The organism is Bartonella tribocorum (genome assembly GCF_002778015.1).
Classification (GTDB): Bacteria; Pseudomonadota; Alphaproteobacteria; order Rhizobiales; family Rhizobiaceae; genus Bartonella; species Bartonella tribocorum_B.
On record NZ_NJPP01000002.1, the window covers coordinates 115343 to 196671 of the forward strand.

Below are 81329 nucleotides of genomic sequence, written 5' to 3' on the forward strand. Positions count from 1 at the left end.
TGAATGGGCAGAGGTACACGGGAATTATTATGGAACGTTGCGTGAAACCGTTGAAAATGCATTGAGCGCTGGTCGTGATATGTTATTTGATATCGACTATCAAGGTACCAAGCAGATGCAAAAAAAGATGCCAAGAGACACCGTATCTGTTTTTATTCTTCCTCCATCAATGAAAGAGCTTGTTGCACGTTTACATCGTCGAGCAGAAGATAGTCAAGATATCATCAATTTACGATTGGAAAATGCGCGAACAGAGCTAAAACATTGGCGTTTTTATGATTATATTGTGATTAATAAGGATTTAGATCAGTCTTTATCTTTTATTAGGTCAATTTATTTAGCTGAAACTGCAAAACGTGAGCGTTGTGCTTTTCTTGAAACGTTTGTTGATAGACTTATTGCTGAAAAGATTGATTAATATTTTTGTTGTTTTGAAAACGTTATACTTGTTTAGGTTATAAAATTTGCTAAAGTCACAAATTCAGAAATTGAAAGTGTTTCAGCACGGCGTACTCCATCAATTCCAGCTTTTTCTAAAAGTGCTTCACCTCCAAGTGTTTTGAGATTTTGACGAAGCATTTTTCGTCTTTGTCCAAAAGCGGTTTTTGTAACAAGGCTTAGTTTTTGCGCAGAGCAGGCAAGAGGTTGAGTTCGTGGAATGATATGAACAACAGAAGAAGTTACTTTAGGCGCTGGTATAAAAGCTTGAGGAGGCACATCAAAAGCAATTTTAGCAGTGGTACGCCAGCCAGTTAAGACACTAAGGCGTCCATAATGAGAAGATTGAGGTTTGGCTGTAATTCGTTTGGCAACTTCACGTTGAAACATCAATGTCATTGATTCATAAAAAGGAGGCCATGGTTCCACTAACAGCCAATTTAATAAGAGTTGCGTTCCAATATTATAAGGAAGATTGGCAATAATTCGTGGTTTTTCTAGACTTGTTTCAAAAAGTTTTGAGAAATCTTGTTTTAGGGCATCATTACAAATAACTTTTAATTTGTTCGGATAGTGCTTTTCTATTTCTAAGAGAGCCGGTATACAGCGCTCATCGCGCTCTATTGCTGTTACAATAGCACCCTTTGCTAGCAAGGCGCGCGTGAGTCCTCCAGGACCTGGACCAATTTCAAAAACAGGTTTTCCTTCTATATTCCCTGCTTGATAAGCAATTTTAGAGGTTAAATTCAAATCAAAAAGGAAATTTTGTCCCAAAGACTTATGGGCTTTTAACCCATATGTATCAATGACCTCACGCAGAGGAGGGAGATTATCTATTGGCATGGTATCGAATTATTTTTTGCAAGTTGATTTGCAAGTTTAAGAGCAGCAATAAAGCTTTCAGGAGAAGCGATTCCTTTATCCGCAATGTTAAAAGCAGTTCCATGATCTGGAGATGTACGAATGAAAGGTAAACCTAACGTGACATTAACGGTGGTATCAAAATCTAATGTTTTAACAGGAATAAGAGCTTGATCATGATACATGCAAAGAGCAACATCATATGTTTTTCTTGCGCATTCATGAAACATTGTATCTGCAGGAAGTGGACCTGTAATATTGAGGCCTTTCTTTTTAAGATATTCAATAGCAGGAGTGATCACTTCAATATCTTCTTTTCCCATTGCACCTTCTTCTCCAGCGTGAGGATTAAGACCAGCGACAGCCAGCCGAGGTGAGGTTATTTTAAACCGTTTTTTTAAGTCACATTCAGTAATGAAGGCCGTTTGAATGATTAAATGACGGGTTAGTTGTGAAGGAACATCTTTGAATGGAATATGAACAGTTATTGGTACCGTTTTTAATCGAGGGCCTGCTAACATCATAACTGGATGATAAGAATTATGAAAAGCTTTATGGGCCAAATCGGCTAAAAATTCTGTATGACCTGGAAATTCAAATCCGGCATCGTAAAGATTCTTTTTGGCAATAGGACAAGTAACCAGTGCAGAAGCATGTCCACTTTGAATCAATTGAATACCGCACTCAATAGCTTCAATGATTCCAGCAGCATTGTTTGGAGAGGGAACTCCCAACTGATCACTTTGTTTGTTTTTTAACGGTATGATAGGGAGAGCGTTCTGAAAGTTTTTGACAGGGTTGGTGGTTAAAACAGATTCCACCTCAACATCAATCTGTAAAAAACGAGCACGCGAACGAATAACATTTGGATCAGCGATAAGCACAAAAGCTGGAACTTGGCAAGTAACGCGCAAGCTCCATGCTTTTAAAGCTATTTCAGGACCAATTCCGGCAGGATCACCACCACTAACAACAAGAGCAGTCATTATTGAATACGCGCTACGCGCCGCAGTTCTTCTAAATATTTTTCGCTTAATGCTTCAAGTTGTTTCGGACTTCTTTTTTTATTATCTTGAAGAGAGAATATCAGCCGAGCGACATAATCATCAGAAACTCTTTTTATTTTGCAAACAGCAATTGCTTCAATTCCATCAGATGTTTCTTGCAATTTTGTCATTTTTCCAGCAGGTGTTGCAAGAATAGCTTGCTCCCATGCACTGGGAAGTTGAGGTTCTAGAAACTTTCCTAAGTGTCTGATTGTAACGTCTAAAATGCCTTTTGCTTGATTATGAGCATTTGCACATCCACGGAAATGTGCGCGGAAATTATTTGCTTCTCTTTGACGTCTTTCAAAGATTTCTGAACGACGATGGGCAGGAATAACAAAAACAATGCGCTGTAATGTATATTCGTTGGTTGAAGGTTTAACACCACCATTTCTTAATATTCTGCGCACCGCTTCTTGTTCGCTAATCATACCCGTTTGAGCTTGATAGCGTGCGCTAACAAGACGCCCCCATCCTATTTGTCCACGGATATAATCTTTAAAATGTTGCACAGTAATATCACTTTGGATCAGAATCTGGTTGAGCTGATCAACTGTCATATTATTTTGCGTTGCAAAATTCTCAAAAGCTTTATCAACTTCATCATTGCTTACTTCAATATTACGGCGTTTTATTTCAATATTTTTTAGCTCTTCGTCGATAAGCTCTTTTCTGGCCTGTGCCACCAAATTCCCTTGCTTTTGCTGCAATTTGAGAAAAGCAATGCGCCTTTGTATATCATAATTCGTGATAGGGTTGCCATTAACTGTAACGACAATAGCGGTCTGCGCGAAGGCCGACGGAATCACAAATTCATTTATTAGCAAGCTGCTTATACTCAAAGATGCAATATAAAATAAAGCAAGAATACGCTTTTTCAATTTATTCATGTAAATAGGCTTTCGCATTGTTTATTAATTCTCATCAACGACTTAAATTATACGCTTTTTTTCATAAAAACAATAATAAGTTAAATCGCTTATACATTCTCTTTATAAATTTGAATTTATTTTTTTCCGATATCTGCAATTGTACGCAATGAAAGAGAAAAATTAAAGTTTTGCAAGGGTGTTTTTCTCCCTGGATTCATTACCTGTTGATAACCGAATGTGAGCCCAAAACATTCATCTGTATAGTTCAAGCTAATTCCTCGTTTTATAAATGTACCGGATACGAGATCATAACCAGCATTGCTATTAATGGACCAATAGTCTGCCAGTTTTAAGCCCGTTTGAAAAGAAATCTCTTGGCGCTCTTGTGGATATTCATAATTCGGTTGGTTTGCGATATAAGCATATTGTACAGAGGCCCAAAAAAGATTCCATTTTTGTGATGCTTCAATTTCACTACGGTGGATTTTTCCTGTTTTTTTGTCAAAGCGTCCACGTGTTTCTAAGGAAAAGCCGCTTTTATGGGTCGCACCAAACATTGCAATATAATCGGAACGTTTTGCCTCCAAGCTAGAATGAATACCAACATTAACAAGGTCTTTTTCTGCAAAAGAATTCTTTCCTGCCAGATGAAAGGATTGTCCAATGAGACCATAAAGAGACCAATTGTTATTAAAGCTTCCAGAATATCTTAGACCTATATTGGCTCTTGTGCCACCTTCTACACGATCATAACCAGAAAATTTATCGCGTTGAAAGAGAGTGGTAGCATCAAAAACAAAGCTTTGAGCATCTTCATTAGGAAGTTGTCCGATATATTGTTCGTTATTGCGTATAAAAATTTGTGCGGTTGGTTCTATAATATGTGTAGAATGATCAGCCGTAATAAGGAAAGGATAGCGCGCTTCTAATCCTACTGTTGCCATACCACGAATTGTTGCGCCACGAATTGCCGATAAGGCATTATTTTCTACAGAAGCAGCATGATTTTTGTCTACATTGGTAGTAAGGATATCAGCCCGTAGAGAGAGAAGGGGGGTTAATATGAGACCATTATGCGTGTTAAAACGCCTTTTCCACTGAAGCTCATTTGTCAAACGCAAACTATTTCCAGCCATACCAGAAAGTCTTACAGTGTCGAGAGGATTTTCATTCCAGTCCGGTGAATTGAAGTCGGCATGACGACGGTAAATTGATTGTATATTACTATGGAAGGTAAGCTCTCCATTATAAATGGGCTCATCTGGTGTGAAAGAATAATCGATGCCTGGTAGAACCCATGCTTGCTGAGAGTGACGTTCATAATGAGGATCATTCAATACGGAGTCTTGAATTTTAAAATGATAAAAACGCATATCAAAATAGCTTTTTCCTGCAAGACCAGTCATATAGATCTGAGAAAGTTGCGTAGGATTACTATAATTTTCAATCTTGTAGGCACGACTAAAATGCCGATCAGATTGTGCAAGAATATCCCATCCATACGTCCAGTGTGAATTAATACGAAAGTCCCCCTTTGTCGCCAGCATATAACGGCCTTTAAGCTGTGCATCAATCATATCATTGTCAAATTTATGTGGTTTCATTTGATATATATGAGCAAAGCGAATGCTATAACTACCCATTTTTAAACGTTGGCGCCATTCCCCTTCGGTTAAAAGCCCTTGTTGCGTATAAAGTGTAGAAGAAAGCGTAAAATTATAATGGGGAGCAAGATTCCAGAAATAAGAATTTTTTATCCCCATACCGAGATAATCCGTATAAAAGAAATGAGGCGTAAGCAGACCGCTAGCACGCCTGACAGTTGGATCATAGAGCTCAAAATTTGGAAATTTTATAATCGGTACACCAAAAACTTCAAAACTACTATTTTCAAATCGAATTTTTTTAACGCGATTATTCCATATGATCTTTCTAGCTTTAATTTTCCATAGGACCTCTCTATCTGGTTTATAAGAGCAAGGTTCACAGGCAGTATAGCTTGCATTTTCAAAGATTGTTATCTGATTATTTTTGCGTGTAGCATTTTGAGCAGTAAAGTGTACATTGTTGGCTGTATCAATACGTAAGGCATTTACAAAACCATCGCCAAGATCTTTGGTCATATCAATTTGATTGGAATAAATTTTATTACCATCTTTTTGAGTAATTTCAACGTTTCCTTGTGCTGTAAGTCTTCCTGTTTTTTGATTGTAAATGATTTTTTGAGCGACAACTTTATTGCCATCATATTCAACTTGGACATTACCTTGTGCAGAAACAGTGTTTTCATCACGATTGTAGACGAGTTCATCTGCAGAAAGCAAAAGAGGATATTGCGGGTTTTGAATGCGATTTTGAGAAGGAGAGGTAAGGCTTTGAGCATATGCACAATAAGGCAACGCGCAGCCAAAAATAACCCCTATAACACTTCTAAAAGCGAGAGCACTTAATTTTGTTAAAATGATTCTCTTACGTGTTAATGCCTTCACTTAGCCATCCTCTTTATGAAGTAAAAAAGAGATTCCCAAGAATAATGCAATAACAACAGGTGTCCAAGCGGCAATAATTGGTGGAATATATCCAGCATTACCAAAAGCTTGAACAAGTACGGAAATAACATAAAGCATAAACCCAGCTATGACACCACCAAGAATCAATGTTCTAGATTGTCCAAAACGCGTAAAATTTAAAGATACAGTTGCTGCAATGAGAGTCATTGCCACAAGCAATGCCGGTAAGGCAATCAAAGATTGTAAATACATATCAAAATTATGAGCGGAATAGCCAAATGAACGTGCAATCATAATTTTTTGAGGCAATTGGTAAAATGGAATAGTTGCAGGGTTTACGAGACGTTCCGTTAAAAATTCAGGTTTTAGATTGGTTTTGATTTTCAACACGATAAATTTTTCAGGCGGATGTCCTATTTTATAGATTGTTCCATTTGTTAATAGCCAAGCACCATTGGTCAAGGTTGCTTTTGGGGTGTTAATCCAATTTTTGACGGTTGCGTCGTCTTTGTATTGTACAAAGGTCGCATCGAGAAGAGAAAGCCCTTGATCAGTGATAAGTTTAGCACCAATGGTTGTTCTTCCTAAATCTGTACGCTGTGTTAACCAGTGGATACGCGTATTATGAAGAGATGTTAGCACATTATTATTGCGCCATTCAGTCATCATTTTTTCTGCTTGAGAAAATCCCCATGCAGCAAGTGGATTGATGAGAAGAATTGAAAATAATCCCAAAAGAAAAGCTCCCAAACAAGCAGGCATAAGAAATTGCCATGCAGAAACACCAATTGAGCGAGTCACGACAAGTTCAAGTTTTTTGTTAAGCGAGATAAGCGTTGTCATGGCAGAAAAGAGTGCAATAAAAGGGATAAGTTGTTGCATAATAAAAGGAATGCGTAAAACAGAGAGGAGAAATGCATCCCTTGCTGTATATTGTGGGAGGGAAGGCAGCCTCCCAGAATTTTCCGTAAAATCGATTAAAAGAGCAAGAATAAAAATCCCCCCCCAAAAATAACACGTTATTTTAAGGTAACGTATAAAAAAATAACATCCAAGTGTCCAGCCAATCATGATATTTCATCCGAAGAATCTTGAGATTTTCGATGTTCAAATTTGTTCACTATTTTTTGAAAAATGATTTGAAATATCTCATGAGGTTTTGGGGGAAGTCCAATTTTATGATTCGTTAAAATCATAAAAAAGACAAATATACTTGTTCCTATGGGCGTAATATAAAGGAGAGGAACATATGCAAGATCATTCTTTGCTTTTTCGGCGAAAAAATACCCTATCCAATAGACCAGAAAAGAAAGGGCAATGGCCGAAAAAATTGCAAAATGGTGTGCTTGTCGATGGGAGCTTACATTTCCCGCCGCTGCTAATGCAATAAGTGAAAAAACGATTGGATAGAGCCATTGTGTTAGTCGGCGGTGAAACTCAGCTTTATATTGGAGGGGTTTGCGTTGATAGTAAGGATCTTGTGGGTCAGGGTTTTGTAAATAAGAAAGAGATCGATCTTTTGGATAAAGAGTAGGTGTTTTATCACTGGGAATAAATTCCCCTAAGCTAAAAGTATATGCGCTAAATTGAACGATTGAAACGCTATTATTTTCATGATTGACTCTTTCTATTTCACCGTTATTGAGGATTAAAAAACGACCATTTTTATTGCTTACAATGGAGGCTTTTGTTGCATAATAAAAAAGATCGGTTTTAGGGTCACGCTGGTCGGCAATGAAAAGACGTTCAAGTGTTCCGTTTGGATTGCGTTCGCCAATTTCTATGTAAAGGTTGTTAGCGAGTTTTTGAAAGCTCCCTTCACTAATAAACAGATTAATAAGATCAAAATGGGCACTGGCTAGCATTTGTCGCATATGAAGACGCGCTTGAGGAACAACAAAATTAGCGATAGAAAAGGAGATACATGATGCAACAATAGCAAGAAGAAGAATAGGTTTCCAAACAGTACTCTTAGGAAAACCAGAGGCATTAATAACAGCAAGTTCAGAGTCTTGATTCATTGCTGAGAGGATGATTGTAATGGCGATCACTAATGCAAATGGAGTGACAAGAAAAATAACAGAAGGAACCAATGAAAGTGAAAATTGCAAGACTGTGAGGAGTGTTTGTTTACTGGTTGTAAGAAAGTTTATCCGTGCAAGAATTTGCACTGTCCAACTAACACCCACCGCTGCAATCATGACAGAACTAAACAAAACAAAGACACGTTTTAGGATGTAGGACTCAATAATACGCATAAATTGGGGAACACCCTCAGTCTTTAATTTGATAGTAAATATTTTTACTGCTTTCGGTTAAAATGCAATAAAGTTAAAAAACATCCTTTCATGGATTGGATGTTTTTAGTAAATAAATAATATAAAATTTCTCGTTAAATCCCCTTTAATTTTTCCACACATTATATTTTATTTTCAACGATAGTCTACAAAGAATCTGAAAAATAACTTAAAAAACTTTTATATTAACATTGAAAATAAAAAACTTTACCTTTTTAAGAGTTTTTTAACCACGGACAAAAAGATAATGCATCTCAATCAAAAAAGAGGTTTATATCTTAAATCGTTTTCTTTTATATGAGAGATATAGGAGTTTCTCTAAAAAATGTGTTAGCTTTTCTATAAAGAGTGATGAGGGCTTAAGAGGTTGGATATTCTATTCTATCATTTGACGCAGTCAACGCTGAAAGATATTTTGCCAACGCTTGTAGAGCGGGCATTGGCTCGTTTTGATAAGGTAACAATACAATGTGTAAGTAAAGAACAACGCGATTCTATAGATATGCATTTATGGGTTTATGCTGATGAATCATTTATTGGGCATGGAACGGAGTGTGATCAATATTCAAACCTTCAGCCTGTATTTCTGACGACAGGACAAGAAAATCCGAATGATTCAAAGATTCGTTTTCTCATAGAGGGAGCCATTTGTTCGGATATTGATGTTTATCAACGGCTTGTCGTGCTCTTTGATGGTAGAAATGATGAGCAGTTAAATCATGCTCGGGCACAGTGGAAAAAATATAAAATGGAAAATCATAATTTAACGTATTGGCAACAAAGTGAAGATCGTTGTTGGGAAAAACAAGTTTAATGCGCCTCATATCTTTTGTTATGGTTTTGATAGGATTGGTAGGAATCGTAAATCCAGCACTTTTTATTGCGGAAGGATCAGGGGGAGGGCGTTGGGTTTTTATTGTTATTTTTCTTTTGGGTATGCTGAAGATATGGCCTATAATTAAAAAAATGAAACGGCATGATGATGATTATTGATCGAATTTTGCTTGTTTTGTGGGCTGTGATGTTAGCTTTTTTTTGCGTTTCGTGGCTGGGGACAACGCATATCCTATCAGAGGTGTTTGCTGTTGCTGATATGAGCAATATTGCGGATTTTTTCTTTTTCTTTTTGAGCACATTGTTTGCGGGAATATTGTGGTGGACAATACCGCAGCCCATGTCTTTTAAGATGAGACTGGCAGCATTTTTTCTGCCAGTCATTATTTTATTCTTTGTTCTTATCTCTTAGTTGGATATTTCATCATCTGTAAATCCGACAAAGCAAATCAGTGAAATAAAAGAAGCAAAAAGCAAATAATAGCCGATATAAGATGTATCAAAATGTTGTACCAAATATTCTGCAATATAAGGTGCGAGAGAGGCTCCCACAATACCAGATAAGTTGAAAGTAATAGAAGAACCCGTGTATCGAATGGCTGTTGGGTAGGGTGAAGCTAAAACTGCACCAAGAGGGCTGTATATCATTCCCATGATAGACAAACCAATAACAGACATTGCAAGGACTCCTATAACGCCAGAATTTAAGAAATAAGGAACTGCGAAAGAATAGATACCAGTGATGAGTGTAACCCAAATCATTAAAGTTCTGCGTCTAATACGATCAGCGAGTTTTCCAGTAATGATGGTAAAAATTCCACAGAAAATAGCACCGACAATTTCAACTTGAAGAGCTTGATAATATGACAATTGTAAATGATTTGTTGAATAGCTTAACAAATATGCTGTAACCAAGTAAAACAAAACAAATGTTGCCATACCAGAAAATACCCCAAGAAATAAGATTCGTGGACATTTTAAAAAGACATCGACGATAGGAACTTTAACACGTTCTTTACTTTCAAGATCTTTTTTGAATTGAACAGTTTCATTGATTGAAAGACGAACCCATAATCCTATAATCATAAAAAACACTGAAGCAATAAAAGGGATACGCCATCCCCAAGCAACCAGTTCATCATGATCAAGGAAGTATAGCAGACCTAAATAAACAGCAATGGATAAAAACAAACCGATTGGAACACCCAATTGGGGAAACATTGCGTACCAGCCTCGCTTTTCTGGAGGAGCATTTTCTGTTGCGAGCAAAACAGCCCCTCCCCATTCTCCTCCTAATCCCATTCCCTGTCCAATACGGCATAAGGTTAAGAGGAAGGGGGCAAACCATCCAGCAGTCTCATATGTGGGAAGAAAACCAATAATGACTGTTGAAAGCCCCATTGTGAGAAGAGAAGCAATAAGTGTTGCTTTTCTTCCAATTTTATCTCCAAAATGTCCAAAAACAATCGATCCAAAGGGCCGAGCAAAAAAGGCCGCTCCAAAGATCAGGAAAGATTGTAAAATGGCAATCTGATCATTTTGAGTTGGAAAAAACACATGAGGAAATATGAGAGCCGCGGCAGTGGCGAAGACATAGAAATCAAAGAATTCAATTGTTGGGCCAATAAGGCTAGCAAACAAAATGCGACGAGGAGAATTTCTGTTGCTTGTGCCTTGCATTTCTAAATTTATAGACATGAATAGAATGTCCCTTTCAGTATATGGCAAATCAAATATGAATTAACCGAATATAACTATAAAAATTTCAAAACAATGTCGAGTCGATATTATGACGTTTCTTAATATGTTAGAATAATGATCATAGATTGATGARAGTGAATTAAGTGTTTTTTCGATGATCAAAATTTAATAAAATTAAAGAAACTATTTTAAATGCTGAAAAAGATGGAAATATTTGGCTATAAAGGCTGCTCTCATTCATAGTGCTGTTTCCTTTAAAGTTTTATCTATCGAGAGAGCAATCTTATTCGTAGATCAGTATTTAGTGTCTCAAAAATATTAAATTTTTTTATGAATATAATTATAACACTTTTTAATTGCATATATAAAAATTAAATCTTTTGATTGTGAACGCTTTTAAAGGCACATGCTGTATATTTGATCTATCAGAGATTAATCATTGAATGCTTTACTATTAAACAAAAACAATATGTTGAGCCGTTACAGAATGTTGTTTTAGTCTATGCACTTTTTTCTAAATGGGGGATTTAAATTTGAAATTATGGAGTGTGAATAATGCTACGCAAATTGAAATTAAGTTTTTGGACGCTAATGGCCAGTAGCTTTTTTATCAAGATTGCGAATGCAGATGGAGTAGTACCACCAAAAGAAAAGCTATTAACACCAGGAGGTATCAGTGAACATTTAAAAGAAACTCAAAAGTTGTTATCAACAGTGCGGGGATTAAAAGAAAAAAAAGAGGGGGCAAAAATGATAGTGCATGAAAAGTCACTAGAAGGAAGTAAATCTTCAGAAGAGGAAAGGAAGGGATTAGAAAACTTATTCTTTAAAGTTCTCACAAATTCAATAATTTATGATGATATTACTGTCTATATCGCTAATCGTGATTCTGAAGATTTTGATAAAAAAGTAAATAGCTTTAACTATGAGAATGCAGGCTATTCCATCAATAACACGGTTCAAGAGGGTGGAAAACTTTACATTGGTGCAGCAAGTGTGAGTAGGGATACGATAATTGAGCATGGGGGGATTGAGTTTGTCCAAAACTTAAGCGATTCGGAATATGCCATTGTTAAAAAAGGGGGGAAACAAGTTGTTGAAAGTGGTGCAAATGCTGAAGGGACTAAAATCCGTGGTGGTGAGCAGATTATTTTTGGTAAGGGAATCCTTGGAGATGGTTTGTCGCGTGAAGATAAGGCAAGCAGTGCTTATAGCACTGAAATTTATGCTGCAGATGGAATGCCAGGAATACAAAGTGTCTATAGTGAGGGGATAGTTTTTGACACAAAGATTATGAAAGGAGGTATCCAGAATCTTGATGGTAAAGAGAACTTTAATAATGGCTTTGCAGAAGATGCTGATGCAGCCGATCCAGAAGAGGAAGGTTTTACAATTAATGAAGGGGCTTCTGCACTGAATACCGAACTTTTTAAAAATGGGATGCAGAATATCTTTGCAGGAGGGAATGCGAGTGAAGTTACTTTATATGATAGAGCTACTCAGAAGATATATAATTCTGGATACGCGGATAATCTAACTATTAAGCATCAAGCAAGGTCATGGGGTTTTACTGGTGCAATATTAGCTAAGGATACAAATGTTCATGATTTTGGCAGCCTCTATCTTTATGCTGGAAATGACGAAGCGGTTACGGAAGTAGAAAATCTTAATTTAAATGGAGAAGATACCAAACTATACATTATTGCTCCTGAAGATAACGGCAAAAAATCTCACGTTAATATCCATAATTTAAAAGGAAATGGTAGAGTTATTTTGACGTCATTAGGGACTGGTAAGCATTATTCTCAGCTTAATATTGATGATCTTTCCGGTTCTCTCCATTTCGATTTTAATGTCAATTTTTCCAAGCACCTTAGTGATTATCTTGTCATTAAAAAAAGGAGCTCTGGTTCTCACACAATCAGTGTGGCTGATTCTGGGCGTGAAATGACAAATTCTTTCCGAAAAAAGCTTAAATTAATTGCTGATCGCAGTGGAAATGCTCATTTTACTCTGACAAACACTTTTGGTGAAAAAATCGAAACGGTTGATGCCGGAACCTATAGGTATCGTTTGAAACACAGAAATAATAAAGGCACCGGTAAAATTTGGTATTTAGATGCAAATCATGCTGTTGATGAGACAAATACCTCTTTGTTTTCTGATTTTAGCTTGCAACCATCAGCTATGGTTTCATTATCCAATGATCTCACAAAACGCACAATTAAAAAGGGAATGATTGTCACGATTGCGGATTCTAGCTTTGAGAGTAGCAATGAGAAAGTCGATAGCAATGAAGAAACTTTAATTAGGCATACAGTTAAAGATGATGGAATGCTCTCCGTTTATAACGGTGGTTTTGGCTTGTATACGACAATACAAAGAGGCGGTACTGAGCTCATTAGAAGGCAGGGCCTTTCACAGAGGAGTGAAGTTAAGAGAGGGGGAATACAAAAGGTTGAAGATGGGGGGAAAGTTGAAGGGACTAAAATTTACGGTGGTGAGCAGTTTGTTTCAGGAAAGTCTGATATTAAAGGTGCGGTGGTAAGGAGCAGTGCCTATGACAGCATTATTTTTGGTGAAAATGGAGTGCGAGGATATCAGCATGTGTACGATGATGGAGAGGTTTTTAATACAAAGATCATGGAAGGAGGGGTACAAAATCTTTATGTAGAACAGAACCTAGACGATTATGGCAGTTTTGCATTTGATACGAAGGTCTTTTCTGGTGGAGAACAATACGTTTTAGCAGGGGGAATGGCTCTTGGAGTTTTTTTACAAGAGAATGCTTTCCAGAAAATAGATTTAGGGGGCTATGTAAAAGATTTAACGATTAAAGATCAAGCACAATCATGGTTACATCCTGGTGCAACGTTAGAAGGAAGCACCATGATTTATGATTCTGGACGAATTTATCTTTATGCTGGTGCCGATCAATCTCGTACTGAAGTAGAAAAAATTGTTTTAAATGGCAAAGATACAAAATTGTACGCTATTGCTTCTAAGATGGATGGCGAAAGTTCTTTGATTGAGAATCTGAGTGGTAATGGCAGCGTTATTTTTGCTTCTACCGTATTTAATCCACATTACTCTAAACTTGAAATCGGTAATCTTTCAGGAAGTTTACATTTTAGACTGAACACCAATTTTGAGGAGCAGCGCGGTGATTATCTCCTTATCAAAAAGGGGGAAGGATATCACACAATAAGCGTGATTGATTCTGGTATTGAAATTGCCAATTCTTCTCTAGAAATGCAAAATTTAGTCCTTGAGCTTGATTTGATTAATGAAAAAAGCGGAAATGCTCATTTTGCTCTGACGGGTTTTTCTGGTGAAGAGACCAGTACGATTGATGGTGGAGTCTACATGTATGTGCTAAAGAAAAAAGAACATAACGAGGGAAAAATTTGGTATTTGGCGCCATTGGAAACAACTTCTACTTCTGTACTCCCCTCACCTCATGCGGAGTCGCCTATCGATAAGCTTCCTGAAAAAGAAGAAAATATCACACCGACACAAGATATTAATTTTGATCCACATTCTGATGTCATTAATTTCAGTATTCGTGAGGGAGGAGATATTTTACAAAATTTTTGGCTTGGTGATGATAGCACAGTTTATATCTCTGATGATGGAGGTGTTCTTAAGCAATCCATTAATGCGATGGTTGAGGGATCTGGAACGCTTTATGTTGAGGCTGGTGGTTTCAGTAAAAATACGACAGTTGCAATGGGTGGTGCCGAGATTATAGGAGAACAAGGGGGCTCAGAGTCTACGATTATTTACGAGGGCGGAAAACAAAAAGTGGAGAGGGGAGGCTTTGCATTGAGAGCTGAAGTTTATGGTGGGGAGCAGCTTGTTTTCGGAGATGGGTACATGGATGGTGGAATTGTGGGGAGCAGTGTTTATGATACTACAATTCATGGTCAAGGGGACACACTGGGACAGCAGAATGTGTATGATGATGGAATGGCTGTGGGAACAAAAGTGATGCGTGGAGGAATACAAACGCTTGCTAAATGGTTTCCTAATGATGATAACTTTGCAGAAAAAACCGGTGGTTTAGCTATAAATACTGAGGTTTTCGCAGGTGGAGCACAGCATGTTTTAGCAGGAGGTGAAGCAAATACAGTCATTTTACGCACAGGTGGTGCTCAAGAAGTCTATGCGGGTGGAATTGTGAAGAATCTAACGATTGAAGATAATGCCAATTCATGGGTTTCTGCTGGTGCGATATTAGAAGGAGAAATAAAGGTTCATGATTTTGGACAACTCCATCTTTATGCTGGAAATGATCGTTTTTATACTGAAGCTAAAAATCAGCAGACGACAGTAGACGATATCAATTTAGAAGGAGAAAATGCCAAATTGTACTCTATTTCTAATGGATATGGAAACACAGAAACGTATATTAAAAAGTTAAGCGGTGTGGGAAATATTATTTTTACTTCTACAGAATCCGATTTACATTACTCTCAGCTTTATGTTGATGACCTTTCGGGTAGTCTCCATTTCAATTTTAATGTCAGCCTTGCAGAAGGAGAGGGTGATTATCTCTTTATCAAGAATGGTCATGGTTCTCATACAATAAGTGTGGTTGATTCTGGTATTGAAATTGTTGATCCTTTGTCAGCGGAACTTGATTTAATTTTGGATCAAAGTGGCGGCGCATCTTTTACTTTGCAAAGTTTTTCTGGCGCAAAAACTGGAATGGTTGATGGGGGAACTTACATGTATGGTTTAAAACAAAGAATTGATGAAGATGGGGAGCAAAAAGTTTGGTATTTATCGGCGGTTTTTWTTGATAATTTGTTATTTCTTAATAGTTTATCACGGAGTAGAAGCAGGCCTGTGCGGCATTTAAGTGAAAAACAACAGGTTTCTTCTCTTTCAGCTCTTACAAATACAAAAGAGCATGCGATTAAGTTGTCAGGTCGAAGAGAAAATCGCCAAAGCTCGAGTCAACAGTCTCCAGCTTCTGTTTCTCTAGCCATTTCAACTCAAGAAAATCAAGTTATTGAAGTATCAAGTTCAGCAGATCTTCATTTTTCTTCTAATGCAAAACAACAAGCTGTTGTTTTAGAATCTTCTCACTCTTTAGCGGATCAAATGATTTTGCGTCCAACAAGCGCTCAGGAACAACCTTTTCCACAAATGAATGAGACGCTTTCAGTTTCTGATTTTTTAACCACGCCTTCGACAGATGCGGTATTGTCTATGTCTGTAGCGCCAGCGATGGTGTTTCACAATGAAATGCAAACCGTGCGTACGGGAAGAGGCATTTTAGATAAAAGTAAAAGGAATACAGCTTTATGGAGTTATGCGATTAAATCTAAAGAGAGCATTACGACAAAGCATATAGATTTTACGCTCGATCAGACCGGTATTGTTTTAGGGATCAATGGTTTAAGTGAATGGGAAAATGGAGCGTTTTATATAGGTGGTTTTGGCAGTTATGATCACGCAGGCATTGCGCATGCACGGGGGGGTAAAAGCGGTATCAATAGTTATGGCATTGGTACTTATGTCACTTATTTTGATCATAGTGGATGGTATCTTGATGGTGTTTTAAAATATAATCATTATCAAAATACGCTGAAGGCTGTTTCAACGAATGGTTTAGGGATTGAAGGAACCTATACGCAATGGGCAGTGGGAAGCTCCTTTGAAGCAGGTTATCGATTTCAGATGTCACAAAGTAGTTGGCTCCAGCCTTATGGACAATTTACTTGGTTAAAAGTTGAAGGTAATGAAATCCAGTTATCAAATGACATGACGGGTGATATACGTCCCTTCACGTCATTACGCAGTGAGGTTGGGTTATCTTTAGGGTATGAATTTGGTTCTCACGATGCTTCTTCATCCTTTGCGTATATTACAGCAGCATGGTTGCGTGAGCATAAAGATGATAATCAGGCATTGATTAATCACCGCCATACATTTACCACGGACGTATCAGGGAATGCGGGTAAATTAGGCATAGGTTTAAGCAGTTTAGTGAGTGAGAAGTTGAAGTTATATGGAGAGGCCCATTATATTAAAGGACATAAAACAAAACAGTCCCTTCAGGGAATTATAGGGGTACGCTATAGTTTCTAATGATAGGGGGGAGATTATCTTTAAAGGTATAATCATTTTTAAAAGTCTTTAATAAAGCGTAAACAATTTTTCAGAGCATGAAGCTTGGCTTTTCATGAGATTATATCTCTCATTTTATATTATAGTTTATAATGTGTTACTTTTTCTTTTGATGAAAAAACTTTAGAGGAATGGAGGAATTCCCTTATGTTTTTGATCAAACACGCATCTTAAGAGGTTGTGAAGAATAGTTTTTGAGTGAAGTGATGGGGCTCCCCAGAAGAATTGTTGCAATCTAAGGTTGAAAATATATTTTATAGAGCTAATTACGTTTGGTGTCTATGCAGGCGTGAAGGGGGGAGGATATGGCTACACAATATAAATGGAAACGAAATTTTTTGATACTCATGTTGAGCAGCTGTTTTGTACAGGCTGCTGCTGCCAGTGGGGGTGGAACACCGCTTTTTTGTCAATCTTCGAGTGATGAAAAGAACAAAGTATTTCAAGATCAATACAGTGAGGATATGAAAACAGGAAGATGCATCCTTGGAGCATCGAATGGGATCATTGTAAGAACGCGCAATGAATTAAGCTTTTTAAAAAAGCCTAGCGATTTTACGACGGATAAGGGTACTAGAGTATTCGCCAGTCAACAGGATCTCGACAGTCTTCGTCGTGATAATGTTGGATATAATGCACAAGAGCAAAATATTGCGTTTATTAAAAAACCTGAACTTATCTCAATTAAAGATGGGGCACTGTTAGAAAATTATGTTCTTGATAATGAAGGGAAGGCTTACATTTCAAATGATGGTGAGATTGATAGTCCAGGGCGATCCATTAATAATACCGTAAGGAATGGTGCAGAGCTTTATGTGTATGCAGGAGGTCTCAGTGAGGATAGTAAAATTGAACATGGTGGAATTGAAAATGTTCAGGCTTTAAAAGGAAAACAAGGCTTTTCAAAAAATGCTGTCGTTAAAGAAGGAGGACAACAAAGTGTTGGAAATGGAGGAAAAGTAGAGGGGAGTAAAATTTATGGTGGTGAGCAGCTTGTTTTCGGAGAGGGGGATATTGGAGGAGATGTTAAAGGGAGTAGTGCTTCTCATACAGTCATTTATGGTCAAGATGAAACACTAGGCCAACAAAAAGTATATGATGGGGGGAAAGTTTGGAATACAAAGGTCATGCAAGGAGGCGTACAAGAGATTGGAAAAAAATCTCAAAGTGCAAAAAATGATGGTTTTGCGTATGACACAGAGGTTTTTTCTGGTGGGAAACAACGTATCTTAAAAGGCGGCAAAGCTATTGGAGTCACTTTAAATGAAAACGCTATTCAGGAAATATATGCTGACGGATCTGTAAAAAATTTGACAATGAATGATGAAACAAAATCATGGGTACATGCTGGAGCGACATTAGAAGGCAAAACACAAGTAAATCATTCTGGGCAGCTTCATCTTTATGCTGGGCATGATCAACATCACACCAGAGTAGAAGATATTCTTTTAAATGGAAAAGATACAAAACTGTACTCACTCACTGATGAGGTTGATGGAAAAAGCTCTTTGATACAAAAATTAAGTGGTGAGGGGAGTGTTATTTTTTCGTTTACGGGTTCTGATCCCTATTATTCTCAGCTTCATGTGAATAATCTTTCAGGAAGTTTACATTTTGCGTTCAATACCACGATTGCCCAAAACCGTGGTGACTATCTCTTCGTTGAGAAAGGCGTAGGGAATCATACGATAAGTGTTGCTGATTCTGGCGTTGAGATCACGGACCCTTTTTCAAATAAGCGTGATTTAATTACAGATCAAAGTGGTGGAGCGCATTTTATACTGACAGATCTTAAGGGTGAAAACATTAACGCCATTGATGGTGGAACTTATATGTATGGACTGAAAGAAAGAAAGGATGAAAATGGAAAAATTTGGTTTTTATCTGCAGATCGCCTCAGTGGACCAGAAAACCCTATTCCAGATCCTACAAATCCGTTTATTCCTGGGGGAACAGCAACGACACCTTCTACAGATGCAGTGTTAACTTTGTCTGTAGTTCCTGGACTTATTTTTAACAATGAATTGCAAATTATACGGAATGGTAGAAAAATTTGGGATAGAAATAAGAAAGTCATCGAACTATGGGCTTATGGGATTAAAAGCGGAGAACGCATTGCGACAGGCCATACACACTTTAAGCTTGGGCAGACAGGTTTAGTCTTTGGTGCTGATCAGTTGAATGAATTAAGGCATGGAGAATTATATGTTGGTGGTTTTGCTAGTTATGATCAAGCACGAGTTTCTCATGTACGAGGGGGTAACAGTGATCTAAATTCTTATAGCATTGGAACTTACGCAACCTATTTTGATCATCGCGGATGGTATATGGACGGTGTTTTGAAATATAATTATTACCGAGATAATTTGAAAGCCATCTCAACGAATGGTTTAGCGTTTCAGAGCCGTTATAATCAGTGGGCGATAGGTGGATCATTTGAGATTGGTTGTTATTTTGAACCGGCACAAAATACTTGGATGCAGCCTTATATCAAGCTAACAGGTTTGCAGGTTGAAGGTAAAAAAATAAAACTTTCCAATGGAATGATCGGAGATCTAAGCCCATTGACTTCATTCCGCAGTGAAGTTGGATTAACAGCAGGACATGAGTTCTTTGTGAATTCAGAAACTTCATTAACAGCTTACATTATGGCAGCTTGGTTGCGTGAGAATATAAATAATAATTATGCGATAATTAATAACCAGCATAAATTTATCACAGACTTATCGGGCAGTGCAGGTAAATTGGGAATTGGTTTAAACAGTTCTGTCAATGATAAACTAACAGTTTATGCGGAAACATATTATCTAAAAGGACATAAGATTAAAAATGCGCTGCAAGGTATTTTAGGATTACGCTATAGTTTCTAAGTATACTTTTACACGGGCTGATTAACTTTACAAATGTCATTGTTTTGTATGCTTAAACAGATAACGTGTCGCTATGTCTTCTCGAGAGTATAGAGACCTTTTCCAAGGGGCAGGATGCCTTTATACTCTCTTTTAAGGCAAGATATTAATTTATAAAGAGTATTCATTGTTTTACATGTTGAATGAGAGTCCTAAATATCGTAGGATTCTGTTATTCTAAATCTGCTCCATGTTGAATGAATCAAAACCATTTTCTTGTACGTTATAAGCAAGGGAATCCGTATGGAATAAAATTGTACAAGAAAGGATTAAACTCTCTCTTATAAACCACTTCAATGATCAAAGGGATGTCGTAATATTTTAGGGCTGGAAGAGTGTGTGAGAGTGCCGGTTTTCTTCACCATAAGGGTAAAGATGGTGGGGTTCAATGGATTTATCATTATACCTTTATATAGTCGACGTCGGGAAATGGGTTTGGGCGTATTAAGAGATGTTTCTTTAAAACAAGCGCGTGAATGTGCAACCTAAGGGCGCTTTATTTTACGTGAGGGATGTGATCCCATTAAAGGGCATGAGCATTTTTTTTCATCCATAATTTCAAATATGCAAATTATTCCTTGAATTAAAGTAACCAGTTGAATTTTATTCAGTTTTTTTGCCTTCAGATGGAGTTTTTTAGTCGTTTATATACAAACAATTTATAATTGTTTATGTTAAAAAACACACTAAAAAATTGTATTTAGACATAAATAAAACACATTACGATACAATCTAACAATGAGCTACCTAGGTAGTTGCGGGATATTTTTCTAAATAATTGAGAGTGGAGTGTGGATAATGCGGTATAAATACAAGTTAAGTGTTTCAGTATTGATGATCAGTAGTTGCCTTGTGCAATCTGCAAGTGCCGTTGAGAGTAGGAATGGAGAGCTAACGATTATGTCAAGTATAACAAATGGAGGGACGGTATCAAAAGGTTCAGCACTGATTACAAATAATGCGGTACCTAGTATGAATATTAAAATCGAAGATGGTGGCGTTGAAATTGTTGAGAATGGAAAAACTTCCGTGGGATCCACGATTAAAAAAGGAGGGATACAAATAGTTACACGTGGAGGAAACGCACAGAATGCTAAAATCCATGGAGGTCAGCAATTTGTTCATGAAGAGAAAGATCTTGATCTTACAAGTGTGGAGAGAAAAAGCAGTGCTTATGATACCACAGTTACTGGTAGTGCTGGAGCAGTGGGACAGCAAAATATATATGATGGGGCAGAGGCTTGGAAAACCAAAGTAGAAAAAGATGGAGAACAAAATCTTTATGCTAGACAAAGAAAAGAAGGGGGAAAAGCAACGGCTACAGAGATTTCTGATAACGGTAGACAGCATGTCTTAGCACGAGGGGAGGCTGTGAAAACTAATTTGAAGGGGCAGGCTATTCAAGTAGTATATCCTGGTGGACTTATAAATGGTTTAACAATTACGGATTCTGCCAAATCGTGGCTACATGTTGGTGCACAAAAAACCATTGGAGAAGTAAGGGTCAATAATAAGGGAGAACTTTATTTATTCGCTGGTGATGTTAAAAACCATATTACTAAGAAAGAGATTTCTATAACAGGGAGGCTTGATGAACCAATATTTGAGGTTGGTGAGCGGAAGATAGGAGAAAAACCTCAGATTGAAATTGAAGATTTAGGGGGGCAGGATGGGACTGTTATTTTTACTTCTATTCCCTATGATCCACGACATATTTCACTTCATGTCGAGAAACTTTCAGGAAGTTTGAATTTTCGATTCAATGTTAGTGCTTCGGGAGATGCGAGTGATTACTTGTCGATTAGTAAAGGCGCAGGTAATCACAAAATAAGCGTTGCAGATTCGGGTCGTGAAATTACAGCTCCTTTCTCGCAAAAGAATGGTTTTGTTACTGAGCTTCCGTTAATTACTGATAGAAGCCCAGATGGAGGCGCTAATTTTACTCTGGTGGATCTTTCGGGGGCGGGCATCACAACTGTCGATGGTGGAACCTACCAGTATAGCTTACAGAAGAGAGAAAGATGTGCTGATTCTAGTGGGAGTGCTACAACTTGGTATTTAGGGAGAGCCTCTGGAGGCATGGAACGCTCGGATACTGAAGGACAGTGTGTCAATAAGAAAGCAAAGACTCCTGTCGCGTTACCTGCGGGGAGTGGAAAACAATCTGATCAAGGCATTTCTTCTGGAAGAAAAAATACCGGCTCTCGTAAATCTATTAAAAAAGAACAACCCAAGCCACGACCTCCGCGTCATTTAAGAGAAGCACAGAGTGTTTCTCGTGTTTTTGTATCTTCCTCTCAAGAAAATCAAGTTATTGAAGTATCAGGTTCATCAGGTCCTCATTTTTCTTCTAATGCAAAACAACAAGCTGTTGTTTTAGAATCTTCTCACTCTTTAGCGGATCAAATGATTTTGCGTCCAACACGCGCTCAGGAACAACCTTCTCCACAAATGAATGAGACGCTTTCAGTTTCTGATTTTTTAACCACGCCCTCGACAGATGCGGTGTTGTCTATGTCTGTAGCGCCAGCGATGGTGTTTCACAATGAGATGCAAAGCGTGCGTACGGGAAGAGGCATTTTAGATAAAAGTAAAAAGAATACAGCTTTATGGAGTTATGCGATTAAATCTAAAGAGAGCATTACGACAAAGCATATAGATTTTAAGCTCGATCAGACCGGTATCGTTTTAGGGGTCAATGGTTTAAGCGAGTGGGAAAATGGAGCGTTTTATATAGGTGGTTTTGGTAGTTATGATCGCGCAAGCATTGCGCATGCACGAGGGGGTAAAAGCGGTATCAATAGTTATGGCGTTGGTGCTTATGTCACTTATTTGGACCATAGTGGATGGTATCTTGATGGTGTTTTAAAGTATAATCATTATCAAAATACGCTGAAGGCTGTTTCAACGAATGGTTTAGGGATTGAAGGAACCTATACGCAATGGGCAGTGGGAAGCTCCTTTGAAGCAGGTTATCGATTTCAGATGTCACAAAGTAGTTGGCTCCAGCCTTATGGACAATTTACTTGGTTAAAAGTTGAAGGTAATGAAATCCAGTTATCAAATGACATGACGAGTGATATACGTCCCTTTACGTCATTACGCAGTGAGGTTGGGTTATCTTTAGGGTATGAATTTAGTTCTCACGATGCTTCTTCATCCCTTGCGTATATTACAGCAGCATGGTTGCGTGAGCATAAAGATGATAATCAGACATTGATTAATCACCGCCATGCATTTACCACGGATGTATCAGGGAATGCGGGTAAATTAGGCATAGGTTTAAGCAGTTTAGTGAGTGAGAAGTTGAAGTTATATGGAGAGGCCCATTATATTAAAGGACATAAAACAAAACAGTCCCTTCAGGGAATTATAGGGGTACGCTATAGTTTCTAATAGGGGTATTTAAAATTAATCTTAGTGTGTGAGGGGATTTTCAAACCTAGATACGAAGTATTTAGAGCCGTCTTTGTTAAAGAAGAAGGTTTTCATAAAAGGTAATGTATTTTTACGTGTTTGTTTTTTCTTATAATTTTTTATTAAATGATAATTTTGATGAGAAGCTTTAAGGAATATAAAAGGAGTTCAGCATTAACTGAGGGACGGGTGCGCATTTTGTGATGGAGGGAGCAATTGCAGCTATTTTTATTGAAGTATTCTTTATAATTTATTCTATATTTTTGAGAATTTGTGTAGAGTCACTTGGCAAAGGGTTGCTTGCTCGTTATAGAAAGAGTCAGAGAATATTATCAATGAAATAAAGGTGGTTAAATGGCTTTAGAGCGTACTTTTTCGATGATTAAACCAGATGCAACGCGTCGTAATTTAACGGGTGCAATTACGAAAATGCTTGAGGATGCAGGCTTGCGTGTTATTGCATCTAAACGTGTGTGGATGAGTAAACGTGAGGCTGAAAATTTTTATGCGGTTCACAAAGAACGCCCTTTTTTTGGCGAATTGGTTGAATTTATGTCTTCTGCTCCCACAGTTGTGCAGGTTTTGGAAGGAGAAAACGCAATAGCTAAAAACCGTGAAGTGATGGGTGCTACGAATCCTAGTGATGCAGAAGAAGGGACAATTCGTAAGGTTCATGCTTTGTCGATTGGTGAAAATTCTGTCCATGGATCCGATAGTGCGGAAACGGCAAAAACAGAAATCGCTTTTTGGTTTTCTGAGATGGAAATTGTTGGTTAATAAAAGTGTAAATCAGAAGAGAAACCCAAAACGTTATATTTTGGGTTTTTATTTACAAGATTATAGCTCTCTTTGACAAATATGTAGATTCAGCGTTTCTTCCACTTTTAATGTTGCAGCTGTTTTTACAAGGAGATAAAGCTTACTTATTCTCTTCTTGAATTTCTTTTATCTGCACGCCAATTTTGTTTGTGATGGGCAAAAGAAGAGGTTTAATTTCTTCATCATCAATAGATTTGAAAGAGGTCGATTTACGGCATCTCTTCCCTCACTTAAATTTCAAAAAGATAGATTATCATTGTAAATCAAAAAACGATTTCATGAGATGACGTGTTTTAAACCTGCACGAAAATAGTCCCATCCTGTCCACAATGTAAGGAGAGCCGCAATCCACAACATAGTAATGCCAAATTCTACTGTGTAAGGGAAAACTTTATTACCAGCAGGTCCGGCTAAAAGAAAGGTAATAGCGATCATTTGTACAAAAGTTTTCCACTTTGCAAGACGAGAGACCGGAACGCTCACTTTTAATTCAGCTAAATATTCACGCAATCCTGATACAAGAATTTCTCGGCAAAGAATGATAATGGCTGCCCATAGAGTCCATCCAGCGATGGTCGTGTCTGCGGCAAGCAAGAGCAAGCAGGCAGAGACGAGAAGTTTATCAGCAATTGGATCTAACATACGACCAATATTGGATGTTTGTTCCCAAATACGGGCAAGATAACCATCAAGAAAGTCAGTAATGGATGCAACGACAAAAATGGAAACGGCAATCCAGCGTGCGATATCACTTGATTGGAGGCGTCCTTCTACAAAAAAGCAGGCAACAACCATTGGGACTGCAACAATTCGCGCATAAGTTAAAAGATTTGGAAAAGAAAAAGTATGATTTTTCATAGAGCTATTTTTAATTCTTGTGAAAGAAAATATATTTCCTAAACGTAACAAGGCTAAGGTAATGAAACAAGCCTATTTTTCATGAAAATGGTTATGAATTTTTTGTGCAATTGTGGCAGAGATTCCTGTAACTTTTTTCAGATCTTCAAGTGAGGCACCAGCCACCATTTTGGCACTTCCAAAATGGTGAAGCAACGCACGTTTTCTTGTCGGACCGATATTTTCGATTTCATCAAGTGGATTTTTGAATGTTGCTTTTTTTCGTTTTATTCTATGTGTTCCAATGGCAAAACGATGTGCTTCATCACGCAGACGTTGTAAAAAATAGAGGACAGGATCACGGGGGGGAAGTGTAAAAGGAGGGGTACCTTTTATAAAAAATCGTTCACATCCCGCATGACGATCAACACCTTTGGCGATTCCAACAACTGTGATCAGGTTATTTAATTGTAATTCAGCAAGTATTGTATGCACACTGTTGATTTGTCCTTCACCACCATCGATTAAGACAAGATCAGGCCAAATAGGAAGAAGATCATTTTCTTGATCTTGTATATCATGATTTTTATTTGGCAAATCATGTTCTTTGATAAGGCGTGAAAATCTTCGTTTAATGACTTCTTTCATCATGCCAAAATCATCACCAGGCGTGATATTTGTTGAGCGAATGTTAAATTTTCGATATTGATTTTTAACAAATCCCATTTGACCCGCAACAATCATAGCGCCGACAGAATTTGTTCCCATAATATGAGAATTATCATAGACTTCTATCCGACGGGGAGGAAAAGGGAGTTGGAATGTTTCAGCAAGCCCCTGAAGCAATTTTGTATGGGTAGCTGTTTCAGCAAGCTTATGTTCAAGGGCTTCATGAGCATTGAGATAGGCGTGATTAACAAGCGTTTTTCGTCCACCTTGCTTGGGTAAAGAGAGAGAAACTTTGTGATTTGCTTTGAGACTCAACGCTTCTGTAAGAAGTGTTTTTTCTTCAATTTCTTCAGATAAAAGGATGCTTTTGGGAAGGGGTTTATCATCGTAAAATTGGGCAAGAAAACTCGATAAAATTTCAGTACGGGAAAAAGAGGGATCTGCTTTAGGAAAATAGGCATGGTTTCCCCAATTTTGTCCCATGCGCAAGAAGAACACTTGGATGCAGGTCATTCCTTCTTTTTGCGCAATTGCAAAGATGTCTGCTTCTTTTATCGTTTGAGGATTAATCCCTTGATGGCTTTGTATGTGAGAAAGAGCTGATAAGCGGTCACGATAGGAAGCGGCTTGTTCAAAATCAAGATTTTCTGCAGCTTTATGCATAGCTTGAACCATATCATTTTTAACAGATTGATCTTTTCCTGAAAGGAATGCTTTTGCGTCTCTCACTAGTTCTTTATAATCATTGTCATTAATTTCATGGGTACAAGGTGCAGAACATCGCTTAATTTGATAAAGCAAACAGGGGCGCGTACGGTTTTCAAAAACTGTATTGCTACAGGTCCGTAATAAAAAAGCGCGTTGTAAAACGTGAATTGTTTGTGTTACCGCACCAGCAGAAGCAAAAGGTCCAAAATAATGCGCTTTTTGTGTTCGAGCACCACGGTGTTTGTAAAGTGCAGGTGCTCGATGATCATTGGTAATCATAATATAAGGGAAGCTTTTATCATCACGCAGTAATACATTAAAATGGGGATGCAATCTTTTGATGAGATTTGCTTCTAAAAGAAGTGCCTCTGTTTCTGTATGGGTAACGATAAATTCCATATGATATGTTGCACGAATCATGCGGGTAATACGATTATTATGCCCTTGTTCACGTGTATAGTTTGCAACACGTTTTTTGAGATTACGAGCTTTGCCAATGTAGAGAATATTACCATTTTCACCAATCATCCGGTAAACTCCCGGCTTATGCGGAAGATGTTTAACAAACTCTTGTATGAATTTGACACCTTGGAATTGATTTTTTTCATTGCTTTGACTGGCATTGTTCCATACAAGGTTAGAGAGAAAAGAAAACTTTTCTCGTTTGTTTTTCGGACAATTTGTATGATCTTCTAGAATCATTTCGTTTATCAAGAAATGCTTTTTGTTTACTCTATTAAATATGCTTATTTTATTAAATAACGATTATTTATGTCTTTAATTACTTTTGTCCATCAATAACACATTATAACACAAGAATGTGATTTTAGAGTGTTGATCTTTCATAAAAAATATGAGAGTTGTTATTTAAGACAGTTTTATAGGCGCGCGCCATTGATTCATGAAAAATGATTGGAATAAGAAATCCATGATGATTAAGAGGATAAACTTTCTGAAAGAAAAAATAACTATTGATTTATAAAGATAATTTATCATTATTGACATTGAATTGAAATTCTAAAAGTGTAAAATTCTCTCATTTCAGACCTATTCCATGTTAAATTAATAAAAACGATAATGTCTCTTGCATGTTAAAAGCAGGAGAGCCGCGTGGAGTAAAACTGTACAAAAAAGGATTAAAAATTTTTCTTATGCGCCATCTCAAGTGGCAAGGACTGTTGCACATTGAGGGCTGGAAAAATGTATAATGGTGCTAACTTGCCTCTTTTATGAGGCATCAAGAAGGTGAGGCTCAAACGCTTTAATGTTCTATGATTCACATAAGAGTTATAAGCTTATCATTACTATATTAACCATTGATCTTATCTAAAAAAATAATAGAATCTTATCGCCTTTGTATCTTACAAAAGGGTATTTTAAAGGAAAATATACAAGGACAAAATCTAACTTATTGAAGCCACTTATGCGTTATTTTGGCATTTTCATCTTGTCCAAGACGGTTGATAAGAAAGGGACTGATTTTTTTCATTTCTTCTTCTAAAAGATAGGGAGGGTTGATAATAATCATACCACTTCCATTCATTGTAGGTAGACTTGAACTTTTGCGGATACGCATTTCAAGCTGTAAAATTTTAGGAATTCCTGTCTGATAAAGCGCGTAAAGAAAACTTTCAATTTCTTTGTCATATTTAACAGGATACCATAGAGCGTAGATTCCTCCAGAAAAACGACGATAGGCTTTCATTAATCCTTCGATAAGGCGGGAAAATTCTCCAGTTTTTTCAAAGGGAGGGTCGACAAGGATAAATCCACGTTTTTCTTTTGGTGGTAAATGAGCATTTAAGGAAAGCCAACCATCTAAATGCAGAACTTTTGTCTGATAATCGCCAGCAAAATTTTGGGCTAAAATATGATAATCTTCATTGTGCAATTCTATTGCGGTAAGGCGATCTTGTTTTCGTAATAATTGACGAATAAGAACAGGAGATCCAGGATAAAATACAATTTCTTTTTCCCCTTTATTGAGAGCATCAATGATATCACACCATGGGTGAAGGAGTGCTTTTAAATCTTCGGGGATAGGCGTTGAAAAAATTTGTTGCACACCTTCGCGCCACTCTCCTGTTTTATGGGCTTCTAAAGAAGAGAGGTCATAAAGACCAATACCAGCATGCGTATCTATAACGCGAAAAGCTTTTTCTTTGCGTTTGAGATATTCTACAATGCGGGTGACAATAATGTGTTTAAAAACATCAGCAAAATTGCCAGCATGATAAATATGCCGATAATTCATGGAAGAAACTCTATTATATGAATAACTGTATCAGATTATTAGCATAGAATAATAGAATTGATATCCATAAAAATTTTCTTGTAGAAATCAAATAAGACTCTAAATGATACACATAAAATATTAATATCATGGGAGCATTGATTCATTAGAACTTTAAATCTTTTATATGAAAGTTGTAAGAAGGCAAACATTTCAATGAAAGCTCTTTGACTGAACAAAGATGAAAGATGGTATCATTATATCCCTGATATTATGACTTATTTGCTAACGTTTTTGACACTTGAGCTGGTCTATAAGAGCCATTAGTTTTTATCTCTCTATGCTAATCTTGTTTGTAATGTGCAAGTGAATGATTTTTATAAATTGATATATTTTACGTGTTAATAAAATATATTCCCAGATATGATTACGCACACAAATGTTATCTCATACGCATTTTGAGTGGGGGCATATTGCGGTATCACACTTAATATTTAGAAAAGTATGATGTTGCACCTTTTAAAAATTTGACTGATTGATTGACGACGATCATTGCTCATATTGTTTATGAAACAATTGACAATAGGATTCTTAAAACGCAAAGAATTGTTGAAAATATTATTCGCAAGAGATAAGTTTTGGGACAACTTTAATGTTAGATAATGTGTCAAAAAACTCTTTCATGGAATATACTTTCGGGCAAACTTTCAGATATGTGTAATTTTTTTGTAGAAGGTATGATATTATTCTCATGGGTAAAGTTGATATGGAAGAGATATTTGCAATTTCATGTACGATATCGTTTTTAAAGGGAAAGGATACAATATTTGTAGGAAGATGAGCAGCCTAAGAGTCCATATGAAGTTTTTTATAGTTTTTGAGTGGTTTGTTTTATAATATCCTAAACAAGGGATGAGAAGAGAAAAGTTCCTTTATGCCATTTACAGTAAAAAGTGTGTGATTGCTTTTAAGGTAAGAAAAAAATATATAAGGAGGATACAATGTTTGATACCTTTTTCAGAGGAAGCATGAATTAAGTGAAATCAAATTTAAAAGCATAAAGTTAGAGAGAGTAATGGGTAATATTTTTTCACCAACGCATTTAATTGTAATTTTGTTGCTTATTTTTGTGCTTTTCGGGCGCGGTAAAATTTCTGAATTAATGGGCGATGTTGCTAAGGGAATTAAAGCTTTCAAAAAGAATATGAAAGAAGAAGAGGAGAGCGTTGAAGATACAGTTGAAATGGCTGATACTTCTCAAATAATTAATGCAGAATCTCAGCCATTATCGATAAAACCTGCAGCAAAACGCAGAAAGGTTTCGTCTGACTCTAAAGGGGAAAAGGCATCTGTTGCTAAAAAACAGCGTGTCAAATAACAAAAACGTTATCATCATTGTGCATTATTTTTTATGAGGAAGTTGAGTATAAGCGATGTTTGGGATTGATGGACCAGAGCTTGTCGTGATCTTACTTGTTCTCATCATTGTCGTTGGGCCAAAAGATTTACCTAAAATATTCAAGACAATAGCAAAGGTAAGAGCTTATGTATCTTCAATAGCAAATGAACTTCGTCACCAGTTTGATGATGTAATAAAACAAATAGAGTGCGATGATTTGCAAAAGGCATGTTCGGATATTAACGATTCAAGAAAGAAGTTGGCAGAGACTTTTGATCCCATGCAAAATACATTAGAGGATATCCACGATAATTTGGATGTTAAGGCAACAGACCATAAATCAAAAAAAGATAAAAAAATTTTAGAATGCGATCAAAAGACAATCAAGAAAGATGTGATAGTCTCTATAGCATCTCATTATTCTGAAAGCATTTCCGTTGCCTCTAAAGATAAAAAAGATGTGTCATGAATGTAGAAAAAGATGAAGTTGATGCCAATAGGACGCCCCTTTTAGAACATTTCATTGAACTTCGTCAGCGAATTATTTCTGCCTTGGTTGCATTTATGATCGCTTTTATGATGTGTTTTCTTGTTAAAGATTATATCTTAAATTTTTTACTATGGCCGTATCAATGGGCAATGAAAATAGCCGGAGGGTATCCTGAGAGTATTCGTTTGCAATCAACGCAAGTATGGGAAACTTTTTTAACAAAGATGAAACTTGCTGCCTTTGGGGGAATGATTTTATCTTTTCCCTATATGGCTTTTCAGTTTTATAGTTTCATTGCACCAGGGCTTTATAAAAATGAGCGCATGGCTTTTTTACCATTTCTCATTGGTGGTCCTGTTTTATTTTGTATTGGAGGAGCGTTTGTTTATGCTCTGTTGGCACCCATAATACTATGGTTTAGCCTTTCTCAACAATTTCTTCCAGATGCTCATTTAAAAATAGAGTTTATAGTGCGTATTTCTGATTATTTGAGCTTTATGATGTCGTTTATCCTCATTTTTGGTTTGATCTTTCAATTGCCTCTTGTGATTAGTCTTTTAGCAAAAGTTGGATTTCTAACGTCTCATGATTTGGTGTCTAAGCGAAAATGGGCTATTCTGCTCTCTTTTATTATTGCGGCAATGATAACGCCGTCGGATTTTTTTACGATGTTTGCAGTAGCTTTACCAACGATAGCGCTTTATGAGATCTCAATTTTAATTGCTTACGGTATAGAAAAGAGAAGAAAATCAGCTTAAGAAAAGTGTATAATCCTATGCGATGAGAAATAAATGAAAACAATATAGAATAAAAATCATATAGATGAGGAATTTTGATGCTTGATATTAAGTGGATTCGCGAAAATCCTGAGAAATTAGATAAAGCGCTTGTAAGTAGAGGCCTTGAGCCACAAGCTGAAAGGTTAATACAACTTGATCTTGCGCGCCGTTCACATGTTGCTAAGCTGCAATTGGCGCAGGAACGTCGCAATGCGGTTTCAAAGGAAATAGGACAAGCTTTAGCTATCTCTGATCAGCAAATGGCTGAAAGCCTTAAAGCTGAAGTTGAAGAGCTTAAAGTCTTTCTTTCTTCTGCAACAGCGGAAGAAAAACAACTGACAGAAAGCCTTGAAAAAATTCTTTCAGCACTTCCCAATATTCCATTGGATGATGTTCCAGAAGGTAAAGATGAAAGTGATAATGTCGTCATTCGACATTTTGGTACACCTCCAACATTTAATTTTACACCAAAGGAGCATTTTGATCTTGGTCAAGATCTCAAGCAGATGAATTTTGAGCGAGCTAGCCGTTTGTCTGGAACACGTTTTACAGTGCTTTCAGGAGCGTTAGCACGGCTAGAACGTGCATTGGGACAATTTATGCTTGATGTGCATGTCAATGAGCATGGTTATACAGAAGTTTCTGTGCCTCTTCTTGTTCGTGATGAGATTGTTTACGGAGCAGCTCAATTGCCGAAATTTGCTGAAGATCTCTTTCAAACAACAGATGGTCGATGGCTTATTTCTACAGCAGAAGTGCCTTTAACCAACTTGGTCAACGATGAAATTCTTGAAATATCAGATTTGCCATTGCGATTTTCTTCTTTATCTCCTTGTTTTCGTTCAGAGGCGGGGGCCGCTGGCCGTGATACGCGCGGTATGTTGCGTCAGCATCAATTTTGGAAGGTGGAAATGGTCTCGATTACCAGTGAAGAGCAGTCTCTCATTGAATTGGAACGTATGACGGAATGTGCAGAAGATATATTAAAACGACTCGGTTTGCCTTTTCGCACAGTGGTGCTTTCTACGGGGGATATGGGATTTGCAGCACGTAAAACTTATGACATTGAGGTTTGGCTTCCTGGCCAAGACTGTTATCGTGAAATTTCTAGCTGTTCAGTTTGTGGAGACTTTCAAGGTCGACGTATGAACGCTCGCTATCGTAAAGAAGGCGATAAAAAGTTGCATTTTGTTCATAGCCTTAATGGTTCTGGTACAGCTGTTGGTCGTTGCCTTATTGCTGTGCTTGAAAATTATCAACAGGCTGATGGGTCAATTATTGTTCCAGATGTTTTACAACCCTATATGGGAGGCATGCGTTGTATTTCTGCTTAATTTTTTGAACGGAGAAACGATATGCGTTTATTGCAAAGAGGAAATGGTATGCAAATGCCAAGGTTTTGCCGTTTTAAAAGAGGCGGTTTTTAGGAACGATAAAAGTGCTTCTCCATTAGAGAGTGAATGATAGTATGGGGCAAAAGGGTATTTTGCAATTTCGTGAGGAGTTGGCTGCTCTTGTACTGAAAATGCGTAGCAAAGGCATTGATGACGTGCGGTTTTTTTCGGCATTAGAGAAAATTCCACGTCAACAATTTGTTTCTGCTCCTTGGTTTAATAGTGCTTATGATAATAAAGTCATTCCCCTTGAATGCGGTGAATATATGGAACGTTTGGAAGAACAACTTTTGATTCTTTCGGCACTATCATTGAAAAAAAAGCACCGTGTCTTAGAAATTGGTACAGGATCTGGCTTTTGTACTGCTCTTATGGCCTGTTTGAGTGACCGTGTAACAACGATTGATCGTTATAAAACGCTTGTTGATTTGGCACGCCAAAAATTTCAAACTTTGGGCATTGAAAATATTTTTATACAGCAGATTGATGGAAGCCATAGTGTGACAGGTTTGGGATCATTTGATCGCATTCTCATTTGGCCGTCATGTTCTGATGAACCCAAGGAATTTTTAGAACTTTTGGCTGAAAATGGAATGCTCATTCAGGCGATAGGACCTGATGAAGGGGTACAAATGGTGACGCGCTATACAAAAATTGGTAGCCGATTTGAATATTTAGAATTGTTTCAAGTGCGTTATCAACCTTTTATTAAAGGTATTGCGGAGATACTTTAATTTTAAAATTAAAAAAATACCGCAAATTATTTCATCTTTTTATTTTCAATTGAATTCATTTTGATCTTAATCTAAGATATTTACGAATAAAACATCTCATTTTAACTCTTCGGTAATTTAAAAAAGCTTTAATGGCGTGAATTGAGTATTGATGAGTGAGCAAAACGATGTGTTTAAAAGCTTTGGATAATATTTTCCGGCATAATTTTCAGAGAATAACTTTTTTAGCGGTGGCAACGATTTTTGCTGGTTGTAGTTCTGGGACACAACGTTTTTCCAATAATATTTTCTCTCATCATACGCTATCATCTCAATCAAATATATCAAACTCTATGCCTACAGATCCGCGAATGCTATCGTACGGTGGGGGAATGATACAAAGCAGTGAATTGCCACCTGTGGAACCAAGTGATGATTCGTGGATTGATAAAAATTCTCCTTATAATTCTCCACAGCAAGGGAGGGGAGTTTCTTCTGATAGCCGCGTTATAGGGGCCCCTCCACGGAATCTTGGAACGCTTTCCCGTTCACAAATGGATAATTCTCCTATTTTTCGGCAGAATTCTTATATTGTCCAGAGTGGGGATACACTCCTCAGTATTGCACGACAAATAGGGGTTAGTGTTGAGGCATTAAGATTAGCAAATGGTATAAATAGCAATTCCATTTATATTGGTCAGGTTCTTGTGATTCCAAGCAGGCGTACATTAGCAACTTCAAAATCGCACAGTCATAACGATTGGACAGCCTCAACAGCAGAATCTTCATTCCAATCTCAGATGCCCTCTTCTATAAAGCCGAAGAAGGCTTCTCCTATATATAAAGCTCCTGTAACAACGCTACCTTCTACACAAATGAACAGGTCAAATACTAAAAGCAATTCTTCTAAACAGATGATGCAATTGAATCATGAATCTGATTTATCAAGTACTGTTACGAGTACAGCTAATATCAAGACACCGCAAGCCACAGGGATTTCTAAGATGCGTTGGCCAGTCCGTGGGCGTTTATTAAGCCAGTTTGGTCAAAAAAAAGGAACAGTAATGAATCGAGGAATAGATATTGCTGTGCCTGAAGGATCATCGGTAAAGGCATCAGAAAATGGTGTTGTTATTTATGCAGGAGATGGATTAAAAGAGCTGGGTAATGTTGTCATGATTCGACATGAAAATAATATTATTACTATTTATGGATGTAATAGTAAGCTTGCTGTTAACAAAGGACAAAGGGTAAGACGTGGTGATGAGATTGCTAAGTCTGGCGTTTCAGGAAATGTTAAAACGCCACGTGTCTATTTTGAAGTGCGCAAGAATTCATTACCAGTTGATCCTTTTAAATATTTAGAAAACTAATTTATTGATGAGATTAAATTTGAATAAGCTTATAGTTTATAGAAATTTCCTGCAAAACAATTTATTTTCTTAAATCAACAGCACTCCTCAGAACGTTTGAAATTTTCTAAAGCTTCTGCTTTTTAGAGCTAATTTTGCAATAACATGATTTTTTTGCTCGATTTACCCTTTTAGATGATTCAAGATACCAAGCAATGCTGGAGGAGGTAAATAGTCAACCTGTAGTGTTTCTCTTTTTTTCAAAGCTATTCACATTTGATAAGGTATTAATATCCTTTATGCACTTTATCATAACGCGCAATCATCAAAAAGTATTTTCCCATGTCTAATGTAATGTGTCAGTAAAAAATCATTGGTTTAAAAGAGCTGTTCGTTTTATTCATTTAGATATGATCATTTTTGTGTTTATAAGGGTATAATATGAAGGTATAAGGCGATAGATACATCATACTATTTGTCTGCACCCAATGTTCCAACTGCTCTTGCATTTGAGATGGGGTATGAAAAGAGCTATTTGATTTCCTATCATAAATAATTTTTCTCTTCATGTTCATTTCACGGACGGGATGTGCAAGAAAATTGTTTGGACATATTCAAAGGGTTTAAAATGAAAGAGTTTTACGGTATTGAACTCTATCATTTGACATTAACAGTAATGAATTATCTCTATACATTCAAGTTTTTCCATTATAAAAATTGTTTTGTATCATTTATTGAGTGAGTAAGAAGGTCTTTAGTGTAGGGTATATAATAGAGAAAAATAAATCTGTTTTTTAAAAATTTTTCTTATTGTATTCTGCCTTTTAAGGATTTATTGCATTTTTATAAAGCTGAGATTACATTATCTCATCATCACTTTTTATAATAAATTTTTTAGAAAAGTTTTTCTAAATTAGGACTTTATTTAAGAGAGTGGGAAATATCTGAAGTTTAACGATAGGAGATAAAAATGTTTATCACGAACGCTTATGCTCAAGGTGCAGGCGATGTTTCCAGTGGAATTTCATTTGTTAGCTTTGTCCCGCTCATTTTAATTTTTGGAATTATGTATTTTTTTATCATTCGTCCACAGCGTACACAAATGAAAAAGCGGCAGGAAATGCTGAATGCCGTACGTCGCGGTGATACAGTTATAACGGGTGGTGGTATTATCGGCAAGGTTACAAAGGTTCACGACGAGAATGGTGAGTTAGAGGTTGAAATTGGTGAGAATATGAAAATTCGTGTTCTTCGCTCAACATTAGCTGATGTGCGTGTTAAAGGTGCGCCGATTGCAGAACAAAAACCAAAGCTTAATGCTAAAGCAAAAAAAACACAAAAGTCTAATTCTAAAACGAAAAAGAAAGAAAATGTAAGTATCTCTAAAGAGAAAAAAGCTATCTCAAAGAAAGATAAGGAAAATGCATCTTAGAGTGTAAATGTAATTTATACTATTTTAAAAAACTTTTTTATAAAAGATGTCGAAATTTAAAGATAATTTCATGAGGCGGAATAGTTTTTATAATCACTACAGAAAATGGTGTCTTTGTTTTCTTGTAGACAGTTAAAATAGTTGCTTTATTTATGCGGTATTACGGCGATTTTTTCTGTTCTTTAAACAATATTCTTATTTCTATAAAGAGAATTTTTCATTTTTTCGTCAACGAAGTTGAGGAAAGTTTTTAAAACGTAGATGAGTATAGCTCTTAATCGCGGGTTATTGTTAAATTTTCATATGTTTTTGTATCTCTCAATCAAGATTTATAGTAAAAATTTCGACCATCAATATTCTGATGGGCTATGTTAACATATCAATGTTTGTATGACCATTAACTTTTATAGTGAGAAGTAGAAGACAAGTGGATTTTCAAAAGTAAAGGGTACTCATTTATGTCCGATGCAATTCAAATTCGTGAATCACATTTTCCAAGTCGTGCACCTATTGATGCTTATGGAAATGGTGGATTTCGTTTTGCTGATATGTCACATAGAGGTTCTATTATTTGTGTCCCATCAGGAATTTATGGCATTGATATGGCAGGGCCTATTCCCACTCAAGGGGATCTATCTCGTGTTTTAGAAGAAGCAAATAAGATTGAAGTTTTATTAATAGGTACTGGAACTGAGTTATTACGATTACCTGAAGAGTTACGGAACCTTTTATGGGAAAAACATATTTCATCAGATACAATGAGTACGGGAGCAGCGGTGCGTACATTTAATGTTTTATTGGCTGAAGATCGCGCTGTTGCGGCATTATTATTTGCGGTAGAATAGAGTATTGTTTAATAAATATTCTTAATCTAGCATAAAAGATGCGTATGATGATTTTTTTGTACCGTAAAATAACGTTGTTTAAGGCGATAATATAAGGAACATAAAGTATACATAACTTTAAATGTATTTTTAGTACAGCAACAGGTATTCAGAACTCAGCTAGCCTGGAGCACCTGGTCTATCACATAAGGTGATAAACCTCTGGCACTTGAGGCGATCATAAGAAGCATTTTTATTCCTCTTTAAAGAAGCACCTACATACCCGCTTCGCGTGTGGTGTGAAAGGGAATAGATTTGAAACAAGAGAATCATATGATCTTAAGTTTTTTCATTCAACAGACAAAACGATAAATTATTATTATAAATTAATTCGCCACAAGCGGTAGGAACATGTCAAGAGCAATTGGATTTTTGACAGATTGGTTTGGGTAGGAATCTTTGTCCTTTGCGGATGGCGGGAAGAGGTCAATAACTTGATTGAGTTTTGTGATCAGTGCATTTTCTATAAAAGTGCGTTGTCATCTGTTCAGTCAAAAGGCGTTTCGCGTTTTCTGTTTTCTTGAGTTTATTACGCACGTTACAGTTAATTTTTAGCTGTTTTTACTATGAATCAAAGCCTAAATTCTATAAGAGCAATTTTATCAAAAAATGATTTATTTAATTTTTAAAAATTTTCTTTTTGAAAAGAAAAAGTACTCAAAAAAGAAACCTTTATTCATCATACATTAAGAGATACATTAAAAAATCTTATTCTCTAAGCTGTATTTTTTATCTCTCATTTTTTAATATGAATAAAAAGAGAGTATTAATTTAATTGCTAAAAAGGGGACGTTAATAGGTTCATAGAATGATAGGTTCTCTTCCTTATTGTCTTGATATTTTACGTAACATAGATCGTGATCGCTATATATCAGTTTTATTTGCACCTAAAAACAAGCGCAAAGCATTGGCTGCTCTCTACGCATTTAATGCAGAGATTTCTCGTATTCGTGAAAGTGTCCATGATCCACGCATTGGAGAAATACGCTTACGCTGGTGGTATGATTCTATCGTGCATGGTGAAATGCAAACGAGTGGAACTAATCCAATTTTGAGTGATTTATTAGCAGCAATGACTCTTTTTAATTTACCTAAGACAGCTTTTTTACGTTATTGTGATGCACAAATTTTAGATCTTTACCACAACCCAATAGAAACGCTTCATGATCTCGAGCATTACTGTGGTGAGACAGTGAGTATCATTTTACAGCTTTCTTGTCAGATATTAGATTCTGGTGCCGCCCAAGATTTTACAGATATTTATGAGCATGGAGGAATTGCTCAAGCATTAAGCGGTGTATTACGCCTTTTATCCTTCATGCAATCACGATATCACTATTATTTACCTACTGATATGCTGAAAGCGGTAGGGGTGAATAGGGAGGACTTAGACTCTCAACGTTTCAGTGATCGACAAAAGGGCCGTATTGTTGAAGCTATGGTAGCATTATCACGCGATCATTATAGCAAATTTTACGCGTATTCTCGTGCTTTACCTAGGGCTCTTAAGCCAGCATTTCTTCCATTGGCTATTATACCAGCTTCGCTTCAAAAAGCTACACAGCTGGAGGCTGCAATTTTTCAAGAAAGTGCAACTTTACCATTGATGCATCGCTATTGGTTGATAACAAGGGCGGCAATAAGCGGTAATTTTCCAAAAATATTGTAAAAGAATATGACGATGTTAAAATTGGACTGATTTTTTCATATTGAAGAGAGAAAGAGATATTGTAATTCCAAACGATTTCTTTGTGATCAAAAACACTGATATCGTTTTTTCTATGAACGCAAAAGAGTGAAAAATTTTAAGACTTTAAAAATACGGTATATTGGAAGGCTGAGTGACAAGCCGGCACCATTGTTATAGTCGAGCAGATTCCACTATTGTGACAGCCCTTGGCACTCTCCCAACAGGTATGTCTTTTCTTTCATGTTTATCCAAACGCCCATTCCGCTTATAACATGCAAGCAAGAGGTTTTTATTGTTTCAATCATAAACAGATTTGGAATAAAAGAAGCTTACAGGATGCAGGATTTTTATTCAATAGGGATAACACTATATTATCATTGTAAATCAATATGTTATCTAATAAAAGGAAAACATAAGATAAAGCTTAATAGATTGGTTCGTTTGATGAAGATTTTTGATATTGAGTGCTCTAAATATATTGGTCACATCTTACTTGCAAATGAAATAAACTTTCTGTTTTTTATGAGAAAAGTTATCTTGGCTGCCTGTTTAAGTCTATAAAAAATGCTCATTTTTGAAAAATTAAGATGATGAAGCCATAATTGATAATTGTTATGATATATAAAAAATATTGATTTATCATAAGAGTTTGTTCATTCTCATATTGAATGAGAGCCCTGAAGAGAAGAGATTTTCTCATTTTTAATCATGTTTATAACGAATTTTAAAATGTTTTTTTTCATATCATAAGTTGGGTGTGTCAATGCAAATCATTTCAGGAAGAAGCAATAAGATTCCTTATGAATGAATATTAAGGGTTAGCAATACGACAAGCTGTAAATAATGACAATAAGGATGAGATTTATCGCTTAATTGGGATAGATAATATTGCTTACTGCGGTTGGAAAAAACGGACTCCATATGTCCATTGACTATTTTCTCGCAAATCCAAATATATATTGGTTTGCGAGAGAGCTCATTATAATGCCAATCTTTAAGAGACTAAGAAAAAAAAGATCGCTCTTACCTTTTCAACGGTAGACGAGAAACTGATAAAAACTTTATCAAACAAGCTCTTTAATTATTACCCCCTTTTTATTGGGGAGCATTAAAAATCTGATTATAATTTTTACTATTAATTTCCAAAGGATGTTCCTTATTGGCAATTTGTAGCATTTCTAGCTTGAGATCTTCTCTTATCATCATATCTATATTGGCCCGAACATCAGGTGAAAGAGTATGAGGCGTAATATCTTTAGGCATGGTTACAGACTTTATTTGATAAATGATACGATTTGTTGCAACTGGGCCTTTTATGATGCCATAATGACCTTGGGGAGTAGAAAATAATGCTTTAATTCCTTCAATACCGAGGATTTCAGAGGGATCTTGACGCCGAAGAGGTGGTGTCGTTTGTTTTGTAACACCAAGTGTCTGCGCAAGGGCAACGAGACTTTTTCCTTCTATAAGCTGTTTGAGAGCATTTTGGGCTTTTTCATCAAGAAGACGTTGGATCTCCTCTTTTTTCCATTGAGAAAGAACATCTAGCTTAGCTTCTTCAAGTGTTTTATCGCGGGCAGGAATAATTTTATCGACCTTATACCAGAGATATCCACCATTTTGAAAAGAGAGAGGGTCAAGATCAACGCCTTCATTGGATTGATAGATGGCATTGAGCAAAGTATCTTTTTGAGGTAAATCCGTGAGGGTTGTACCATCAAGTGTTTTGCCCGTTTTATCAAGGGTAATTGTGCGTAGAGATAATTTGTATTGGTCAGCAAGCTCTTTGAAAGAAGCGCCCTCAAAACGAGCATTTTCAATGGCGATATAATTGTTACGGATATCATCAGTCGCACGATTTTTGGCAAGTGTTTGGCGAATATTTTCTTCTACACTTTCAAAAGGAAGAGAGCTTGAAGGTTCAATATGTGTGACGCGAATGAGAACAGGTCCTTGTAGGTCATTTATGACAGGACTGACCTGCCCTTGTTGGAGTTCAAAAATTTCAGATGCGAGACGATTAGGAAGCTCATTTTCTGCAAGAGGCCCTTTTTTGATGTCATTAAGAGTCTTTTTTTCAGCTTTTACCAGTTCATCAAAACTCAATCCATCAGCTATTTTTTTTGCTGCATTATCGGCTTCTTCACGTGTGGAGAATCGCAGTTCTTCGAATGTGCGCTTTTCAGGCTGTACAAAACGTGAAGCATTTTGAGTATAATAGTTTTTTGCTTCATCTGTTGAGATATCTTGAGGTTTTACAAAATCATTAAGCTCCATCGATAGCAAAGAAACAGTACGATACTCTGGAGCGCGAAATTCATTTTGATGTGTTTCAAACCATTTTTGTAGTGTTTCATGATCAGGATCAGCAATTGTTTGCTTTTCTTCTAGATCAATAAGGAGATAATCAGCGATTCGCATTTCTCCTTGATAAAGAGCAAGAGCTTTATAAAAAAGATCGGGTGCTTTCATATCAGAAAGTAAAGCGGCAATAAGTTGGTTACGCTTTTCTTGTCTGGTATAATAATTAAGAAAAGAACTTTCACTGATCCGTAAGTGCTGAAGGTAGTTATAAAATAAATTTTTATCAAAAGTACCATTTATCTGAAACATCTTATCAGAACCAATTATATGAGCGATTGTATCTTTTGAAAGACTTATTTTCATTTTACGGGCTTGTTCATCAAGCAGTACATTTTGTTGCAATTGATTAAATACAAAAGCGGGAATTTTGTATTTCTGCATTTCATTTGGTGTAAACATTCGTCCAAGATGAGCCGCTTGTGCTAAACGTGCGCTTTGATCAGCAAGTGTGAGACGATAATCATCGATAGTTACTATAGATTTTCCAGAAGTAATAAGATCTCTTTCGCTTTTTGTGTGTAACTGCGGTATTCCCCATAAAATGATGAAGCATAAGAGTAAAATAGTAAGGAAAATTCTGAAAATCCAAGAATTTGTAGCACTTCTTATGACGTCAAGCATTGTTCAATTCCATTTTTAACATAAATTATTATCAAAGCAGGAGTGGAATTTGCAATAAAGAGACGAAAGATGCAAGCTTTTAAAGATTTGCTTTCGTTTTATAATTTGATACTACAAACAAATAAAATATTATAAATGCTCTTGAGGTAAAAATATGTCTCCAAATATTCGGCCTTTTCTTGCTGGAAATTGGAAAATGAATGGAACGAGAGAATCGCTTGGAGAATTACGCGCTATTGCTACAGGCGTTAGCTCTGATATCAGTCATCTATTTGAAGTGCTCATTTGTGTTCCTGCAACGCTTTTATCGCGTGCTTCTGATATGCTGGATGGTGAAAATCTCCTTTTAGGAGGACAAAATTGTCACTTTGATGATTATGGTCCTTATACGGGAGATATTTCAGCTTTTATGCTTAAAGAAGCAGGAGCAAGCCACGTTATTCTTGGGCATTCGGAACGTCGCACAGTGTATCAGGAAAATGATGCACTTGTTTGTGCTAAGGTGCAAGCAGCGTGGCGCGCAGGTCTTGTGGCTCTTGTGTGTATTGGTGAAACATTGGAGGAGCGCAATAACAATAAAGTACTGGATGTTCTTGCGCAACAGCTTGAAGGATCTTTACCAGATGATGCAACAGCAGAGAATACCATTATCGCTTATGAACCCGTTTGGGCAATAGGTACTGGCAAGACGGCAACTTCAGAAGATATTGCAAACGTGCATCATTTCATTCGTGATAAGATATGCTCTCGTTTTGGTGATGAAGGAAACAAGATACGTTTACTTTATGGTGGATCCGTAAAGCCATCCAATGCCTTTGCGCTTTTAAGCATTCCTCATGTTAATGGGGCTTTGATCGGTGGAGCCAGCTTAAAAGCGATTGATTTTTTAACTATTTGCGATGTTTGTCGTAAATTATAGCAGAGAAATTTGAGTTCCCCCTTGGATTGTGTGTTATTTATGTGTAAATAGCCATGAAAGAGTTATTTGAAGAGTAGGGTTTATGCAAACAGTACTTATTGTTATCCATTTATTGATTGTGATTACTTTGGTTGGGGTTATCTTAATCCAACCTTCAGAAGGTGGCGGGCTCGGTGCAAGTAATAATTCAGGGTTGATGAAAACCCGTGGGTCTCGAAATCCTTTAACACGTTTGACGGCTATTTTAGCCTGTTGTTTTTTTGTTGTTTCCATTGGACTTACTGTTGTGGGAAGTATATCAAATTCTGGTTCTGATATTTTAAAACGCATACCCGTTAATTCAGAGCAGAACTCGATCAATAAAGGCTCAGAATCAGTCCCATCATCAGGTGGTGAGTCTCAACCTTCTATCCTTGAGCAGCTAGGAGGGACATCGGATTCTCCGCAGGAACAAAAACAGTCCACAAATCCTGAAGTAGAAAATCCAGTTCCACCAGTTCTTGAAAAGACCGTTCCGGATAACGGTACAAAATAGTTTTCTAAAGAAAATATAGACTTTTAAGAAGGTGATTTTTTCACCTTTTTTATTTTAGAAGAAAAATTGTCTCTTTTTGCATTTTTTTCTGGAAAAATCATTATAAATTGCTTATCACCATAAGCCCATGGCACGTTATGTTTTTATTACTGGTGGTGTGGTTTCTTCCCTTGGAAAAGGCATCGCAGCAGCGGCGTTAGCAGCGCTATTACAGGCTCGTGGCTATCGTGTACGTCTTCGCAAACTTGATCCTTATTTAAATGTTGATCCAGGGACGATGTCACCTTATCAACATGGTGAAGTCTTTGTGACCGATGATGGTGCGGAAACGGATCTTGATCTTGGTCATTATGAGCGTTTTACTGGGCGTTCTGCAAATAGCCAAGATAATATTACAACAGGGCGTATTTATCGCAATATCATTGAACGAGAACGGCGGGGGGRTTATTTGGGGGCAACAGTTCAAGTTATTCCTCATGTTACAGATGAAATTAAGCGCTTCATTACAACGGGAAATGAAGAGTTTGATTTTGTTTTGTGTGAAATAGGTGGAACGGTTGGTGATATTGAAGCCATGCCTTTTCTAGAAGCGATTCGTCAGCTTGGGAATGAACTCTCTCGACAAAATGTCGTTTATGTCCATCTTACATTAATGCCTTATATTCCCTCGGCAGGTGAATTAAAAACAAAACCAACACAACATTCTGTCAAAGAATTACAATCAATTGGTATTTCTCCTGATATTTTGCTTGTGCGTGCAGATCGGTCTATTCCAGAAACAGAGCGGTGCAAATTATCACTTTTTTGCAATGTTCGCGCCAAAGCGGTCATTCAAGCATTAGATATGCCAACAATTTATGATGTTCCTATGGCATATCATAAAGAAGGTTTAGACTCTGAAGTTCTTTGCGCTTTTGGAATCGATCCGGCACCTCTCCCTCAGATGGATCGTTGGGAAGAGATTACGCATCGCCTTCATCATCCTGAAGGAGAAGTTACGATTGCTGTTGTAGGAAAATACACCGGCTTAAAGGATGCTTATAAATCTCTTATCGAAGCGATTGCCCATGGTGGCTTAGCGAATAAAGTGAAAGTTAATATTGAGTGGATTGATTCGCAACTTCTTGAAAAAGAAGATTCCGTTTCAGCTTTACAAAAAGCGCATGGAATTTTGGTTCCTGGGGCTTTTGGGGCTCGAGGGGCAGAAGGAAAAATTCGAGCCATTCAATTTGCAAGAGAGCGTAAAATTCCATTTTTAGGGATTTGTTTTGGTATGCAATTGGCTTGTATAGAAGCTGCGCGCAATATTGCACAGATTGAGAATGCTTCATCAAGTGAGTTTTGTGAGACAGAGAATCCAATTGTAGGTTTAATGATGGAATGGCTCAAAGGCGATGTTCTTGAAAGGCGGACAAGAAATGGTGATCTCGGCGGTTCCATGCGTCTTGGTGCTTTTCCCGCTGAATTAAAAGAAGAAAGTCATATTGCTAAAATTTATGGAATGACAAAGATTGTCGAGCGCCATCGTCATCGTTATGAAGTCAATATTGATTATAAGGATAAGTTAGAACAGTGTGGTTTAATTTTTTCTGGTATGTCTCCTGATGGTATTTTGCCGGAAACAATAGAATATGCAGATCATCCATGGTTCATAGGTGTTCAATATCATCCAGAGCTTAAATCACGTCCTTTTGATCCGCATCCACTTTTTTCTTCTTTTATTGAAGCCGCAGTCGAACAAAGTCGATTAGTTTAAGGCATAAATTTGGTTACTTTGCTTTTGAGGAATAAAATGTTGAAACCAAATGCACGTGTAAAAGTTGGAAATGTCATTTTTTCAAATGAGATGCCTTTTTCATTAATTGCAGGACCGTGTCAAATGGAAAGTCGCGATCATGCTTTTGAAATGGCTGGTCGTATTAAAGAAATTGCTGATCATGTTGGTATTGGGTTTGTTTATAAATCGAGTTACGATAAAGCCAACCGAACTTCTTTGAGTGCGGCACGTGGTATTGGTCTTGAAAAAGCAATGGCTGTTTTTTCTGATTTAAAAAAGGAATTTGATTGTCCCATATTAACTGACGTGCATACAGAAGAGCAATGTGCAATTGTTTCTTCTACAGTCGATATTTTACAAATACCGGCTTTTTTATGTCGTCAAACAGATCTTTTAGTCGCAGCTGCCAAAACAGGGTGTGTTCTTAATATTAAAAAAGGCCAGTTTTTAGCTCCATGGGACATAGAGAATGTTTTAAAAAAGGTTGTTTATAGTGGTAATTCGAATGTTATGCTTTGTGAGCGAGGCACGTCGTTTGGTTACAACCGCCTTATTTCTGATATGCGTTCGTTGCCTATTTTACGTTCATTTGGGGCTCCTGTTATTTTTGATGCAACGCATTCTGTTCAGGAGCCAGGGGGGCATGGTTCTTCATCTGGTGGACAGCGTCAATTTGTGGAAATTTTAGCGCGTGCAGCTGTTTCTGTTGGGGTTGCTGGTGTTTTTTTAGAAACACATCAAGATCCCGATAACGCGCCTTCTGATGGCCCCAATATGATTCAAATTGATAATTTACAAAGATTGCTTGAAATTTTAAAGGAATTTGATTATTTATCAAAGAAGCTAAATTGAGAAGAAAAGAGTATTTCATTAATAAAAAATTAGAAATGAAACACGGCTTTTATTGGATGAAAAAATAGAGCGGAAGTGTAATTGGATTAATATGACTATAATTGTCGATATCGTTGGCCGTGAAGTTCTTGATAGCCGTGGTAATCCAACGGTGGAAGTTGATGTTCATTTGGAAAATGGGGCTTTTGGTCGCGCTCTTGTTCCCTCGGGAGCTTCAACGGGAGCGCATGAGGCTGTAGAACTTCGTGATGGTGGTTTGCGCTATCAAGGGAAGGGCGTTGAAAAAGCGGTAGCTTCAGTGAATGGCGAAATTCTTGAAGAACTTGGTGGGCGGGATGCAAGAGATCAAATCGCTATTGATCAAGCAATGATTGCTTTGGATGGGACGCCAAACAAAGCCCGTCTTGGTGCTAATGCACTTCTTGGTGTTTCATTAGCTGTTGCAAAAGCGGCTGCGGACTCATTAAATTTACCTCTGTATCGTTATATTGGTGGTACGCAAGCGCATATTCTTCCAACACCTATGATGAATATTATTAATGGTGGCGCCCATGCTGATAACTCGATTGATTTTCAAGAGTTTATGATTATTCCGATAGGAGCCCCTAGCGTGAAAGAAGCCATCCGTTATGGTGCTGAAATTTTCCATGTGTTGAAAAAGCGTTTAAAAGATGCAGGGCATAATACCAATGTTGGTGATGAAGGGGGTTTTGCACCTCAATTTAAAAGTGCAGATCAAGCGATTGATTTTATTATGGAATCTATCATAACATGCGGCTATCAACCGGGAGAGCAAATTGCCATTGGTTTAGATTGCGCTTCCACTGAATTTTATAAAAATGGTTCGTATTTTTATAAAGGTGAGGGTAAATGTCGTGATATCCAAGAACAGGTGGATTATTTAGCGCACCTTGTGAAAAGTTATCCTATTATTACCATTGAAGATGGAATGGCAGAGGATGATTGGGAAGGTTGGACACTCCTTACTGATACAATTGGAAAAAAATGTCAGCTGGTTGGTGATGATTTGTTTGTGACAAATTCAGCGCGTTTGCGTGATGGTATTAAAATGGGAGTAGGCAATTCTATTCTCATAAAAGTTAATCAAATTGGGACATTGAGTGAGACACTTGATGCTGTAGAAGTCGCACATAAAGCAGGTTATCGTGCTATTATATCTCATCGTTCAGGAGAAACAGAAGATTCTTTCATTGCAGACCTCGCAGTTGCAACGAATTGTGGACAAATTAAAACGGGTTCTCTTGCACGTTCGGATCGATTAGCAAAGTACAATCAACTTATTCGTATTGAAGAAATGCTGGGGGCTCAAGCATGTTATGCTGGTGATTTATATCGTTGATCATTGTGAGCGCAAAATATGAAAGTATAATATCATTTAGATTATGAAATTGAGATTTCTTATCAAAGGCGTAGAACAATCATTGTATAGGCATTTAAATTTATAGGGATTAAGATGAGAGGTGTAATTATTAGTCAAGATCAAGGAACGTATCTCGTTTCGGGTGATGATGGTAAGCGTTATCAGTTTGCGACTTGGGATTGGTTGGGGAAGAAACCACCAAAGATTGGTGATACTGTTGATTTTATCTGTGAGGGAGGTGCGGTCAATTCTGTTTTTCCGTTGTTGAGACCAAGTGCAGAGAACTCAAAGGTATTGTTCGCACTCCTTTGTTGGTTTGCAGGTATCTTTGGTGTTCATCGCTTTATGGTTGGAAGAGTTAGAACCGGTGCTTTAATGCTCGTTTTATCTTTAACATTTGTTGGATTGCCGATTTCTGGTGTTTGGGCAATTGTTGATTTTATACTCATTGTTGCTGGAAAATTTACGGATAAAGATGGGAAGCAGATTACAGATTTTTAAAATCTTATAATAATGTATAAAATAAGGTAATTTAATTCGCTTTTTATTTTTTTAATATATTAAGTTCGTAATGCAGAATTATGGTACTATGCGTTTTTAAATGGAAATATTGAGAAAAATATGCACAGTTAAATAAGAGTATTGAAAAAGATTGTGCTATTTTTATAGGTCAAACAAAGACGCAAGTCAATTACAGCTTACTTTTGGTTACTGCTTATAGCAGCAGAAAACATTAGGTTATTAGGGGGGGCTAGCTGTTTTAATTTCATGTTTATCACGGTTACTTTATGAATTTTATTTATACCGCGAGGTTAATCTACGTATTATCAAGTTAAAAATAATCTCTTTATGAATAACATATGGGGAGCAGCTTTATAGGTGGGTAAGGATGAAGGGTAAGATTATTGGTCAAAATCAAGGAGATTATTTTGTTTCAGGGTCTGACGGTAAGCGCTATCAGTTTTCGAGTTGGGATTGGTTAGGAAAAAAAACACCAAAGGTAGGGGATGCCGTTGATTTTGTATATGAAGATGATGTTGTTAAATCTGTTTTCCCTCTTTTGAGTGAATCACAGTCAGAAAAATCAAGATTGGCTATAGCACTTGTTTGTTGGTTTTTTGGATGGTTGGGAATTCATCGCTTTATGGCAGGTAAAGTTGGAACAGGCATTGTAATGCTTCTTATAAGCCTAGTCAGTATGCCATTTACTTTTGGAATAGGGATACTTTTAATAACTATGCCTTGGTCATTCATTGATTTTATAGTTATTTTATCCGGATATTTTAAAGATGAAAATGGGGATAAAATTATAAATTGGTAGAAATTTTAGAATAATATAAAATGTAAAGAGCCAGAAACTTTCTTTACTTTTAATGTTGTCAATATATTAATTTAATAATGTAAATGATTTTAGTCTATGTCTTTAAATGTGAAATATTAAAGAAAATTATAAATATTTAAATAAAACTATTGAAAAAGACAGTGCTATTTCATATAGAAAAGCAAAAGTGCAAATCGAACAGCGTGCTTTGTATTACCACTTATAATTGCGGGAATTTTAAGTTGTTGGGGGATTTTAAGCTTTTTAAGTTGTCATATATCACGGTGAATACAGATTGTATTCATGCCGTGAGGTTTATCCAATATATCTCATATGAGAAGAAAATCTTCTTTATGAATAACAATTTTATAGGTGGTGAAGATGAAAGGTAAGATTATTGGTCATGATCAAGGAGATTATTTCATTTCAGGGGCTGATGGTAAGCGCTATCAATTTGCGAGTTGGGATTGGTCAGGAAAAACGCCGCCAAAGGTTGGTGACGTCGTTGATTTTGTATATGAAGATGGTGTTGTTAAATCTATTTTCCCTATCTCAACTGAAGGTCAGTCACAGCAATCAAAAGTGACGTTAGCGGTCGTTTGTTTTTTTCTAGGTGGACTAGGACTTCATCGCTTTATGGTTGGTAAAGTTGGAACGGGCATTACAATGCTTCTTATAAATATACTAAGTATAATAAGTATAGTAACTATAATATTTATGTGGGTAGGGCTTATAGGGATTTTTTTGATAATTACACCTTGGGTATTGATTGATTTTATAGTCATTTTAACAGGAAATTTTAAGGACAAAGATGGGTGTAAAATCACAACTTAGAGGATATCCAATATTTATAATATAAAAAGTGGGTTATTCAGCTTGCTTTAATTGTATTAAGGGGGGATTTGGTGGTAACAAATTGTTTGCATGTGTAGATTGAGTAATGAGGTGTTAATCAAAATCGTGCATAGTTGAGCAGAATATTAAGAAATTTTTGCTGTAGGGACTGTGCTATTTTATGTGGACAAAGCAGAAACCTCGATCAATCAAAGTACGCTTTGTACTCCCTCTTATGACGGTGGGGGTTTTAAGTTATTTTAGTTACCATATTTATCATGGTGAGTATGGATTGTATTCACGCAGTGAAGTTAATCAGTATATTAGCGAATTAGAAAAGGAGCTTCATACAATAGAAGCTGAGCGGGCATTCATTGAAAAGCGCATTTCTCTTTTACGCAATGGACATATTGAAAAGGACATGTTGGACGAGTATGTCCGAAAGAATTTAAACTTTTCTAAGCCAAATGAGTTGACGATCTTAACGCCTTGTAACCATTGCCAAAAGTGAATAAAAAATTGCTTAATTTAAACAATAATCACCTAATGATATTATTTAAGCCGATTGATAAGGCTTGTAACTTTTGTTCGTAAAGGTTATTCCTAAATAATCATAAAAGGGAGTTTAATATGGCAGAACGACTTAAAAAAAATTCTGCGTCGATAGCGCACACTGCATTATCAAGCACCACGAAGAAAGCAGCAATAGCAGATTTTACAAAAGAAGAAGAAATTGTTGCCTATCGTGAAATGCTTTTAATTCGCCGTTTTGAAGAAAAAGCAGGACAACTTTATGGTATGGGACTTATTGGGGGATTTTGTCATCTTTATATTGGACAAGAAGCTGTTGTTATAGGAACATTAAAGGCAGCAAAAGAAGGTGATCAGATTATTACGTCTTATCGCGATCACGGTCATATGTTAACGGTTGGGATGAGTCCGCGTGGGGTTATGGCAGAATTAACGGGACGCCAAGGGGGATTTTCCAAAGGAAAAGGTGGCTCGATGCATATGTTTTCTAAAGAAAAGAACTTTTATGGTGGACATGGTATTGTTGGTGCGCAGGTTCCCATTGGTTCAGGTTTGGCATTTTCGAATCAATATCTTGGTAAAGATAATGTGACATTGGTTTATTTTGGTGATGGCGCTGCAAATCAGGGGCAGGTTTACGAAAGTTTTAATATGGCTTCACTTTGGAAATTGCCTGTTGTTTATATTATTGAAAACAATCAATATGCTATGGGAACATCTGTTTCACGTGCATCTGCAGAAACTGATTTTTCTCGTCGGGGGCTTTCTTTTGAAATTCCAGGTATTGTTGTTGACGGTATGGATGTTCGCTCCGTAAAAGGAGCTGCTGATGAAGCAATTTCTTGGGCACGTTCGGGTAAAGGGCCGATCATTCTTGATATGCAGACCTATCGTTATCGTGGTCATTCCATGTCTGATCCAGCAAAATATCGTTCAAAAGAAGAAGTCCAAAAGATAAAAGAGGAACACGATCCCATTGATCAAGTAAGAAGCCGGCTTCTTAAAAAGAATTGGGCGAGTGAAGATGATTTAAAGTCTATTGAAAAAGAGGTTCGTGCAATTGTTGCTGATGCGGCAGATTTTGCACAAAGTGATCAAGAGCCAGATGCTTCTGAGCTCTATACTGATATTTTAGTTTGATGCGAGGGAAGCAAGTATGTCTATTGATATTTTGATGCCGGCGCTTTCACCAACTATGGAAGAAGGTAAACTGTCTAAATGGCTCAAGAAAGACGGTGATAAGGTTAGCGCTGGCGATGTTATTGCTGAAATTGAAACGGATAAGGCGACAATGGAAGTAGAGGCTGTTGATGAAGGCACTCTCGGTAAAATTTTTGTGCCTGAAGGCACTGAAGGCGTAAAGGTTAATAGTGTCATTGCGGTTTTGTTAGAAGAAGGTGAGGGTACTGAGGATATTTTGCAACCTCAACCTACCAATACAGCACAAAAACCTAAAGCGTCCTCTCCTTCTCTTCTCTCGTCAGTTCCGCAGTCTCCATCTTTTGCCATACCTTCTGATTTTGATATTCCAGAGGGAACACAGATGGTGACAATGACAGTTCGTGAAGCGCTTAATCAGGCTTTAGCTGAAGAAATGCGGCGTGATGAAAAAGTTTTTCTCATGGGAGAAGAAGTTGCGCAATATCAAGGGGCCTATAAGGTTAGCCAAGGTTTGTTGGAAGAATTCGGGGAAAGGCGCGTTATTGATACCCCCATTACAGAGCACGGCTTTGCTGGTCTGGCTGTTGGTGCTGCTTTTGGAGGGTTACGTCCTATTGTCGAATTTATGACCTTTAATTTTGCTATGCAGGCGATGGATCAAATTATTAACTCAGCAGCCAAAACACGTTATATGTCTGGTGGGCAAATGACTGCTCCTATGGTTTTCCGTGGTCCCAATGGCGCGGCTGCTCGTGTGGGTGCCCAACATTCTCAATGCTATGCTGCGTGGTATAGTCATATTCCAGGGTTGAAAGTTGTTATGCCTTATAGTGCAGCAGATGCAAAAGGCTTGCTAAAAGCTGCTATTCGTGATGATAATCCTGTTATTTTTCTTGAAAATGAGATTTTGTACGGGCATCAATTTGAGGTTCCTCAACTTGATGATTTTATTTTGCCAATTGGGCGGGCGCGTATTCATAAATCAGGACAAGATGTGACGATTGTTGCATGTGGGATTGGAATGCATTATGCTGTTCAAGCGTTACCAGAAATTGAAAAACTTGGTATTGATGTTGAATTAATTGATTTACGAACCATTCGCCCGATGGATCTTCCAGCAATTCTTTCTTCAGTTAAAAAAACGGGTCGTTTGGTAACAATAGAAGAGGGCTTTCCTCAGTCATCTGTAGGAACGGAAATAGCAACACGTGTTATGCAGCAAGCTTTTGATTATCTTGATGCACCAATTGCGACGATTTCTGGTAAAGATGTTCCGATGCCTTATGCTGCTAATCTTGAGAAGTTGGCTTTGCCTGATGCGGCTGAGATTATTGAGGCCGTTAAGGCTGTGACGTACAGAGCGTAACGGAGGAAAGCACAATGTCCATTAAAATTACAATGCCAGCGCTTTCTCCTACGATGGAAGAGGGAAATTTAACAAAATGGAATATTAAGGAAGGCGATAAGGTTTCCCCTGGAGATGTTATTGCTGAAATTGAGACAGATAAAGCGACGATGGAGGTCGAGGCCGTTGATGAAGGTAGGGTTGCCAAAATTGTTGTGCCTGCCGGAACACAAGGCGTTAAGGTGAATGCTTTGATTGTTGTTTTAGCAGAAGAAGGTGAAGACTTAGCTGAAGCGGCAAAAGTTGCAGAAGAGTCCTCTTCTTTTATAAGACAAGAACCAGAAAGCGTAAAACAGGCAGATTCTCTGAAAAAGACGGATTCAAAGGAGATAAAAATATCTCATGAATCAACAGCTCAGCAATTAATACAGCAAAGTAAAAAAGGGTCTCGCCTTTTTGCTTCTCCCTTAGCGCGGCGATTGGCTTCTCAGGCAGGTCTTGATTTATCCCGTATTTCTGGAAGTGGTCCCCATGGGCGTATTATCAAGCGCGATGTAGAAAAAGCTATGGGCGGTGATATTTCTCAAGCCTCTTATTCGTCACAGATCGGAGAGGCGACTACAGCAGGTGTTTCTGACAAACAGATATTGCAGCTCTTTAAAGAGGATGAATATATCTTCACACCTCATGATAATATGCGTAAAACGATTGCCACACGTTTGGTGGAATCAAAGCAAAGAGTACCGCATTTCTATGTAACGGTAGATTGTGAACTTGATGCGCTATTAGCATTGCGGACACAACTCAATGCTGCAGCGCCAATGGTTAAGATGCAAGAAGAAGCTAAACCTACTTATAAACTTTCTGTTAATGATATGGTGATCAAAGCTGTTGCACTTTCTTTGAAAGCCGTTCCTGATACGAATGTCTCTTGGCTTGAAGACGGAATGCTTCATCATCAACATTGTGATGTTGGGGTTGCTGTTTCTATTCCAAATGGATTAATTACGCCGATTATTCGCCATGCAGAGGAAAAACCGTTATCACTTATTTCCAAAGAGATGAAGGATTTTGCAAAGCGTGCACGTGAGCGCAAATTAAAAATGGAAGAATATCAGGGTGGAACAACAGCGATATCAAATATGGGGATGTATGGTGTAAAAAGTTTTTCTGCTATCCTTAATCCACCACATGCGACGATTTTTGCAATTGGCGCAGGGGAGCAACGCGCGGTTGTTAAAGACGGTGCTTTGGCTGTTGCAACAGTTATGTCGGTTACACTTTCTGTTGATCATCGTGCTGTCGATGGTGCTTTAGCAGCAGAGCTTGCGCGGACTTTTAAGAAGATCATTGAAAATCCATTAGCAATGTTGGTTTGAACAACAGTTCTTCACGTAAATTATGAGAGAGTGTGTTAAGAGAGTGAAAGCAAATTTAAAAAGTTTGAAGAGTAATACTATTGCTATTTCCGTTTTGGGTAAAGCATTTATGTGAAGCGTAGAGTAAAAAAACATAAGACAATTTTATCATGATGATTTTAATCTTAAGTTCAAAAAATACAGATCCGTTTTATATATATCCATGGAGGAATTACTGTGGCAAATCTTTATGATGTAATTGTGATTGGATCAGGTCCAGGTGGATATGTAACCGCAATTCGTGCCGCGCAATGTGGTTTTAGGACTGCAATTGTTGAGCGTGAACACCTTGGAGGGATTTGTTTAAATTGGGGATGTATTCCAACAAAGGCTCTTTTACGTTCGGCGGAAATGAAACATTTTGCTGAACATGCGAAAGAGTATGGACTCAAAATTAATGGTTCAATTGAAGCAAATATCAAAGATGTTGTGACACGTTCACGTGGGGTTTCAGCACGTTTAAATGCGGGTGTTGGTTTTTTAATGAAAAAAAACAAAATTGATATTATCTGGGGTGAAGCAAAGCTTACGAAAGAAGCGAAAGGAAACCGGCCTGCGGAAATTATGGTTTCTGCATCCTCCAAACCGGTTATGCAACCGCAAAATCCAATCCCTAAAGGAACATTAGGGGAGGGGACTTATCACGCAAAGCACATCATTATTGCAACGGGTGCGCGTCCTCGTGTCCTTCCTGGTATTGAGCCAGATGGAAAGCTTATTTGGACTTATTTTGAAGCAATGATCCCGAAAGCAATGCCTAAATCGCTTTTGGTCATAGGGTCTGGAGCTATTGGTATTGAATTTGCTTCCTTTTATCGTGATATGGGCGCTGAGGTCACCGTTGTTGAAATGATGCCTCACATCATGCCTGTTGAAGATATTGAAATTTCAACATTTGCTCGTAAACAGTTAGAGAAAAAAGGTTTACGTATTCTTTGCCAAGCAAAAGTAACAAAGGTTGAAAAAGCTTCCAATTCTGTGACTGTACATATTGATGTTCAGGGTAAAACAGAGTCAATAACTGTTGACCGTGTGATTTCCGCTGTTGGGGTGCAGGGTAATATCGAGAATCTTGGATTAGAGGCGTTAGGAATAAAAACCGATCGTGGGTGCATTGTAACTGATGATTGGAGTTGGACAGGGGTTGCGGGTATTTATGCTATCGGTGATGTGGCAGGGCCCCCTATGTTAGCCCATAAAGCTGAAGAGGAAGGCGTGATATGTATTGAACACCTTGCGGGTTTGAAAAATGCGCATCCACTTGATAAGAAAAAAATTCCAGGGTGCACCTATTGCACACCGCAAGTTGCTTCTGTAGGCTTTTCAGAAGCAGCAGCAAAAGAAGCAGGGTATGATATACGTATTGGTCGTTATTCTTTTTCCGCAAATGGCAAGGCGATTGCTTTGGGTGAAGATCAGGGGTTAGTAAAAACAATTTTTGATAAAAAGACAGGACAGCTTCTTGGCGCCCATATGGTAGGGGCTGAGGTAACGGAACTGATACAAGGTTTTGTTATTGCCATGAATCTTGAAACAACAGAGGAAGAATTGATGCATACTGTCTTTCCACATCCGACCTTATCGGAAATGATGAAAGAAAGTGTATTGGATGCGTATGGTCAAGTTTTAAATGCTTGATGATAGGGTTTGAGTGAAAGATCTTGTATTATTCATTGCGATTTCGTATTTATAAGGCAAAGGCTTAAATGGTTACGGTTGTTGATAGAGTTACGAATAGACGTTTGCGTCATCCTGAAAAGGCACATCGTCCGGATACAAGCGTTCAGAAAAAGCCAGATTGGATTCGTGTAAAAGCGCCAACATCACCGATCTATAAGGAAACGCATGGTATTGTACGCACGCATAAGTTAGTAACTGTCTGTGAAGAAGCAGGTTGCCCTAATATTGGCGAATGTTGGAGCCAGCGGCATGCTAGCTTTATGATTTTAGGTGAAATATGTACGCGTGCGTGTGCTTTTTGTAACGTTGCAACAGGTATTCCGCTTGCTGTGGATGATAATGAGCCAGAACGTGTCGCTGATGCTGTTGCACGGATGGAATTAAAGCATGTTGTCATTACATCTGTTGATCGTGATGATCTTGCTGATGGTGGCGCTGAGCATTTTGCAAAAGTTATTTATGCGATTCGTCGAAAAGCGCCTAAAACAACGATTGAAGTTCTTACACCAGACTTTCGTCATAAGGATGGTGCTTTAGAAGTTGTTGTTGCTGCTAAGCCTGATGTTTTTAATCATAACTTAGAAACAGTTCCTTCTAAATATTTGAAGGTTCGTCCAGGGGCGCGTTATTTTCATTCAATTCGTCTGTTACAACGCGTTAAAGAATTGGATCCAACAATTTTTACAAAATCAGGAATTATGGTTGGCCTTGGAGAGGAACGAAATGAAATTCTGCAATTGATGGACGATTTACGCTCTGCTGATGTGGATTTTATGACAATTGGGCAATATTTACAGCCTACACGAAAACATCATCCGGTTGTTCGTTTTGTGCCTCCAGAAGAGTTTGCATCTTTTGCCAAAATTGGTAAAGCAAAAGGATTTTTACATATGGCTTCCAATCCTCTTACGCGTTCATCTCATCATGCAGGAGACGATTTTGTCATTTTGCAAAAAGCGCGTGATGAAAAATTTGCCTTACAGAGATAAGTATGCCAACTTTTTCAACACATCGGCAAGTTGCCCATAGTGCTCGTGAGATGTTTGATCTTGTGTCAGATATTGAGCGTTATCCTGAGTTTTTACCCATGTGTGAGGCCTTAATAATACGTTCTCGCAAGGAATGTAAGGAAAAAATATTACTTCTTGCAGATATGACCGTTGGCTATAAGGTTATTCGAGAAACTTTTACAACCCAAGTTTTTCTTCAGCCAAAGAAAGCTTTGATAGAGGTTAACTATATTGATGGTCCATTTAAATATCTTGAAAATCGCTGGGTTTTTCATAATATTGAAAATGCTAATGCATGTGATGTAGAGTTTTTTATTGATTATGAATTTAAAAATAAAATACTCGGAAGCATGATGGGCTCAATGTTTGATATTGCGTTTCGTAAATTTACTGATGCTTTTGAAAAACGTGCCCATCAGATTTATGGCTCTGCGGTAACATGATCTATTCCGTTATTTTTTAAAACACCCATTGCCTATGAAAGTGTAAAAAGGGAAATCGCTTTCCATCTTTATGATTTCTTTCTTTTTTAGGGGCCCATCCTTTAAACAGAAGATCACAATATAATTGGACCATTGATTTATAATAATAATCTAGCGTTATTCATATTGAATTAAAATTTTTAATACCATAGGCTTTTCTCGTGCCAAGCCCATTTTATCAAGTCTATTTTATTTAAATCACTCAAAATCATACGGCTCTCCTCACTTGTAACGTGCAAGCGAGTGCTCTTGGTTGATTTAACATAGACAGGACAAGAGACAATCTTATGATCCTCAGGTTTTTTGCTTTTTAAGTTGGGATACAGTAAATTATTTTTTCAAGATGTTGATGATTATGGACTCCAATGTGGAATAGAGAGTTTTGAAGTTGATATGAGACTTCAGTGAAGTCGTTTCAGAATCATTTGCAAAGCATGTTCAACAGTTGCATAGCGGATAGCCTTACGATCAAGATGATTAAAGTGCATTTCTTTGTGCAGCGGGGAGTGATTTTTGTAAGCAATTGCGCAATGCACAAGTCCTACAGGTTTGTTAAGACTTGCACCTCCTGGACCTACAATTCCTGTTACAGAAACTGCGATGTCAGCTTGTGAATGCTTTAATCCACCCTCAGCCATTGCAAGAGCAACTTCTTTTGAAACGGCACCATAGTTTTTTATAAGTTCAGCACACACGCTAACAAGGCGTGTTTTGGATTCATTTGAATAAACAACAAATCCACAATCGAAAACATCTGATGATCCTGCAATATTTGTGAGGCTTGCAGCAATAAGTCCTCCTGTACAAGACTCTACAGTTGTTAACAACAAACCTTTTTGGCGACAGATATTAAGAACTTCATGCGCTTGTTTTTCATGAAAATATGTCATTGAGGAATTTCTCCTGGATAAAGAACACTCGCTGTTGCTAAAGCTGCAATGCCTTCGCCACGACCAATGAAACCGAGTTTTTCATTTGTTGTTGCTTTGATAGAGATTCGATCAGGTGTTATCGTAAGTATTGTCATAAGATTTTCTGTCATGGCATGACGATGGGGAAAAATTTTAGGGTTTTCAGCGATAATTGTGATATCAACATTGGCAATACGCCCCCCTGCTCGTTTTAGAAAGCCAAGAGCATGACGGAGAAAAATTTCTGATGATACATTTTTCCACTGAGGATCGGAGGGAGGAAAATGTGTCCCGATATCTCCTGCACCTCGCGTTGCAAGAAGGGCATCTGTTAATGCATGAAGAGCAACATCTGCATCGGAGTGTCCACTTAATTTTTTATGAAAAGGAATTTTTATACCACACAATATAAGAAAATCTCCTTCCTCGAAAGAATGAACATCATAACCATTACCAGTACGGATATCAGGAAACATTGGCATTTTTTTCTGGAGATATAAATGGGCGGTATCAAAATCTTTGTGCCATGTGATTTTTATATTATGAGGATCACCTGGAATAGTGCGCATAGGAAGACCAAACCATTCGGCTATTGCACAATCATCAGTGAAGTCTTCTCTACAAACTCTTTTTGCTTGTTTATGGGCCTCTAAGATAGGTTCAAAGGGAAAACACTGTGGCGTTTGTGCACTATAAAGATGAAGACGGGGAATCGTTTCTAAAACATGCTGATGATTGATGCGTTTAAGGGTATCAGAGACGGGTAGAACAGGAAGAACGCCTTCTTGAGGTGTGATCGTATTATGAATGTTATCAAGGAGCTCGTTTTCGATAAAAGGACGTGCACCATCATGAATATGCACATATTGGGGATTGAATTTTTTAAGTGCTTGAAGTCCATGTAAGGTAGAGATTTGACGTGTATTGCCTCCTTCAACGATAATAAGGCGCTCTTTAAATTCCGCGAGTGTTTGTTCACAGACTTTACGATATTCTGGATGAATAACAAGGATAATTGTTGTGATAGCTGGATGCTGCAAAAAACAATGCACGGTATGATAAATAACCGGCTTTTGTCCCAGCAGTTGATATTGTTTTGGAATTTTATGGGGAGATCCTGCTCTTTCACCACGCCCAGCGGCTAATATTATTGCTGCGATAGAAATATTGAATCTCCTTATATTATAACTTTAGTTTATTATTTATCAATTTTAGAATGATTTTGAAAGGATGGTCGTTGTAGATCAGCAAGAGATATCATGGATAACACCTCAAAAAAAGCATTTAATGCTTTTTGAAGTGCGGTATTTAAACCACAGAAATCGATCAATGGGCAATTAGGTTCTTCTGTATCGAAACATTCTGCGAGGGAAAAGTTCTCTTCTGTTACTTTCACAACATCAGCAACAGAAATTTCTGCTGCGGGTTTAGCTAATTTAACACCACCATTGCGTCCACGCACTGTTTGTATAAAACCTGCTTGAACAAGCGGTTGAAGGATTTTAAATAAAAAAAGTTCTGAAACAGCATATGCTTTAGCAATTTCTGCAACACGACTGAGTGATTCCTGATTATCAGCACAATACATGAGCATTCGAAGAGCATAATTTGTTTGTTTTGTTAATCGCATTTCATTTCCTTATTTTAAAGTATCGTCGAACGCAGTTTATTTTAAAGATATTTTGCAAAATGAAGAGGTTCTTTCTTATTGACTATATCGGTTCTATTTTAAATAGAGTATTACTATTGTCAATTTTTGTCACAAAAGGTTATATGAGAACAATGAGATAAGGATCTGTAAGCTTATGATGAAGGCAACATCTGTGACGAATCTTCAAGACATAGATAAAAATATTTATAATGATGAGTTGTATCGTTTAAGTAAGGTATATATCTTTTTAGGGATTGCAATTATTGTATTGGCTTTACTTACAGCCTCTGTTTCATTTATTATTCTTATTGGATTAACCCCTGTTGTTCCTAGTAAAACAGTAACCCTTGTTCTTATAGGGATTAATAGTTTTTGGGTTTTAGGACTTGTTGTCATCGTTTTTTATGAGATGATTCCTATCATTCGTGCTTGGCGTTCAAGGCGCGCAGGTTCGCGTCTTCATGTGCGTCTTATTTCATTGTTTGCACTTGTTGCAACCATGCCAGCTGTTGCTGTCGCTCTTGTATCGGGTCCAGCATTAAATTTAGGACTTGATCGATGGTTTGATACAACAACGCGGCAAATTGTAGGTTCTTCTATTGATTTAGCAAATGCTTATGCAGATGAAATGCTTCAAAATTTAAAAAATTTATCCTATGCTATGGCGTTTGCACTTGATAACAAAAAACTTTTAGAACGTAATCCAGCTGAATATCGGATGCAATTGACGCGTCATGCTCTAGGACGCAATTTACGGGGCGCATTTTTGTTAAGTTCTAGCGGAACTATTTTTGTATCGAGTGCTCTTGGTGATGAGGATAAATTACCGATTCCTCCGTCCAATCTTATTGAACGTGCAACCAGTGCGAGGCCCTTTTCTTTTCAACCAGGCATTCATGATTATTTTGGCATAATTTTAAAATTTAACAATATTCCAAATACATTTTTATATTTGGTGCGTGATGTTGATAAAGGCGTTTTATCGGCATTGCGTTTAACAGAAGTTAATACAGATCGTTATCGTGATTTAAATGAAAATCGTCTGCTGACACAAATTGCATTTGGTATGCTTTATTTATGTCTTTTTTTTAGTTTATTCCTATCGGCTATTTGGGCGGCTATTGCTGTTGCTGATCGCTTAGTTCGTCCTATTCGTCTTCTCATTGGTGCTGCTGATGATGTTGCTTCAGGAAATATGGAAGTTTTTGTGCCAGTACGAGCAAAAGATGGAGATATTGGGCAATTATCCAAAACTTTTAATTATATGGTCAGTGAATTGAAAAGTCGGCGTAATGAGTTGATTGCAGTGCGTGATCAAATTGATGAGAGACGGCGTTTTTCTGAAGCTGTGTTATCGGGTGTAACAGCGGGAGTAGCAGGTATAGATGATAATGGTGATATCACAATTATCAATCGGTCTATTGAAACGATGTTTGATGTTCGCTTTGAACAGGTTGTTGGACAAAGTCTTTTATCTTTAAGTGCTGAAATTTGGCAAGTTTTTCAGTTTGCACGTTCATTGGATCGTAAAAATCATCGTGAGCAGGTCACTTTAAATGTTGCAGGAAAAGAGCGTGTCTGTAATGTCCAAGTTACGATGGAGGAGGATGATGGAGAAGGGCAATCTTGGGTTCTAACAATTGATGATATTACAGACCTCGTTGCAGCGCAACGTACAGCAGCGTGGGCGGATATTGCGCGGCGTATTGCGCATGAAATTAAAAATCCTCTCACACCTATTCAGTTATCCGCTGAGCGTATTCGTAAACGTTATAACAAAGTTATTACACAAGATAGAGAGGTCTTTGAGCGGTGTATTGATACAATTATTCGCCAAGTTGGAGATATTGGGCGTATGGTTGATGAGTTTTCTTCTTTTGCACGTATGCCAAAACCACAAATGCATGTTTTAGATATACGTGAATTGTTGCGTGAAGCATGTTTCTTGATAGAAGTGACGCGACATGATATTCATTTTGAACAAGACTTAGGAAGTCTACCTCTTCTGGGTGCATTTGATAACCGTCTCATTGTACAGGCTTTTTGCAATGTTATCAAAAATGCGAGCGAATCCATAGATTCGGTTATGCGAGAGGAAAGTATTCGTGGTCATATTCTTGTCCGTTCTTACCGTCAAGAAGAATGGGTGGTTGTGGATGTCGTTGATAACGGGAAAGGACTTCCTAAAGAGCAAAGACAAAAGTTATTAGAACCTTATATAACAACACGGGAAAAAGGAACAGGACTGGGGTTAGCCATTGTGCGCAAAGTTATTGAAGATCACGGTGGTTTTATGGAGCTTCATGATGCACCGGAGAGTTTTTATGGAGGTCGTGGTGCAATGATCCGTTTGATATTTCCGGTGGATGGGGGTAAGCAGGATAGTGTTATATAAGCTATAAATCATAAGATAGGGGAATAGTATGGTATCAGATATCTTAATTGTTGATGATGAAGCAGATATTCGTGAACTTGTTGCTGGCATTTTGGATGATGAAGGTTATGAAACGCGTGTTGCTTGCAATTCTGATGAAGCATTAGCTCAAATTAGTGAGCGTATTCCAAAGCTCATTTTTTTGGATATTTGGTTACAGGGAAGTCGCCTTGATGGTTTAGCACTGCTTGATGAAATTAAAACGCACTACCCAGCTCTTCCGGTTGTTATGATCTCTGGTCATGGTAATATTGAGACTGCTGTTTCTGCGATAAAGCGAGGGGCCTATGATTTCATTGAAAAACCTTTTAAAGCTGATAGACTTGTATTGGTTGCAGAAAGAACACTTGAAAACTCAAATTTAAAACGTGAGCTTTTAGAATTACGAAAACGTTCAAACGAAACATTGGAGTTGCTCGGAAAATCGACAGTTATAAGAAATTTGCGTCAAATCATAGAAAAAGTGGCGCCAACCAATAGTCGCATCATGATAACAGGTCCCTCAGGGGCGGGAAAAGAGACAGTTGCACGCACTATTCATGCACTCTCAACACGTTCAAATGGGCCCTTTGTGACAATAAATGCAGCAACGATTACGCCAGAAAGAATGGAAATAGAGTTGTTTGGTAGCGAAATGGAGGGAAGAGAGTGCAAGATCGGAGCCTTAGAGGAAGCCCATGGTGGAATACTCTATCTTGATGAAATTGCTGATATGCCGCGTGAAACTCAAGGGAAGATTCTTCGGGTGTTAACGGGGCAGACATTTGAGAGAGTTGGCGGGACAAAACGTGTTAAGGTGGATGTTCGTATCATTTCTTCAACAGCACAAAATCTTGAGAATCTTATTTCTGATGGGCGCTTTAGAGAGGATCTTTTCCACCGCCTTTCCGTTGTTCCTATTGTTGTTCCGCCTCTTTCAGCCCGTCGTGAAGATATTCCAGAACTTGTCCATCATTTTGTAAAAATAATATCACAGCAGGTTGGAATTAAGCCGCGTGAAATCAGTGATGATGTGATTGCTATTTTGCAAACACATGCTTGGCCGGGTAATGTACGACAATTGCGTAATAATATTGAACGTCTTCTTATTCTTGTGCGAGATGGTGATGGTCCTATAACAGCGGATTTTCTTCCCAGTGAAGTGAGCGATTCTTTGCCACGTCTTCAAATGGATTCGGATGAAAGTATAATGGATTTACCGTTGCGTGAAGCACGAGAATTGTTTGAAAAGAGGTATTTAGTGGCGCAAATTGGGCGTTTGGGTGGAAATATATCGCGTACTGCTGAATTTATAGGCATGGAGCGTTCAGCTTTGCACCGTAAGCTTAAAGCTCTTGGAGTTTCTTAAAAAAATGCGTATTATTATTTGCGGTGCAGGACAGGTTGGTTATGGAATAGCAGAGCGTCTTGCTGCTGAAAATCATGATGTTACTGTTATTGATATTGAAACCAGATTAATTGAAAAAATTCGCGATACATTGGATGTGAGAGGTTTTGTTGGTCATGGTTCTCGTCCGGAAGTTCTTTTGGCTGCAGATGCAGACAAAGCTGATATGTTGATTGCTGTCACTTTGTTTGATGAAGTGAATATGGTTGCTTGTCAGGTCGCCCATTCATTATTTGATGTTCCCACAAAAATTGCTCGTATTCGCTCACAATCTTATTTAGAACCACGCTATAAGACGCTTTTTTCCAGAGAGAATATTCCTATTGATGTGGTTATTTCGCCAGAAGTTGAAGTCGGGGAAATGGTTTTACGTCGTATTGCTCTGCCTGGTGCAATAGATGTGCTTTATTTTTGTAATGATGATATTGTTGCGCTAGCCTTAGAATGTATGGAAGATTGTCCCGTTATCAATACGCCTCTGCGTCAATTAACAGAGCTTTTTCCAGATCTTCACACAACGGTTACCGCTATTAAACGTGGCTCGGAATTATTGATTGCACATTCAGAAACGCAATTACGCGTTGGTGATATAACCTATCTTGTTGTTGCTCGTGAGCAGATGCGTCGTGCTGTTGGGCTTTTTGGTCATAAAGAACAAGATGCTCACCGTATGATTATTGCAGGGGGTGGTCACATTGGCCTTTATGTTGCTCAGGCTATTGAAAAGCGTCTCCATAAATTAAAATTAAAAATTATAGAAGCGCATAGAGAAAGAGCCCTCACAATTGCTGATCAACTTAAAAAAACAGCTGTTTTATATGGTAACGTCTTAGATCCCGTGATTCTTCAAGATGCGGGAATTGATCAGGCTGATTTAATGATTACATTGACCAATCAAGATCAGGTTAATCTCTTAAGCGCTATTATTGCTAAAAGATTGGGTTGCAAAGCCAATATGGTGTTGATTAATAATGTTGCCTACCAAGAATTTAGCCGTGCAGTTGGTGTGGATGCCTATCTTAATCCCCATAGCGTTACAATCTCGAGAATTTTACAACAAATGCGCCGTGGGCGTATTCGTTCTGTTCATTCAGTTTTTAATGGTCAAGCAGAAATTATTGAAGCTGAAGTGATGCAAACATCTTCATTGGTTGGTAAGTCATTATCAGAACTTAATTTATCAGATGGTTTGAGAATTGGGGCAATTTATCGTAATAAGACAATCATACAGCTTTCCGCAGAGGTGCGTATTTTGTCTGGTGATCGGATAGTGATTTTTGCCCTTTCTGATAGAGTGCGTGATGTTGAACAACTTTTTCGCGTAAGCTTGGAATATTTTTGATATATTGTTTATGGATATTTGTACTTTTAGGTATAATGGACAGTTAAGGCTGGTGGATAGGCTTTGTTTGTCCTCAATGGCCAAAATTGGACAATGAATGGCCAAAACTAGACAAGCGCGTTAAGCTTTTTAGTTATGATAAAAAAATAGATAATTTACCTACTGGTGTTGAGTTGCATGAAGCCGAATCAAATTTACCACGTTTAGCAATTTGTCGCTTTGATCACAATTTTTATGGTGATAAACTAGGATGTACACTTGCTCAGTTTTCGGATTTTTTCGTATTATGCTGATGAAATATCAACAAGGTGTTTGATTAGATACAGATGTTTACCTTGTTAAACAATTTTATCTAGATGCGAACAAGATTTGGTTGGCAAGAAAAAATAATATAAGAGTAGGCGTTTTAGCCCTTTATTTTCCTCCAAATAATCCTATCATAAAAGTATTTGAGGATTATTGGGTAAGCACAGAAATTATTCTTCATTGGCTTGGGTTTAAGCGTCGTATTTGGAGATCATTCTGGTTAAAGAGAAAAAAATGCCAATTTTACTGAAAAATCTCGGTGTTATGATATTTGGTAATGACGGTATTTCACAATGAGCGAAACAATATGTTTTTTTATGCGACAAAGGAAAAGGAAACTTTTTATTATTGGATTGGACGAAAAACTGATGACATCTTTGAACGAGATTTTGGCGTAAAACCGCTTATGGATTCATACTTGATAGGATTTCATATTCACAGAAAAGACTAAGATCATACAAAGACTTCAGGAAGGAAGTTTTTACCATTGGGCAGTCTATCGCATTCCTGAAGTTCATGTTTTTTTAGGTAGGGTTATTATCGTTATTTTAACCATTGGAATTTTAATCTCTCCTCAACGGCTCTTGATTGTGGCTTGCACAAGAGGGTAATGTTAGCCTATGGATAAAAATATTGAATGTGTAAAAAGCGATTGTTATATGACAAGGAAAGTAAAAATATGGGTGATCCAATGAAAACAGCATTAAGCCTTGTTCCTATGGTTATTGAACAAACCAATCGTGGCGAACGGGCCTATGATATTTTTTCTCGTCTTTTAAAGGAGCGGATTATTTTTATTAATGGTCCTGTTGAAGATGGTATGGCAATGCTTGTTTGTGCACAATTACTTTTCTTGGAAGCAGAAAATCCTAAAAAAGAAATTAGTCTTTATATTAATTCTCCAGGCGGTGTTGTGACATCTGGTATGGCTATTTATGATACCATGCAGTTTATTCGCCCTTCTGTTTCTACGCTTTGCATGGGGCAGGCAGCGTCTATGGGATCGTTATTGTTGACAGCTGGAGCAAAAGGTCATCGTTTTACATTGCCAAATGCGCGTATTATGGTGCATCAGCCATCGGGTGGCTTTCAGGGGCAGGCCTCAGATATTGAGCGACATGCACAAGATATTATAAAGATGAAACGGCGTTTAAATGAGATTTATGTTCAACATACAGGTCAAGATTATGAGGTTATTGAGAGAACGCTTGATCGTGATCATTTTATGACAGCAGAAGAAGCTAAAGCGTTTGGCTTAGTGGATGATATTATCCACTATCGTGCAGAAACTGAAAAAGAAGAAACAGATTAAGAATTTTTATAGAAAAAACAGCTATTTTAAATAAAGAGTTTTATAGAAAATATCGTAAAAATTAAGAGAAACACCTAAAAATATTGAGACATTTATGGTTTTCTGTATGTCTTTTAGTTTTCATGATGAAAAGCTTTCTTTGAAAAGGCGAAGTATTCATATATCGTGGTGAAAGGAAAGAAAGATGAGCAAAATTAGCAATAGCGGGAACGAATCAAAAAATACTCTCTATTGCTCGTTCTGCGGCAAGAGTCAGCATGAGGTGCGTAAGCTCATTGCGGGGCCTACTGTATTTATCTGTGATGAATGTATAGAGCTTTGCATGGATATTATTCGGGAAGAAAATAAGTCTTCAGGGGTTAAGGTGCGTGATGGTGTTCCTACTCCACAGGAAATTATAACAGTTCTTGATGATTATGTTATTGGTCAGCAGCATGCAAAGCGTGTTCTTTCTGTTGCAGTCCATAATCATTACAAACGGTTGGCGCATCAATCTAAAAGCAATGATATTGAGTTGGCTAAATCGAATATTCTTCTTGTTGGTCCAACGGGCTGTGGCAAAACTTATCTTGCACAAACATTAGCGCGTATTATTGATGTTCCTTTTACGATGGCGGATGCGACCACTTTGACTGAAGCAGGTTATGTGGGGGAAGATGTTGAAAATATTATTTTAAAGCTTCTGCAAGCAGCAGATTATAATGTTGAACGTGCTCAGCGTGGTATTGTTTATATTGATGAGGTTGATAAGATTTCTCGTAAAGCTGACAATCCTTCTATTACAAGAGATGTTTCTGGAGAAGGGGTTCAGCAAGCATTATTAAAAATTATGGAAGGGACGATTGCTTCTGTTCCTCCACAAGGTGGGCGTAAACATCCGCAACAAGAGTTCCTTCAGGTTGATACCACAAACATTTTATTCATTTGTGGGGGAGCTTTTGCAGGTTTAGAGCGGATTATTTCAGGGCGTGGTGAAAAAACGTCGATTGGTTTTTCTGCGGCTGTTAAGGCTCCTGATGAACGTTGTGTTGGTGAAATTTTTCGTGATTTAGAGCCTGAAGATCTTATAAAGTTTGGTTTAATACCAGAATTTATTGGGCGTCTTCCTATCGTCGCTACCTTAGAAGATTTAGACGTTAACGCTCTCGTGCAAATTTTATCTCAACCTAAAAATGCATTGGTAAAACAATATCAGCGTCTTTTTGAAATGGAAAATGTTGAATTAGCATTTCATGAAGATGCTTTACGTGCTATTGCGAAGAAAGCAATTGAACGTAAAACTGGTGCACGTGGTTTACGTTCTATTATGGAGAAAATCCTTCTTGAGACGATGTTTGAGCTACCGGCTCTTGAAGGTGTTCAAAAAGTGGTTATTTCGAGCGATGTCGTTGATGGGGAAGCACGTCCTCTTTATATTTACTCAGAACGGGCAGAAGATAAAGAAAATGTATCAGCATGATATTGTGCGATATACAATATAAGATATACAATATAAAAAGTGGTAATGAACGGCATTTAATGGGCGTTTCTAATAATATCGTTATAATGCTTGATTTATGTGTTAGCAATCACCATTTCATGCTTCATGTATTGTGGAGAGATGGGCTTTTCTAAGGGGGGGCTTGGTGTTATAGATAGCCATAGGCTCCAGAAAGGAGAGTTATGCAATATATTGATGAAAAGACAGATGAGGTAAGAGATGGGGTTTATGCTGTTTTACCTCTTCGTGATATTGTTGTCTTTCCCCATATGATTGTTCCACTTTTTGTAGGGCGAGAAAAATCGATTCGTGCTCTTGAAGAAACGATGGCGGTTGACAAGCAAATACTCTTGGTGACACAAAAAAATGCTTCTGATGATGATCCAAAATCAGAGGATATTTATCATATTGGTACATTTGCGAATATTCTCCAACTTTTAAAGCTTCCGGATGGAACGGTAAAGGTTTTGGTTGAAGGGACTGCACGTGCGAAAATTAGTCAATTTTCTTTAAGTGAAGGTTATCATCAGGCTCTTGCGACTGTTATAGAAGAGCAGAGAGAAATTGATGTCGAGATTGAAGCTCTTTCAAGATCGGTGATTGCTTATTTTGAAAATTATGTAAAGCTTAATAAAAAAATCTCTCCTGAAGTTGTCAATGCAATTGGTCAGATTGACAATCCTTCTAAGCTTTCTGATACGATTGCCTCTCATTTGATGATTAAGCTTGCAGAAAAGCAAGAAATATTAGAGCTCTTACCTGTGCGAGCCCGTCTTGAACGTGTTTTGTCTTTTATGGAAGGAGAAATTTCTGTTTTGCAGGTTGAAAAGCGTATTCGTTCGCACGTTAAACGGCAAATGGAAAAAAACCAACGGGAATATTATCTCAATGAGCAGATGAAGGCTATTCAAAAAGAGTTAGGAGCAGGAGATGATAGCCGCGATGAGCTCTCTGAACTAGAGGACCGTATTAAGAATACAAAACTTTCCAAGGAAGCACAGGAAAAAGCTGGAGCAGAACTGAGAAAATTACGGAATATGTCTCCTATGTCTGCAGAAGCAACAGTTGTGCGTAACTATCTTGATTGGTTATTAGCAATGCCTTGGGGGAAAAAATCTAAGATTAAAAATAATTTAGATTTTGCTGAAAAGGTCATGAATAATGAACATTTCGGTCTTGAAAAAGTTAAGGAAAGAATTATTGAATATTTGGCCGTACAAAGTCGCGCATCAAAAATAAAAGGTCCCATTATTTGTTTGTTAGGTCCTCCTGGTGTTGGGAAAACATCATTAGCGCGCTCTATTGCAAAGGCGACGGGGCGTGAATATGTCCGTATTTCGTTGGGAGGTGTGCGGGATGAGGCAGAAATTCGCGGACATCGCCGAACATATATTGGTTCGATGCCTGGAAAAATTATCCAGTCTATGAAAAAAGCAAAAAAATCTAATCCGCTTTTCTTGCTTGATGAAATTGATAAAATGGGACAAGATTTTCGTGGAGATCCTTCCTCTGCCTTATTAGAAGTTCTTGATCCTGAACAAAATGGCACATTCATTGACCACTATTTGGAAGTTGAATATGATCTTTCAGATGTCATGTTTATCACAACTGCCAATACGCTTAATATTCCAAGTCCGTTAATGGATCGAATGGAAATTATTCGTATTGCAGGCTATACTGAATGTGAAAAAATGGAAATTGTTAAGCAGCATCTTTTACCAAAGGCACTAAAAGACCACTGTTTATCTAAAAAAGAACTCAACATTTCTGATGGAGCCCTAAGGTCGATTATTCAGTTTTACACACGTGAAGCAGGTGTTCGTAATCTTGAGCGTGAACTTATGAAAGTTGCTCGCAAATCTGTTACAAAAATTCTCAAAACGCATCAAAAATCTGTAAAAGTTACAGAAAATAATCTCAATGATTTTTTGGGTGTTAAACGCTATCACTATAATCAGATTGAAGGAGAAAATCACATTGGTGTTGTGACAGGCCTTGCGTGGACAGAAGTCGGTGGAGAGTTATTGACCATTGAAGGCGTGATGATGCCCGGCAAAGGAAAGATGACTGTAACGGGAAATTTGCGTGATATTATGAAAGAGTCTATTTCCGCGGCAGCATCTTATGTACGCTCTCGTGCTGTTGACTTTGGTATTGAACCTCCACTTTTTGAAAAACGCGATATCCATGTTCATGTTCCAGAGGGGGCGACACCGAAAGATGGCCCATCTGCTGGGGTTGCAATGGTAACAGCAATTGTTTCTGTCCTTACGGGGATAGCTGTGCATAAAGATATTGCAATGACGGGTGAAATTACTTTACGTGGACGTGTTTTACAAATTGGTGGATTAAAAGAAAAACTTCTAGCTGCGCTTCGGGGAGGGATAAAAAAAGTCCTTATTCCTGAAGAAAACGCAAAAGATTTGGTTGATATCCCTGATGATGTTAAAAATAGCATGGAAATTATTCCGGTAAATCATGTGAGTGAAGTTTTAAAACACGCTTTAGTTCGTTTTCCAGACACTATTGAATGGAAAGAACCTTCTACAGTGGCTGTTCCTATCCGTTCAGAAAGCAACGAGAGTGAAGGAATACAAATTGCACACTGATTCACTCATCCCGTTTATAACGGTATTTTTAAAGGGGCAGAAGGTGTTGTCGTGGTTATTATTCTGTTTTTTATTGAAAAAAGTAAAAAATTCCGTGAATAACTGTGATTATTTCTAAAAAACAATGTTTTGGATAAAAATAAGACTTCTGTTTGCTGTACTTTTCAATAAACTAGCCAATAACATGATAAGGTCATGTTATCAGGTAATATAGGGAAAGGAAATATCTCATGAATAAAAGTGAATTGGTTAGTTCTGTTGCTGAAAAGGCAGGTGTTTCGAAAGTGCAAGCTGGTGCTGTTGTTGATGCTTTTATGGCTTCTGTAACAGAAGCTTTGGCTTCAGGAGGCGATGTTCGTCTTCCAGGTTTTGGCTCTTTTGAAGTTTCTCATCGTGCTGCGACAAAGGGACGTAATCCTTCAACTGGTGCTGAAATCGATATTCCAGCACGTTCTGTACCTAAATTTTCTGCAGGAAAAAGCCTTAAAGAAGCAGTTAATAAAAAATAATTTAAACAACATTAAAAAAACCCGATTTATTTATAAGCGGGTTTTTTTGCGGATGTATTGTACATGCTTTCACATAAAGGTTTTGAGTCTTGGTATTATTTTTCTTATTTCATAAATTGCTAGTGTTTTTGAAAATGATTGTAAAAATTGCCTAAAATACCATAGACTTGAAATATATGGTTTTTAGCCTTTTCAATAAATATTCCACTTTAATAATGAGGGTATTGTATGACTTGTACAGTATGACGTTAACTTTTATTATCTGGAAGGGTTAAAGTATTTATTCAGAACAGTGTCTGTAAATAGTATAAGAAAAAATACTCTGTGAAACATATAAAACCTGCTATACACCGCCATTTTTTCGCTTAATAGAGGTGTATGTTGGTGCCATCATACTGTTTTTCAGTTTTTATAGTATTGCGACTAGCTCTCGGCATTTGAGGCAGATGCATAAAGGGCAGTTTTATTCCTTTCTTTAATAATTCTCTTAAACTGATACGACCAATCTCGCTTATGTGACGCAGCACTTGAATGACGAGCAGATGATCTTTATTGATTGACTATAAAGGAGCCTGAAATAAAAAAACTTTACGATATTTAAGTTTTTCATTCAAGACAGAGACATATAAATTATTGTTATGAATCAATGTATTATGAGTTCATAAAGTAGCATCGTTACTTCAATACTGTGATCTTTCTTGGCACTTGAGTTGGAAGGGATATATCAGTTTTATTCTCAATGTTTTTGATCCATATTTTTATTTCACTTGTGCTACACACGCGAGCATTTTTTTATTACACAAAGTTAAAATGAGGATGGTCTGATCAATATTAAAAAAGGAGAAAAGTTTCCATTATCAAAATAATATATAGAGTAAAAAATATTAATATTGATAAAAATACATTATTATTTGTTCATTTTTATAATATATTTAATACAATTAATTTATTTTTTTGAAGTATATTAAATTGTTTATAACGATAAAGACYTTTTCTAWAGTTAAAAATTATTTTATAATTTTACATTATTGAACAAATAAGCAAGTATAGCACAGCGTTTATTGATTAAAATAGTATTTTACAAGGCTTTAGAATGATTTTTTTACGAGAGTCATAGAGGTCTATTCAATAGATGAGAGGCAAATCGTGTATTTTTTACAAACAGGAGCCCTTTGATTCTTTATCTGCTAGCCATTGAATACAATCATTGAGAGCTCTCGCTGTTGTAGCTTGTTTTTTGGCTATTTTTTTTTCTTTACTTGGCAAGCGTTTTCCTGACTGTTTAATAGGAGCAATAGGGGGAAAGAGTCCAAAATTGATATTCATTGGCTGAAAAGACTGTCTTTCTGATTCTTCATCTATAATGTGTCCCCCCGTAATATGATTCAACAAAGCTCCAAATGCCGTGGTTTTTGGGGGAAGGCAAGGACAATTATGAAGATATTCGGCAGCGGCAAAACGCCCAGCAAGAAGCCCTATCGCTGCTGATTCTACATAACCTTCACATCCGGTAATTTGCCCTGCAAAGCGTAGTTGTTTTTTTTGTTTTAAACGAAGAGTCTGGTCAAGAATGATTGGAGAGTTGAGATAGGTATTGCGGTGAAGGCCACCAAGACGTGCGAATTCTGCTTTTTCAAGACCAGGAATCATTCTAAAAATGCGGATTTGTTCACTATATTTCAGTTTTGTTTGAAAGCCGACCATATTGTAAAGCGTTCCAAGTTTATTATCTTGGCGTAATTGAACAACAGCATAGGGTTTAACGGTAGGATTATGGGCATTGGTTAAGCCCATAGGCTTCATCGGTCCATGTCTTAAAGTTTCGATTCCGCGCTCAGTCATAACTTCAATGGGGAGACATCCATCAAAATAAGGTGTTTTTTCAAAATCGCGAAACTCTGTTTTTTCTGCGTTTTTTAGTGCTTCAACGAATGTTTCATATTGTTCTTTGTTGAGAGGACAATTAAGATAATCTTTTCCTGTCCCCTCCGGACCAATTTTATCGTAGCGAGACTGATACCAACAAATATCCATATCAATACTATCGGTGTAGATAATAGGTGCAATAGCATCAAAAAAAGAAAGAGCTTTTATACCAGTAATTGCTTGTAATTCTTGAGCAAGCATAAGTGAGGTAAGGGGCCCTGTTGCAATGATAACATGTTTCCAATCTTTAGAAATTTTTTGAACTTCTTCGCGTTTGATCGTTATAAGCGAATGGTTTTCAAGTGCCAATGTCACGGTTTTTGAAAATCCATCACGATCAACAGCAAGAGCACTCCCAGCGGGAACTTTGTTGGCATCAGCAGCTTTCATAATTAACGATTTTGCTAATCGCATTTCAGCATGTAAAAGTCCTACAGCATTTGTTGATGAATCATCACAACGAAAGGAATTTGAACAAACCAGTTCTGCCAATTTATCGGTTTTATGAGCATCTGATTTTTTTTTGGGACGCATTTCATGCAAAATAACAGGAATTCCTGATTGAGCGATTTGCCAGCTTGCTTCACACCCTGCAAGGCCACCACCGATAATATGAATTGGAGTATCAAATGTCTTCAACATAGTCGACTTATTAGCGTAAGTCGCCGTGTATGAAAAGCATAGATTTTGTTTTTATTCTTTGTAATAAAGACGTGTATTGCTTTTTTTCTATAATTAATGGTATAGAAACGCCGTTTGTATAAGGTTATTAGCTTGCTAAGTTTGAGCGGATGTGGCGAAATTGGTAGACGCACCAGATTTAGGTTCTGGCGGGAGACCGTGGGGGTTCGAGTCCCTCCATCCGCACCAAAGCAATCCCTTAAGTGCTACGGATTTCTACGTGTCTGGAATTCCGCTTCATGGTAATGTAACACTTGAAGTGTTAGAATGTAATGATGATTAGAGTGGGTTTATCCCTCTCCTTAGAAAAATGAAGGTGTTTAATGCAGGTTACCGAGACGCTTAATGAAGGACTGAAGCGCGAAATTAAGATCGTGGTTCCAGCGAAAGATTTAGAAGAAAAGTTGAATGAACGATTGGATGATACCAAAGGTAAGATCAAGCTTAATGGTTTTCGTCCTGGCAAAGTGCCGGGTGGGCATTTGCGAAAAATGTATGGTAAATCTTTTATGGCAGAGATTCTCAATGAGATACTCAGTGATGCGCCACGTTCTATTCTAGCGGACCGTAATGAGCGTCCAGCGATGCAGCCGAAAATTGATATCGGTGAAGATGAAAAAGTTCTAGATGGGAAAGCCGATTTTACTTTTAGTTTAAAGTATGAAGTCTTGCCAAAAGTTGAAATTAAAGCCTTTGAACATATAGAAGTTATTCGTGAAATTGCAGCGATTCCTGAAAAGGATATTGATGAGCAAGTCAATCGTGTTCTTTCTTCTACGCGTAATTACTCCCCAAAAGAGGGATCTTCTGAAGAAGGTGATCGTATTACCATAGATTATCTGGGTAAGCTTGAAGGGGTTCCATTTGAAGGTGGAGCCGATAAAGATGCGCAACTGATTCTTGGGTCAAAACAATTTATTCCTGGTTTTGAAGAGCAATTGGTTGGTATGAAAGCTGGGGATGCAAAAACGATTTCTGTTAAATTCCCTGATAATTATAGTGCGGCACATTTGGCAGGGCGGGACGCAGAGTTTGATATTACTGTCAAAGCTGTCTTTAGACCAGATGAATTGAAAATTGATGATGAGGCGGCGAAAAAAGTCGGTTTAGAATCTCTAGATCGCTTGCGTGAGGTTGTTCGTGGACAGATTGAAAGTCAATATGGTTCAATGACACGTCAAAAAGTTAAGCGTCAAATTCTTGATGCGTTAGATGCTGATTATAATTTTGAGATTCCTGAAGGACTTTTAGAAATTGAGTTCAATAATATATGGGCTCAGGTTAATGATGATTTGAAAAAGGCTGGGCGTAGTTTTGAGGACGAGGGTGTTACAGAAGAAAAGGCACGGGAGGAATATCGTGTCCTTGCGCAACGTCGTGTTCGTCTTGGTTTGGTGCTTTCTGAAATTGGAATGAAGGTTGGTGTTAAAGTTAGTGAGGATGAGCTAAAAGCAGCTGTTTTTGAACAAGTTCGTCAGTATCCTGGACAAGAAAAAGAGATTATGGATTTTTTCCGTAAGACTCCGGAAGCGGTTGAAAATCTACGTGCTCCAATTTTTGAAGAAAAGGTCATTGATCATTTGTTAGCACAGATAAAAGTCACAGATAAAGAAGTGACGATTGAAGAGTTGATGAAAGAAGATGACGAATCAGATATCCCTGAAGAAAAGCCGGCAAAGAAAAAGGCTGCAGTGAAAGAAAAGTCTGCGGAAAAAACATCGGCCAAAAAAAAAGCTTCTAAAAAAGCTTAATGCTTATACAAACAGAATAAGCCCGAGGGAATCAGGCTTTTTGTGAGATTGATATCTTAGGTTTGCACTGTGAATGGTTTTAGACAAACCATGGATGTATTTTGAAATATTGGTAGTGGATTGGCAATGAGCATCATTGATACGCGTATTCCTGATTCTAAACGTTTTATTTCTGGCGTTACAAGTGATTGGGAAGTCATCATTGGCATGGAGGTTCATGCACAAATCATATCAAATTCGAAACTTTTTTCAGGAGCATCAACTAAATTTGGTGCAGAGCCGAACAATCATGTATCACTTATTGATGCGGCTATGCCAGGAATGTTGCCCGTTCTTAATCAAGAATGTGTTCGTCAAGCGGTTCGAACAGGTTTGGGATTAAAAGCGCGTATTAATTTAAAATCTGTTTTTGATCGTAAAAATTATTTTTATCCAGATTTACCGCAGGGGTATCAAATTTCTCAGTTTCGCTATCCCATTGTAGGAGAAGGGAAGATTATCATATCTGTTGGTCCAGATTCGAATGGCCAGTTTGAGGATATCGAAGTAGGAATTGAAAGATTACATCTTGAACAGGATGCTGGAAAATCGATGCATGATCAACATCCAACGATGTCTTTTGTGGATCTTAATCGTTCTGGTGTTGCTCTTATGGAAATTGTTTCCAAACCTGATATGCGCTCATCAGATGAGGCTAAAGCTTATATGACCAAACTGCGTACGATTGTCCGTTATTTAGGGACCTGCGATGGCAATATGGACGAAGGTTCTATGCGTGCGGATGTCAATGTATCCGTTCGTCGTCCTGGTGAAGGTTTTGGAACGCGTTGTGAAATCAAGAACGTTAACTCTATTCGCTTTATTGGTCAAGCGATTGAGTATGAAGCGCGTCGTCAAATTGCAATTTTAGAAGATGGAGGTGTCATAGAGCAAGAAACACGCCTTTTTGATGCTACTAAAGGTGAAACTCGCTCTATGCGCTCAAAGGAAGAAGCGCATGACTATCGTTATTTTCCTGATCCTGATCTTTTACCATTAGAATTTGATCAAGCATTTGTGGATGCTTTGGCTGCGGATTTACCAGAATTGCCTGATGCTATAAAAGCACGCTTTGTTAAGGAAATAGGATTGACGGTGTATGATGCTTCCATTCTTGTGACAGAAAAAGCTATTGCTGATTATTTTGAAGAAGTCGCTCGTGGGCGTGATGGAAAAATAGTTGCCAATTGGGTGATTAATGATCTTTTAGGAGCTTTGAATAAAGATAATTGTGAAATTGAAAAGTCACCAGTATCGCCAGATCAGTTGGGAAGCATTATTGATCTTATAAAAGAGGGCGTTATTTCTGGAAAAATTGCCAAAGATCTTTTTGAGATTATTTGGAATGAGGGGGGAGATCCACGCCAAATTGTAGAAGAGCGCAATATGAAGCAGGTAACAGATACAAAGGCTATTGAAAGAGCAGTTGATGAGATCGTTGCCAATAATTCTGATAAAGTTGCGCAAGCAAAGCAAAAACCTGCTTTAGCAGGTTGGTTTGTTGGACAGGTAATGAAAGCAACAGGGGGGAAGGCAAATCCTCAAACTGTTAATGAATTAGTTAAGATGAAACTTGGCATAGATTAAATTTTATGGGGTGGAGAACAATCTATAAATATGATATCTTCTTGAAATTAAGAGGGGGTAAGTTGTCCTATCAAGTGGATTTGTAGTTGAATTTACCAGTGATTTTTTGGGTAATTTTACCCATTAACAATTGTATTCCGACGATTGATTTCATGAACATACTGAAGGAATAAAATAGAGAATGGCCCATTTTTTTAAGCAAATCTTTACGTGGTGGAATGGTAATACTATTGGTACACGTTTTTTTACATGGCGAAAAGGTAAGCGGATGGGGGAAGATCAATTCGGGAATATATATTATGAGGGGGGGCTTCATAAGGACGGTTATCCGCATCGTTGGGTTATTTATAAAGATTATTCTGAAGCTTCTACTATTCCCCCAGGTTGGCATGGCTGGATTCATCATCGTTTTGATAATCCACCAACACAAGAGGACTATCACCCCTATGAATGGGAAAAGCCTCATGTTGCAAATATGACAGGAACAAGTGAGGCCTATCGACCAAAGGGGGCTATTCCTTTTAATGATGAGCGTCCTTGTGTGCATGAAGATTATGATGCGTGGTCACCTAAAAAGTAAAATGTTTTAATGGGTGCGTGTATTTTTGTCTTATTGGGCTCTACATTATGACAAGAGTTATTTTTAAGGTGCAATTGGTTTTGATATGATGAGGTTTTTTTTATTCTTAGGATTGAGGCATTGTATATATATTTTTTTAATGGGAATTTTAGTGTTTTTATCCTTAAATAGGGGAGTGCGGGCTGAACGTATTAGCAATGGAATTGCTGTTTTTGCAGGTCTTGATAAAATAACGGGACGGACGACACGTTTTGAAGTTTCTCTTGGTGAAATTTATCAGTACGGTGCATTACAGATAACACCCCGTGCTTGTTATACGAGCTCTAAAGATGAACCGACACGTACAACAGGTTTTGTTGAAGTTAATGAAGTAACATTAGATAAAAAAATACGGCGTATTTTTACAGGGTGGATGTTTGCAGATAGTCCTGGTTTGAACGCTGTTGAGCATCCTATTTATGATGTATGGTTAAAAGATTGCAAGCAGAGTTCTCAAGATCTACCTCCTCAATGATTAATGTTTTATCATTTTACAATTTGAATGAGAGATTCGCATTACGATGATTTTTTCATTTCAAATTTTCTTATATTGAAGCGATCAGAATTATTGTCTTGTTCATTACAAGCGGTGGAGACTTGTGGATGCTGCTGTTTAAAAAGGAATGACGGTTTTTCTTATCAACCGTTTAAATTCAAGGATGCACTAGGAAAATCAAAATATTGTTTTTTCGAGTGTTTCATAGGAGACAATTCTTGAATTATATCTGTTAGAGGTAGAAATAAAAGGTTTATTTATATTCGTCCAAGAGATGAACTGATTCTTTTGCACGGAATAAGGTCGCACCTTTCATAAAGAATAGAATGCTATTGTATTTGCATATTTACGGGTGTATTTAAAAGAGATCTCTCTTAAGACTTGTTATACCCATTCCGCAATGGTTCCCATGAATGGTATAATGTAAATTCACAGAGTATCTCCCATCTTTACGCTTGCGAAGGAACAAGCAGACACTGTGCCAGCTCCTAATATTGCCGATAGTCTTTAATATTTGAGACTTTTCATCTTCATAAGAGGCATTTTTATTCCTCTTTTGTACAGTTTTTATCAACACGGCTCTTCTTGCTTGTAATGTGCCAAGCGAATGGTTTTGGTTGATTCAATATAAACAGATTTGAGGTGAGAGAATCTTACGACATTTAAAGCTCTAACGCATTAGGAATAAAATTAAATTATCATTATAAATACAAATCTTATCTTTATTGGGAAACAGGCGGCCAAATAAGTAATTTATGAAATACAAATGATTATATGGAGAGAAAACAAAAGTGTCGGAAGGCTTTTATTCTCATGAAATTTTTTTATGTAAAAAGTAGAAACAATTCAAGCTTTGTTGTTGGAACAATTGATATCTAAGATTATTTAAAGTTTTAATTGAAGTATAGTGTGATTAAAAAATGCAAAAATTGGTATATTGTATGCAAAAAGCACTATTTATATATTTTACATTTTTATGATAGAGTGCTTTATAATTGAGTTATGTTTATTCATAAGCTCTTGTATATTGCATGACAAACTTCATATTTCAATAAGCAGGATATCGCTCATTTTGTGAATCATATTTTTGATTATCCATGCTTTTCAAAACCTTTTGTATAAAAGACACGTGTTTTTACGGTGGGTTATTAAAGATTTTAAAAGGGAACTCGAAGGGGCGTTAAAAGATTCCGTATCATCGGGCATGGTATCTTTATTTTATATACAGAACAAACAGTTCTTCTAAAGGATAAGAGATTTTATACAATGAAAGTTTCTAGTCATCAATATAAGAATGATTTCCAATTGCCGAGACAACCTAAAGAACCTTTATTGAATGTTCCATTTATTATTGTAGTCTTAATAATATTTTGTTTTTGTCTTTATTGCATTCCTCAGTATCTTTTTTCTCATCAGCTTTATATTAAAAGTCTTGAGCTTTTTTCATTTACACCAGAATTGTTTAAGGCGGATCCTGTCTCATTTTTTTATACCATGGTGAGTTATTCATTTATGCATGGTAGTTTTAAACATGTTGCTCTTAATATGGTTTGGCTTTTAGTTTTTGGCTCTCCTTTAGTAAGGCAGTTTGGTGTTGTACGTTTTTTAATTTTTTGGGTGTTAACAGCAGCCATTTCTGTTTTGACTTATTTTACATTTCATCAAGAAAGTATCATATCACTTGTTGGGGCTTCGGGTGCTGTATCTGGAATGATGGGAGCTATTGCGCGTTACGGTTTTCCTAGCGGCTCTTTAGGTATCAATGCACAGAACGAAAAACCTTTTGGGCCTTTATTATCCATCAAAAAAGCTCTTTGTTCGAAGAGTGTACTTATTTATATAAGTGTATGGCTGGCAGCTGATTTTATCATAGGTATTTCTTCCGTTTTTTTTGAAGAAAATGGTATCTCAATAGCATGGGAAGCGCATATTGGCGGGTTTGTAGCGGGKGTTTTGTTTGTTGGCTTTTTTGATGTTTCACAAAAAAATTAAGAGCTAAAATCTAAGATATTTATGCGTCACATAAAGTGCTATTGTTGCCGCGTTTGAAACATTTAATGATTTAATATTTCCAGGCATATCAAGGCGTGCTAAAGCGCAAACGGTTTCACGTGTTTTTTTCCGTAAGCCTTTACCTTCTGCTCCTAAAACAAGAGCAATTTTATTTCCTGTTAACGTTGTTTCTAGAGGTTGATCCCCTTCTGAATCGAGACCAACGCTTGTAAAACCTGTTTGATGGAGTTCTTGAAGAGCTTCAGCGAGGTTTCGTACGGTAATATAATGAATCATTTCCAGAGCCCCTGATGCTGCTTTCGCGAGAACGCCGCTTTCGTGGGGAGAGTGACGGCAAGTAGTAATAAGTGCCTTAGCTTTAAATGCAACGGCAGAGCGCATAATAGCGCCAACATTATGTGGATCAGTAATTTGATCCATGACAATGACCAGATCAGTATTGGTTAGTTCCAATAGTTTACATGGTTTGAGAGGAGAGGTTTCTAAAACAGCTCCTTGATGAACTGCCTCACTTCCAACGAGCGAATCAAGATATTTGGGGGTGCATAATGTAACAGGGCAAGGATAATTTGATTCGGATATATTTAATCGTTTTAAGGCATTTTGTGTAACGTAAAGACATTTTAAAGTTCTTTTTGGGTTTTTCAAAGCAGCCTGAACAGAATGAATGCCATAAAGATGGATTCCCCCTTGCTGTAAAGAAGTAGCTTTCTTCTTTAGGTGTATAGAAAATCGAGAAGGAGAGCCTTTTGTATCGCGATATTGGCGACGTAAACGAGCATAATGAGAATTTTGTGATGTTTTTTCTTTCATAACTTCTTTATAGCGTTTTAATAAGAAAAAGTGCTAGAAAAAATCTATGATTTAAAGTTATGGGCAGGAAATTTGTACAGAACTATATTTATTCTGTTGACAGATACAATCGTAATCGTCATAACCACTTCGCAATCAGATTGAATTGAATGGGTGTTCGAGATGATTGTCGTGATGCCTCATCGCGCGGCTTTTTCGGTGTAATGGAGGGGTGCCCGAGTGGTTAAAGGGGGCGGACTGTAAATCCGTTGCGTATGCTACGTTGGTTCGAATCCAACCCCCTCCACCATTCATCGGAAGAGAGTGAGTACATGGGTTATGCGGGTATAGCTCAATGGTAGAGCAGCAGCCTTCCAAGCTGAATATGCGGGTTCGATTCCCGCTACCCGCTCCAAATGGTTATTGATGATTAGGCAAGTAAGTATGATGGAAAATATTCCATCATTAAAGTGGGCGGGATTTTCCGTCTAAGGGTTTTTGTAATTGTGCTGGTTACGGTCCAGTTCAATTCAGTTCTGCAAGCCTATTTCTAGGCGCTAAAAGAGATAGAGAATAAAAAGAGATTAATAGCGATGGCGAAGAGCAAATTTGAACGAACAAAACCGCATGTTAATATAGGTACGATTGGTCACGTTGATCATGGGAAGACTTCGTTGACAGCAGCGATTACGAAATTTTTTGGTGAGTTTAAAGCATATGATCAAATTGATGCAGCACCAGAAGAGCGCGCACGTGGTATTACTATTTCTACAGCCCACGTTGAGTATGAAACGGAAAATCGTCACTATGCCCACGTTGACTGCCCAGGAC

At 37.4% G+C, this 81329-nt stretch carries 61 protein-coding genes, 3 tRNA genes and 1 pseudogene (1 of these 65 cut by a window edge); 49 read left to right on the forward strand and 16 right to left on the reverse strand.

The genetic code is table 11. The features are described 5' to 3' along the window. Window positions 1-418, forward strand: the 3' portion of a protein-coding gene (gmk, locus tag CEV08_RS01515; RefSeq protein WP_100130026.1) for a guanylate kinase. It extends 248 nt beyond the left edge of the window; the window shows 418 of its 666 coding nt (coding positions 249-666); the start codon falls outside the window, past its left edge; it ends in the stop codon at window positions 416-418. 32 nt (window positions 419-450) lie between these two features. On the opposite strand, the gene rsmA is transcribed toward gmk, so the two are convergent. The 6 genes from rsmA to lptF form a co-directional block, all read right to left on the reverse strand. Next, window positions 451-1281 (reverse strand): 16S rRNA (adenine(1518)-N(6)/adenine(1519)-N(6))-dimethyltransferase RsmA, encoded by an 831-nt coding sequence (gene rsmA, locus CEV08_RS01520; protein WP_100130027.1) that lies wholly within the window; start codon window positions 1279-1281, stop codon window positions 451-453. Next, a complete protein-coding gene (gene pdxA, locus CEV08_RS01525) occupies window positions 1272-2285 on the reverse strand; it encodes a 4-hydroxythreonine-4-phosphate dehydrogenase PdxA (RefSeq protein ID WP_100130028.1) in 1014 nt (337 codons plus the stop codon). The genes rsmA and pdxA overlap by 10 nt, the downstream gene beginning before the upstream one ends. Continuing rightward, the gene (locus CEV08_RS01530) at window positions 2285-3235 is read right to left on the reverse strand and encodes a peptidylprolyl isomerase (protein ID WP_100130087.1); all 951 of its coding nucleotides are present in this window, start codon (window positions 3233-3235) and stop codon (window positions 2285-2287) included. Before CEV08_RS01530 ends, pdxA begins: the two co-directional genes overlap by 1 nt. 116 nt (window positions 3236-3351) lie before the next feature. Continuing rightward, window positions 3352-5706, reverse strand: coding sequence for an LPS-assembly protein LptD (locus CEV08_RS01535; RefSeq protein WP_100130029.1), 2355 nt, complete (start codon window positions 5704-5706; stop codon window positions 3352-3354). Next, entirely contained in the window at window positions 5707-6798 is a 1092-nt protein-coding gene (gene lptG, locus CEV08_RS01540; RefSeq protein ID WP_100130030.1) for an LPS export ABC transporter permease LptG, read from the reverse strand. Next, entirely contained in the window at window positions 6795-7985 is a 1191-nt protein-coding gene (gene lptF / locus CEV08_RS01545; RefSeq protein ID WP_100130031.1) for an LPS export ABC transporter permease LptF, read from the reverse strand. The genes lptG and lptF overlap by 4 nt, the downstream gene beginning before the upstream one ends. A gap of 406 nt (window positions 7986-8391) precedes the next feature. Between lptF and CEV08_RS01550 the strand changes: the two genes are divergently transcribed. From CEV08_RS01550 to CEV08_RS09775, 3 genes are read left to right on the forward strand one after another with little or no spacing between them, the layout of a single operon-like run. Next, window positions 8392-8838, forward strand: a complete 447-nt coding sequence (locus tag CEV08_RS01550; RefSeq protein ID WP_100130032.1) for a DNA polymerase III subunit chi — start codon at window positions 8392-8394, stop codon at window positions 8836-8838. Further along, window positions 8838-9017: a hypothetical protein gene (locus CEV08_RS09770; protein WP_100130089.1), complete on the forward strand. Its 180-nt coding sequence runs from the start codon at window positions 8838-8840 to the stop codon at window positions 9015-9017. Before CEV08_RS01550 ends, CEV08_RS09770 begins: the two co-directional genes overlap by 1 nt. Next, window positions 9007-9270, forward strand: a complete 264-nt coding sequence (locus CEV08_RS09775) for a hypothetical protein (protein WP_100130088.1) — start codon at window positions 9007-9009, stop codon at window positions 9268-9270. Before CEV08_RS09770 ends, CEV08_RS09775 begins: the two co-directional genes overlap by 11 nt. On the opposite strand, the gene CEV08_RS01565 is transcribed toward CEV08_RS09775, so the two are convergent. Beyond that, complete coding sequence (locus CEV08_RS01565; RefSeq protein WP_100130033.1) at window positions 9267-10556, reverse strand: MFS transporter; 1290 nt, start codon at window positions 10554-10556, stop codon at window positions 9267-9269. The genes CEV08_RS09775 and CEV08_RS01565 overlap by 4 nt on opposite strands. A gap of 558 nt (window positions 10557-11114) precedes the next feature. Between CEV08_RS01565 and bafA (CEV08_RS01570) the strand changes: the two genes are divergently transcribed. The 4 genes from bafA (CEV08_RS01570) (at window position 11115) to ndk (ending at window position 23800) form a co-directional block, all read left to right on the forward strand. Then, window positions 11115-16658, forward strand: a complete 5544-nt coding sequence (bafA, locus tag CEV08_RS01570; protein ID WP_100130034.1) for a BafA family autotransporter — start codon at window positions 11115-11117, stop codon at window positions 16656-16658. 344 nt (window positions 16659-17002) lie between these two features. Further along, on the forward strand, window positions 17003-19567 hold the full coding sequence (bafA, locus tag CEV08_RS01575; RefSeq protein ID WP_100130035.1) for a BafA family autotransporter: 2565 nt from the start codon (window positions 17003-17005) through the stop codon (window positions 19565-19567). An 837-nt stretch (window positions 19568-20404) separates the two neighbouring features. Further along, window positions 20405-23002 (forward strand): BafA family autotransporter, encoded by a 2598-nt coding sequence (gene bafA, locus CEV08_RS01580; RefSeq protein ID WP_100130036.1) that lies wholly within the window; start codon window positions 20405-20407, stop codon window positions 23000-23002. A gap of 375 nt (window positions 23003-23377) precedes the next feature. Beyond that, window positions 23378-23800: a nucleoside-diphosphate kinase gene (gene ndk / locus CEV08_RS01585; RefSeq protein ID WP_100130037.1), complete on the forward strand. Its 423-nt coding sequence runs from the start codon at window positions 23378-23380 to the stop codon at window positions 23798-23800. 318 nt (window positions 23801-24118) lie between these two features. Here the strand turns inward: ndk and pgsA are convergent, their stop codons facing one another. From pgsA to CEV08_RS01600, 3 genes are all read right to left on the reverse strand, one after another. Further along, complete coding sequence (gene pgsA / locus CEV08_RS01590) at window positions 24119-24700, reverse strand: CDP-diacylglycerol--glycerol-3-phosphate 3-phosphatidyltransferase (RefSeq protein WP_100130038.1); 582 nt, start codon at window positions 24698-24700, stop codon at window positions 24119-24121. 72 nt (window positions 24701-24772) lie between these two features. Continuing rightward, entirely contained in the window at window positions 24773-26758 is a 1986-nt protein-coding gene (gene uvrC / locus CEV08_RS01595) for an excinuclease ABC subunit UvrC (protein ID WP_100130039.1), read from the reverse strand. Between the two features lie 706 nt (window positions 26759-27464). Next, entirely contained in the window at window positions 27465-28310 is an 846-nt protein-coding gene (locus CEV08_RS01600) for a 23S rRNA (adenine(2030)-N(6))-methyltransferase RlmJ (protein ID WP_100130040.1), read from the reverse strand. Between the two features lie 1054 nt (window positions 28311-29364). On the opposite strand from CEV08_RS01600, the gene tatA reads away from it, so the two are divergent. From tatA to CEV08_RS01645, 9 genes are all read left to right on the forward strand, one after another. Beyond that, on the forward strand, window positions 29365-29667 hold the full coding sequence (tatA, locus tag CEV08_RS01605; protein WP_100130041.1) for a twin-arginine translocase TatA/TatE family subunit: 303 nt from the start codon (window positions 29365-29367) through the stop codon (window positions 29665-29667). A 55-nt stretch (window positions 29668-29722) separates the two neighbouring features. Beyond that, window positions 29723-30157 carry a twin-arginine translocase subunit TatB gene (locus CEV08_RS01610; RefSeq protein WP_100130042.1) on the forward strand — a complete coding sequence of 145 codons (435 nt, stop codon included), beginning with the start codon at window positions 29723-29725 and terminating at the stop codon, window positions 30155-30157. Beyond that, entirely contained in the window at window positions 30154-30936 is a 783-nt protein-coding gene (gene tatC, locus CEV08_RS01615) for a twin-arginine translocase subunit TatC (RefSeq protein ID WP_100130043.1), read from the forward strand. Before CEV08_RS01610 ends, tatC begins: the two co-directional genes overlap by 4 nt. Window positions 30937-31013: 77 nt before the next feature. Beyond that, complete coding sequence (gene serS, locus CEV08_RS01620; RefSeq protein WP_100130044.1) at window positions 31014-32291, forward strand: serine--tRNA ligase; 1278 nt, start codon at window positions 31014-31016, stop codon at window positions 32289-32291. Between the two features lie 134 nt (window positions 32292-32425). Then, entirely contained in the window at window positions 32426-33085 is a 660-nt protein-coding gene (locus CEV08_RS01625; protein ID WP_100130045.1) for a protein-L-isoaspartate(D-aspartate) O-methyltransferase, read from the forward strand. A 167-nt stretch (window positions 33086-33252) separates the two neighbouring features. Further along, on the forward strand, window positions 33253-34437 hold the full coding sequence (locus CEV08_RS01630) for a M23 family metallopeptidase (protein WP_100130046.1): 1185 nt from the start codon (window positions 33253-33255) through the stop codon (window positions 34435-34437). A gap of 949 nt (window positions 34438-35386) precedes the next feature. Next, a complete protein-coding gene (gene yajC / locus CEV08_RS01635) occupies window positions 35387-35848 on the forward strand; it encodes a preprotein translocase subunit YajC (RefSeq protein ID WP_100130047.1) in 462 nt (153 codons plus the stop codon). A 458-nt stretch (window positions 35849-36306) separates the two neighbouring features. Next, on the forward strand, window positions 36307-36693 hold the full coding sequence (locus tag CEV08_RS01640) for an Mth938-like domain-containing protein (protein WP_100130048.1): 387 nt from the start codon (window positions 36307-36309) through the stop codon (window positions 36691-36693). A gap of 847 nt (window positions 36694-37540) precedes the next feature. Then, window positions 37541-38401: a phytoene/squalene synthase family protein gene (locus tag CEV08_RS01645; RefSeq protein WP_100130049.1), complete on the forward strand. Its 861-nt coding sequence runs from the start codon at window positions 37541-37543 to the stop codon at window positions 38399-38401. 1116 nt (window positions 38402-39517) lie between these two features. On the opposite strand, the gene CEV08_RS01655 is transcribed toward CEV08_RS01645, so the two are convergent. Next, window positions 39518-41407, reverse strand: a complete 1890-nt coding sequence (locus tag CEV08_RS01655) for a peptidyl-prolyl cis-trans isomerase (protein WP_100130051.1) — start codon at window positions 41405-41407, stop codon at window positions 39518-39520. Between the two features lie 154 nt (window positions 41408-41561). Here CEV08_RS01655 and tpiA point away from each other — a divergent pair, with 154 nt between their 5' ends. The 15 genes from tpiA to CEV08_RS01730 all read left to right on the forward strand — a co-directional run bounded on the left by tpiA (window position 41562) and on the right by CEV08_RS01730 (window position 56614). Next, the gene (gene tpiA, locus CEV08_RS01660; RefSeq protein WP_100130052.1) at window positions 41562-42326 is read left to right on the forward strand and encodes a triose-phosphate isomerase; all 765 of its coding nucleotides are present in this window, start codon (window positions 41562-41564) and stop codon (window positions 42324-42326) included. Between the two features lie 82 nt (window positions 42327-42408). Continuing rightward, entirely contained in the window at window positions 42409-42861 is a 453-nt protein-coding gene (gene secG, locus CEV08_RS01665; protein ID WP_100130053.1) for a preprotein translocase subunit SecG, read from the forward strand. Between the two features lie 127 nt (window positions 42862-42988). Further along, window positions 42989-44617, forward strand: a complete 1629-nt coding sequence (locus CEV08_RS01670) for a CTP synthase (RefSeq protein WP_100130054.1) — start codon at window positions 42989-42991, stop codon at window positions 44615-44617. 36 nt (window positions 44618-44653) lie between these two features. After that, window positions 44654-45490, forward strand: coding sequence for a 3-deoxy-8-phosphooctulonate synthase (gene kdsA, locus CEV08_RS01675; protein WP_100130055.1), 837 nt, complete (start codon window positions 44654-44656; stop codon window positions 45488-45490). A 91-nt stretch (window positions 45491-45581) separates the two neighbouring features. After that, window positions 45582-46850: a phosphopyruvate hydratase gene (gene eno / locus CEV08_RS01680; protein WP_100130056.1), complete on the forward strand. Its 1269-nt coding sequence runs from the start codon at window positions 45582-45584 to the stop codon at window positions 46848-46850. Window positions 46851-46964: 114 nt separating this feature from the next. Then, complete coding sequence (locus CEV08_RS01685) at window positions 46965-47372, forward strand: TM2 domain-containing protein (RefSeq protein WP_100130057.1); 408 nt, start codon at window positions 46965-46967, stop codon at window positions 47370-47372. A gap of 388 nt (window positions 47373-47760) precedes the next feature. Further along, window positions 47761-48192 (forward strand): TM2 domain-containing protein, encoded by a 432-nt coding sequence (locus tag CEV08_RS01690; protein ID WP_100130058.1) that lies wholly within the window; start codon window positions 47761-47763, stop codon window positions 48190-48192. A 381-nt stretch (window positions 48193-48573) separates the two neighbouring features. Next, complete coding sequence (locus tag CEV08_RS01695; protein ID WP_100130059.1) at window positions 48574-49026, forward strand: TM2 domain-containing protein; 453 nt, start codon at window positions 48574-48576, stop codon at window positions 49024-49026. Between the two features lie 181 nt (window positions 49027-49207). Continuing rightward, the gene (locus CEV08_RS01700) at window positions 49208-49537 is read left to right on the forward strand and encodes an FtsB family cell division protein (protein WP_100130060.1); all 330 of its coding nucleotides are present in this window, start codon (window positions 49208-49210) and stop codon (window positions 49535-49537) included. 119 nt (window positions 49538-49656) lie between these two features. After that, window positions 49657-50697: a pyruvate dehydrogenase (acetyl-transferring) E1 component subunit alpha gene (pdhA, locus tag CEV08_RS01705; protein WP_100130061.1), complete on the forward strand. Its 1041-nt coding sequence runs from the start codon at window positions 49657-49659 to the stop codon at window positions 50695-50697. Between the two features lie 16 nt (window positions 50698-50713). Beyond that, window positions 50714-52084: a pyruvate dehydrogenase complex E1 component subunit beta gene (locus CEV08_RS01710; RefSeq protein ID WP_100130062.1), complete on the forward strand. Its 1371-nt coding sequence runs from the start codon at window positions 50714-50716 to the stop codon at window positions 52082-52084. Between the two features lie 14 nt (window positions 52085-52098). Beyond that, on the forward strand, window positions 52099-53442 hold the full coding sequence (locus CEV08_RS01715; protein WP_100130063.1) for a pyruvate dehydrogenase complex dihydrolipoamide acetyltransferase: 1344 nt from the start codon (window positions 52099-52101) through the stop codon (window positions 53440-53442). A 216-nt stretch (window positions 53443-53658) separates the two neighbouring features. After that, a complete protein-coding gene (lpdA, locus tag CEV08_RS01720) occupies window positions 53659-55119 on the forward strand; it encodes a dihydrolipoyl dehydrogenase (RefSeq protein WP_100130064.1) in 1461 nt (486 codons plus the stop codon). 68 nt (window positions 55120-55187) lie between these two features. Then, the gene (gene lipA, locus CEV08_RS01725) at window positions 55188-56150 is read left to right on the forward strand and encodes a lipoyl synthase (RefSeq protein ID WP_100130065.1); all 963 of its coding nucleotides are present in this window, start codon (window positions 55188-55190) and stop codon (window positions 56148-56150) included. A gap of 2 nt (window positions 56151-56152) precedes the next feature. Beyond that, on the forward strand, window positions 56153-56614 hold the full coding sequence (locus tag CEV08_RS01730) for a type II toxin-antitoxin system RatA family toxin (protein WP_100130066.1): 462 nt from the start codon (window positions 56153-56155) through the stop codon (window positions 56612-56614). A gap of 440 nt (window positions 56615-57054) precedes the next feature. Here CEV08_RS01730 and CEV08_RS01735 read toward each other — a convergent pair whose 3' ends face one another. The 3 genes from CEV08_RS01735 to rirA are packed head-to-tail and all read right to left on the reverse strand — an operon-like array spanning window position 57055 to window position 59194. Next, window positions 57055-57543 carry a CinA family protein gene (locus CEV08_RS01735; RefSeq protein WP_100130067.1) on the reverse strand — a complete coding sequence of 163 codons (489 nt, stop codon included), beginning with the start codon at window positions 57541-57543 and terminating at the stop codon, window positions 57055-57057. After that, a complete protein-coding gene (locus CEV08_RS01740) occupies window positions 57540-58730 on the reverse strand; it encodes a bifunctional 2-C-methyl-D-erythritol 4-phosphate cytidylyltransferase/2-C-methyl-D-erythritol 2,4-cyclodiphosphate synthase (protein WP_180753534.1) in 1191 nt (396 codons plus the stop codon). Before CEV08_RS01740 ends, CEV08_RS01735 begins: the two co-directional genes overlap by 4 nt. 32 nt (window positions 58731-58762) lie before the next feature. Next, window positions 58763-59194 (reverse strand): iron-responsive transcriptional regulator RirA, encoded by a 432-nt coding sequence (rirA, locus tag CEV08_RS01745; protein WP_100130069.1) that lies wholly within the window; start codon window positions 59192-59194, stop codon window positions 58763-58765. A 178-nt stretch (window positions 59195-59372) separates the two neighbouring features. Between rirA and CEV08_RS01750 the strand changes: the two genes are divergently transcribed. From CEV08_RS01750 to CEV08_RS01785, 8 genes and pseudogenes are all read left to right on the forward strand, one after another. Continuing rightward, the gene (locus CEV08_RS01750; RefSeq protein WP_100130070.1) at window positions 59373-61610 is read left to right on the forward strand and encodes a sensor histidine kinase NtrY-like; all 2238 of its coding nucleotides are present in this window, start codon (window positions 59373-59375) and stop codon (window positions 61608-61610) included. Between the two features lie 28 nt (window positions 61611-61638). After that, window positions 61639-62997, forward strand: a complete 1359-nt coding sequence (locus tag CEV08_RS01755) for a sigma-54-dependent transcriptional regulator (RefSeq protein WP_100130071.1) — start codon at window positions 61639-61641, stop codon at window positions 62995-62997. Between the two features lie 4 nt (window positions 62998-63001). Beyond that, entirely contained in the window at window positions 63002-64378 is a 1377-nt protein-coding gene (gene trkA, locus CEV08_RS01760; protein WP_100130090.1) for a Trk system potassium transporter TrkA, read from the forward strand. Between the two features lie 10 nt (window positions 64379-64388). Then, window positions 64389-65202: pseudogene (locus CEV08_RS01765) on the forward strand (hypothetical protein); the annotation flags it as partial. Between the two features lie 161 nt (window positions 65203-65363). Next, window positions 65364-65996 (forward strand): ATP-dependent Clp endopeptidase proteolytic subunit ClpP, encoded by a 633-nt coding sequence (gene clpP / locus CEV08_RS01770; RefSeq protein WP_100130072.1) that lies wholly within the window; start codon window positions 65364-65366, stop codon window positions 65994-65996. Window positions 65997-66180: 184 nt separating this feature from the next. Next, window positions 66181-67455, forward strand: coding sequence for an ATP-dependent Clp protease ATP-binding subunit ClpX (gene clpX, locus CEV08_RS01775; protein WP_100130073.1), 1275 nt, complete (start codon window positions 66181-66183; stop codon window positions 67453-67455). 203 nt (window positions 67456-67658) lie between these two features. After that, window positions 67659-70085, forward strand: a complete 2427-nt coding sequence (gene lon, locus CEV08_RS01780; RefSeq protein ID WP_100130074.1) for an endopeptidase La — start codon at window positions 67659-67661, stop codon at window positions 70083-70085. A 230-nt stretch (window positions 70086-70315) separates the two neighbouring features. Next, a complete protein-coding gene (locus tag CEV08_RS01785) occupies window positions 70316-70594 on the forward strand; it encodes an HU family DNA-binding protein (RefSeq protein WP_100130075.1) in 279 nt (92 codons plus the stop codon). A 1155-nt stretch (window positions 70595-71749) separates the two neighbouring features. Here the strand turns inward: CEV08_RS01785 and trmFO are convergent. Continuing rightward, entirely contained in the window at window positions 71750-73162 is a 1413-nt protein-coding gene (trmFO, locus tag CEV08_RS01790) for a methylenetetrahydrofolate--tRNA-(uracil(54)-C(5))-methyltransferase (FADH(2)-oxidizing) TrmFO (protein WP_100130076.1), read from the reverse strand. Between the two features lie 145 nt (window positions 73163-73307). Here trmFO and CEV08_RS01795 point away from each other — a divergent pair. The 6 genes from CEV08_RS01795 (at window position 73308) to CEV08_RS01820 (ending at window position 79685) form a co-directional block, all read left to right on the forward strand. Beyond that, window positions 73308-73390 (forward strand) — tRNA-Leu (locus tag CEV08_RS01795). A 134-nt stretch (window positions 73391-73524) separates the two neighbouring features. Continuing rightward, window positions 73525-74952 carry a trigger factor gene (gene tig, locus CEV08_RS01800; RefSeq protein WP_100130077.1) on the forward strand — a complete coding sequence of 476 codons (1428 nt, stop codon included), beginning with the start codon at window positions 73525-73527 and terminating at the stop codon, window positions 74950-74952. A 126-nt stretch (window positions 74953-75078) separates the two neighbouring features. Then, complete coding sequence (gene gatB, locus CEV08_RS01805) at window positions 75079-76578, forward strand: Asp-tRNA(Asn)/Glu-tRNA(Gln) amidotransferase subunit GatB (RefSeq protein ID WP_100130078.1); 1500 nt, start codon at window positions 75079-75081, stop codon at window positions 76576-76578. A gap of 181 nt (window positions 76579-76759) precedes the next feature. Continuing rightward, window positions 76760-77158 (forward strand): NADH:ubiquinone oxidoreductase subunit NDUFA12, encoded by a 399-nt coding sequence (locus CEV08_RS01810; RefSeq protein ID WP_100130079.1) that lies wholly within the window; start codon window positions 76760-76762, stop codon window positions 77156-77158. 88 nt (window positions 77159-77246) lie between these two features. After that, entirely contained in the window at window positions 77247-77672 is a 426-nt protein-coding gene (locus tag CEV08_RS01815) for a DUF2155 domain-containing protein (protein WP_180753535.1), read from the forward strand. 1287 nt (window positions 77673-78959) lie between these two features. Beyond that, a complete protein-coding gene (locus CEV08_RS01820; RefSeq protein ID WP_100130081.1) occupies window positions 78960-79685 on the forward strand; it encodes a rhomboid family intramembrane serine protease in 726 nt (241 codons plus the stop codon). A gap of 3 nt (window positions 79686-79688) precedes the next feature. Here CEV08_RS01820 and CEV08_RS01825 read toward each other — a convergent pair whose 3' ends face one another. Then, window positions 79689-80519, reverse strand: a complete 831-nt coding sequence (locus tag CEV08_RS01825; protein WP_100130082.1) for a TrmH family RNA methyltransferase — start codon at window positions 80517-80519, stop codon at window positions 79689-79691. A 205-nt stretch (window positions 80520-80724) separates the two neighbouring features. Here CEV08_RS01825 and CEV08_RS01830 point away from each other — a divergent pair. From CEV08_RS01830 to CEV08_RS01840, 3 genes are all read left to right on the forward strand, one after another. Further along, window positions 80725-80808: transfer RNA gene (locus CEV08_RS01830), tRNA-Tyr, on the forward strand. Between the two features lie 31 nt (window positions 80809-80839). Next, window positions 80840-80913: transfer RNA gene (locus CEV08_RS01835), tRNA-Gly, on the forward strand. Window positions 80914-81091: 178 nt separating this feature from the next. Then, the coding region (locus CEV08_RS01840; protein WP_245407012.1) for a GTP-binding protein at window positions 81092-81329 on the forward strand (238 nt) is incomplete at its 3' end.

Bases quoted from the DNA above. Each gene is read 5' to 3' on its own strand.
- tatC (WP_100130043.1), top strand. From the start codon at position 30,154: ATGAATGTAGAAAAAGATGAAGTTGATGCCAATAGGACGCCCCTTTTA.
- CEV08_RS01755 (WP_100130071.1), top strand. From the start codon at position 61,639: ATGGTATCAGATATCTTAATTGTTGATGATGAAGCAGATATTCGTGAA.
- lptF (WP_100130031.1), bottom strand. From the start codon at position 7,985: ATGCGTATTATTGAGTCCTACATCCTAAAACGTGTCTTTGTTTTGTTT.
- bafA (WP_100130035.1), top strand. From the start codon at position 17,003: ATGGCTACACAATATAAATGGAAACGAAATTTTTTGATACTCATGTTG.
- CEV08_RS01735 (WP_100130067.1), bottom strand. From the start codon at position 57,543: ATGACATATTTTCATGAAAAACAAGCGCATGAAGTTCTTAATATCTGT.
- secG (WP_100130053.1), top strand. From the start codon at position 42,409: ATGCAAACAGTACTTATTGTTATCCATTTATTGATTGTGATTACTTTG.
- serS (WP_100130044.1), top strand. From the start codon at position 31,014: ATGCTTGATATTAAGTGGATTCGCGAAAATCCTGAGAAATTAGATAAA.
- CEV08_RS01655 (WP_100130051.1), bottom strand. From the start codon at position 41,407: ATGCTTGACGTCATAAGAAGTGCTACAAATTCTTGGATTTTCAGAATT.
- kdsA (WP_100130055.1), top strand. From the start codon at position 44,654: ATGTTGAAACCAAATGCACGTGTAAAAGTTGGAAATGTCATTTTTTCA.
- CEV08_RS01610 (WP_100130042.1), top strand. From the start codon at position 29,723: ATGTTTGGGATTGATGGACCAGAGCTTGTCGTGATCTTACTTGTTCTC.
- gatB (WP_100130078.1), top strand. From the start codon at position 75,079: ATGAGCATCATTGATACGCGTATTCCTGATTCTAAACGTTTTATTTCT.
- CEV08_RS01810 (WP_100130079.1), top strand. From the start codon at position 76,760: ATGGCCCATTTTTTTAAGCAAATCTTTACGTGGTGGAATGGTAATACT.
- tatA (WP_100130041.1), top strand. From the start codon at position 29,365: ATGGGTAATATTTTTTCACCAACGCATTTAATTGTAATTTTGTTGCTT.
- CEV08_RS01685 (WP_100130057.1), top strand. From the start codon at position 46,965: ATGAGAGGTGTAATTATTAGTCAAGATCAAGGAACGTATCTCGTTTCG.
- lipA (WP_100130065.1), top strand. From the start codon at position 55,188: ATGGTTACGGTTGTTGATAGAGTTACGAATAGACGTTTGCGTCATCCT.
- CEV08_RS01700 (WP_100130060.1), top strand. From the start codon at position 49,208: ATGTGGACAAAGCAGAAACCTCGATCAATCAAAGTACGCTTTGTACTC.
- trmFO (WP_100130076.1), bottom strand. From the start codon at position 73,162: ATGTTGAAGACATTTGATACTCCAATTCATATTATCGGTGGTGGCCTT.
- CEV08_RS01640 (WP_100130048.1), top strand. From the start codon at position 36,307: ATGTCCGATGCAATTCAAATTCGTGAATCACATTTTCCAAGTCGTGCA.
- eno (WP_100130056.1), top strand. From the start codon at position 45,582: ATGACTATAATTGTCGATATCGTTGGCCGTGAAGTTCTTGATAGCCGT.
- CEV08_RS01630 (WP_100130046.1), top strand. From the start codon at position 33,253: ATGTGTTTAAAAGCTTTGGATAATATTTTCCGGCATAATTTTCAGAGA.
- ndk (WP_100130037.1), top strand. From the start codon at position 23,378: ATGGCTTTAGAGCGTACTTTTTCGATGATTAAACCAGATGCAACGCGT.
- trkA (WP_100130090.1), top strand. From the start codon at position 63,002: ATGCGTATTATTATTTGCGGTGCAGGACAGGTTGGTTATGGAATAGCA.
- CEV08_RS01730 (WP_100130066.1), top strand. From the start codon at position 56,153: ATGCCAACTTTTTCAACACATCGGCAAGTTGCCCATAGTGCTCGTGAG.
- CEV08_RS01785 (WP_100130075.1), top strand. From the start codon at position 70,316: ATGAATAAAAGTGAATTGGTTAGTTCTGTTGCTGAAAAGGCAGGTGTT.
- CEV08_RS09770 (WP_100130089.1), top strand. From the start codon at position 8,838: ATGCGCCTCATATCTTTTGTTATGGTTTTGATAGGATTGGTAGGAATC.
- rsmA (WP_100130027.1), bottom strand. From the start codon at position 1,281: ATGCCAATAGATAATCTCCCTCCTCTGCGTGAGGTCATTGATACATAT.
- CEV08_RS01815 (WP_180753535.1), top strand. From the start codon at position 77,247: ATGAGGTTTTTTTTATTCTTAGGATTGAGGCATTGTATATATATTTTT.
- clpP (WP_100130072.1), top strand. From the start codon at position 65,364: ATGGGTGATCCAATGAAAACAGCATTAAGCCTTGTTCCTATGGTTATT.
- CEV08_RS01750 (WP_100130070.1), top strand. From the start codon at position 59,373: ATGAAGGCAACATCTGTGACGAATCTTCAAGACATAGATAAAAATATT.
- pdhA (WP_100130061.1), top strand. From the start codon at position 49,657: ATGGCAGAACGACTTAAAAAAAATTCTGCGTCGATAGCGCACACTGCA.
- pgsA (WP_100130038.1), bottom strand. From the start codon at position 24,700: ATGAAAAATCATACTTTTTCTTTTCCAAATCTTTTAACTTATGCGCGA.
- uvrC (WP_100130039.1), bottom strand. From the start codon at position 26,758: ATGATTCTAGAAGATCATACAAATTGTCCGAAAAACAAACGAGAAAAG.
- tig (WP_100130077.1), top strand. From the start codon at position 73,525: ATGCAGGTTACCGAGACGCTTAATGAAGGACTGAAGCGCGAAATTAAG.
- CEV08_RS01565 (WP_100130033.1), bottom strand. From the start codon at position 10,556: ATGTCTATAAATTTAGAAATGCAAGGCACAAGCAACAGAAATTCTCCT.
- CEV08_RS01715 (WP_100130063.1), top strand. From the start codon at position 52,099: ATGTCCATTAAAATTACAATGCCAGCGCTTTCTCCTACGATGGAAGAG.
- lptG (WP_100130030.1), bottom strand. From the start codon at position 6,798: ATGATTGGCTGGACACTTGGATGTTATTTTTTTATACGTTACCTTAAA.
- lon (WP_100130074.1), top strand. From the start codon at position 67,659: ATGCAATATATTGATGAAAAGACAGATGAGGTAAGAGATGGGGTTTAT.
- CEV08_RS01710 (WP_100130062.1), top strand. From the start codon at position 50,714: ATGTCTATTGATATTTTGATGCCGGCGCTTTCACCAACTATGGAAGAA.
- CEV08_RS01695 (WP_100130059.1), top strand. From the start codon at position 48,574: ATGAAAGGTAAGATTATTGGTCATGATCAAGGAGATTATTTCATTTCA.
- rirA (WP_100130069.1), bottom strand. From the start codon at position 59,194: ATGCGATTAACAAAACAAACAAATTATGCTCTTCGAATGCTCATGTAT.
- CEV08_RS09775 (WP_100130088.1), top strand. From the start codon at position 9,007: ATGATTATTGATCGAATTTTGCTTGTTTTGTGGGCTGTGATGTTAGCT.
- yajC (WP_100130047.1), top strand. From the start codon at position 35,387: ATGTTTATCACGAACGCTTATGCTCAAGGTGCAGGCGATGTTTCCAGT.
- CEV08_RS01600 (WP_100130040.1), bottom strand. From the start codon at position 28,310: ATGAATTATCGGCATATTTATCATGCTGGCAATTTTGCTGATGTTTTT.
- pdxA (WP_100130028.1), bottom strand. From the start codon at position 2,285: ATGACTGCTCTTGTTGTTAGTGGTGGTGATCCTGCCGGAATTGGTCCT.
- CEV08_RS01530 (WP_100130087.1), bottom strand. From the start codon at position 3,235: ATGAATAAATTGAAAAAGCGTATTCTTGCTTTATTTTATATTGCATCT.
- clpX (WP_100130073.1), top strand. From the start codon at position 66,181: ATGAGCAAAATTAGCAATAGCGGGAACGAATCAAAAAATACTCTCTAT.
- CEV08_RS01825 (WP_100130082.1), bottom strand. From the start codon at position 80,519: ATGAAAGAAAAAACATCACAAAATTCTCATTATGCTCGTTTACGTCGC.
- bafA (WP_100130036.1), top strand. From the start codon at position 20,405: ATGCGGTATAAATACAAGTTAAGTGTTTCAGTATTGATGATCAGTAGT.
- CEV08_RS01625 (WP_100130045.1), top strand. From the start codon at position 32,426: ATGGGGCAAAAGGGTATTTTGCAATTTCGTGAGGAGTTGGCTGCTCTT.
- CEV08_RS01645 (WP_100130049.1), top strand. From the start codon at position 37,541: ATGATAGGTTCTCTTCCTTATTGTCTTGATATTTTACGTAACATAGAT.
- tpiA (WP_100130052.1), top strand. From the start codon at position 41,562: ATGTCTCCAAATATTCGGCCTTTTCTTGCTGGAAATTGGAAAATGAAT.
- CEV08_RS01690 (WP_100130058.1), top strand. From the start codon at position 47,761: ATGAAGGGTAAGATTATTGGTCAAAATCAAGGAGATTATTTTGTTTCA.